80 protein-coding genes, 1 tRNA gene and 1 pseudogene (1 of these 82 cut by a window edge) are annotated in these 82,482 nt (G+C 60.5%); 39 read left to right on the plus strand and 43 right to left on the minus strand.

Annotated elements, in window-relative coordinates:
• The 4 genes in view from ABSE61_RS10825 to ABSE61_RS10840 are tightly spaced (at most 8 nt apart) and all read right to left on the minus strand, a layout consistent with a single transcriptional unit that may run on beyond the window.
• A protein-coding gene (locus ABSE61_RS10825; protein ID WP_423871093.1) for an isochorismatase family protein crosses the window boundary here: on the minus strand, positions 1-299 show its start. Its footprint begins 448 nt before the window's first position; the window shows 299 of its 747 coding nt (coding positions 1-299); its start codon is at positions 297-299; its stop codon lies off the left edge, out of view.
• A gap of 3 nt (positions 300-302) precedes the next feature.
• Complete coding sequence (locus ABSE61_RS10830; RefSeq protein ID WP_423871094.1) at positions 303-1,118, minus strand: ABC transporter permease; 816 nt, start codon at positions 1,116-1,118, stop codon at positions 303-305.
• 8 nt (positions 1,119-1,126) lie between these two features.
• On the minus strand, positions 1,127-1,942 hold the full coding sequence (locus tag ABSE61_RS10835) for an ABC transporter ATP-binding protein (protein WP_423871095.1): 816 nt from the start codon (positions 1,940-1,942) through the stop codon (positions 1,127-1,129).
• Positions 1,923-3,008, minus strand: a complete 1,086-nt coding sequence (locus ABSE61_RS10840; RefSeq protein WP_423871096.1) for an ABC transporter substrate-binding protein — start codon at positions 3,006-3,008, stop codon at positions 1,923-1,925. Before ABSE61_RS10840 ends, ABSE61_RS10835 begins: the two co-directional genes overlap by 20 nt.
• 446 nt (positions 3,009-3,454) lie before the next feature.
• On the opposite strand from ABSE61_RS10840, the gene ABSE61_RS10845 reads away from it, so the two are divergent.
• The gene (locus tag ABSE61_RS10845; protein WP_423871097.1) at positions 3,455-4,408 is read left to right on the plus strand and encodes an acetamidase/formamidase family protein; all 954 of its coding nucleotides are present in this window, start codon (positions 3,455-3,457) and stop codon (positions 4,406-4,408) included.
• Positions 4,409-4,443: 35 nt separating this feature from the next.
• Here ABSE61_RS10845 and ABSE61_RS10850 read toward each other — a convergent pair whose 3' ends face one another.
• Positions 4,444-4,824: a hypothetical protein gene (locus ABSE61_RS10850; protein WP_423871098.1), complete on the minus strand. Its 381-nt coding sequence runs from the start codon at positions 4,822-4,824 to the stop codon at positions 4,444-4,446.
• Between the two features lie 1,113 nt (positions 4,825-5,937).
• Entirely contained in the window at positions 5,938-6,513 is a 576-nt protein-coding gene (locus tag ABSE61_RS10855; RefSeq protein ID WP_423871099.1) for a site-specific integrase, read from the minus strand.
• A gap of 376 nt (positions 6,514-6,889) precedes the next feature.
• Here ABSE61_RS10855 and ABSE61_RS10860 point away from each other — a divergent pair, with 376 nt between their 5' ends.
• A complete protein-coding gene (locus tag ABSE61_RS10860; RefSeq protein ID WP_423871100.1) occupies positions 6,890-9,520 on the plus strand; it encodes a glycosyltransferase in 2,631 nt (876 codons plus the stop codon).
• 115 nt (positions 9,521-9,635) lie between these two features.
• On the opposite strand, the gene ABSE61_RS10865 is transcribed toward ABSE61_RS10860, so the two are convergent.
• Complete coding sequence (locus tag ABSE61_RS10865) at positions 9,636-10,277, minus strand: carbonic anhydrase (protein ID WP_423871101.1); 642 nt, start codon at positions 10,275-10,277, stop codon at positions 9,636-9,638.
• A gap of 501 nt (positions 10,278-10,778) precedes the next feature.
• On the opposite strand from ABSE61_RS10865, the gene ABSE61_RS10870 reads away from it, so the two are divergent.
• From ABSE61_RS10870 to ABSE61_RS10880, 3 genes are all read left to right on the plus strand, one after another.
• Positions 10,779-11,570, plus strand: coding sequence for an alpha/beta fold hydrolase (locus ABSE61_RS10870; RefSeq protein WP_423871102.1), 792 nt, complete (start codon positions 10,779-10,781; stop codon positions 11,568-11,570).
• Positions 11,571-11,669: 99 nt separating this feature from the next.
• Positions 11,670-12,512, plus strand: a complete 843-nt coding sequence (locus ABSE61_RS10875; RefSeq protein WP_423871103.1) for an MBL fold metallo-hydrolase — start codon at positions 11,670-11,672, stop codon at positions 12,510-12,512.
• A gap of 74 nt (positions 12,513-12,586) precedes the next feature.
• Positions 12,587-13,090: an acyl-homoserine-lactone synthase gene (locus tag ABSE61_RS10880; protein ID WP_423871104.1), complete on the plus strand. Its 504-nt coding sequence runs from the start codon at positions 12,587-12,589 to the stop codon at positions 13,088-13,090.
• Here the strand turns inward: ABSE61_RS10880 and ABSE61_RS10885 are convergent.
• Together ABSE61_RS10885 and ABSE61_RS10890 are read right to left on the minus strand one after the other, a co-directional pair.
• Positions 12,982-13,335 carry an alpha/beta fold hydrolase gene (locus ABSE61_RS10885; RefSeq protein WP_423871170.1) on the minus strand — a complete coding sequence of 118 codons (354 nt, stop codon included), beginning with the start codon at positions 13,333-13,335 and terminating at the stop codon, positions 12,982-12,984. The two genes, ABSE61_RS10880 and ABSE61_RS10885, sit on opposite strands and share 109 nt — an antisense overlap.
• Before the next feature lie 69 nt (positions 13,336-13,404).
• Positions 13,405-13,731 (minus strand): hypothetical protein, encoded by a 327-nt coding sequence (locus ABSE61_RS10890; protein WP_423871105.1) that lies wholly within the window; start codon positions 13,729-13,731, stop codon positions 13,405-13,407.
• 242 nt (positions 13,732-13,973) lie between these two features.
• Between ABSE61_RS10890 and ABSE61_RS10895 the strand changes: the two genes are divergently transcribed.
• The gene (locus ABSE61_RS10895; protein WP_423871106.1) at positions 13,974-14,345 is read left to right on the plus strand and encodes a helix-turn-helix domain-containing protein; all 372 of its coding nucleotides are present in this window, start codon (positions 13,974-13,976) and stop codon (positions 14,343-14,345) included.
• Between the two features lie 123 nt (positions 14,346-14,468).
• On the opposite strand, the gene ABSE61_RS10900 is transcribed toward ABSE61_RS10895, so the two are convergent.
• Positions 14,469-17,678, minus strand: a complete 3,210-nt coding sequence (locus ABSE61_RS10900; RefSeq protein WP_423871107.1) for an efflux RND transporter permease subunit — start codon at positions 17,676-17,678, stop codon at positions 14,469-14,471.
• 41 nt (positions 17,679-17,719) lie between these two features.
• Positions 17,720-18,967 (minus strand): efflux RND transporter periplasmic adaptor subunit, encoded by a 1,248-nt coding sequence (locus tag ABSE61_RS10905; RefSeq protein WP_423871108.1) that lies wholly within the window; start codon positions 18,965-18,967, stop codon positions 17,720-17,722.
• A gap of 185 nt (positions 18,968-19,152) precedes the next feature.
• Between ABSE61_RS10905 and ABSE61_RS10910 the strand changes: the two genes are divergently transcribed.
• Entirely contained in the window at positions 19,153-19,824 is a 672-nt protein-coding gene (locus tag ABSE61_RS10910) for a TetR/AcrR family transcriptional regulator (RefSeq protein ID WP_423871109.1), read from the plus strand.
• Between the two features lie 6 nt (positions 19,825-19,830).
• On the opposite strand, the gene ABSE61_RS10915 is transcribed toward ABSE61_RS10910, so the two are convergent.
• Both ABSE61_RS10915 and ABSE61_RS10920 read right to left on the minus strand, forming a co-directional pair.
• Positions 19,831-20,556: a DUF3750 domain-containing protein gene (locus ABSE61_RS10915; protein ID WP_423871171.1), complete on the minus strand. Its 726-nt coding sequence runs from the start codon at positions 20,554-20,556 to the stop codon at positions 19,831-19,833.
• 140 nt (positions 20,557-20,696) lie between these two features.
• Positions 20,697-21,920 (minus strand): ABC transporter substrate-binding protein, encoded by a 1,224-nt coding sequence (locus tag ABSE61_RS10920; protein WP_423871110.1) that lies wholly within the window; start codon positions 21,918-21,920, stop codon positions 20,697-20,699.
• 186 nt (positions 21,921-22,106) lie between these two features.
• Here ABSE61_RS10920 and ABSE61_RS10925 point away from each other — a divergent pair, with 186 nt between their 5' ends.
• The 6 genes from ABSE61_RS10925 to ABSE61_RS10950 all read left to right on the plus strand — a co-directional run bounded on the left by ABSE61_RS10925 (position 22,107) and on the right by ABSE61_RS10950 (position 28,905).
• Complete coding sequence (locus tag ABSE61_RS10925) at positions 22,107-23,276, plus strand: amidohydrolase/deacetylase family metallohydrolase (protein WP_423871111.1); 1,170 nt, start codon at positions 22,107-22,109, stop codon at positions 23,274-23,276.
• A gap of 146 nt (positions 23,277-23,422) precedes the next feature.
• Positions 23,423-25,024, plus strand: coding sequence for an ABC transporter substrate-binding protein (locus ABSE61_RS10930; protein WP_423871112.1), 1,602 nt, complete (start codon positions 23,423-23,425; stop codon positions 25,022-25,024).
• Between the two features lie 16 nt (positions 25,025-25,040).
• Complete coding sequence (locus tag ABSE61_RS10935; protein WP_423871113.1) at positions 25,041-25,982, plus strand: ABC transporter permease; 942 nt, start codon at positions 25,041-25,043, stop codon at positions 25,980-25,982.
• A 68-nt stretch (positions 25,983-26,050) separates the two neighbouring features.
• Positions 26,051-26,902: an ABC transporter permease gene (locus tag ABSE61_RS10940; RefSeq protein ID WP_423871172.1), complete on the plus strand. Its 852-nt coding sequence runs from the start codon at positions 26,051-26,053 to the stop codon at positions 26,900-26,902.
• A gap of 18 nt (positions 26,903-26,920) precedes the next feature.
• Positions 26,921-27,910: an ABC transporter ATP-binding protein gene (locus ABSE61_RS10945; RefSeq protein ID WP_423871114.1), complete on the plus strand. Its 990-nt coding sequence runs from the start codon at positions 26,921-26,923 to the stop codon at positions 27,908-27,910.
• The gene (locus ABSE61_RS10950) at positions 27,907-28,905 is read left to right on the plus strand and encodes an ABC transporter ATP-binding protein (RefSeq protein ID WP_423871115.1); all 999 of its coding nucleotides are present in this window, start codon (positions 27,907-27,909) and stop codon (positions 28,903-28,905) included. Before ABSE61_RS10945 ends, ABSE61_RS10950 begins: the two co-directional genes overlap by 4 nt.
• A 13-nt stretch (positions 28,906-28,918) precedes the next feature.
• Here ABSE61_RS10950 and ABSE61_RS10955 read toward each other — a convergent pair whose 3' ends face one another.
• The 3 genes from ABSE61_RS10955 to ABSE61_RS10965 are packed head-to-tail and all read right to left on the minus strand — an operon-like array spanning position 28,919 to position 31,441.
• On the minus strand, positions 28,919-29,692 hold the full coding sequence (locus tag ABSE61_RS10955; protein ID WP_423871116.1) for an ABC transporter ATP-binding protein: 774 nt from the start codon (positions 29,690-29,692) through the stop codon (positions 28,919-28,921).
• Entirely contained in the window at positions 29,685-30,551 is an 867-nt protein-coding gene (locus tag ABSE61_RS10960) for an ABC transporter permease (RefSeq protein WP_423871117.1), read from the minus strand. The genes ABSE61_RS10955 and ABSE61_RS10960 overlap by 8 nt, the downstream gene beginning before the upstream one ends.
• An 11-nt stretch (positions 30,552-30,562) precedes the next feature.
• Positions 30,563-31,441, minus strand: a complete 879-nt coding sequence (locus tag ABSE61_RS10965) for an ABC transporter substrate-binding protein (RefSeq protein WP_423871173.1) — start codon at positions 31,439-31,441, stop codon at positions 30,563-30,565.
• 278 nt (positions 31,442-31,719) lie between these two features.
• On the opposite strand from ABSE61_RS10965, the gene ABSE61_RS10970 reads away from it, so the two are divergent.
• Together ABSE61_RS10970 and ABSE61_RS10975 are read left to right on the plus strand one after the other, a co-directional pair.
• Positions 31,720-32,283, plus strand: a complete 564-nt coding sequence (locus ABSE61_RS10970) for a hypothetical protein (protein WP_423871118.1) — start codon at positions 31,720-31,722, stop codon at positions 32,281-32,283.
• A gap of 207 nt (positions 32,284-32,490) precedes the next feature.
• Positions 32,491-33,309 (plus strand): aldo/keto reductase, encoded by an 819-nt coding sequence (locus tag ABSE61_RS10975; protein ID WP_423871120.1) that lies wholly within the window; start codon positions 32,491-32,493, stop codon positions 33,307-33,309.
• 63 nt (positions 33,310-33,372) lie between these two features.
• Here ABSE61_RS10975 and ABSE61_RS10980 read toward each other — a convergent pair whose 3' ends face one another.
• Both ABSE61_RS10980 and ABSE61_RS10985 read right to left on the minus strand, forming a co-directional pair.
• Positions 33,373-33,564 carry a hypothetical protein gene (locus ABSE61_RS10980; RefSeq protein ID WP_423871121.1) on the minus strand — a complete coding sequence of 64 codons (192 nt, stop codon included), beginning with the start codon at positions 33,562-33,564 and terminating at the stop codon, positions 33,373-33,375.
• A 128-nt stretch (positions 33,565-33,692) separates the two neighbouring features.
• The gene (locus ABSE61_RS10985; protein WP_423871122.1) at positions 33,693-34,970 is read right to left on the minus strand and encodes a serine hydrolase domain-containing protein; all 1,278 of its coding nucleotides are present in this window, start codon (positions 34,968-34,970) and stop codon (positions 33,693-33,695) included.
• Positions 34,971-35,305: 335 nt separating this feature from the next.
• Here ABSE61_RS10985 and ABSE61_RS10990 point away from each other — a divergent pair, with 335 nt between their 5' ends.
• Positions 35,306-36,580: an amidohydrolase family protein gene (locus ABSE61_RS10990; RefSeq protein ID WP_423871123.1), complete on the plus strand. Its 1,275-nt coding sequence runs from the start codon at positions 35,306-35,308 to the stop codon at positions 36,578-36,580.
• Here the strand turns inward: ABSE61_RS10990 and ABSE61_RS10995 are convergent.
• From ABSE61_RS10995 to ABSE61_RS11005, 3 genes are all read right to left on the minus strand, one after another.
• Positions 36,573-37,736 (minus strand): YbfB/YjiJ family MFS transporter, encoded by a 1,164-nt coding sequence (locus tag ABSE61_RS10995; RefSeq protein ID WP_423871124.1) that lies wholly within the window; start codon positions 37,734-37,736, stop codon positions 36,573-36,575. The two genes, ABSE61_RS10990 and ABSE61_RS10995, sit on opposite strands and share 8 nt — an antisense overlap.
• Positions 37,737-37,851: 115 nt before the next feature.
• Complete coding sequence (locus ABSE61_RS11000) at positions 37,852-38,739, minus strand: LysR family transcriptional regulator (RefSeq protein ID WP_423871125.1); 888 nt, start codon at positions 38,737-38,739, stop codon at positions 37,852-37,854.
• Positions 38,740-38,778: 39 nt separating this feature from the next.
• Positions 38,779-40,020: an aminotransferase-like domain-containing protein gene (locus ABSE61_RS11005; RefSeq protein ID WP_423871126.1), complete on the minus strand. Its 1,242-nt coding sequence runs from the start codon at positions 40,018-40,020 to the stop codon at positions 38,779-38,781.
• Between the two features lie 148 nt (positions 40,021-40,168).
• Here ABSE61_RS11005 and ribB point away from each other — a divergent pair, with 148 nt between their 5' ends.
• The 3 genes from ribB (at position 40,169) to ABSE61_RS11020 (ending at position 43,680) form a co-directional block, all read left to right on the plus strand.
• The gene (ribB, locus tag ABSE61_RS11010; RefSeq protein ID WP_423871127.1) at positions 40,169-41,245 is read left to right on the plus strand and encodes a 3,4-dihydroxy-2-butanone-4-phosphate synthase; all 1,077 of its coding nucleotides are present in this window, start codon (positions 40,169-40,171) and stop codon (positions 41,243-41,245) included.
• Between the two features lie 147 nt (positions 41,246-41,392).
• The gene (locus tag ABSE61_RS11015; protein ID WP_423871128.1) at positions 41,393-42,607 is read left to right on the plus strand and encodes an acyl-CoA dehydrogenase; all 1,215 of its coding nucleotides are present in this window, start codon (positions 41,393-41,395) and stop codon (positions 42,605-42,607) included.
• Positions 42,608-42,762: 155 nt separating this feature from the next.
• Entirely contained in the window at positions 42,763-43,680 is a 918-nt protein-coding gene (locus ABSE61_RS11020; protein WP_423871129.1) for an MBL fold metallo-hydrolase, read from the plus strand.
• A gap of 136 nt (positions 43,681-43,816) precedes the next feature.
• On the opposite strand, the gene ABSE61_RS11025 is transcribed toward ABSE61_RS11020, so the two are convergent.
• The gene (locus ABSE61_RS11025; protein ID WP_423871130.1) at positions 43,817-44,668 is read right to left on the minus strand and encodes a DUF1499 domain-containing protein; all 852 of its coding nucleotides are present in this window, start codon (positions 44,666-44,668) and stop codon (positions 43,817-43,819) included.
• A 165-nt stretch (positions 44,669-44,833) separates the two neighbouring features.
• Positions 44,834-46,456 (minus strand): fatty-acid--CoA ligase, encoded by a 1,623-nt coding sequence (locus tag ABSE61_RS11030; protein ID WP_423871131.1) that lies wholly within the window; start codon positions 46,454-46,456, stop codon positions 44,834-44,836.
• A gap of 57 nt (positions 46,457-46,513) precedes the next feature.
• On the opposite strand from ABSE61_RS11030, the gene ABSE61_RS11035 reads away from it, so the two are divergent.
• Entirely contained in the window at positions 46,514-47,479 is a 966-nt protein-coding gene (locus ABSE61_RS11035; RefSeq protein ID WP_423871132.1) for an extensin family protein, read from the plus strand.
• Between the two features lie 38 nt (positions 47,480-47,517).
• On the opposite strand, the gene ABSE61_RS11040 is transcribed toward ABSE61_RS11035, so the two are convergent.
• Positions 47,518-48,213: a L,D-transpeptidase gene (locus ABSE61_RS11040; protein ID WP_423871133.1), complete on the minus strand. Its 696-nt coding sequence runs from the start codon at positions 48,211-48,213 to the stop codon at positions 47,518-47,520.
• A 409-nt stretch (positions 48,214-48,622) separates the two neighbouring features.
• Here ABSE61_RS11040 and ABSE61_RS11045 point away from each other — a divergent pair, with 409 nt between their 5' ends.
• Both ABSE61_RS11045 and ABSE61_RS11050 read left to right on the plus strand, forming a co-directional pair.
• Entirely contained in the window at positions 48,623-49,603 is a 981-nt protein-coding gene (locus ABSE61_RS11045; protein ID WP_423871134.1) for a magnesium transporter CorA family protein, read from the plus strand.
• Between the two features lie 155 nt (positions 49,604-49,758).
• The gene (locus tag ABSE61_RS11050; protein ID WP_423871135.1) at positions 49,759-49,983 is read left to right on the plus strand and encodes a hypothetical protein; all 225 of its coding nucleotides are present in this window, start codon (positions 49,759-49,761) and stop codon (positions 49,981-49,983) included.
• A 69-nt stretch (positions 49,984-50,052) separates the two neighbouring features.
• Here the strand turns inward: ABSE61_RS11050 and ABSE61_RS11055 are convergent, their stop codons facing one another.
• Positions 50,053-50,808, minus strand: coding sequence for an SDR family NAD(P)-dependent oxidoreductase (locus ABSE61_RS11055; RefSeq protein ID WP_423871136.1), 756 nt, complete (start codon positions 50,806-50,808; stop codon positions 50,053-50,055).
• Positions 50,809-50,864: 56 nt separating this feature from the next.
• Positions 50,865-51,506, minus strand: coding sequence for a pyridoxamine 5'-phosphate oxidase (gene pdxH / locus ABSE61_RS11060; RefSeq protein WP_423871174.1), 642 nt, complete (start codon positions 51,504-51,506; stop codon positions 50,865-50,867).
• 127 nt (positions 51,507-51,633) lie between these two features.
• Here pdxH and ABSE61_RS11065 point away from each other — a divergent pair, with 127 nt between their 5' ends.
• Together ABSE61_RS11065 and ABSE61_RS11070 are read left to right on the plus strand one after the other, a co-directional pair.
• Positions 51,634-52,029 (plus strand): RT0821/Lpp0805 family surface protein, encoded by a 396-nt coding sequence (locus ABSE61_RS11065; protein WP_423871137.1) that lies wholly within the window; start codon positions 51,634-51,636, stop codon positions 52,027-52,029.
• A gap of 209 nt (positions 52,030-52,238) precedes the next feature.
• Positions 52,239-53,213, plus strand: a complete 975-nt coding sequence (locus tag ABSE61_RS11070) for a DnaJ C-terminal domain-containing protein (RefSeq protein WP_423871138.1) — start codon at positions 52,239-52,241, stop codon at positions 53,211-53,213.
• A gap of 315 nt (positions 53,214-53,528) precedes the next feature.
• Here ABSE61_RS11070 and ABSE61_RS11075 read toward each other — a convergent pair whose 3' ends face one another.
• Together ABSE61_RS11075 and ABSE61_RS11080 are read right to left on the minus strand one after the other, a co-directional pair.
• On the minus strand, positions 53,529-54,296 hold the full coding sequence (locus ABSE61_RS11075) for an anti-sigma factor family protein (protein WP_423871139.1): 768 nt from the start codon (positions 54,294-54,296) through the stop codon (positions 53,529-53,531).
• A gap of 130 nt (positions 54,297-54,426) precedes the next feature.
• Entirely contained in the window at positions 54,427-54,915 is a 489-nt protein-coding gene (locus ABSE61_RS11080; protein WP_423871140.1) for an RNA polymerase sigma factor, read from the minus strand.
• A 364-nt stretch (positions 54,916-55,279) separates the two neighbouring features.
• On the opposite strand from ABSE61_RS11080, the pseudogene ABSE61_RS11085 reads away from it, so the two are divergent.
• The 3 genes and pseudogenes from ABSE61_RS11085 to aroC all read left to right on the plus strand — a co-directional run.
• Positions 55,280-55,489: pseudogene (locus tag ABSE61_RS11085) on the plus strand (SDR family oxidoreductase); the annotation flags it as partial.
• Positions 55,490-55,498: 9 nt separating this feature from the next.
• Positions 55,499-56,092, plus strand: coding sequence for a histidine phosphatase family protein (locus tag ABSE61_RS11090; protein ID WP_423871141.1), 594 nt, complete (start codon positions 55,499-55,501; stop codon positions 56,090-56,092).
• 58 nt (positions 56,093-56,150) lie between these two features.
• On the plus strand, positions 56,151-57,239 hold the full coding sequence (gene aroC / locus ABSE61_RS11095) for a chorismate synthase (protein ID WP_423871142.1): 1,089 nt from the start codon (positions 56,151-56,153) through the stop codon (positions 57,237-57,239).
• An 83-nt stretch (positions 57,240-57,322) separates the two neighbouring features.
• On the opposite strand, the gene ABSE61_RS11100 is transcribed toward aroC, so the two are convergent.
• On the minus strand, positions 57,323-57,787 hold the full coding sequence (locus tag ABSE61_RS11100; protein WP_423871143.1) for a nuclear transport factor 2 family protein: 465 nt from the start codon (positions 57,785-57,787) through the stop codon (positions 57,323-57,325).
• Positions 57,788-57,949: 162 nt separating this feature from the next.
• Here ABSE61_RS11100 and ABSE61_RS11105 point away from each other — a divergent pair, with 162 nt between their 5' ends.
• Positions 57,950-59,188, plus strand: a complete 1,239-nt coding sequence (locus ABSE61_RS11105) for an adenylate/guanylate cyclase domain-containing protein (protein WP_423871144.1) — start codon at positions 57,950-57,952, stop codon at positions 59,186-59,188.
• On the opposite strand, the gene clpS is transcribed toward ABSE61_RS11105, so the two are convergent.
• On the minus strand, positions 59,152-59,457 hold the full coding sequence (gene clpS, locus ABSE61_RS11110; protein ID WP_423871145.1) for an ATP-dependent Clp protease adapter ClpS: 306 nt from the start codon (positions 59,455-59,457) through the stop codon (positions 59,152-59,154). The two genes, ABSE61_RS11105 and clpS, sit on opposite strands and share 37 nt — an antisense overlap.
• A gap of 377 nt (positions 59,458-59,834) precedes the next feature.
• On the minus strand, positions 59,835-60,641 hold the full coding sequence (locus ABSE61_RS11115; RefSeq protein WP_423871146.1) for a c-type cytochrome: 807 nt from the start codon (positions 60,639-60,641) through the stop codon (positions 59,835-59,837).
• 261 nt (positions 60,642-60,902) lie between these two features.
• Between ABSE61_RS11115 and ABSE61_RS11120 the strand changes: the two genes are divergently transcribed.
• Positions 60,903-61,751: a DUF1194 domain-containing protein gene (locus ABSE61_RS11120; protein ID WP_423871147.1), complete on the plus strand. Its 849-nt coding sequence runs from the start codon at positions 60,903-60,905 to the stop codon at positions 61,749-61,751.
• Between the two features lie 9 nt (positions 61,752-61,760).
• On the opposite strand, the gene ABSE61_RS11125 is transcribed toward ABSE61_RS11120, so the two are convergent.
• The 8 genes from ABSE61_RS11125 to ABSE61_RS11160 form a co-directional block, all read right to left on the minus strand.
• Positions 61,761-63,002 carry a class I SAM-dependent RNA methyltransferase gene (locus ABSE61_RS11125; RefSeq protein ID WP_423871148.1) on the minus strand — a complete coding sequence of 414 codons (1,242 nt, stop codon included), beginning with the start codon at positions 63,000-63,002 and terminating at the stop codon, positions 61,761-61,763.
• Positions 62,995-63,729: a TlyA family RNA methyltransferase gene (locus ABSE61_RS11130; RefSeq protein ID WP_423871149.1), complete on the minus strand. Its 735-nt coding sequence runs from the start codon at positions 63,727-63,729 to the stop codon at positions 62,995-62,997. The genes ABSE61_RS11125 and ABSE61_RS11130 overlap by 8 nt, the downstream gene beginning before the upstream one ends.
• 1 nt (position 63,730) lies before the next feature.
• Positions 63,731-64,285, minus strand: a complete 555-nt coding sequence (locus tag ABSE61_RS11135) for a nucleoside 2-deoxyribosyltransferase (protein WP_423871175.1) — start codon at positions 64,283-64,285, stop codon at positions 63,731-63,733.
• Between the two features lie 134 nt (positions 64,286-64,419).
• A complete protein-coding gene (dxs, locus tag ABSE61_RS11140) occupies positions 64,420-66,345 on the minus strand; it encodes a 1-deoxy-D-xylulose-5-phosphate synthase (RefSeq protein ID WP_423871150.1) in 1,926 nt (641 codons plus the stop codon).
• A gap of 480 nt (positions 66,346-66,825) precedes the next feature.
• Positions 66,826-67,077 (minus strand): exodeoxyribonuclease VII small subunit, encoded by a 252-nt coding sequence (locus ABSE61_RS11145; protein WP_423871151.1) that lies wholly within the window; start codon positions 67,075-67,077, stop codon positions 66,826-66,828.
• A gap of 69 nt (positions 67,078-67,146) precedes the next feature.
• Positions 67,147-68,082, minus strand: coding sequence for a histone deacetylase family protein (locus tag ABSE61_RS11150; RefSeq protein ID WP_423871152.1), 936 nt, complete (start codon positions 68,080-68,082; stop codon positions 67,147-67,149).
• Positions 68,083-68,153: 71 nt separating this feature from the next.
• Positions 68,154-69,830 carry a bifunctional metallophosphatase/5'-nucleotidase gene (locus ABSE61_RS11155; RefSeq protein ID WP_423871153.1) on the minus strand — a complete coding sequence of 559 codons (1,677 nt, stop codon included), beginning with the start codon at positions 69,828-69,830 and terminating at the stop codon, positions 68,154-68,156.
• Between the two features lie 134 nt (positions 69,831-69,964).
• A complete protein-coding gene (locus ABSE61_RS11160; RefSeq protein WP_423871154.1) occupies positions 69,965-70,726 on the minus strand; it encodes a crotonase/enoyl-CoA hydratase family protein in 762 nt (253 codons plus the stop codon).
• Positions 70,727-70,845: 119 nt separating this feature from the next.
• On the opposite strand from ABSE61_RS11160, the gene ABSE61_RS11165 reads away from it, so the two are divergent.
• The 3 genes from ABSE61_RS11165 (at position 70,846) to ABSE61_RS11175 (ending at position 73,308) form a co-directional block, all read left to right on the plus strand.
• A complete protein-coding gene (locus ABSE61_RS11165) occupies positions 70,846-71,793 on the plus strand; it encodes a ring-cleaving dioxygenase (RefSeq protein WP_423871155.1) in 948 nt (315 codons plus the stop codon).
• A 147-nt stretch (positions 71,794-71,940) separates the two neighbouring features.
• Positions 71,941-72,888 (plus strand): hypothetical protein, encoded by a 948-nt coding sequence (locus tag ABSE61_RS11170; protein ID WP_423871156.1) that lies wholly within the window; start codon positions 71,941-71,943, stop codon positions 72,886-72,888.
• Between the two features lie 123 nt (positions 72,889-73,011).
• The gene (locus ABSE61_RS11175) at positions 73,012-73,308 is read left to right on the plus strand and encodes a copper-binding protein (protein WP_423871157.1); all 297 of its coding nucleotides are present in this window, start codon (positions 73,012-73,014) and stop codon (positions 73,306-73,308) included.
• A 37-nt stretch (positions 73,309-73,345) separates the two neighbouring features.
• On the opposite strand, the gene ABSE61_RS11180 is transcribed toward ABSE61_RS11175, so the two are convergent.
• Complete coding sequence (locus tag ABSE61_RS11180; RefSeq protein WP_423871158.1) at positions 73,346-75,124, minus strand: acyl-CoA dehydrogenase family protein; 1,779 nt, start codon at positions 75,122-75,124, stop codon at positions 73,346-73,348.
• A gap of 275 nt (positions 75,125-75,399) precedes the next feature.
• On the opposite strand from ABSE61_RS11180, the gene ABSE61_RS11185 reads away from it, so the two are divergent.
• Positions 75,400-75,474 (plus strand) — tRNA-Gln (locus ABSE61_RS11185).
• Positions 75,475-75,589: 115 nt separating this feature from the next.
• Entirely contained in the window at positions 75,590-77,536 is a 1,947-nt protein-coding gene (locus ABSE61_RS11190; protein ID WP_423871159.1) for a hypothetical protein, read from the plus strand.
• 168 nt (positions 77,537-77,704) lie between these two features.
• On the opposite strand, the gene ABSE61_RS11195 is transcribed toward ABSE61_RS11190, so the two are convergent.
• Positions 77,705-77,881 (minus strand): hypothetical protein, encoded by a 177-nt coding sequence (locus ABSE61_RS11195; RefSeq protein ID WP_423871160.1) that lies wholly within the window; start codon positions 77,879-77,881, stop codon positions 77,705-77,707.
• A gap of 120 nt (positions 77,882-78,001) precedes the next feature.
• Here ABSE61_RS11195 and ABSE61_RS11200 point away from each other — a divergent pair, with 120 nt between their 5' ends.
• From ABSE61_RS11200 to ABSE61_RS11210, 3 genes are all read left to right on the plus strand, one after another.
• Positions 78,002-78,229, plus strand: a complete 228-nt coding sequence (locus ABSE61_RS11200; RefSeq protein ID WP_423871161.1) for a hypothetical protein — start codon at positions 78,002-78,004, stop codon at positions 78,227-78,229.
• 197 nt (positions 78,230-78,426) lie between these two features.
• Positions 78,427-78,969, plus strand: a complete 543-nt coding sequence (locus ABSE61_RS11205) for a hypothetical protein (RefSeq protein ID WP_423871162.1) — start codon at positions 78,427-78,429, stop codon at positions 78,967-78,969.
• A 149-nt stretch (positions 78,970-79,118) separates the two neighbouring features.
• The gene (locus ABSE61_RS11210) at positions 79,119-79,334 is read left to right on the plus strand and encodes a phospholipase D-like domain-containing protein (RefSeq protein WP_423871163.1); all 216 of its coding nucleotides are present in this window, start codon (positions 79,119-79,121) and stop codon (positions 79,332-79,334) included.
• Positions 79,335-79,379: 45 nt separating this feature from the next.
• On the opposite strand, the gene ABSE61_RS11215 is transcribed toward ABSE61_RS11210, so the two are convergent.
• A complete protein-coding gene (locus ABSE61_RS11215; RefSeq protein WP_423871164.1) occupies positions 79,380-79,724 on the minus strand; it encodes a hypothetical protein in 345 nt (114 codons plus the stop codon).
• 245 nt (positions 79,725-79,969) lie between these two features.
• On the opposite strand from ABSE61_RS11215, the gene ABSE61_RS11220 reads away from it, so the two are divergent.
• Positions 79,970-80,605, plus strand: a complete 636-nt coding sequence (locus tag ABSE61_RS11220) for a multicopper oxidase domain-containing protein (RefSeq protein WP_423871165.1) — start codon at positions 79,970-79,972, stop codon at positions 80,603-80,605.
• A gap of 186 nt (positions 80,606-80,791) precedes the next feature.
• Here ABSE61_RS11220 and ABSE61_RS11225 read toward each other — a convergent pair whose 3' ends face one another.
• On the minus strand, positions 80,792-81,358 hold the full coding sequence (locus ABSE61_RS11225; protein WP_423871166.1) for a leucine-rich repeat domain-containing protein: 567 nt from the start codon (positions 81,356-81,358) through the stop codon (positions 80,792-80,794).
• Positions 81,359-81,415: 57 nt separating this feature from the next.
• Between ABSE61_RS11225 and ABSE61_RS11230 the strand changes: the two genes are divergently transcribed.
• Positions 81,416-82,096 (plus strand): DUF1353 domain-containing protein, encoded by a 681-nt coding sequence (locus ABSE61_RS11230; RefSeq protein ID WP_423871167.1) that lies wholly within the window; start codon positions 81,416-81,418, stop codon positions 82,094-82,096.
• Positions 82,097-82,482 lie beyond the last annotated feature (386 nt).

Consider the following 82,482-nt stretch of genomic DNA (forward strand, 5'->3'; position numbering starts at 1 on the left):
GGGCCTCCGGCTTCTGTCTGAAGCGCGTCGAAGCCGTTTTGCAAGTGCACGACGAAAATGCCTGCGTGCCGCGCCGCCGCCAGCACGGCGGCAGCCTTGTCGATTACCGAAGGGCTAGCGCTGACATCGAACCCCACGCGGTCCAGATATCCGCCCGCCGACAGATATGCGTTCTGCATGTCGACCACGATCAGGGCCGTCGTCGTCAATCCGACCGTCAGACTTTCCGGCTCCGCCTCGATCGTAAAGGCGTTGGGGGCACGTGAGAGTACGATCGGCGATATGATGGATTCCGGCATGGATCAACCCCCATATCTTTTGAGCGCGAGCGTCTCGACCAGGACGATCAATCCGTACAGGATCAATCCAACAACGCAAAGGACGACGATTGAAGCGAAGATTAAAGTCATTTCGGCCTGCGAAGCCGCAAACAGGATCATGTATCCGAGACCTGCCTGAGCCGTGATGAACTCTCCGACGATGACCCCAATCATCGCAAAAGTGATGGCGATCTTGAGTCCCGCGAAAACATGCGGCACGGCGGCCGGAAACCGTACCTTGGCATAAATGCGGGATTCGTCGGCGCCGACCGCTTTGCAGAGCCGCAGCAGATCTCGGTCGACGGACATCAGCCCGGTCAGCGTCGCCACCACCACTGGAAAGAACGAAATAAAGACCGCGAAGGTGATGCGCGACGTGCTGCCGATGCCAAGCCAGACGATGAACAACGGCGCCAGCGCGATCTTCGGTATCAGCTGGAACATCACTATGTTCGGATAGAGCGCATCGCGTATCAGGCGCGACTTGCAGATGAGTGTCGCAATGAAGATTCCCAGCGCCGCCGAGATCAGAAAGCTGACGATTGTCTCGATCGTTGTCGGAACCGCATGGCCGAGCAGAAAAGGCAATGTTTCCATTAGCCGGTAAGCAACCGCGGACGGTGCGGGCAGCAGCGTGTTCGGGATATGCTTGATCCGAACCACCGCTTCCCAGCATCCAATCACGATAGCCGCAGCGACTACAGGCAAAACGAGCGTGCGTGCCTTGTCGCGAATTGCAGCCAGCGACGGCCGCTTCGGCATTACCTGCGGACGCGGAAGCAAGTCGAGTTTGTTCACGATGCCCGTCACTGCACACTCGAGGTCGAGCGAAGAATCGAGCTCTTGAGGTGTAAATAGAGTTCGTTGAAGCGCGGATCCGCTTCTATCGACGGATCTCGGGGGCGCTCGAATGGAATCCTGACATCTTCAATAATGGTGGATGGGCGCTTGCCCATGACGATCACGCGGTCCGACAGGAAAATCGCCTCACGAATCGAATGCGTGATAAAAATAGCGGTCTTTCGCGTCGTATCCCAAATCCGCGCCAGCGCGTATCCCATCTCATCGCGTGTAATCGCATCCAGCGCACTGAACGGTTCGTCCATCAGGAGGATGCGAGGATCGTTCACGAGTGCGCGTGCCAGCGCAACGCGCTGGCGCATTCCACCCGACAATTCACGCGGCCGCTTGTCGCGAAAGGCCCACAGATCGACCATCCGCAACAGGCTTTCCGCTCGTGCGCGATTCTCCGGAGATACGGCGCCGCGCATGTCGATCGGGAACAGTACATTCTCGAGCACACTGCGCCATGGCAGCAATGTCGGATCCTGGAACATCATGCCGGCAGCGATCTGCGGCCCCGAAACCGGTAACCCGTCAAGAGTTATGGTGCCGGATGTGGCCGCTTCCAGCCCGGCGATCATCAGCATCAACGTGCTTTTGCCACATCCTGACGGACCGAGGATGGCGACAAAATCGCCGCGCGTAATCTCGAAATCGGCTTCGGCCACGGCTTCAACCGGGCCGGATGGTGTCTCGTAGATCTTGCGAACGTGGGACGCGGTGATCGCTTTGAAGGATTCGACGCCGATTGGCATGACGTCAGCCGAGGATTGCGGCATATTCTGCGACGTTCCTCTTTACTTTCATCCATTCGTCCGTTGAGAGCTTGACCGAGCCCACCAGTTCATTGGTGAAAAGTTCACTGACGACCGGCTTCTTGGCATCTTTTGGAGCGCCGAATTCCATCACAAGGTCGACCATCTCGCCGGCCTTGGTCATGTCGGTATAGCCGATCGAATTAGTTTGGGCTTCCGGCGAAATCACGGTGTAGTGCATCAGCCCTTGTGAAATCCTTGCGTTCTCCTTGCCACCGCCGGTAATGCCGATCTCCGGAATCTCCTTCAGGAAGATATCGATGCCCGCTTCTGGATCTTTCAGCGCGTAAGCCAGCCCTTCGGTCAGCGCGTCGTTGACGGCGCGACAAAGTTCCTTGTCCTTGGCGAGAATTTCCGGCCTTGTCACAACTTGGCCGGCATAGAGAGCTATTCCGGCGTTGCTCCAGAGCATAAAGCGGACTGGTTCCTTCATCGCCATGATTACCGGAATGCTGGAGCTGCCGATCGCTGTGATCGCATCGACCTGTTTATTGACCAGGCCCTGCTCAACGACGCGATTGTCCATCTGCACCATCGTAACCGTCGAGATGTCGACACCAACTTTGCGAGCGAAGGCCGGCCAATACGGCGCCTCGGCCGATGCCGGCACAGTGCCGATTTTTTTACCCTGAAGGTCCTTCGGGGTCTTGATCGGGCTATCGCCACGCATTGCCATGCCCATCAGGGCATCATATCCCAACGTCGACAGCGCTACGAGCGGCAGGCCGCGCGCCGCGCCGAGAATCGTGCCACCGGCAAATATGAAGCCGAAGTCAAACTCTCCGGCGCCCACGGCCTGCGCAGCGGCCACTGAACCGAAGCCACGACTGATCACGATGTCAATGCCGCGTTTTCTGAAAAAGCCCTGGCTCTTGGCAACATAAACGAAAAGCGAGGAGCCGTTGGCGAGCCATGGCAATGTCAGCTTGACGGTTCGCGCCGACTGGGCGATCGCCGGCGCCGCAAAGTTCGCGGCCGCTCCGCCGAGGGTTAGTCCCGCCGCAATCCCAAGCGCCGAGCGACGGCTCAATCGAGCTTGCGATATAGAGTTTCTGCGATGCGGATCGTCGCTCATGACTGGTTGCCCTTTGGATTAAGATGCTATCGTGGAACGTTGCTCAGTCGTTGCGCCAGAAGACATCGTGCCGGCTCCCTCGCGTTCTGGCTGACCGTGACGCCCGATAAATCACGAAGCGTACTGCGTTATTTGATGCAAGCGCCGTGCCAATTTTTGAGCAGTTTTGATCGCCGCGTGGGGCCTGTTTCGGTAGGCTCGCAAGCATCTCATTGCTGCCATTGCAATCGGTCTGCTGTAAGCGCTGGCCACACGATCAAGCCATCTGATAGTCGGATACCAGAGACCGCGCATTGAAGTATCGCGGAACCCATACTGGGGCCTCGTCACGTCGGGCTGTTTCCGATTTGATCGATGACCGTCGGCGCGTCTAGTGCCGAACTGCCAGAGGAAACAGGTTTATGGATCATCATTTGCACGCTACGGCTGAAACGGTTCGGTGGGGACACTGGGACGGCTCGCTTGCGCCGGCTTTGGTTATAAAGTCGGGCGACACGGTAACAATTGACACCCTGTCAGGTGAGCCGGACGATTTGCCGGATCCGCTGAGCAATTTTGAAATTCTTCCGGAACATCGCCAGGTGTTGAGTGCGGGAAAAGATGGGCCCGGACCTCATTTTCTGACCGGGCCGATCGCCATCGAAGGCGCGAGGCCCGGAGATGTTCTGGAGGTCAGAATCCACGAGATCAAGCTGCGTCAAAATTGGGGGTGGAATTTGCAAGCGCCCCTGAAAGGAACGTTGCCGGAAGATTTTCCAGAATTGAGACGAATGGTCGTGCTACTGGATCGCGAGAGAAATATCGCAAAACTGCCGTGGGGACAGGAGATCAGCCTTAATCCGTTTTTTGGAAACTTCGGTGTCGCACCGCCCGTTGGCTGGGGACGACTGTCGTCGAAAGAGCCTCGGCCTTTCGGCGGCAACATGGACAACAAGGAGCTGGTTGCCGGCTCGACAGTGTATTTCCCCGTTTTCGTCGATGGAGCGCTGTTTTCGGCCGGCGATGGCCATGCGCTACAAGGCGACGGTGAAGTGTGCTTGACCGCCATCGAGACGGCGCTCTCTGGTACGCTGGAATTTGTTCTCCGCCGTGATTTTGGATTGGCTGTTCCGCGCGCCGAAACCGAACAGATCTGGATCACGATGGGGTTTGATGAGGATCTCGATGATGCGGCGAAGCAAGCGCTGCGCGAGATGATCCGGCTCATTACCGAACTTACGGGATTGTCTGCGCAAGATGCCTATACGCTATGTTCGATCGCATCGGACTTGCGTGTCACGCAAATGGTGAACCTCATCAAGGGCGTTCACTGCGTAATCGTGAAAGAGAAATTGCCGGGCCTCATCAAGCGATGATTCGCTAAAGTGTTTGCGCCCCACTTCGTGCCGCCTCATTTCATCGTACTGCTCGGGGGCAGCGGTGAGTGCTTGGGTTTACCATCCTGCTTTGCGCGGATCTTGTCGATCATGGTCCAGACCCGGACGAGCTCAGTCTCGGCGGCCGCGGCGACGTCCATATTGTCGGCGCTTGCCAGTGCATGGAGGGTGATAATCGCGCCGCCCAATTCCTGCGTTGGCTCGCCGACGGGGCGGCCGAACACGTAGTCGACTAACTGATGCGCCTCGCTCGCGGTGCAACCCAATGACTGCACCAATTCGAGCGCCTCCTCTAGAAAACGGTGATTGCGCTGGACGCGGTCACGACAAATCTCCTCCGTGAAGCAAGCCATCAACCAGTCCTGGACACGCTGTTGAAAGGGTATGTCGGACATGCCGTCTCCATCCTTGCCGACTTCTCTCGCGCCGGCTTTTGTCGCCGGCCATATTAGCAAAGCGCGTGAAAGATCGAAATCGGAGGGCAGCTCGAGAGCGAATTGGTTGCCGAGGGACGGCGTGCCAAATCGGGAGTAACCGCATGCAGATTTTGCGGAACCGCGAGCGCAGCCAAACAAAATGCCAACAATCGTACCAACAAGGTTGCCTGCAGCTCACGTAGTGGTGTGGAGCGGACGCACGTCAGGTGCATTAAATCTGAAGGTCATTGGTTCAAATCCTATACCGCAACCATCTTAGATTGCTAGACTGCAGCTCTTGCGCGAAACCGACACCAACGCCCATCGGGCAGGGCGCCCGAGTCGGTGAATCATGAGTTAATTTTCCGGCAAATTTCGTCGCTTGGCGACCCATCGACTCAGTCTATGACGTCTTCGTCGCACGAAAAATGCGGGTGCACAGAGATGCCGAATTCGAATGACGTCGCCAGCGAGATGCTTTGGCAACGCGTCCTGTCCCTGCTCGTCGTGGGTGCCAGCGTGTTGGGGGGAAGCGCCGTGTTGCTGATAATGGCGTTACCACCAGTCCTACACGGATTTCCATAGTGGCAGAACGAGTTTTGAGTGGCAGGCGAGCCAAGTCGAGCGTCGAACGAAACGTCCAACAATACGTCCAACACGAAATTAGGCCGAAGGCGTAAGTGATTGGCGTCCTTGACAGAAATCGAAAGAAAAAGTTGAGTCGGAGCGCTTCACCCGCTCCAACTACGATTTCAAGATTAGCCAAGAGTTCTAAACTATCATTCTAACGCCATTCCGACAATTTCGCGGCTGAAGGGCTGATGCAAGTTCGCGGGTGTTTAAGATTGTTCTTAAGCGCTGACGGATTGCATCGATCAGCGATTTGATCGTCACAATTGGCCCGCACATGCTCTGTCCGCGGACTCACGTCAGCCATAGAGTGGCTCGCCAGCTAGTTCACTCCAGCGCTCCGGTGACTCGAACCCCGACTGCTCTCGAGCCACTCGCAGCCTGTTGTAGGGTAGGCGTGGCACGCCGTTCTCGCGAGGTGACCCGTTTCGGCAAAAACCGTCTGGTCGGAAGATCCTGCAACTACCCAAAGGCATCGGCCACCGAAAATCGCGGTGCCAGCGATCGTGTTCTCGTCGGGAAACGCCGCAACGAAATCGCAACGAATTGGGTGAAATGACCGTGAACAAAGCGTGGCGGAAAGCCCTCCCGAGTCAATAAAAACCAATAACTTAGATAATGTGCACTGCGTTGGGGACGCAGGGGTCGCAGGTTCGAATCCTGCCACTCCGACCAGAAATCATTGGGGTTTTTCCTCTGATTTCGGTCACCGGTCAAGCTGGCCGCCGTTTCGGCCACCGAAACGAAGGGCTCCTGTTGGCCAATCGCGACGGCTGCCCCTCGCAGGTGGTCCGGATGATGGTGTCGATAGCTCTCCTGGAGAACCTCCGGAGACATACACAGGAAGCTGGCGGCCTCCCAAATCGGAACACCGCGCTGCATGAGCGAGGTCGCGGGCGTGTGGGGCGTCACTTTGCCAACGAGACCAGCAAGCGTCACGGCACTCTTGAATCCTCGCTTTACTGAGCTGACCGGTTTGCCGTTAAACTCGACGAAGCAGCAGGTCGCGAAAAGTTTTCGTTCCTTCCAGCGGCGCATGTGAACCCCCCTTGCGCGTCAGCAACCGATCGCGCGGTTGGCCTTTGGGCGAAGAACACTCGCACCACACCTCGATGAAATCCGTCCTTTGCGTAATGATTGGTCGCGGCCCGGAGAGTTTCGAGGTCTCGGCGCGCACCACCTCGATTTGCCACGATGTTTAATGTACGCCGCACAGGTCTGGGCATCGACCCGTGACAAAGTTTTGCCTCCCCAATAGCCGTTAAGACGGTCGATCCTGGCTTGAATAGCCGGGATAGCCTCGCCCTGTTGGCGAATTCGTCGGCTGTACCTATTTCTTGAATTGCCGTCCGGATACCGGGCGAAAGCCCTGCAGCGCTCGTTGAAATTGGACCGTACGGAGCTAGGCAGGTAAATGAAGACGCCGCACGAGGATGCCAGACAGGGAAGGTGGAACGGCGCGGCGAGTGGCCGCCGCCAGAACATGCGGATTGTCACTGTCGCCCTCATCCTTTGCTTGGTCGCGGGCCTGCATTTGGCGTTATGGGGTTTGGCAGAGCCGCGCACGGCTGCGGCACCGGTCGAAGGCAAGCTGCCGAGCGTCTCGTACAATCGATTTGCCAGACCATCTTCCGGGAATTTGACAGTGTCCGAGGCGCGGATCCGCGCTGACCTGACTGCGATTGCCAAGCTGGCAAAGGCTGTACGCACCTATGGTTCAACGCAAGGCCTCGAACGTGTTCCGGAGATCGCGGCAGAATTCGGGCTGTTGGTCACGCTGGGCATCTGGATCGACAAGGACGAAGCCCGAAACGAGCGCGAGATCGAGACCGCCCTCGACCTGGCGCGGCGCAACCCCAACGTCATCCGGCTCGTCGTGGGCAATGAGACGGTCTTTCGGCATGAGCGCACCGCCGCTGAAATTGCCGAAATCGTCCGCCGCGTAAAACGAGACAGTCGGCTACCGGTAGCAACCGCTGACCACTGGAAGACATTTCTCGACAGTCCCGAACTCGTCGACGCTGTGGACCAGGTCTTCGCCCATATCATTCCCTATTGGGAAGGCTACTCCAGGAAAAGTGCCGTGGAGGGTTCGCTCGCGCTCTACGGCAGGCTGCGTGCAGCCTATCCGGGCAAGAAGATCGTCATCGGGGAGTATGGCTGGCCGAGTGCGGGGCACAATTTTGAGCAGGCCGTCCCGGGTCCGCTCAGCCAGGCCCGCCTGCTGCGCGACTTCGTTGCGATGGCCAGTACGCTTGGCATCGACTTCAATATTGTTGAGGCGATCGATCAACCGGAAAAGCTTTTCGAGGGCAACGTCGGTCCTTATTGGGGCATCCTCGACGCCTCGTTGCGGCCCAAATTTGCGTGGACGGGGCCGCTTGTTGACGCAGACTATTGGAAGGCGGCTGTGCTTGCCGTCCTCGTTGGATCGTTGTTGTCGATGTCGATTCTGGCGCTCCCGGGAGCGACCATTAGCCAGGCAACAGTACTTGCCGCCGCTGATCATTTGATCGGCGACTGGTGCGCAGGCGTGCAGGTGTATTGGCACGACCACTACCTGCTGCATGGTGAGATCGTCACGTTTGCGATCGCACTTCCGCTCCTGGTTCTGCTGGCGCCGATCGTTCTGTTTCGGGTGAACGAGATGACGAAAGTCGTTTTGGGGAGCCAACCCACACGGCTGTTGAAATTGCCGCCGCCAGGACAGGACGTGCGCTTGCCGAAAGTCTCGATCCACATTCCCGCCTATCGGGAGCCTCCGGATATGCTGCTGCGTACCATCGACTCGGTGGCAAAGCTCGACTATCCGGATTTCGAATGTGTAGTCGTCATCAATAACACGCCGGATCCGGGATTCTGGGAGCCGATCGAAAGACGCTGCCTTGAGCTTGGCCCGCGCTTCAAGTTCGTTTGCGTCCAGAACCTTGAGGGATTCAAGGCCGCCGCGCTGCGGATTGCGATGACGAAGACCACAGCCGATGCCGAGATCATCGGCGTTATCGACGCCGACTATGTGGTTGATTCGCGATGGCTCAAGGATCTTGTACCCAGCTTCGCCGACCCCGAGGTCGGATTGATCCAGGCGCCTCAGGATCATCGGGACTTCTGTCGCAGCTCCGTTCACGCCGCCATGAACGCGGAGTACGCGGGGTTCTTTGATATCGGTATGGTCGAACGCAACGAGGTGAATGCAATTATCGTCCACGGAACCATGTGTTTGATACGTCGCACCGCGATGGACGCCGCTGGCGGCTGGTCAAGCGACACGATTTGCGAGGACAGCGATCTCGGGTTGACGATCCTGGAGCTGGGGTGGCGTGCCCTCTACACCAATCGACGTTACGGCTGGGGATTGTTACCGCAGGACTATCTGGCATTCAGGACTCAGCGGGCGCGCTGGGCCGGGGGCGCCGTGCAGATCGTGAAGAAGCACTGGCGCAAGTTCCTGCCAGGTCATAGCCGGCTCGATCATGATCAGAAGCGCGAGTTCGCGTTCGGCTGGCTCAGCTGGTTCGGGGTCGAAATCATTGCCGTCGGCGCAGCGTTACTTAATCTGATCTGGGTGCCCTTTGTTGTTCTCCAGGTTGTCGCCATCCCGGATCCGCTGCTGCTGCTGCCGAGTGTTGCGGCCTTCCTGGTATCGCTGCTCCATTTCGTTAGCGCCTATCGGACGCGTGTCGCAGTCCCATATCGGCAGATGCTTGGCGCGATGGTGGTGTTCATGTCGGTCCAATGGACGGTCGCAAGCGCGGCCTTTAAGGCGGCGCTTCCGACACAAAAAAGCTATTTCCATCGCACTCGCAAGGGTAGAGGTCGCAGCATACACGCGCGCTTGACGACGATACCAGAAGCGGTGCTTGGTTCACTGCTCGTCGCGGGTGGCATCACGGTGCTTGTGACGAATATTTACCGGATTCTGGGGATCGATTTATTCGCCGCGATCCTGATCATCCAGAGCCTGCCATTTCTGTCGGCGGTGGCAACGGAGATGTTAGAGCGCTTCAGCGATGCCGGGAACAGCAAACCTGGTCTGGCTTGTTGAAAGTGGTTCTCGACCGCATAGGGCGGCGCAACGCTGCCAGCGACACTCAAGCTGGCTGTTCGCGCCCAGATAGACCACCTACCGAGCAATCCGAGCGGATGCGGTACACCGCGATCTATGCGGGAATGTCCCGCACGACTTCGGTCAATTTCCCGGAGCTGATTTCGTAGAAGAGGCCGTAGAGCTTGATGTGCTTCGGAACAGCCGGGCTCTGGCGAAGCAACTTGATGTCATAGTTGAGCGACTCCTCGAAATCCACGATGGCGAGGCTATCGTGATCAAACAACGTCGAGATATCGGCGTGATGATGATCATGAAACTCCTCGACCACCAGCTCCGGCGTCAGGGTCGTCGTACCGCAGAACGAGTGGTGAACTACAACAACGTTTTTCACATTAAAAAGATAATCCATGGCCGCCACGGACTCTAGAGCGAAGGCGGCGCGTCCACCCGCGTTGGTCGCGGTAAACAGGGTCCGCGTTGAACCAATCCGGTTGCCACCTCCATCGAGAATGTTTTCGCCAGGGTAGACTTCATCCCCCAAATACGCTTTTCCGGCAAAGCGCATCGAACGGATGAGGTGATATCCGACGCTTTGCGAAGGGCCGATCGCCGATCGACTTATGCAAAGTTTCAGAAAAGGTGGCTCGCGGGGATTTGCTTCATTCGTCCTGGATTGCTGATAGCGTTCTCCGGCGTAACGCGATTCCGGCTGACGGGTGCAATCGGACCGGTGCCTGCGAGTATTTTCGCTCAAGGGCACTTTCGTGACGTGATGGCGCGAGGGGTTGCGATTGCTCTCAGATGTTACACAATGCTGGTTTACTGTTTGGCTGTAAGCCATTAATTTGGAACGGCCCCAAGCCGTTCCCTTTACAGCCAAGACATGGAAACTTTTGGTGGCGGATCAGACTCTTGATCAGCAGGTCTTCCGTCCTTGCTGGAATTCAGTGGGCGCGCAGCGAACCACCGGTTGAACACCGAAATCCCGTGAACAAACGGTGATAAAGATCACCAATCCCGAGAAAACGCCGTTGTTGTTGATCTTTTCGTTCGGTATTTACGTTCGGGATTGCCGAGGAAGCCCGGCGGCGGCCTTTCAAACCAAGACACCGCATTGCATCGGTCGGGCTGCTGCCATGAGGGCGGCTATCTTGCCGCGTCAGCGTGAGCCCGGCATCGTGCGGGGCCGCCGCTGCAAAGCAATCGTCTCAATCAAAAGAAGCTCGATGACGGCGGAGGGAGGCTGGAACACCAAATGCGCTTCGTCGAACTCAATGACATTGCGCTCCGCTACGTGCTAAGCGGCAAGGGCGAGCGCACCTTGGTGCTTGTGCACGAAATGGGCGGCTCGCTCGAAAGCTGGGACGAGGTGGTTCCTCATTTTGAGGGGGCGCGCCGCGTTCTGCGATATGACACCCGCGGGGCCGGCATGTCGCAAAAAGTCCGAGGCGAACTCACCTTTGAAACGATGGCTTCGGATATTGCGGGCTTGCTCGATATGCTCCGGACAACCGGCAAGGTGGCGGTTGTGGGCGTTGCCGTCGGTGGCGCGATCGCGCTTCAATTTGCTGCCCAGTATCCGGAACGGGCCAGCGCCGTCGTTGTCGGCAGCCCCGCCACCGGCATCTCGCTGGCTCGCCGTGCGGCGGCGCTCGAACGCCTCGCCAAGATCGAGGCCGGCGGGATGGCGTTTGCCGTCGAGGACGCGATGCTCAATGGCTATGCTCCGGAATTGCGTGACGACACCGGGCGCTTTGAACGATTCCGGGCGCGCTGGCTCGGCAACGATCCCTTAAGCTATGCAACGATCTGGCGAATGCTGGCCAACGCCGACATGCAAAAAGCGCTGAGCGAGGTGCGCTGCCCGACGCTCGTGATCGGCGGAAGTCTTGATCGCGTCCGGCCGCCGCCAATGGCGCAGGAGGTCGCCAAAGCAATCCCAGGCGCGCGTTATGTCGAACTCTGCACCGGTCACTACATGGCGGCGCAAACGCCCGATCTGATCGCAGATGGCATCGAGGAGTTTCTAAGATCCGTCGACGCCTGATAGCCTCTCCACATTTCCCACGTATCGAGGTCTTCCCGCATGGTGCCCCAACCGACACAGCAGATCCCCGGCGTATATCATCGCAAGATTGGAGATATCGTGGTCACGGCCATCAGCGATGGTTACCTGGACGGCAATCTTGAAGTGATGCGCAATGTCGATCTCGACAAGGCGCATCAGATACTGCGGGAAGCGTTTCGGCCGGCGCGGCGAACCAGCGTCAATACGTTTCTGATCCATTCGAAAGGCCGTCTGGCGATTATCGATACCGGTTCGGGCAATTATTTGCTGCCGACCGCCGGTTTCGTTCAGCGCAACCTCGCCGCTGCCGGTATCGATGCGAAGTCGGTCGATACCGTGCTGCTCACTCATATGCATCCGGATCATTCCGCAGGCCTGACCGAGATGCCGAGCGGCCGGTTGTTGTTTCCGAATGCGGAACTGGTGATGCACGAGAACGAGCTGCCGCACTGGCTCGACGACGGCGCGATGGCGAAAGCGGACGAACGATCCAAGAAACTGTTTTTCCAGGCCGGCCGCGAGCAGGTCGCGCCCTATAAGAACCGCACGCGATTGTTCAAGCAGGGCGAAGTTTTTCCCGGTGTGACCGCTGTGCCGAGCCATGGACATACGCCGGGCCACACGGCTTATCTCGTCGCATCGGGCAACGATCAGCTGATGATCTGGGGCGACACGGTTCATGTGCCGGAAGTGCAAACCGCGCTTCCTGACGCCGGCATGGGCTTCGATACCGACCTCGCCATGGCGGCAGCTTCACGCAAACGCATGTTCGATCGCGTTAGCGCCGACCGGGTTCTGGTTGCCGGAATGCACCTGCATTTCCCGGCCTTCGCGTGGCTGGCGCGGCGAGGGGAGGGCTTCGCGCTTCATCCCGAGGCCTGGGTTCACGCTTTGGATTCGGTCCCGTTGTCTGCACCCTAGGGACCTCCCGAGTACGAATCTGCCCGGTGAACTGCTTTGCTCGGGATCGTTAATCCTGCAAGCGAAGTTGAGAAATGATCGAAGCATTCAATTTAGCGACGGCTCACCTTTTCCAGGACGCATTGGCGTCGCAGGCTCGGTTGCGCTTTAAAGTGTTCGTCGAGCAGCGTGGGTTGCCGCATTCTCACTATAGCGGTCTCGAATATGACGAGTTCGATACCCCCTCGGCCGTCTATCTGGTGTGGCGGGATCAGGATCGGGTGGTGAGAGGTCTGGTGCGCTTGTTGCGCACCGACCGGCCCTACATGCTGAAAAGCTTTTGGCCCTGGCTGGTCGCCTCCGGTCAACTTCCGCAAGCCGCAGACGTCTGGGAGATGACGCGCGTATGTGTCGACAAGACGGTGTCGCCTTGCTTGAGAAGGACGATTCTTCCGGAATTGCTGACGGCGGCCAATGAATTTTTCGTCGATCAGGGCTCGATCGGCATGATTGGCGTGACCCGCAACGACCTCGCACGAGCATCCGAATACCAGAGCTCGATGCCAACGTGGCCGCCGAGAGACCAGCCCACCACGTGATAGGTACTTACTCCCAACGTGTTCAGGAGCTTGCGAAGGGTATTGGCATAGCCCGGGAAGCTGTAGGTGGCTTGCGGGTTCGCCGCATCTTCCGATCGGCCGTGTCCGGGGAGATCAGGCGCGATGCAGCCATGACCTGCCGCCCGCAACGCAGCCACTTGATGCCAAAAAATGTCTGCGTGCGACGAATTGGCGTGAAGCAGAAGCACCGGCGTCTTGCGGCCATCCAGAATGATCGCCGACATCTTGATTGAATCCAATGCGATGACTGTTCGATGTTGTTGGACCTGCTTTGCCAAGGCCAGGCTACCTCCTTACTGGAGAAAATTAATGCGCTGGACCAGCAATCTGACTGCCGCCGTCAGACGACTATGCGCCGACGATCCCTCAACCACTTCGGCGCAGGCGTAGCGAAGCATTTGCAGTGCGACGGACAAATCGCCGCAACGACCGTATCGGAGGTTTTCGTCAGGCGCGGTATCCAGCTCCAGCAGGTTGTGAACCGCCGATCCGATGGCCGGATCAGAAGTGAAACAGATTTCGATGATCTCCCGGATAAATCCTTCCAGCGTCTCGAAATCGCTTTTCGCTTCCGCACCGATATGACCAAAACAATCAATACGGATATCACGACCGCCCATGGAACCCTCCGCGCTGTAACAAGATAACGGTGCGCGGGGATGGTCGGACCTCGGGAACACCCCAGGCTACGTAGAATCCCTGCGGTGCATAAACGAAAGGGTTGGAGGGATACTAAATTGCTCTCGATACTAGAAATCTGCTAAACTACCGGAGGTTAGCTTGCTATCGCGCATGCGATGGAGAGACTGGGCATTACGGTTTTTGATCCGCCATTTGCAGCGTCAGTTGCGGAGTCATTTCGGTGCAGAACTCCGTTGATGTTCTCGTAGGCAAGCGGGTTCGGATGAGGCGGCTGGAATTGTCCCTTTCTCAAACGGAGCTTGCTGAGAAAATCGGTGTCACCTTCCAGCAAGTTCAGAAGTACGAGCGGGGCACCAACCGGATCAGCTGCAGCCGCCTGACCCAGATCGCGTCAGCTCTCGACGTGAAGCTGGCTTATTTCTTCGGGGAAGATGCCTGGGGGAACGGGCGGCCTGAAATGCTGGACGGCTTCGATGTCGAGCGAATACCGGAAGGGCAGAGATTGTTGTCCGCCTTCATGAGCATCAAGAGCCAGTCCACGCGATCGAGAGCGATCAAGTTACTCGAAAGCATCGCCAATACTTCAAGGTGATATCCGCTCTGCTGCTGGCGCAACGAATCGCGCCGCGGGTCAAGCGCCCACCTTCCTCAGATCAGTCCACCGATTGGCTGAACCGACGGCGCAAGACTGGCGGGACAAGGCCGGCGGGACAATCTATACCGCGGCAACTGGCTTGCTTGCCTGCGGGCTCTTTGTCGCAGCAATATCGCCGGACGAAATGGCCCCCTCCGTCTTCTTCGGCTTAGCGCGGCCGATCTTCCGCACAACGGTGTAGAAGGCCGGCGTGAACAACAGGCCGAACGCAGTGACGCCCAGCATGCCGGCGAACACGGCGGTCCCTAACGATTGCCGCATCTCCGAGCCGGCGCCGGTCGCAACCACCAGCGGGAAGACGCCGAAGATGAAGGCAAGCGACGTCATCAGGATCGGCCGCAGCCGCGTGCGCGCCGCAGTGACGGCGGCTTCGCCGGGGGTGGCGCCACTTTCTTCGGTTTGCCTCGCGAATTCCACGATCAGGATCGCGTTCTTGGCGGCGAGGCCGACCAGCACGACGAAACCGATCTGCGCCAGCACGTCGATCGGCATGCCGCGTATCAACAGCCCGGTGACCGAGGCAAGCAGGCACATCGGCACGATCATGACGACCGCCAGCGGCAGATTCCAGCTCTCATACTGTGCCGCGAGCACCAGGAATACGAACAGCGCGGCGGCGCCAAACACCAGGAGCGACGAGGTGCCCGGCAGCTGCTGCTGGAATGCAAGCTCGGTCCACTCGAAGCCGATGCCGGGCGGCAGTACCTCATGGGCGAGTTCTTCCATCCGATGCAGCGCAGAGCCGGTCGCAATGCCGGGCGCGGCGACGCCCATCACTTCGGCGGCTGGGAACAGATCATAGCGCGGCACGCGGTAGGGTACGTTTTCGGCCTTCAGCCGCGCCACGGTGCCGACCGGCACCATCTCGCCTAAACCGTTGCGGGCCTTCAGCCGTGCGATGTCCTGCGGATCCTGGCGGAAGCTGCCGTCGGCTTGAGCAATGACCTGATAAGTTCGGCCGAGGAAATTGAAGTCGTTGACATATTGCGAGCCGAGATAAAGCTGCAAGGTTGTAAACACGTCGGTCGGCGTGAGACCGACTTTTTCGGCCTTCTCGCGGTCGATATCGGCATAGATCGACGGCGAGCGCGTACCGAACAGCGTAAAGACGCCGGCAAAGCTCGGGTCCTTGTTGGCGGCGGCGACCAGCGTTTGGGCCGCCTTCGAGAGCGCATCCGATCCGAGCCCGGCGCGATCCTGCAGCATCATCTTGAAGCCGCCGGCATTGCCGATGCCTTGCACCGGCGGCGGTGGGATCGTCAGCACATAGGCGTCCTGAATGACCGAGAGCCGCTTGCGCAGGTCGACCAGCACGCTCGCCGCCGTCACGCCCTTGACCTCGTGATTATACAGCGACGGCAAGCCGGAAAAGATCGTGGCGGCGTTCGAGGCGATGGTGAAGGTGGTGGCGTCAAGACCAGCGAACGGGGCGACGTGCTCGACGCCGGGCGTGGACATGATGATATCGATCGCCCGCTTGACCACGGCCTCGGTCCGGTCGAGCGTCGCGCCGGGCGGCAGCTGCAGGACCGTAATCAGATAGCCCTGGTCCTGCTCCGGAATAAAACCTGTCGGGGCGCGGAAGAACTGGACGCCGGCGATGCCGATCAGCGCTACATAGACCACCAGCACGACACCGGTGATCTGCACAAGGCGCCGGGTTAACCGCCCATAGCTCGTGGAAAGCCAGTTGAAGCCGAAGTTGAAGCGGTCGAATCCGGCACCTACCAGCCGCGCGATCCATGAACCGCGCGCGGCGTGGCCGGGCTCATGGGCCTTGAACAGCACGGCGCAGAGCGCGGGACTCAGGGTCAGCGAGACGAAGCAGGAGATCAGCGTCGAAGCGGCAATCGTGACCGCGAACTGCCGGAAGAACTGCCCGGTGATGCCGGAGAGGAATGCCGAGGGCACGAACACCGCACACAGCGTCAACGCGATCGAGATCAGCGCGCCACCGACTTCTCGCATAGTGACGTGGGCGGCTTCGGCCGGTTGCATGCCCCGCTCAAGATTGCGCTCGACATTCTCCACCACGACGATGGCGTCGTCGACCACGATGCCGACCGCCAGTACGAGGCCGAACAGCGACAGGTTGTTCAGCGTAATTCCAAGCGCATAGAGGAAGGTGAAAGTGCCGACCAGCGAGACCGGGATCGCGATCACCGGGATGATCGCCGCGCGCCAGCTTTGCAGGAACAGGAACACGACTCCGACCACCAGCAGGATCGCGACGAAGATCGTTTTGACGACCTCGTCGACCGATTTACCGACGAAGATCGTCGGGTCATAGATGATCGTGTAGGCGAGGCCGGGTGGAAAATCCTTGGCCAGTGTTTGCATCGTATCGAGCACTTCGCGATCGACGGCGAGCGAATTGGCGCCCGGCTGGGCGAAAATCAGCAGTGGCAGACCGGACTGCCGGTCCATGAAGGCGGTCGAGCCGTAATCCGAGGCGCCGATCTCGACCCGGCCGACATCGCGCAGGCGCGTCACGCGGCCCTGATTGTCCGACTTCAATACGATGGCGGCGAACTCGTCGGGCGTCGACAGCCGGCCGAGTGCTTGAACGTTAAGCTGATACGCCTGTTTTGAGGCGACCGGCGGCTGATTCAGAATGCCGGCCGAAACCTGGACGTTCTGGGCACGCAGCGCGGCGAGGACCTCATTGGCGTTGAGATTGTGCGCAGCGATCTTGTCCGGATCGAGCCAGATCCGCATGGCATATTCACGCCCGCCCTGCATCGTCACGTCACCGACGCCGGGCAACCGCGCCAGCACGTCCTTGACGTGCAACGTTGCGTAGTTCGAGGTGTAGAGCAGGTCGCGCGAGCTGTCGGGCGAATAGAGGTGGACGGCAAGGAGGATATTGGGTGTGGCCTTGCGCACCTGCACGCCGAGCCGCTGCACGTCCTCGGGCAGGCGGGGCAAAGCGTCCTGCACCCGGTTTTGCGTCAGCATCTGCGCTACGTTGAGATCGGTTCCGATCCGGAACGTGACGGTGATCGTGAGCTTGCCGTCGCCGGTCGACTGGCTGTTGATGTAAAGCATGCTCTCGACGCCATTGATCTCCTGCTCAATCGGCGTGGCGACGGTGCGCGAGACCACCTCGGCGGAAGCCCCCGGATAGCTGGTGGTGATCTGCACGGTGGGGGGCACGATCTCCGGATATTGCGCAATGGGCAGGATGGCGAGTGCGCCGAGCCCGATCAGGGTCACGAAGACGCTCAGCACGGTGGCGAAAATCGGCCTGTCGATAAAGGCGTGGGTCATGGAAACTCCTGCCTGGGACCAGTCGGTTGCTGGCGGCTGCTCTAGCTGCCGTCCACGGTGGCGTCGTATTGGATGGCGCCGTCTTGCGGCGTGACCTTGGCGCCGGGCATCGCGCGCACTAGGCCATTGATGATGACGCGGTCGGTCGGTTCCAGGCCCGACAAAATCACGCGCAACCCGCCGCGAAGATCGCCGGTGGTCACGATCTTGGGCTTCACGGTTGAATCCGGCTGGACCGTCATCACGAGGTGCTGCGACTGGTCGAGGATGACCGCGGAGTCCGGCAACAGATAGACCGTTGCCGGCGGCGCGATCGCGACCCGCAGCCGCGCGAACTGACCCGGCGCCAGGAACAGATCCGCGTTCGGCACCGTGGCCCGTGCGTGAATGGTTCCGCTGGATCGATCAAGCGCGTTGTCGACGAAGTCGAGCGTTCCCTGACGGGCGAAGTTGTTTTCATCGCTAAGACCGAGCACGACCTTGTTGGCGAGCGGACCGCCGATGCGGGCGCGCTGGCGGGTAAAGGTGAGAAAATCGGATTCGCTCATGTCGAAGTCGAGATAGAGCGGGTCGAGCGAGACCAGTGTAGCCAAGAGCGTGGTCGGGCTGGTGGACGCCCGGCTGCCTGCAACGAGGCTTCCGATCGATACCTGGCGTGCACCGATGCGGCCGGTGAAGGGGGCGCGTACTTGCGAATATTCAAGGTCGAGCTCGGCGTCTCGAATCCGTGCCTTGGCGTCCTCGACCGAGGCCTTGGAAGAATCCTGGTCGGACGTGCGCTGGTCGACCGTCTCTTGCGTTGCGAATTCGTTGCGGCGAAGCGATTGCGCACGCGAGAGCTGGGTATTGGCGAGCTCGACGCGTGCGGCCGCCGTCTGCAACGCCGCTTTGGCCTGTTCGAGCTTGATTTCATAGGGGCGTGGATCGATCACAAAGAGAAGGTCTCCCTTGTGCACGATCTGGCCGTCCTTGAAGTGAATCTCGGTCAGCGTTCCGCCGACCTGCGCGCGTAATTCCACGCGGTCGATTGCCGAGAACTGGCCGAGAAAGCCTGCCCGCGTATCGACCTCGCGCCGCAACGGCTGGCTGACTGTCACTGGCGGGGCGGGCGGCACCGCCGCCGCCGTCTTGCCGCTCCTTTGAAATCCGAAGCCGACATAGAGAACGGCAAAAGCCAGGACCGCGATGACCGCGGCCACGGCGGTCCTCCAGCTTCGCCGGTGCGGCCGCGCCGACGGTTCGCCGAGACTTTCTCGTTCAATCGTCGAGGGGTCGCTGATCTGATCCATGAGACTGTCCATAAGCCATTGCCATATTAATCGAAATTTGGTCGCGGCGTTGCCGGGAAGGGGGATGCGCGATGTTGATTAAGAGGTGGAAGAGTAGCGTCCGGGATTGATATCTGGAGGGAACACTCCAATATGATTGAAGGCATATAAAATCGGGGAGGCGCGGTTCAAGGATTATTGGAGCGATGACACCAAAAATAATTCGAGGGAAGAAAAGCAAGGAGAGCAAACGTGGCCGGGGACGGCCGGCGGTGTTCGATCACGACGTCGCGCTGAGAGAAGCGATGAACCTGTTCTGGGAGCGCGGCTATGAAGGCACGTCATTCGACGACCTGATCGCCGCGATGGGGATCAGCGCGTCGAGCTTCTACAATTCGTTCGGCAGCAAGGAAGCGCTCTATTGCGAGGCCACGCGCTCCTATCTCGAATGGGCGGGCCAGTGGTTTTTCGCCATCCTCAATGACCCTTCGATCGATACCAGGACGGCCTTCGCGCACCTGTTCGAGGCGACCGCGGAAGAGTTCACCCGCGGCGATCACCCGCTCGGCTGCATGATCTCACTGGCCGGTACCCATTGCCCGCCCGGCATGACGAACATCCGCGACATGATGGCCGAGCATCGTGCTTTTTCGGAAAGCGCGATGGCGGAGCGCATCCACAAAGGCATCGCGAGGGGTGACGTGCCCCAGGATACCGACGCCAAAATGCTGGCGGCCTATTATAGCGCTGTCGCTCGCGGTCTTGCAGTGCAGGCCCGCGATGGCGCGTCACGCAAGACGCTGGTCGAAATCGGCCGGCTTGCCATGCGCGCCTGGCCGGCCGATTCGCGCGCAACTCGCAAAGACCGAATTGGCTAGTCGCGATCAAGCTTGCGAAACGCCGAGGCGGCCGATTCCGGGAAACTTCAACGCGGGACGGCGGATGTCGAGGCCGATAACACCGCCGAGGATGTTGAGTTCAAGGCCTTCGATCCAGCCGATCGTGACGCCGAGATAGCCACCCAGCGAGGCAAACACGCCGGTGCGAGAGGGCGTCAATCCAACCCAGTTGCCGCGGTAGGGGTAATCCTTGCCGATCGCGGTAGGAGGCAGGACGGCATCGAGTTCGGGGATCGCGTCAAGTACGGCCTGAACGAAGGTGTTTGAATTCGGTCCTGGCCAGGCGCTGTAATCTCCGTAGGCGCGAAACCTGTAGTTCTCGACGACCGCGTGAACGGTCGGAATCAGTTTCTCCGCTTCCGGCCCGTCAACACTCACCAAAGCCTGCGGGATAGCCCCGAACCATCGTCCATCCGCGGCGAAACCATTGACGCGAATGGGCTCACCCCATGCCGTATAGTCGTAGCGGGTATAGTACGCCGCGCCGCGCTCCTTGACGACAATCCAGGTGTGCACGGCGAAGATTCCACGCCAGCGAACAGTTCTTGCCGCGAAAACCCTGATCAGCGCGTCCGGGTATTCGGACGGCGGCGGTAGCAGTCCTGCGCTGGAACGGTCCGCGGTCTGCCAATTTCCGCGCCGATCGCCAAGCAGATAGCTCGCGGTCGACACCAGAAGCGGCGCTACGATCAGAAGCAGGAGAATGAACACGTATCTCTTCACGGTGACGCAAATTTCGTTGTCGCTGTTAATGTAGTTTGTCCAGTTACTTTTCGCCAGCCGCGATCGCGCGCGCCCGGCGAAAATCCGCCAGACACTACCGGGCCTAAGACACTACCGGGCATCAGACATTAGTGAGCGTTCCCCGCGCCGCTCGTAAACGCGCTGTCGAAAAGTTGCCCGATCGGTTGCCAGGTTCTGCCGTCGAACTGCACCAGTCGCATTTCCTTGACGGGGCGGAAATCGGTCGGGCTTGTGGTGATCGCAATCCCCGGCAACGTGACCGAGCTTCGAAAATCCTTCAGCGACTGCGCCTGCTTCATGACGTTTTCGCGGGAGAGATCATCGCCGCATTGCTTCAAGACCTGAACGAGGGTCTGGGCAACCGCATAGCCAAACACCGTGTAGATATCTTCTTTGTCTCCCTCCGGATCGTATTTGTCCATGAAAGACAAATACTCTTTCATGGCGGTGTCGTCTTTCCAGGCAGGATCGCTGCCATCCTTCAGAAACGCCGTCGATATGACGCCGATGGAGTTTTCAAGACCGCCTGGCCTCAGCGCACTGGCGATGGAAGCCGCCGCATTGTCGAGAACCAGCACGGGGTGCCAATCGGATTCGCCTAGATGCCGGATCACCTGAGCGGCCATCGCTGGCGCGCCGTCGAAGACCAGAATCTCCGCGCCCGAATTGTGGAGGATATCCAACTGCGGGTCGAGCGAGCGATCCGTTGCATCGAAGGCCGTGTCGGTCACGATCATCCGGGCGGCGTCGCCTAAACCTTCCTCCAAACCCCGGAAAAGGTCGCGGCCGAACTCGTCGTTCTGCCAAAGCACGCCGATCTTCTTTTCGGAGTAGTAAGCCTGGATATAGTTCGCATAGATGCGTCCCTCGGTACGAAACGCCGGCGGCCATCCCATCGTCCAGGGAAAATCTCTCGGGTTGGCCCATTGGTCGTCGCCTGAAGCCACAAACAGCTGCGGGATATGTTTTTCGTTCAGATATTTTCTGACGACCAGGTTGCTCGGTGTCCCGAACGAACCGAATACAAAAAGCGCGTTCTCGGTCTCGACGAGGTTGCGCGTGAGATCCATCGCTTGCAATGGATCGGAGCTGTCGTCGTATGAGATAAATTCGACGTTTCGACCGTTTATTCCGCCGTGCTCGTTGAGCATCTGGAAGTAGGCGGCTTCTGCTCGTCCAATGGCGCCAAACGCCGCCAGCGCCCCGGTGTACGGCATGACATTGCCGATACGGATGCCCGCATCGCCAGTTTTGAGGACGGGATCGCCAAGCGCCGCGAATGACCACACGGCGAAAAGGCCTGCGGCAAATGTGACAATCCATCTGATCATATCCGCCTCCGATCCACACGAGAGCCCCGGTGCCACATGATATGACAGGATATGAATGTCAGAACCGCGACGCTAGGGGATGACAGTGGTCTAAGTATTTGCTCAATTATCAAATACTTGCTCAATTATTCAGGCGCAGCCAAAACCCTCCTGTTGCGCCCTTCCCCTGCTTATTCGGAGAAACCGATGCCTTTCGATCTGGTCCTGCGCGGCGGCCGCGTGGTTGATCCCTCCCAGAAACTTGATGCTGTCACCGATGTCGCTTTTTCCGGCGGAAAGGTGGCCATGGTCGGAAACGCGCTCAAGGTCGACCCTGGCACCGACGTGCGCGATGTGTCGGGTTATATCGTCACGCCCGGCCTGATCGATCTGCACACGCATGTCTATTGGGGCGGCACGTCGATCGGCATCGACGCTGAAGAGTTCTGCCGCACTTCCGGCGTCACCACCGCGATCGATACCGGCAGCGCCGGTCCCGGGAATTTCGCAGGCTTTCGCAAGCATGTGATAGAGCCCAGTCAGGTGCGCATCTTGGCCTATCTGCACGTCTCGCATGCCGGCATCTATGGTTATTCGCATCGCGTGATGGTGGGCGAGAGCGAGGAAATCCGTTTGATGAATCCGATTGACGCCGTTGAGGTCGCGGACGCCAATCGCGATCTCATCGTCGGCATCAAGGTGCGGGTCGGCCGCAATTCCTCGGGAACGTCTGGCATTGTGCCCTTGCAAATCGCACTCGAAGCGGCGAACGAAGTCGGGATGCCGTTGATGTGCCATATCGACCATCCGCCGCCGAGCTACGAAGAGGTCGTGTCTCTTCTGCGTCCGGGCGACGTGCTCACCCACGCCTTCCGGCCGTTTCCCAATTCCCCGGCCACGGCTCAGGGCACGGTGAAGAAGGTTGTGCTGGAAGCGCGTGAGCGCGGCGTGTTCTTCGACATCGGCCATGGCAAGGGTTCGTTCGCCTTCAAGACCGCGCGCGCCATGCTCGCCAACGGCTTTTATCCGGATACGATTTCTTCCGACATCCACATCCTCTGTATCAACGGGCCGGCTTTCGATCAGGTGACGACCATGTCCAAGTTCCTGTGCATGGGAATGCCGTTTCCCGACGTGGTCGCGGCTTCGACGGTCAATGCGGCGATGGCGCTGCGGCGTCCCGAACTCGGCAGCCTCAAGCCGGGCAGTGTCGGCGACGCCACCCTGCTATCGATCCAGGAAGGCAAGTTCGATTATGTCGACGTTGTCGGCGAGCACCTGATCGGCGACCGCAAGATCGCGTCCGAGGGCGTCGTGATTGGCGGGCGCTGGTGGCATCCAAGGGAGTCGCCCAAATTCAAGCGGCTCGCGGGCTAAAATGCTGTGATCGATCTGATTTAATTGGTCTTTATCGACGGGTTGCTGGCATACCATTTGCAAGCAAATGGGGCTGTTCGCCATTGCCTGAGGGGCTCGTTTAGCGCCTAATCGCTTTTGGCATTTTCGGAAATTGGGAGGCCTCGATGGATCGCAGGACGGTGTTGAAGGGATTGGCGGGGGCGGGCAGCCTGGCAGCGACAGGTGGCCTGTCGATGCCGGCGCTTTCGCAAGGCGCCGCTGCGCGCACCCTGCGCTTTGTGCCGCAGGCGGACCTCGCCAACTTCGATCCGATCTGGGGCACGCAATATGTGGTGCGTAATGCTGCAGCGTTAGTGTGGGACACGCTTTATGGCTTCGACGACAAATTGCAGCCGCAGCGCCAGATGGTCGAATCCGAGGAGGTCTCGAGCGACGGCCTGACCTGGACCTTCCGCCTGCGGCCAGGGCTGAAATTCCACGACGGTGAGCCGGTGCTCGCCAAGGACGTGGTGGCCAGCTTGACGCGCTGGTCGGCCCGCGACCCCCAGGGGCAGACGATCAAAGCGATGCAGAACGAACTGGTCGCCGTCGACGACCGCACGTTTAAGTGGGTCCTGAAAGCGCCGTTTCCCAAGATGCTGGTCGCGCTCGCCAAGAATAATGCGCCTTGCTCCTTCATCATGCCGGAGCGGATCGCCCATACCGATCCGTTCAAGCAGATCACCGAATATGTCGGCTCGGGCCCGATGAAATTCGTGAAGAGCGAATGGGTGCCCGGCGCCAAATCGGTGTTCGAAAAATTCACCGACTATGTGCCGAGACAGGAACCGTCATCGTGGCTCGCCGGCGGCAAGCATATGCTGCTCGATCGCATCGAATGGGTGGTGATCCCGGACCCTGCCACGGCTGCGGCCGCCTTGCAGAACGGCGAGGTGGACTGGTGGGAAAATCCGATTCCCGATCTCGTGCCGGTGCTGAAGAAAAACCGCAACATCGCCGTCGATATCGCCGACCCGCTCGGCAACATCGGCGTGTTCCGGATGAATCACACGCACGCGCCATTCGACAACGTGAAGATACGGCGCGCCGTGCTCACGGCGTTGAGCCAGGAAGATTACATGCGCGCGCTGGTCGGCGACGACAACGCACTCTGGAAGCCGATCCCCGGATTTTTCGCGCCCAACACACCGCTTTATTCGGAAGAGGGTGGCGACATTCTCAAGCAGCACAATATCGATGCCGCCAAAAAACTTCTCGCGGAAGCCGGGTACGCCAACGAGCCGGTCTCCTGCATCGTGGCGCAGGATCAGCCAATTACCAAGGCGCAAGGTGACGTGACGGCGGATCTGTTGAAACGCATGGGCATGAACGTCGACTTCGTCGCGACCGACTGGGGCACCGTCGGCGCGCGTCGTGCGCAGAAAACGCCGCACAACCAGGGCGGCTGGGAGATGTTCCACACCTGGCATGCCGGCGCGGACTGCATCAGCCCGATTGGCTACGCAGCCATCCGCGGCACGGGCGACAAGGCGTGGTGGGGCTGGCCGAAGAGCGAGAAAGTGGAAGCCGAAGTCAGCGCGTGGTTCGCTGCCAAGAGCCTCGACGAGGAAAAAGGCGCAATCGGCCGCCTCAACAAGGCCGCGATGGAAGATGTGATTTATGCGCCGACCGGCTTCTTCCTCAGTTACACGGCCTGGCGAAAGAATGTGTCCGGTATCGTGAAAGGGCCGTTACCCTTCATGTGGGGCGTATCGAAGACCGCCTGACGCAGCGGTAATCCACATGGCCTCGTATATCCTGCGGCGTATCCTCGTCACCATCCCCGTGATGGCGATCGTTGCGCTGTTCGTCTTCAGCCTCCTCTATATCGCGCCGGGCGATCCGGCGGCGGTGATTGCCGGCGATCAGGCGAGCCCGGCCGACGTCGAACGTATCAGGCAAAGCCTCGGTCTCGACCGGCCGTTTTTGGTCCAGTTCGGCAGCTGGCTCTGGCGCATTCTGCATTTCGATCTCGGTACCTCGATCTTCACCAACCTTCCGGTGACGTCGATGATCTCGCAGCGGATCGAGCCGACGCTGTCGCTGATGATGCTGACGCTCGTTTTGACCCTCGTCATCGCCATACCACTCGGCGTGGTCGCGGCCTGGAAAGCAGGCAGCTGGATCGACCGCGTCATCATGGCTTTTGCCGTTTCCGCCTTCTCACTGCCGGTCTTTGTGGTCGGGTATGTCCTGGCCTATGTCTTCGCGCTCGAACTCGAATGGCTGCCGGTGCAGGGTTACACGCCGATCACCCAGGGTTTCTGGCCATGGCTGCAAAACCTGATCCTGCCCGCCGTTGCGCTCGGTTGTGTCTATATCGCGCTGATCGCGCGCGTCACGCGTGCCTCCATGCTTGAAGTGTTGCAGCAGGATTATATCCGCACCGCGCGCGCCAAGGGTCTGGGGCAACGCGGCATCCTGTTCGTTCATGCGTTGAAAAACGCCGCCGTGCCGATCGTCACGGTGATCGGCATCGGCGTGGCGCTTTTGATCGGCGGCGCGGTGGTGACTGAAAGCGTATTCGCTATTCCCGGCCTCGGCCGTTTGACGGTCGATGCGATCCTGCGCCGCGACTATCCGGTGATTCAGGGCGTCGTGTTGATGTTCAGTTTCCTCTACACGCTGGTCAACCTGATGGTCGACGTCACCTACACCATGCTCGATCCGAGGATTCGCTATTGACCGTTTCGACCGCCAGTTCTGTGGCTATTCCGCCGGGACTCGCAATCGCGCGAGCATTGCCGGATCTGATGCTGCCGGTGAAAGTGCGGCGCGGCGTGATCGGCTTTTTGCGCAACAATCCGACCGTTGCGATCGGCGGGGCGCTGCTTCTCGCTTTGGTATTGATCGGCATCTTCGCTCCCTATCTCTGGACCGTCGACCCGACGGCGCTCGCGCCCGCTAAACGCACCCGTCCGCCGTCGGCCGATTACTGGTTCGGAACGGATGCGCTCGGCCGCGACGTCTATTCGCGGGTGCTGTACGGGACACGGGTGTCGCTCACGGTCGGCCTTTCGGTGGCGCTACTGGCGACGCTCGCGGGGCTCACCATCGGCCTCGTCTCGGGTTTCGTGCGATGGGCTGACGGCATCGTCATGCGCGTCATGGACGGATTGATGTCGATCCCGCCGATCCTGCTCGCCATTGCGCTGATGGCATTGACACGCGGCAGCGTCGGCAACGTCATCATGGCGATCACGGTCGCGGAAATCCCGCGCGTTTCACGGCTGGTGCGCAGCGTCGTGTTGTCGTTGCGCGAGCAGGCTTACGTGGACGCCGCGATTGCCTCCGGCACGCGAACTCCGATGATCATTCTTCGCCACATCCTGCCCAACACGATGGCGCCGATGCTGGTGCAGGCCACCTACGTCTGCGCCAGCGCGATGATCGTGGAGTCCATTCTCTCCTTTATCGGCGCGGGCACGCCGCCGACGATTCCGTCCTGGGGCAACATCATGGCCGAGGGCAGGGCGCTGTGGCAGGTGAAGCCCTATATCGTATTTTTTCCAGCCGCCTTCCTCTCCGTCACCGTGCTGGCCGTCAACCTCGTTGGCGACGGCCTGCGCGACGCCCTCGACCCCCGCATGGCCAAGAGCTTGTGATGAGTAAGGTCTGATCCGATGGCATTGCTCGAAGTCGAGAATTTGCAGACTCATTTCCGCACCCCCGACGGCATCAACCGCGCCGTCGACGGCGTCTCCTTTCATGTCGATGAGGGAGAGACCCTGGCGATTGTCGGCGAGTCCGGTTGTGGCAAGTCGGTGACCGCGATGTCGCTGATGCGCCTCATCCCCGAGCCGCCTGGCAAGATAGCAGGCTCGGTCCGATTCCGGGGTAGCGATCTTCTGAAACTCAGCGATCGACAAATGCGCGCCATTCGCGGCAACGACATTTCGATGATCTTTCAGGAACCGATGACGAGCCTCAATCCGGTTTTGACCGTCGGCCGCCAGATCGGCGAGACGCTGCGGTTGCATCAGGGGCTCGACAAGGAAGCCGCCGAGGCGCGTGCCGTCGAGCTATTGACCTTGGTTGGCATCCCGGCGCCGGCGCGGCGGGTGAGGGAATATCCGCATCAATTGTCCGGCGGCATGCGCCAGCGGGTGATGATCGCGATTTCGCTCGCCTGCAATCCAAAACTTCTGATCGCCGACGAGCCGACCACGGCGCTCGACGTCACGATCCAGGCCCAGATCCTGCAACTGATGCTCGACTTGAAGCAAAGGGTGGGTGCCGCGGTGATCCTGATCACGCACGATCTCGGCGTGGTGGCCGAAGTCGCCGAGCGCGTCATGGTGATGTATGCCGGCCGCAAGGTCGAAGAGGCGCCGGTCGCCGAGCTGTTCCGCGCGCCCCGCCATCCCTATACGCAAGGCCTGCTTGGCGCGGTACCCAAGCTCGGCTCCTCGCTGACCGGTGCGGCGAGGCGCCTTGCCGAAATACCCGGTCAGGTGCCGAGCCTCAAGCAGCGGATCACCGGCTGCGCCTTTGCCGGCCGCTGTGCCATCGCCACTGATCTCTGCCGCGAGGTCGCACCAGGACTCGAAGAAAAATCTTCCCGCCATTTCGCCGCCTGTCATTTTGCGCGTAAGGAGGCGGTCGCGGCATGAACGCGCCTCTGTTGCAGGTCAACGACCTCAAGAAGCATTTCCCGGTTCGCGGCCACCTTCTCAAGCGCAATGCGAGCCGCGTCTATGCCGTGGACGGGGTGTCCTTTGAAATCGCGCGTGGCGAGACGCTGTCGCTGGTCGGCGAATCCGGCTGCGGCAAATCGACGGTCGGCCGCGCGATCCTGCGTTTGTTCGATATCACCGCGGGCCAAGTGGTGCTCGATGGCCAGCGCATCGACGATCTTTCGCCGGATCGCCTGAAGCAGATGCGGCGGCGGGTTCAGGTCGTATTTCAAGACCCGTTCTCCAGCCTCAATCCGCGATTGCGTGTGCGTGCTATCCTGGCCGAGCCGATCCGCAATTTCGGTCTCGCCAAGTCCTCCGCCGAACTTGAATCGAAAGTCGCGGCCTTGATGGATACCGTGCGCCTGCCGCGCGACGCGCTGGACCGAAGGCCGCACGAGTTCTCGGGCGGACAGCGCCAGCGCATCTGCATTGCGAGGGCGCTCGCGGCCGAGCCGGATTTGATCGTCTGCGACGAAGCGGTCTCGGCGCTCGACGTCTCGGTCAAGGCCCAGATCGTCAACCTGTTGCAGGACTTGCAGCGCGAATTCGGCCTCGCGCTGCTCTTCATCAGCCATGATCTGGCGATCGTCGAGCACATGACCCATCGTATCGCGGTGATGTATCTCGGCAAGATCGTCGAGATCGCAGCCCGCGAGCAGATATTTGCCAGTCCCAAACATCCCTACACCAAAGCGCTGTTGTCGGCGGTGCCGGTGCCGGACCCGACCGTTCGCCGCACGCCGATCATCCTGAAAGGCGACGTCCCGAGTCCGATCAACCCCCCGAGCGGATGCCGCTTTCATACGCGCTGCCCGTTTGTGTTTGATCGCTGCCGAACCGAAGAGCCGGAGCTTCGCCAGAGAGCCGAGGGCCAGTGGGCGGCCTGCCATCTCGAGACAATTCCGGAATCTCCGACAACCGGCGCGTGATCTGCCCGGCTTTTCAGGCTCTCGCGAGATGACTGGTCAGTCGTCGCGCCACGTCGCGCCGCAGCGCATTGAATTCCGGTGACGAGACGTCGCGCGGACGAGGGAGATCGATGCGGAAATCGCTGTCGATCCGCCCGGGGCCCGCGCTCATCACCAGCACGCGATCGGCCAGCAGCGCGGCCTCCTCGACCGAGTGGGTGACGAAGATCGTGGTCACCCCGGTGCGTTTCCAGATTTGCAAGAGCTCGTTCTGAAGCTGTTCGCGCGTCAGCGCATCGAGCGCTCCGAATGGTTCATCCATCAGGAGAATATTGGCGTTATTGGCGAGCACGCGGGCGATCGCCACGCGCTGTTTCATGCCGCCCGACAACTGGTTCGGATAGCGATCGGCAAAACGCTCGAGCCCGACCATCCGAACAAACTCGTCGGTGGTTTTTTCGATCTCCTCGCGCGCGAGATGACGCTGCCGCGGCCCGAAGCTGATGTTCTGCCGCACCGTCATCCATGGGAACAGCGCGTAGTCCTGAAATACCATGCCGCGATCGCTGCCGGGGCCGGTGACGGGTTCGCCGTCAATCGCGACCTCGCCGGTGGTCGGCTCTTCGAAACCGGCGATGATGCGCAGCAGAGTGGATTTTCCGCAGCCGGAGGCGCCGATCATGCAGGCGAACTCGCCTTTCGGGATGACAAGATCGACCGGCGCCAGCGCCTCGACTTCATCGTCGCCGACAGTAAAGCGTTTCGTGACGCCGTGGATAGTCAGGTTTTCGGTTTGGCCATTACTCACGGTGCTGCGGGCTCCAGCTCAGGAGACGATTGCTGATCGCCACAATGATGCGATCGGTAACAAAGCCGCAGGCGCCGATCACGATCATGCCGGTGATGACGAGATCGGTGCGCGACAGCGTGCGGCCATCCATCACCACCGAGCCAAGGCCGGTCGGAACGCCGGTCATTTCACCGACCACGATCAGGATCCAGGCAAAGCCATGCGCGATCCTCAGGCCACTGAAGATCGCGGGCAGCGATGCCGGCAACACGATCTGCCGGAACATGCCGGCGCCGGAACAGCCGAGCATGGAGGCGGCCTCGAACAAGCGCGGATCGATCGAGCGTACGCCGAACATCGTGTTCAGCAGGATCGGATAAAACGCGCCGAGAAACACCAGGAAGATCGCCGCGTTCGGTCCCAATCCGAAGAAGATCATCGAGAGCGGCAGCCATGCGGTGACAGGAATCGGCCGCAGCAGCGAGATGGTTGGATCGAGTAACTGCCGCAGCACCTTGATGCGCCCGATCATCAGGCCCAAGGGAACGCCGATCAGCGCAGCGAGTAGGAAGCCGCCATAGACGCGCTGCATCGATTTCCAGACATGGATCAGGATCGTGCCGCTGAAGGCGTCGTCATAAACACCTCCGAACGTGAAGTCGTACATCATCACGGCGACCTGATACGGGCTCGGGATCAGCCGTGTGCCGCTAAACGCAACCGCGCGGTCCCAGATCAGGATCAGGAGAATCGGAAAGCCCGCGCCGAGGACAAAGGCGCGCAGGCTCTCCAGCCGCTGCCGTTTGTGGCGACGCGCGGCCGCCACAAGCGAGCTTTTCTCGCCGCTATCAGGCAGAGTGGTGGCGTGTTCGCTCACGTCGATCGCGCTTACATGAATTGTTCAGTGATGGCGTGCGCCATGTCGGGCGCCTGCCGCACCTGCTTCTTCTCGACCATCAAGCCGCTATAGGCCTTGGCGCGTTCGATGAAGCTGTTGTCGATCTTCCAGGTCAGTTCGACGTTCGGAACCGCCTTTTCGATCGATGCGCGCTGCTGGCCGAGCTTCTGCATCGCGACCTCGACCATTTCTTCCGGGTGCGCCATCGCGTAGTCGGTCGCCTTCTTGTGCATCTCGACGATCAGTTTGAGCCGCTCGGGGTTCTCCTTGATCATCTTTTCGCTGGCCGAGAGGATCATGTTGAGCGAGCCGATCGGCGTCGAATAGGGATATTCGACGAGTCGGCCGGTGCCGTTGGCGAGGCTGATTCCGGGGCCGGGTTCGGCACCGACATAGGCGTCGATATCGCCGCGGGCGAGCGCGGCCGGCATATCGCTGAACGACAGCCGGATCGGCTGGATGTCAGCTACCGTCATGCCTTCGGCCTTCAACCGCTCGAGGATGACGACTTCCTGCGTCGAGCCAGGCGTAATCGCGACGCGTTTGCCCTTCAAATCCTTGACCGTCTTGATGTCGGATTTGGCGTCGGCGACGATGCCCATGCCGCGATTGGTGGCAGCTGCGACGATCACGACGGGTTCGCCGGCGGCCGCGCCAAGCAGGAACGCGGCGATGCCGTGGATGCAGGTATCGACCGTGCCGGTCAGTACCGCGTTCTTGCCGTCGGTCGGGCTTTCGAAGGGAACAACTTCGATCTTGTAGCCGGGAGGCGCGAACTTTTCGTAGAAATAGGGCGTGATGCCGTGAATGAGTTTCAGCGTGCCGACCCGGAGCACCTTGTCGTCCGCGTTGGCCCTCGGTGCGGACATCGTCAGCGAGAAGACTGCAAATAAAACGGGCAGCAGGCGGGTCAAAAACGACGCAGCGGGCATGGCAATCCTTTCAGCCAACACGACAAATCCTGGTTTTAGCCCGGCGCCGCACCCTATACAGGAAGCCTCCCATTGAGGGAACTGTCGATTGTGTGAGGGGAAATGTCGCGGGTGAGGGTCCGCCAGCGGTAACCTTGCGGGTAAAATCCACTGGAATTGACGGCCGTATTCCCTAGATAGTTGGGATGGGCGGAAATTGGCTGAGGGAGGCCTTGATGGTCTTGAATCGTGTTTGCTTTGCCGCCTTTGGCGCGATGATTTTGGCGTGGAGCGGCCTCTCGGTCGCGCAGCAATATCGCCCCGGCGAGTATCTTAATCTCGATCTGTCCCACGCGGTGTTGTCGCCAAAGCCGCTTGGGCCTGCGGCAGGTTTTGCTCCGGGACCGCTGGATGTGACGGTCGATCGCGGCAAGGAGGCGGCGCAGTCCAACGCAGAGTTGGTGGTCGATCCCAAATCCGTAGCTACGGCAACGGTCCATGCCCAGAACGATTCCCCGCGCAACAACTCCACGTCCAAGAACTTCATGCCCAAGAACTTCATGCCCAAGAACTTCATGCCCAAGAACTTCATGCCCAAGAACTTCATGCCCAAGACGGTAATCAGGACCGGTGATTACGGCTTGCGCACAGCCCATGCAAGCGCGGAACGATCGGCACCCCACAAGCCGCACGCGCTGCTCGCGCTTCACGGGAGAAACCCCATGGAAGCCCAAGCCCGTGAGACCACCGTTCAGACCTGGCCGTGCAAGTCGGGCGGCATCTGCAACTGGAAGCGATAAGACGGCGCCAGCATTCGCTTGAGCGCCTGCGATTGGCTGGGAGCGTATGTCAAATTCGTTTCACAAATGACGCCATCTTGATTTGAATGACGCCGCGCGGGCACATTATCAGCGGCGGATGATTGATTTCGTTCAAACCTTCATCTGAATCATTTCTTTCGGACGCCTTTGCTTGGACAAAGGCGCCAATCTTCGGAGTTCATGCACATGGAACAACTGCAAACGCAGGGCATCAGCCTGCCGCGCCTTGGGCTTGGCACCTATCGCATGCAGGGCGATGCCTGCCGTGCAGCGGTCGAAAGCGCGCTCGCGCTCGGCTATCGCCACATCGACACCGCGGAGATGTACGGCAACGAGGAGGCGATCGGCGCGGCGATTGCGGCTTCCAAGGTCGCGCGTAAGGATTTGCATGTCACGACCAAGGTCTGGAACGAGAATCTCGCGCCGGACGCGATGCGCCGTGCCTTCGATGCCAGCCTGAAAAAACTCAGGCTCGACCAGATCGATCTCTATCTCGTGCACTGGCCGGCGCCGAACATGAACCTGCCGGCAATGTTCGAAACCCTGATGAAGCTCAAGCAGGAAGGCCGCACGCGCGCGGTCGGCGTCGCCAATTTCAACGTCGCGCTGTTGAAGAAGGTCGTTGAGGAGATCAAGGCACCGATCGCCTGCAATCAGGTCGAGTATCATGTGATGCTCGACCAGACGAGCTTGCGGAAATATATGGCGGCCAAGTCGATCCCGCTGGTGGCCTATTGTCCGCTCGCGCAAGGCAGAGCGGCCTCCAACGAGATGCTGATCGCGATCGGCAACAAGCATGGCGCGAGCGCGGCGCAAGTCGCGCTGAAATGGCTGCTGGATCAGGACGGCGTCGCGGCGATCCCGAAGGCTTCGCGCAAGGAAAGCCAGCAGGCCAATCTGGATGCGCTGAACATCGGGCTCGATGACGAGGACCTGCAAGCGATCGCAGGGCTTCCGAAAAACCAGCGCTACGTCAATCCCGGCTTTGCACCGGCCTGGGATTAGTTCTGCACTTAAGCAGGCTTGAAAAAGGGAATGGCCCCTTGCGGGGCCATTGCTGTGTCGGCCTTAGCTTTCGTGGCGGCGATGCTTGATTACCACCATCTTGTCGTGATGGCGCCAGCCATGATCGCGATGCAAGCCGCGATCGCGGTGCATCTGGTCGCCATGCTTGACCACGAGCGTTTCAGCGCTTGCAATCGACGGCGCGGCAATAACGATCGCGCCAAGCGCGACGATAACGTATCCAAGCTTCTTCATGTTGTTCTCCTCCATTGTGTGAAGATTAAACATCGCAGCAGGAGGGAACGTTCCGCAGGGATCGCAAGAGAATTCTGAACGGCTGTTCAGCTTCAAAAGTTCCCTGCAGATTCATGCGTCACGCGTCGTCAGTCGACGATCGCCTGATACACCAGCGCATTGATCGTCTGGCGATAGTGCCAGCGGGTGGGGCCGGGTGCGGCCGACATATACACCACGGCGAGTTCTTCCTCTGGATCGACCCACCAGTCGGTACCACTGGCGCCGGGCCAGGAAAACTGACCGACCGAACCCATCATCTTGATGACGCCGGGCGTCGTGCGCACCGCAAGCCCAAGGCCAAAGCCGTAGTCGGCGCGGGTCGGATCGGCGTTGCCGATCAGATTCTTGATATTTGGACCCAACTGGTCTGACAGCATGTAACTGACAGTTCTTGGACCAAGCAAACGTGCTTCACCGCTACGGCCCTGGTTCATCAGCATCATCGCAAAACGGAGATAATCCGAGGCGGTGGAAGCCGCGCAGCCGCCGCCGCATTCAAACTTGAGTGGCTGTGTCAATTCGGGGCTGCGTGCCTGTGGCTTGCCGGTGTCGGGATCGATCGGCAGCGGCTTGGCGTAGCGCGCCGCCTGATCGGCGGAAATCGAAAAACCTGTATCGTTCATGCCGAGCGGTGTGAACAGGTTGGCCTTGAGATATTGCCCGAGCGTTTGGCTGGAAATCTTCTCGATCGTCAGGCCGAGCAGGTCGAGGCCAAAGCCGTAATCCCAGACGGTCGCCGGCTGATAGAGCAGGGGGAGCGACGACAGTTTGTCGATGAAGGCCGCGCCGTCATATTCGCGCGAGGCATCGCCGCTGCCGGCCGGGTACATTTTGTGCACCAGCGTCGTGCCGCGGCCACCATAGATCAGCCCGGAGGTGTGACGCATCAGGTCCTGGATGGTGATCTGTCGATCGGCGGCTACGGTTTCAGCCGTCGGCTCGCCGCTCGCGTCACGAACGGCAACCCGCATGTTGGCGAATTTCGGAAAATATTTCGAGAGGGGATCGCCGATCAGAAGCTGGCCCCGTTCGTAGAGCATCAGTGCGCCGACCGTCGTCATCGGCTTGGTCATGGAAGCGATATTGAAGATGGTGTCGGTGGTCATGGCGACGCCCGCTTCTTTGTCGCGCCAGCCATATGCGTCGAGCGCCACCAGCCTGCCGTGCCGCGCAATCGCAATGACTGCGCCGGGAATGCGGCCTGCGGCGATGTCGGCCTTCAACACTTCACCGATGCGCGCCAGGCGTTCGCTCGACATCCCGACTTCCTCGGGTTTGGCGCGCGGCATCGGGTCGGCCGCAAGGGCCGCGCCGGAGATAAGAAAGCAGAATGTGACGGCGAGCGATCGAAGGCCGGTGGTCATGAGCGTCTCCCGTTTGGGCTCTAGTGTCCCGGTTCTGATATTCGTATCATATCGCGGCAGGCACTTTTACGAATGTTAGAACCAAAGGGACACTGCAAATATGATTTCTAGTGTGGCTTTGGCCCTGGCGTTCCTTTGAAGAGATCGCTGCAAAACTAAAAGGAACGTCAGAGCGCCACACCAGACGGCCCTCACGCCAGACTAAGCTAATGGCCGTCTCCAAACCAGTCGCCTTTGACGCAGGCGCGGCCTGCGGCTTGCGGCTTGCGCAAACGCTCCGGCCATCGCATCATCGGGCCATAAGAAAAATTGACGATTTTGGGGAGAACGCCTGCATGTCTGAACTGTCACGCCGTCATTTTCTGGCCGGCACGGCCGCTGCTGCTTTGTCGACGTCGCCGGCCATGGCCGCGATGGGGCCGAACGACAAATTCGATTTGGTGATCAAGGGCGGCGACGTACTCGATCCGAGCCAGTCATTGCGCGGAAAGCGCGATATCGGCATCCGCTGGGGCTTGATCGAGGCGGTCGAGCCGGAAATTCCGGCCGCGCGCACCGCCAAGACCATCGATGCTTCGGGCAAGCTGGTCACGCCGGGCCTCGTCGACCTGCATTGCCATGTCTATCCCTATGGCTCGGCGATCGGCATCCCCGCCGACGAACTGGTGCAATTCCAGGGCACCACCACCGTGGTGTCGGCCGGCGATGCCGGCGTCAACAATCTCGCCGCGCTGCGACGTTTCATCGTAGCCCAAACGCGGGCGCGGATGTATGCCTTCCTCCATATCGCCAATAACGGCCTGTCGGCTTTCCCGGTTGCTGAGCTCTACAACATCGACAATGCGCAGGTCGAAGCCTGCGCGATGGGGCTTGCCGAAAACCAGGATTTCCTGATCGGCGTCAAGGTACGGATGTCGGAGAACGTCATCTTCAAGCATGGTATCGAACCGCTCAAGCGCGGCATCCAGGCCTGCGAAATGTGCGGCTGGCCGGCGAAGATGATGGTGCATATCGGCGGCGTCGAAACGCCTCAATTGATGACCGATATTCTCAACCTGCTGCGGCCGGGCGACGTTTTGACCCATGCCTATTCCGGTTTCCCGAACATGGCCGGCGCCTTCACCAACATCGTGCAGGACGGCAAGCTTCTGCCGGCCGCACTCGCCGCCAAGCAGCGCGGCGTGATCTTCGATGTCGGCCATGGCGGCGGCAGCTTCGATTTCACGGTGGCCGAAGTCGCGATTCCCGCCGGCTGCACGCCAGATACGATCTCGTCGGATATCCATGTGTTCTCGGGCAACACGCCGGGCACGCCTTATCTGCCCAACGTCATGGGCAAGTTCATGGCGATGGGTTTTTCGCTGGAGCAGGTGGTGACGATGGCAACCTCGGCGCCGGCCAAGATCATCAACCGCGCGCCCAAGATCGGCACGCTTCAGATTGGCGCGCCCGGCGACGTCTCGATCATGGACGTGGTGGAGGGGCCGGTCACGTTTGTCGATACCCGCAACAACAAGCGCGACGGCAAGGTCCAGTTGAAGCCGGTGCAGACGGTCATCAACGGCGTGCCGTTCGGCCGGCCGTATCAGGCACCGTTCGCCGTCAGGTAGACCGGCTTGCGACCCATGATGTCCGGGCGGAAAGCATGGCTGCGGCGATCAACGCCGCAGCGGCCATCAGCGATGCAACGCGGAAATCGCCGAGTCGCTCCGACAGAAATCCGGCCACCACCGGGCCCGCCATTTGCCCAAGGCTGAAACTCGCGGTCATTCGCGCGAAAGCTTGGTGCGGATGTCCGGCCGACAGCACTCGCCCGGCCATGAATCCAAGTACCGTAATGCCCATGAACGTTCCACCCAACAGCAACGCCGAAAGGCAGATGCCTGGGATTGTCACCCATTCGACGCTGGTGGCAACGCCGACGGCCTCGATGGCACATGCCGCGGCAAAGGCGTTCAGGATCCCGATCCGCCTGCCCAGCCAATTCCAAACCGTTACCGAGGGAATCGCGGCCAACCCAAACAACGTCCAGACCCATGGTTCAAGGACGCGCACTTCGGCTGTCAGCCGCACGATGGCAACCAGGAACGTTGCGGTGATGATGTAACCGAAGCCGAACAGGCCATAGGCCACGATCATGGCGGCCATTCCTGAAGGTGGCGCGCCGGCAACGTCGGCCTTGATCGGCGCGCCATGATCTTCCGCCGCCGGAATCAACAGCCCGGCCCCGATCGCGGCCAGTATGGCGAGTGAGCCCGTGCCAATCCAAAGGATCCGCCAGCTCGCGCCTGCCGCCAGCATGGCGGAAACGGCCATCGCCGAGATCATGACCCCGAAGCCTACGCCGGCGAACTGAATGGCGGACAGCGATCCGCGTCCTGAAGCTGACAATCGCTCCAGAACGAGGGCGGACGTGCATACAATCGCAAAGGCGCTGGCGATGCCGCCAATCAAGCGAAGGCTGACGAAAGAGACCATGTCCGACGGCAGCCCCATGGCGGCTGTCGATATGGCGCTGATCGTCAGTGCCGTCAGAAGCCATGGCCTTGGCCGGGCGATCACGAACGGCCGGCCTGCCAGCAACGCGCCGATAAAATAGCCCAGCAGGTTTGCCGAGGCGACCAGCCCCGCATCGGACTTGCTCCAGCCGAGCGCGCCCAGCATTGCCGGGAGGATCGGGGTGTAGACGAAGCGGCCAATGCCAATCGCCGCGGTCATCGACGCCAATCCGCCGAATGCCAACGCTGCCGAGCGATCAGTTCGCATGGTCTTGGTCCGGTTTCAGCTATCCAACGTTCGCTCTAACCCTACGGCAAGCGGTACTGCGTCCGGTAACGGTTTGATCCGATGACGGCTATCGCATCCGGTGATAGCGGGCGAACTACTCGGCCGCCGCAGCGTGTGCTGTGGCCGGCTTTGCCAGATCGAGAAAGGCGCGCAGCGCGCTGGACGCATAGGCTTCGCGATGCCGGATAAAGACGGTGTCGACCCACTTTTCGGCGTTCGGTAAGGTGTGCGTGCCCACGCGCCTGTGATCCCACACCGAACCGAGCAACGCCTTCGGCAACAGCGTCACGCCAAGGCCTGCACTGACGCAGCTGAAGATCGCCTCCAGCGTACCGAATTCGAGGCATCTGACGCCGACGATTCCGCGCCGGGCCAGCAAGGCCTCCAGATGCAGACGGTAGGAACATCCGATCCTCAGCACGATGATCTTCAGCTCCGGCGTGGCCGCGAGTGTGTCAAAGTTGGCTACGAAGGGAGAAGTCAGGAGCACCAGCTCTTCCCTGACAAGAGGTTCGACCAACAGGTCTGGATGGTTTACCGGTCCGCAGACATAGGCGCCCTCCAGAGTGTGGTCGAGAACCTGGTCGATCAGCTCGCGGGAAGTCCCGGTGCGCAGGGTGAAATCGACCGCGGGATAGGTCGTGGCAAATTCGGTGAGGACCGGCGACAGCCTCAGGGCGGCGGTGGTCTCTAACGAACCGATCACCAGTGGACCCGCGGGCGATCCCTGATCGGCGACGGCGCGCCTGGCATCGTCGAGCACGCGCGCGGCGCGGCTTGCGAAGGGCAGAAGCCGCCTGCCTGCCGCCGTCAGCGTAACCCCGCGATTGGTGCGCTCGAACAGGTCGAACCCGACTTCATCTTCCAGCGTCTTGATGCGCGCGGTGACGTTCGACTGCACCGTGTTGAGCTCAAGCGCGGCCTTGTTCATGCTGCCGCAGTTCGCGACACATTGAAACACCCGAAGGTCAGCCGCATCCATTGTCAGCCTCCTTGAGCCTTTCTCAGGCCCAGCGCCCGCTCATCCGCGGGCTTTCATCTCCACATTGCCAATTCGCGTCGGCACGCCGAATTCCTTTCGGCAGACGTCGGCAAGCGCTGCTATGCCTTCGCGGATTTGCTGATGCGTAGGGCTCGCAAAACACAGCCGCAGACGGCAGCCGGAATAGGCCTTGTCGGTCGACCATTCCGGGCCCGGATTGATCGAGACGCCGGCGGCCAATGCGGCCTGATAGAGTTTTAGCGTGTCGACATGATCAGGGAGTTTGACCCAAAGGAAAATGCCGCCCTTCGGCTCTTCGAATTCCGCCGTGGTGCCGAATTGCTCGTTGAGGGCTTCCATCAGCGTATTGAGCTTCGCGCGCAGACCGCGCCTTAAGGCCGGCACGTGGGTCTCAAAATGCGGTGTGCAATATTCGGCGAGCGCCATCTGCTCGAGCGCGCCGCTGCCGGCGTCGGTCTTCAGCGGCAGCATGCGCGACAGTGCCGCCCAAGGTGCGACAATGAAGCCGACGCGCAAGGCCGGTGCGATCGATTTGGAGAAAGAGCCGATGTGAATGACGTTGGCAGCCTTGCTCATGGCATGAAGCGCAGGCGGGCGCTTTCCGTCCCAGATCAGATCGGCGTAGCAGTCGTCCTCGAAGATCGGCACGCCATGTTGCTCGGCAAGCCCAAGCAGTTCGAGACGCCGCGACTCGGGCATGATGGTGCCGGTCGGGTTCTGCACGGTCGGGATTGTGTAGATATATTTCGGCGTGACGCCGCGACGTTTGAGATCGGCCAGCGTGCCGGCCAAAACGTTCATCCGCATGCCGTCCTGATCGAGTGGAATGCCAATCGTGTTGACCCCCAGCCGCGTCAGCCGGTTCAACATCCCCTGATAGGTGTCGCGCTCAACAATGACAGTATCGCCACGGGCGAGTAAGGTGGCGTTCACCAGGTCGAGCGCCTGGAGCGAGCCGGAGACGATCAGGATATCGTCGGCCGTGCACGAGATGCCGCCGTCGCGCTTTAGTTTCGCAGAGAGAAATTGACGTAGAGGCCGGTAGCCTTGCGGACCGCTCTCCAGCCCGTAGGTCGCAAGCGTCCGCCCCTCGCGTTTGAGCACGGCGTCAATCGCATCGATCAGACCGTCGAGCGGGAGCTGTTCGGGATCGTTGTTGCCGCCAACGAAGCTATATTTCGCTAACCCCGTCCATTTCGTTGCGGCAGCGGGCAGGCCCGCCGGCAGCAAAGGTGTGAAGTCGAATGGTGCGGCGGTCATGGGCCCTCCCTTGTTCTTGATTACATTCGACCTTATTCAAGTAGGGAGACTTTGTCGCTACGCATGGCAGGCTTTTCTGCCCTGCGTATTGAAGCTGGTACAGCTAAACGTACCGGGCTAATGCTCGCCCTTCGAAACGAGAGAACCTATGGCCGATCCGATCCAGGAAGTTCTGCATGCCTTTGCCCAGGGCGAACTTGTCGTGGTTACCGACGATGACGACCGCGAGGGCGAGGGCGACCTGATCGTTGCAGCCTCGTTCTGCACGCCTGAAAAGATGGCGTTCATCATCCGCCACACCTCGGGCATCGTCTGCGCCCCGATCACACAGGAAGACGCGCGCCGGCTGCGGCTCGATCCGATGGTGGCGCATAACGATTCCAGCCATACCACCGCCTTTACCGTCTCGATCGACTACAAGCCCGACGGCGGCACGGGGATTTCGGCAGAGGAGCGTGCCTCGTGTTGCCGGGCGCTGGCCAATCCGAATGTCGGCGCCAACGACTTTGCCCGGCCCGGCCACGTGTTTCCGCTGATTGCCCGGGACGGCGGCGTACTCTTGCGCTCCGGCCATACCGAGGCGGCGGTCGACCTGTGCCGGCTGAGCGGCTTGCCGCCGGTCGGCGTCATCAGCGAGCTGATGAATGACGATGGCTCGGTGATGAAGGGCGTGCAGGTTGCGCAGTTCGCCAAGACCCACAAGCTCAAGCATGTCACGATTGCCGACATGATCGCCTACCGCCAGGCGCGCGAGAAGCTGATCGAGCGCGTCTCGACCTTCACCGCCGACAGCCCGATCGGGCCGATGCAGGGCTTTGCCTACCGCTCGCCGTTCGATTCGATCGCCCACGTCGCTTTTGTCTATAACGGCGTCGGCGACGGCAAGAATGTGCTGACGCGTTTCCACAAGCCCAACATCATCAGGGATATCTTCACCGGGCCGAAACACATGAAAGCGGTGTTGGAACGGTTCAAGAAGAACGCTAGCGGCGTTATGGTCTACTTGCGCGACGGCGCTGCCGGCGTTCCGGTGGCGCCATTGCCGGAGGAGAAGACCGCGGAGGCCGACCGCAACAGGCAATGGCGTGAAGTCGGCGTCGGCGCGCAAATCCTGCGCGACCTCGGCGTCACCTCGATCCGGAACCTGACCTCATCGTCACACGACTACAAGGGGCTTTCCGGATTTGGCATCGAGATCGTCTCGAACGAGCAGCTCGAAGGGTAGATTTGTGTCATTCCGGGATGGCTCAATCGGTCGCGTGACCGCGCGATGATGATAGGCTCCAGACCAGACGCGGAATAACGGGGCCGGCGATTTGCGCTCTTGCCCGTTGCGCATTAAAATAAATCCAATGTTGCGAAAGGATTTTCCATGAGCGTGCGCCCTCAGGCCAAGGACAAACCGTCTCCCGTCAATTTTCTGTGGGATGATCCATTTCTGCTCGACGAACAGTTGACCGAAGACGAGCGAATGATCCGCGATACCGCGCGCGCCTACGCGCAGGACAAGCTGTTGCCGCGGGTTACCAAGGCCTATCTGGAAGAGAAGGTCGATCGCGACATCTTTCATGAAATGGGCGAGCTCGGCCTGATCGGCATCACGCTGCCGGAGGAATATGGCTGCGCCAACGCCAGCTACGTCGCCTATGGCTTAGTTGCGCGTGAGATCGAACGCGTCGATTCCGGCTATCGCTCGATGAATTCGGTGCAGTCCTCGCTCGTGATGCATCCGATCTATGCCTACGGCGACGAGAACCAGCGCAAGAAATATCTGCCGAAACTCGCAACCGGAGAATGGGTCGGTTGTTTCGGGCTGACCGAGCCCGATGCCGGCTCCGACCCCGGCGGCATGAAGACTCGCGCGGAGAAAACCTCCGACGGCTACCGGCTGACCGGCACCAAGATGTGGATTTCCAATGCGCCGATCGCCGACGTGTTCGTGATCTGGGCCAAGTCCGCCGAACACAATAATCAGATCCGCGGCTTCATCCTTGAAAAGGGCATGAAGGGACTTTCCGCGCCGAAGATCGGCGGCAAGCTGTCACTCCGCGCCTCCGTCACCGGCGAAGTCGTGATGGAGGGGGTCGAGGTGCCGGAGAGCGCGCTCTTGCCCAACGTCTCCGGCCTCAAGGGTCCGTTCGGTTGCCTTAACCGCGCTCGCTACGGTATTTCCTGGGGCGCGATGGGCGCGGCAGAGGACTGCATGCACCGTGCGCGGCAATACACGCTCGACCGCAAGCAGTTCAACCGGCCGCTGGCAGCGACGCAATTGGTGCAGAAGAAACTTGCCGACATGCAGACCGACATCGCGCTCGGCCTGCAGGCCTCATTGCGGGTCGGGCGGCTGATGGACGAGGGCAAGATGGCCCCGGAGATGATTTCCATCGTCAAGCGCAACAACTGCGGCAAGGCGCTCGACATCGCCCGCACCGCGCGCGACATGCACGGCGGCAACGGCATCCAGATCGAATATCACGTGATGCGGCACACCGCGAACCTGGAGACCGTGAACACCTATGAGGGCACCCACGACGTTCATGCCCTGATCCTCGGTCGCGCCATCACCGGCATTCAGGCGTTTTCGTAGAATTCGATCATCTCAGGGGGAGACGTTGGTCCGGCATCCAATTCCGTCATGCCCGGCCTTGTGCCGGGCATCCACGTCTTCCTTTTTCTTGAGCCAAGACGTGGATGGCCGGGACGAACCCGGCCATGACATGGTCCCCTACTGGTAAACTCAAAATGGCCGATACCGACGACGTCCCGTTCAATCGCAATTTTCCGCTTGCACCCGGCGTGGTCGAGGAAGTCCGGCCCCGCTTGCGGCGCATCCTCTGCAACAATCCGAGCCCCTTCACCTTCACGGGAACGGTGAGCTACATCGTCGGCCGCGGCAAGGTCGCGATCATCGACCCCGGTCCCGACGACGCGGCCCATGCGGCGGCGCTGCTCGATGCCGTACGCGGCGAGACCGTGACGCATATTCTGGTCACCCATACCCACCGCGACCACTCGGTGAATACGCCGCGGATCAAGGGGCCGACCGGTGCGCCGGTCTATGCCGAGGGGCCGCATCGGGCATCGCGGCCGCGGTTTGAGAGCGAGAAGCATAATCCGGAGTCAGGTGCGGACCGCGACTTTCGCCCCGACATTCAAGTCAAGAACGGCGACGTCATCGAGGGGGATGGCTGGAAGCTCCAGACGGTTGCGACGCCCGGACACACCGCCAATCATCTCGCTTTCGCCTGGCCCGATCGGAAATTCCTGTTCGTTGGCGATCACGTGATGGGGTGGTCGACCTCGATCGTGGCGCCGCCGGACGGATCGATGGTTGATTACATGGCCTCGCTGGAAAAACTCGCCACGCGCGGTGAAGACCTCTATTTCTCCGGCCACGGCCCGGAAATTCCCGACGCGCCGCGCTATGTGCGCTTCCTGATCCGCCACCGCCAGGCCCGCGAAGCCTCGATCCTGCACCGGCTTGCGAAGGGCGAAGCGGACATCCCGACCATCGTACGTGCGATCTATATCGGCATCGATCCGCGCCTGATCAATGCGGCGGGCTATTCCGTGCTGGCGCATCTGGAGGATCTGGTTGGGCGCGGCATCGTTGCGACCGATGGCGATCCGGTGATCGGCGGGACGTACAGATTGGTTTAGGTTCGGATCGTCATTCCGGGATGGTGCGTTAGCACCACACCTCAGATGCGCGCTGGCGCATCGGGGAATCTCGAGATTCTACGATGTGCAATTGCAATCGTAGTTTGCTGCTCCGCGCGCCCCGGAATGACATTCGTCACTTCTTCACCACCTTCGGCGGCGCTTTCACAGGTGCGACTGGCTTCTTGGCGGGCTTGAGGCTTTCATTGTCGGCGGCGTTGTTGAGGTCTTCCATCAGCTTGCGGACGCGCGCCGCATTGCTGCCGAGGTCACTCTCGAAATAACGCGAGGCCGAGCGGATATCGACGCGTGAGTCCTCGTCGTCAGGAGAGATGCGGATCGAAACATCCTCGCGGAACCCCATGATCGCCGAGCGTGCTACCGCCTCGATCCGGCCGATCCGCCGCGGCGGCTGGGGCGGGCGCTCATCGATCACAAGCCATTTGCGTTTGGTGACAAGCTGCAACGTGATTTCATAGGCCCGCTGCACGGGAACCTCGAGTTCGACCGTTTCGATATCGGGATAGGCAATGCGCTGTTGCTCGGCCGAATAGAGGCCGGCATAGACGGCCGGATTGGCGCCGTCGCCGCTGCGCAGCCGCGCCAGCGCCTCGAAGCGCGGCGGGTCAATCGGGTCGGTGGTGATGTCGTGGATCGCGGGCAGCCTGCGATATTGCAGGGCGAGATAGGCGGGATAAGCGAGCAGCACCGCATCGATCAGGAACGCCAGCAGGATTCGGCTCACGCCCTGGGCGCCGCTCTGCCAGATCGCAGCCGCGCCGATCAAGCCGATCAGGATGGAAAGGCCGGCGCAGGCGAGCGCACCAAAAAACGTGGCGAGCGCCGGCTTGATTTCGAGAAAACCAAAACGGACGATGATGATCGAGACCACGACCGCGACCACGGCAAATACCGCGAGGTTGCGCGACCACGACGCCAAACCCGACACGGGCTCCGATAGATAGGGAGCGGAAAACCTGCGGGCCATGGCTTTCGATTTCTGCCGGGTTGGATTTCTGCCGGGTTAGGAACTGCCGGCCGGAACCGGCCGGGTGCTCAAATTAACCCGTTTGAGACCACGAACTTGCGCCGAATTCAAGGGAGCACAGGCTGATGGTCGCGGCCCGCCGGCCCCTCCATTTGGCTATTGTCACTACGTGCCTGGGAAACTGTAAGCCTTGAATTGCTCGCGCAGCGCCGTCTTCAGGATCTTGCCGGTCGCCGTATGCGGAATACCGTCGACGAAAGCAATGTCGTCGGGCATCCACCATTTGGCGATCTTGCCGTCCATGAATTTCAGGATGTCTTCCCGCGTCGCTTTCTGCCCCTGCTTGAGCTGGACGATAAGCAAGGGCCGCTCGTCCCATTTGGGATGATGCACGCCGATCACGGCGGCTTCCGCGACCGCCGGGTGGCCGACGGCGAGATTTTCCAAATCGATCGAGGAAATCCACTCGCCGCCGGACTTGATCACATCCTTGGAGCGATCAGTAATCCGCATGTAGCCGAAGGGATCGATGGTGGCGACATCGCCGGTGTCGAAGAAACCGTTCTCATCCAGAATGTCGGCATCGACCCGGAAATAGGCCTTGGCGACCGAAGGCCCGGAGACCTTGAGGCGACCGAAGGTCTTGCCGTCCCACGGCAGCTCCTTGCCGGCGTCGTCGGTGATTTTCATCTGCACGCCGAATGGCGGGTAGCCCTGGGTCTGGAGGATGTCGAGCGCTTCTTCGCCTTCAAGTCCGTCGAAGGGAGGCTTCAGCGTGGCCAGCGTGCCGATCGGGCTCATCTCGGTCATGCCCCAGGCGTGTCGCGCCGTGACGCCCATATCGACGAAGGCCTTGATCATTGAGCGCGGCATCGCCGAGCCGCCGCACACCACCATGCGCAGATGCGGCAGCTTCAGATGGTTGGCGGCCATGTGGTTGAGCAACATCAGCCACACCGTAGGAACGCCGGCTGTGTGGGTGACCTTTTCGGTTTCCAGCAGTTCAAAGACGGAGGCGCCGTCGAGCTTGGCGCCGGGCAGCACCAGCTTGGTCCCCATCGATGGCGCCGAAAACGCGATGCCCCAGCTGTTGGCGTGGAACAGCGGAACCACCGGCAGCATGGTATCGCCGGCACCGGCGCCGAGCGAATCGCCGGTATTGGCCATCAGCGCATGCATGACGTTGGAGCGGTGCGAATACAGTACGCCCTTTGGATCGCCTGTCGTGCCGGAGGTGTAGCACATCGCCGCCGCGGTATTTTCGTCGAAGGTTTTCCATTTGAAGTCGCCGTCGACCTCGCCGATCCAGTCCTCATAGGCGACCGCATTCTTCAGCGTCGTCTGCGGCATATGGGCCTTGTCGGTGAACACGATGTAGCGCTCGACGCTTGGCAGCTTGTCGGCGATCTTTTCCAGGATCGGCACGAAGGTGATGTCGGTCATCACCACGCGGTCCTCGGCATGATTGATGATCCAGGCGATCTGCTCGGGAAACAGCCGTGGATTGACGGTATGGCAGATCGCGCCGATACCCATGATGCCGTACCATGCTTCAAGGTGACGCCAGGTGTTCCAGGCGATGGTGGCCACGCGGTCGCCGAGCTTGATGCCGTCGCGTTCCAGCCGCTGCGAGATCTTCAGCGCACGCTTGTGGATTTCGGCATAATTGGTGCGATGGATGGGACCTTCGATCGACCGTGTAACGATTTCCTGCGAGCCGTGGATGGTCGCTGCGTGCTCGAGAATTCGGTGACACAGCAAAGGCCAGTCTTGCATCAATCCCAGCATAGGGACATCCCTCCTGAATGTTCGATCGCTTTTCGCGGTTCTTTGGCGCGATTGGACATGAAGTCTAGCGCGGGGAAGGGACGCCGCAAGTGGGCTTCTCGTAGGGGGCGCGCCCGTCGGGCCGCCATGGTTACCGTGGCCACGCTGCTGTTCGCCTGCGGCCAGACGCATTTCGCTGCCGCAAAGTTGAAAGTGCCCTTGCCAAGGCCCCGTCCGGCGGAGGCGCCGTCGGCGGTGGTCGAGCCGCCCACAGCTCCCGAAGTGAAGAACGCCGAACCACCGGCCGCGCCTGCGCCTGCACTTTCCGCCTGCCGGCTCGCTTTGACGGAGGCGATTGCGATCGCGCCGAGCATTCCAGACATTCATGGTACTGGCGGCTGCGGCGGTGAGGATCTGGTGCGGCTGGAGGTGGTGGTTTTGCCGGATAACCGTCAGGTCACGGTCAAGCCCGCGGCGATCCTGCGCTGCAAGATGGCGTCCGCGATCGCGGATTGGGTTCGCAGCGATATCGCAACGCTCGCCAAGGGCCTTGGAAGCGCCATCGCCGGTCTCGACAATTTCGACTCCTTTGAATGCCGCGGCCGCAACCGCATCGTCGGCGCCCAACTGTCAGAACACGGCCGTGCCAATGCGCTCGATGTTCGCTCGTTCAAATTTTCCGATGGCCGGACGATTTCGCTGACCGACCGCAACGTGGCGCGAGACGTGCGCGAGACGGTGCTGCACTCGGTGTGCGCGCGATTCTCAACCGTGCTGGGGCCGGGCTCCGACGGTTACCACGAAGATCACATCCATCTTGATCTGATGGAACGGCGCAACGACTACCGGATTTGCCAGTGGAATGTGTGGGACCCGTTGCCGGCCGTGGCGCCGATGCTGCCGGCCCCGCGCCCGGAGGAGGCCCCGCCGCGTGCGGTTGCCAATGAACCGGAAGCGAAGCCGAACGGCGGTGAGGCCGATCCTGCGCTAGAACAACCGGCGGAGAAATCATCCGATAACCCGCCAACGAAAAAGCGCCGGTAAACCGGCGCTTTTTATCTCTCAGCTCGAATTCGGATCGGTTATTGTACCGAGCCCATATTGGTCGAGCCGAGCGCCATCTGCGACGAGCCGAATGGCGCATCGCCGTGATGCGGCGCCAGCACGACGACGATGGTGCCGACCTTGGCGCGATTATACAGATCGATCACGTCCTCGTTGGTCATGCGGATGCAACCGGAGGAGATCGACTGGCCGATATATTCGGGCTGGTTGGTGCCGTGAATCCGGAACAGCGTGTCCTTGCCGCCCGAATAAAGATACATCGCGCGCGAACCCATCGGATTGTCGGGTCCCGGCGGCACGAACGTAGGAACGCCGAGACGCTCGATCTCGCCCTTGGTCGGATGCCAAGCCGGCCATTCGGTCATGCTGCCAATCTTTGCAATGCCCGACCATGCCATGGCCTCTTCGCCGACGGTGATGCCGTAGCGGATCGCCTTGCCGTCGTTCTGCACGTAATAGAGGTAGTGGTTGTCGGAATCGACCACGATCGAGCCGGGCGCTTCCTTGCGATGATATTCGACGATGGCGCGGCGGAAAGTCTCCGACGGCTGCACTTGCTCGTAACGAACCTTCGCCAGCAATTCCTTGTCGCGCTGTTTGAACGCGCCGGTGTTGGTCGCCTCATAGTTAGCCGTTTCCATGCAGCCCGAGAGCAGCAGGCCGGCAGCGGTCACAGCCATTGCCAATTTCAGCGACGTCAATTTCAACGGCATTTTGGGTTTCCAATCGAAAGCGATTTACTCGAAGCGCGGGGCTTTTGGTCCCGCCACGACTCCACCTTCACTTCCCACATTATCGCCGAAATTGACAATAATTCCAGAGCTAGGATCATCGCCCTGCACTGCGGCAGGCTTCCTGTGTCTTTTTTGCCGCAAGCGCTTGAGCAGCCGGGCATTATCCTGCAATAACTTGATCGGTCGATCAGATCATCGCCATTCTCCTGCCATAGCGGCGCCGCAAATGGCCGGGAGTTCACCGCCTGGTCAGGAAATACCTGTCAAACTCGAATTCCTACTCAAATTCCTGGGCCGTCTCCAATATTCGCACCCGAGCCGACGCGTTTCTGCGAAACGTTGGAACAGCGCCAGTGGTTAAAGTTGTGTTTCAAGTCCGGAGCCGTCCATGTTCTCGGTGTTTGTCCCCAGCGAATCTTCTCTGAAAAAGGCCACCATCGGCGATCTGGACCATTTACCGGAGGCGGCGGTCTGGGTCGACCTGGTCAAGCCGACCGCCGCCGAGGACAAGGCGGTGGAGCGGCTGGCCGGCATCGCCGTCCCAACCCGGGAAGACATGCAGGAAATCGAGATATCCAGCCGCCTCTATATCGAAAACGGGGCGCGTTATATGACCTCCACCCTGATGTGCGCGGCAGACACGGAAAATCCCCGTACCACCGCCGTCACCTTCATCCTGGCCAGTCACCGACTGGTCACCGTGCGCTACGACGAACCGAGGCCGTTCGTGCTGGTGGAAAACAAGCTGGCGCGCAATTGCCCAGCCGGCATTACCGGCGAAATGGTGCTGATGGAGCTTCTGGACGCGGTGATTGATCGCAACGCCGACATCCTGGAGCGCGCCGGCAGCGAGATGGACGCAATCAGCCACCAGATTTTCGAACCCGAGGGAACGGCGCGCACCGGGCACGCCAAACGCTATTCCGACATCCTGATCGCGATCGGCCGCAAGGGCGACCTGACCTCCAAGGTGCGAGAGAGCCTGGTCTCGATCGGTCGCGTCGTCACCTTTGTGGCGGCCGCCGTCGACGGTGTGAAGTGGTCCAAGGACATGCGCGAGCAGCTCAAGACCATGCAGCGCGACGTCGCTTCGCTGACCGATCACGCCTCCTATCTTTCCAACAAGATCACCTTCATCCTCGATGCGATGCTCGGCGTCGTCAATCTGGAACAGAACAACATCATCAAGCTGTTTTCGGTGATGGCGGTTGTGTTGATGCCGCCGACCCTGATTGCCTCGATCTACGGCATGAATTTCAAGGTGATGCCGGAACTGGAATGGCAGCACGGCTATCCCCTGGCGGTGCTGATGATGGTGGCCGCGGCTGTGGCGCCCTACATGTATTTCAGGTGGAAGAAGTGGCTGTAAACTGGCCGGTTCCGCCTGGCGATCGAGGTTAAAAAAGTAGTCGAAACTCCCGGACTCCTCCTCTCAATCGCTCCGCTAAAATTTGAGCGGAGGACTGAACGTTTACGCGACGGCTTTCTGCCATAACGTTGGCAGAACGACGCGCGAGAACGCCAATGGTTGAGAAAGTCATAAGGCCAATGCAGAACGTCATCGACTTCGCGAGCTACCAGCAGGGCCGCAATATTGTGGCGAGGGCGCCGGCGATGTCGGCGCGTAGCTGCCGGCATTGCGGTGCGGCGCTTGCCGAAGGCGAACGGGAAGACGAGTGCTCCAGCATTGCCAACGCCGAAGAGGCCCTGCGCTGGCAGGCCGCGCAAATCCTGCGCGGGCTGATCTAGAACGAGTCCGATCCTCGAGAACAGCTCGAGCCGCCGAGATTTGCTGCACTCGTTTTGAGAGCGCCTTCCCTAAACGTGCTGGCCGCCATTGATGTGGATTTCGGCGCCGTTCACGTAAGAACTCATCTCCGTACACAGCACATAGATGATCTTGGCGACTTCGTCCGGGGTGCCGAGCCGATGCATGGGAATTTGCTGTTCGACGATCTTTTCGGTGCCCGGCGACAGGATCGAGGTGTCGATCTCGCCGGGCGCGATCGAATTGACGCGCACACCGATGCGGCCGAAATCCGATGCCATCTCCCGGGTGAGGGAGGCGAGCGCCGCCTTCGAGGTCGCATAGGCCGCGCCAGCAAACGGGTGCACCCGCGATCCCGCGATCGAGGTGACGTTGACGACCGAGCCCTTCGCTGCCTTCAATTCATCAATCAGGCCGCGCGCCATCATGATCGGTGCAAAGAAATTGACCCGGAACACATGGCTCCAGGTCTCGATGTCGGTGTCGATCGAGCCGAGCCGGCCGCCGGCTTCCGCTTTCGGCGAAATCGCGGCATTGTTGACCAGCGCATGCAGCATGCCGCCTTCGAGACGCTGGCGGATTTCTGCAATTGCACGCGAGGTATCGTCGTGGTCGGCAAGGTCGACCTGGATGTGATCTTCAGGGCCTGCGTCCCACGGACAATCTTCCGGAAACGGATGGCGCGAACAGGTGATGACGCGCCAGCCGGCCGAGGAAAAGCGGATTACGGTCGCATGGCCGATGCCGCGGCTGGCCCCGGTGAGAAGCAGCGTCCGCCGTGGTCCATTGTGGGGTGCAGTGGCCATAAACGTTTCTCTCGTTCCTCGTCATGGTCGGGAGGAGCCCGGCCGTGACGGCTTCTTCAGGGGTAAAGCCGCGTCTTTGACCACGCCCGACCGGAGCTGTCGCGGCTGAATTCAATGCGGTCGTGCAAGCGGAACGGGCGGTCATGCCAGAACTCGAACCGCAGCGGGACGATGCGCCAGCCGCTCCAGCCGGGTGGGCGCGGCACCTCGCCGATGAGGTGTTGCGCGGCAACCTTCGCGATCGCCTGTTCAAACGCGAAACGGCTTTCGAGCGGCTCGGATTGTTTCGAAGCCCAGGCGCCGATCTGGGCCTGCTTGGGTCGGGTGGCGAAATAGGCATCGGCCTCGGCGTCGGCGACCGGCGCGACCGGCCCGCGGATCCGCACCTGCCGCCGCAGCGACTTCCAGTGAAAGAGTAAAGCCGCTTTAGGGTTTGCGGCCAATTCGCGGCCTTTTTGGCTGGCGATGTGGCTGTAGAACACAAAACCGTTCGCGTCATAGCCCTTCATCAGCACCATCCGCACGTCCGGCAAGCCGTTGGCATCGACGGTCGAAAGCGCCATGGCGTTGGGATCGTTGGGCTCAGTCTTTACGGCTTCCGCAAACCACTCGGCAAACAGCGCCAACGGCTCATCGGCGGCGGTGAAATCACCGGATGTTAAGGGTGTCGGGTGTTTGATGGAGGTCGTATCCGTCATTTGGAGTCCAAAATTGCCCCTGTCCGCGGCCAGATCCGCGTTCCAACCCTGTAAGAGGCTAGCCTTATATAGGGCATGGGGAAGCTTTGGCCTATCGTCGGCCCGTCCGGGTGCGGCGATAATGGTCATGGTTATGATCGGGTTCGGGGCCGGCGGTTGCAGCTTCTCCCGAGGTGACGGCGGACTGGCCAAGTTTGGCGGCGACGAGGTCACGGGCTCGGTCGGCCCGGGCGGCCAGGCGGCGCCGACCGAAACCGATCTCGCCTTTGCCCGCAATGCCGCCTCCGACGTGCTGACCCGGGGGGACAAGGACGCAAGCCAACCCTGGGAAAACCCCGAGACCGGAGCGCGTGGCTCGGTGACGCCGCTGGCGCAAGCCTATTCCTCGGAGGGGCGGACCTGCCGGGATTTCCTTGCAAGCTATGTCAAGGGCAACTCGGAAAGCTGGTTGCAGGGCGCCGCCTGCCAGTCCGGCCACGGCCAGTGGGAAATTCATACGTTGAAACCGTGGAGACAGAGCTGAACCGGCTCAACCTCCGGGCTTTAAGAATCAGCTTTTACATGCGCTCAAGCCTACAATTGCTTGAAACGGCGCTAAATCTCGAACTGGTAGTCGCTGGATGGGGCCGGTGCAGCAGTTGCAAAAATGCCACGAAGTCCCCAGATGAAAATGCAAGCGGACTTTCCGTCCGTAGACTAGTTTGATGACTTCCCTTGAAGGAGAACTGACGGATGCGCGACCCCTATGAGGTCTTGGGGGTGCCGCGAAGCGCCAACGCTGCGGCGATCAAGAGCGCCTTTCGCAAACTTGCCAAGAAGCACCACCCCGACGCCAACAAGAATGATCCGAAGGCGGCTGCTCGTTTCGCCGAGCTGAACTCGGCCAATGAGATCATTGGGGACGCGGACAAGCGGCAGCAATTCGATCGCGGCGAGATCGATGCTGACGGCAAACCCCGCTTTCAGGGCTTTCCCGGCGGCGGCGGTCCTGGTGCGGGCGCGCGTGCCGGTGCTGGTGGCTTTGAGACTCACACCTTCCGTAGCGGCGGCGCGGGGGCCGGCGCCGGCGGCTTTGAGGACATCCTCAACAGCATGTTCGGCGCGGCTAACGCGCGCGGCGGCCGCGCGGGGCCCGGTGCCGGTGGCGCGCGCTTTGAGTTCGATCCCGGCACCATGGCGGTTGACCTCGATCTCGCCGTCTCCATGACGGTGTCGCTGGAAGAGGCGGTGAAGGGGGGCGATAAGCGGGTCCGATTGCCGACCGGCAAGGAACTCAATGTCAAGATTCCACCGGGCGTCGTGGCCGGTCAGCAGATCCGGCTGAAGGGGCAGGGCGAGACCGCGCCGGGCCATCCGCCCGGCGATCTCCTGATCACGGTCAGCATTGCGCCGCACGCCTTCTTCAAGGTGGATGGCAGCGACCTGCGCCTCGATCTGCCGATCACGCTTTACGAGGCGGTCCTCGGCGCCAAGGTGCGCGTGCCGACGCTTGGCAGCGCGGTCGAACTGTCAATTCCGAAGAATACGTCGAGCGGCCGGACGTTTCGTCTCAAAGGCAAGGGATTGCCGAAAGCGGGTGGAAACGGCGACCTGCTGGTCACCACCCGCATCATGCTGCCCGACGGCAACAACGCCGAATTGGAGGCGTTGATGCAAAAATGGCGTGACGCACATCCCTACAACCCGCGCAGCGATCTCTCATCATAGGCGCGGCGAAATGGCGAAATAGAGGGTGCGGCCTCGACCTGGGGGACCAGCGCGGTACCAACCCCAGTCGAGGCCGCCTGCGTCGATCGGCGGATCGAACGCGCCACAATTTCTCGTGAATACCTGGAGCTATATTGAGACACGCCCATGTTCCAATTCCAGATTCTTAATGTCGGAATTTGGACGTGATAAATTCGCAACGAACTGGCCGGTTGCGCAACGGTCTAACCGGTTCTCAGCCTTGCCAGTGGTCCTTTGATTCCAACATTTGCAAAAGTGCTCCCGAGTCGGGATGCAAATGTGAGAATCGGACCACTAGCCGCCCTTATCGGTCTGATCGTAGACAAGGCGTGCTACCTGATGCAGCCTTTCCTTGTCGACCGGGCCGCTGAGCACATAGCTGACCTCTTCCTCCGACCAGTACATCGCGCCGGAATTTTCGGCGGCGGTGTAGCGCATCTGGGCTGATCCGGTCTTCGAACGCGAGGCGTAAAGCGTATAGCGCTCGCCGGAAGCGTTCTCATACATGAAGAACGAAGCCGGCCCTGTCGGACCCGGCAACAGCCGCCCGCCGACGAGCTTCAGCCCGCTCGCGTCCAGTTTCGGGGCGCGAACGTCCCAGCCGCAACGCTTGGTCAGCCAGGTTTGCAGGTGATCGCGTTCGCTGCCCGGCACTTCCACGGGATGGCGTACCTCGACGACATAAAGCCGATGCGCATCCAGGGCGTCGGACGTCAGGCTTTCGATGGCCGAAGGCGTCGCGGTTACACCATGCGCGAGCCAGCCGGTGCCGGTGCCGCAAATAAACGCCGCCAGCGTCGCTGCAACCGCGCCATATATCCATTTGCGCGGCTGCCTCACTAGCCGTTCGATCTCGAGCCGCTTCGGCACCGCCTCATCAGCCACATGATCGTAGCGGGTGTGCAGCTCTTCCGCCATCTCGCGCCATCCTCTTACGCGCTCGGCGCAATCGGGATGGGTTGCAAGCCAGGCTTCGACATCGCCGCGGCGCTCCGCCGGCAATTCGTTGTCGACGTAAGCGTGCAGCTCGTCCTCGGTGACGGGAATTTTGGGGTCGGTCATGTTCTTTGTCTCTTCCTGATCGAAATCATTCTTGTCGTCTTCCGCTCTCCCCGACGGAAATACGGCCTCGTCTGCAATGCGGTTTCCCCAAAAAACTCAACCACTACACGCTCACCGATAAAGTTCGTCATTACTTCACCCTTCGCAAGGCAGGGCGTTCGCCTTCAAGGACCGCCTTCACATGCGCGCGGGCACGTGCCAGTCGTGACATCACCGTGCCGATCGGCACGCCCTGGATGTCGGCGACCTCGCGATAGCTCAATCCCTCCAGCATCACGAGCAGCAGCACCGAGCGCTGATCGTCCACCAGCGTCGCCAGCGCCTTGGCAATGTCGCGGCCTTCGGCTTCAGTACCGCTGGCGTCCGGATTGTTGTCCAAGAGGGGCATGAATTGCGGCCGCCGGGCCAGCGATCGTCGCCTGTTCTTGTTGAGGTTGGTCAGGATGGTGTAGAGCCAGCTCCGCACGTCACCACCGAGAAAAAGCCGTTCCGAGCGCAACGCTCGAACCAATGTATCCTGTACCAGATCGTCGGCAATGTCGGCATCGCGCGTGAGCGCGCGCGCATACCGGCGTAGCGCGGGAATCATGGCTTCGACACTTTCGCGAAACGCAGTCATTACGTCTTTTTCCAAACCATTCCGTGCGGCGCTTCGCCAAGCTTCAAAGTGCAATACACAGAGCTAAACCCCAGACGATAATCGCTATTCCGCCTATACGTTGCGGGCTTGGAGTTAACCTTCATTGAGAGGTCTGTACCGGCCGTCAGCGCTGGTGTACCTCCAAACGAGCTGCCAAGCACCGGAATTGTCACATGGTGAAAACTCGGAGCTAATGACGAGCAAGCGCGGCGTGATTCTCGACCTCGCCAACAACCGATCGATTGCCTGGGGAATCGCCAAGGCCTGCCGTTAGCCGCCGAACTGGGCGGCCTCGTTCTCTGGCATTGCGATGTCGCCGATGCAGCGACGATCGACACTGTTCGGAGATTTCCGCTACATTCTGAAGTGCAATGAATACAACGCACCGATGCGCCGCACCGTCACGATCGAGGAAGTCGGCAACAGCGCGCTCTACCTTCGCTCCGACATGTCACGGGGCGTCACCGGCGAAGTCCATCACGTCGATTCCGGCTATCATGTCGTCGGCATGAAACGGCCGGACGCACCGGATATTTCGCCGGCGAAGGATTAAAAGGACCAAGTGCCGACCATCTATTACATCCGTCATGGCCAGACCGAGTGGAATGCGCTGGGCCGGCTCCAGGGCGTGCAGGACATCCCGCTCAACGAACTCGGCCGCACGCAGTCGGTTCACGCCGGCCATATCCTCGCTGACTTGTTCAAGCGCGATGGCGAGAGCACGTCTTCGATGAGCTTTGTCGCCAGCCCGCTCGGCCGCGCCCGCCAGACCATGGAGCTGGTGCGTGGCGTCTTGAGGCTTCCGCTGTCCGGCTACGCGATCGACGACCGCCTGCGCGAGATCGGTTACGGCGAGTGGGAGGGATCGACACTGGCGGAGATGCAGGCAAAAGACCCTGATCTGTTTGCCCGGCGTCAGGCCGAGAAATGGACGGTGGCACCGCCGGGTGGCGAAACCTACGTTGTCGTGCAGGCGAGGGTGGCCGACTGGCGCCGGGGACTCACCGCAGACACGGTCGTGGCCGCCCACGGCGGTACGCTGCGGGCGCTGATGGTCGTGCTCGGCCTTGAAACTCCAGAGAGCGCTGCTGACCTTCCGATTGAGCAGGGCGTGGTTTATGTGTTCCGTAACGGCGGGTTAGCGAAGTATAGTTAAAGTCGAATCGAAGCGCTTGGCGATTTGACCCAATGGGGTCTGCGCGTTACGACAAACCATGTCCCACAACACCTTCGGCCATCTATTCCGGGTCACGACCTTCGGCGAGAGCCATGGGGTCGCGATCGGCTGCGTGGTCGATGGCTGTCCGCCGCAGATACCGCTCACCGTTGAAGAGATCCAGCGCGACCTCGATCGGCGCCGTCCCGGACAATCACGCTTCACCACGCAGCGGCAGGAGCCGGATGCGGTAAAGATCCTCTCCGGCGTGATGGCGCATCCCGAAACCGGAGCGCAGGTCACCACCGGCACGCCGATCGGGCTTCTGATCGAGAACACCGATCAGCGTTCGAAAGACTATTCCGACATCAAGGACAAGTTTCGCCCCGGCCATGCCGACTACACCTATGAGGCCAAATACGGTCTGCGCGATTATCGCGGTGGCGGACGTTCCTCCGCACGCGAGACGGCGATGCGGGTGGCGGCCGGCGCGGTCGCGCGCAAGCTATTGTCCGGCGTCACCGTGCGCGGCGCGCTGGTGCAGATGGGGCCGCACAAGATCGATCGCGACAAATGGAATTGGGACGAGGTCGCGAAAAATCCGTTCTTCTGTCCTGACAAGGACAAGGCGGGCTTCTTCGAGGATTATCTCGATGGTATCCGCAAGAGCGGCTCGTCGATCGGGGCGGTGATCGAGGTGGTTGCCGAAGGCGTCCCGGCAGGCTGGGGCGCGCCGATTTACGGCAAGCTGGACGCTGATCTCGCCGCAGCCATGATGAGCATCAACGCGGTGAAGGGCGTCGAGATTGGTGACGGCTTTGCCGCAGCCGAACTCTCCGGCGAGGAAAATGCCGACGAAATGCGGATGGGCAATCAGGGCGTCGCGTTCCTGTCCAATCATGCCGGCGGCATTTTGGGCGGCATCTCGACCGGCCAGCCAGCGGTCGTGCGCTTTGCGGTGAAACCGACATCGTCGATCCTGTCGCCACGGCGCACCGTCGATCGCAACGGTGGCGAGACGGAGATCATGACCAAGGGGCGTCATGACCCTTGCGTCGGCATTCGCGCCGTTCCGGTCGGCGAAGCGATGATGGCCTGCGTGCTCGCGGACCATTTCCTGCGCCACCGCGGCCAAGTGGGCAGTTAAAATCGGCAATTAAAGCCGGCTTCTAAAATCAGCGGGCGGATGCGCAAAAGTCATCCGCCCTGACGCAAATTGATCAGCCTCGATTAAAGTTTGGTTGATCCGCGGGACAGAAGTTTCCAGTCAGCGCCCTGTTTTTGCCAGTTCATCAGTATGTGCAGGTTGGTGGAGCTTTTCTTGCCGTCGGCGACCGACTGACTTTCGCCGACCCAGTGAAACCGCACGATCGCAGAAGAGCCGACCACACGGACACTCAGATCCTGATAGGCCAGCGATATGAATTTGGATTTTCCGTCGGTGGCGTTGGCGACAAAGGTCGCCTTGTCCTCGACCCTGCCGTCGGAGTGGCTATAGCTTAATTCCGGTGCACAAAGCCCTTCCAGGGTCTTGGCGTCTGAGGCGAACTGCGCGGCGCGGAATGCCTCGACGTTCTTCGTTACCGCATCTTCGTCCGCGCCGGCAAAGGCGGGGACTGCTCCCAAAAGCGGGACTGCTGCCAAAAGTCCAATGGCGATGGCCGGCAAGGCCAACTGGCGACGATTGATATTCATTGCTTCCTCCACTTTTCTATTATGTATGGAAGTTAGTCTTGCAGCCGCCCCCTGTTTTGTCGAGCCTTGGTCAGGTGGCCTGACCGCCTAAATCCGAGCCAACGACCAGACCCAGCCGATGCGCCTTGACGTTGCCATCGCCCGCCCTGCTAATGGTGCTCCATGGACGAGATTGCCCTGCGCAAATTGATCGAATGGCTGATCGACGGCGCGAGGTCCGCGCCGAGCCCGCCGGCGATGATGGCCGAGACGTGCGAACGGCTGGTCGCGGCCGGGTTGCCGCTGGCGCGCGTCGGCGTCTTCGTTCGTACCCTGCACCCCGATATCGTCGGCCGCAATTTCGTGTGGAGGTTGGGCGGCGAAGTCGTGGTCGGGAGCGCCAACTACGAAATGCTGGATTCGGAGGAGTTTCGCTCCAGTCCGCTCGCGATTGTCTTTGGCGAAGGACGCGAGGTCAGATCGTTGATCGACGGTCCGGACGCGCAACACTTTCCGCTGTTTGACGATCTGCGTGCGGAGGGCATCACCGATTATATCGCGTTGCCGCTCCTCAATGTCGATGGCTCGGTGCACGCATCCAGCTGGACCACCAAACAGCCGGGCGGCTTCACCGACGTGCAGCTCAAGGCGCTGCGTGGATTGATCCCGCCGCTCTCTCGATTGATCGAAGTCACGCGGCTGCGCTTCATGTCGTCGATCCTGCTCGATACCTATGTCGGCAACCGCGCCGGCGAACGTATTCTCGGTGGACAGATCCGGCGTGGCCACGCCGAGACCATGCAGGCGGCGATCTGGTTGTCGGATTTGCGCGGCTTCACCGCGCTGTCGGACCGGCTTCCCGCCGAAACCGTCATCGAAATTCTTAACCAGTATTTCGACTGCCAGGTCGCGGCGATCGCAACCCACGGCGGCGAGGTTCTGAAATTCATGGGCGACGGGCTGCTCGCAGTGTTTCCATTCGATGAGTATGTCGGCGATATCGGCAAGGCCTGTACGAAGGTTCTGGAGGCGGCCTGCGAGGCGCGCGCCAATGTTGAAGCCATGCAATTTCCGATCGGCGAGACTGTCGAGCGCTTCCGCTTCGGTGTGGCGCTTCATGTCGGCCGGATTCTCTACGGCAATATCGGCGGCGGCAACCGTCTCGATTTCACCTGCATCGGGCCTGCCGTCAACCTTGCCGCGCGCCTTGAAAAGATGACAAGTCGCCTGCATCGCACGGTGGTCGCATCGGCTGCTTTCGCCGAGGCGTGTCCCGGCCGTTGGGAAGATCTCGGCGAATTTCCGATCGCCGGATTTTCAAAGGCCGAGCGGGTCTATGGTCTCAAGGATGAGACGGCAGGCGCGCATGTGCTCCCACCCGCCGTTCACTCTTCAGGCTCCGTCGTGAACAGCAGCGGATAGCCCTTGGCTCGGCCGGCGTCGGTGGCGCGGGTCGCCTTGGTCTCAGCGACGTCCTTGGTAAAGACCGCAACCACACAAACGCCGCGCCGGTGCGCCGTGATCATGACCTTGTGCGCCTGGTCCTCGGTCATGCGGAACTCGGCCTTGAGAACCCTGACGACAAATTCACGCGGCGTGTAATCGTCGTTGACGAGAATGACCTTGTGAAGCTTCGGGCGCTCGACCTTGGTTTTGACTTTGGTCTTCGGCTTGATGACGGTGTCGATCATGACCCAAGAATACAGCGTTCCGGCGCGTGTTGGTACTGGTGGTCCGATTCTAACATTTGCATCCCCGGTGTGGCGTACACTTTTGCAAATGTTAGAATCAAAGGACCACCAGCAAATATAGGTTTCTAGTGGAGTTTTGGATTTGACATTCGCCTGGCGAATGCGCGGCTCCAGGGTAGCGAATGTCAAATCTACTCCACTAGTGCGGCGAATTTGAAGTTCCTATCAACATCGCGTCAACTTCATTATGGGAACTTCAAATTTCAAAACCGCTACTCAAAACAATATGTTGCTAGAGCTCCGATTCCGAAGTTCGCACCAGAGGCTGCCGCAATATCATGCGAACTTCGGAATCGGAGCTCTAGCGACAGATGGCTTCATTGCAGCGGCGGAACCGTGCGTAGATAGGCAATGATGTCGGCGAGATCGTCCGCTTTTAGCCCGGCATAGAAAGTATAGGCCATCGGCGGCTTGAGCTTTCGCCCGTCGTGGCTAATCCCTTGGGTGATGGCACGCGCTATTTCCTGATCCGTCCAGCCCCCGATGCCGGCGGTGCGGTCCGAGGCGATATTGGCGACCGTCACTCCCCCGTTGCCTGCTTCGGCAAAGACCCGGCCGCCACGGCCGAGCCCGGTCTTGAAATCGGATACGCCCCGCGACCATGCCGAGTGGCATTCCATGCAATGGCCGATGGTGACGAGGTAGGCGCCGCGTTTGGCCGGATCGGTGAACGTGGATTTGTCAAACCCGTTCTCCGCGTCCGGATAAGGATCGCGGTGGATCGGCGCCTTGTAAACGGGGTCGGAGATCTCGTTGCGGACCGGCTTGACCGAGCGCAGATAGGCGACAATGGCGTCGAGATCCTCCGGCAGCAGGGCCTTATAGAAATTGGCGGGCATGATGGCCGCCAAAGGTACACCGGGAAGGCGGTGGTGCTCGGGACGAATGCCTTCGATTAGGGCGCGTTTGATTTCAGCATCACTCCAGCGCCCGATCCCGGTTTCCGGATCGGGCGTGATATTTGATGTGGCGACAACAAAAGCGGGCGTCGAGAACACCCGCCCGCCCGACAACGCCTTGTCCTTGATGATCTCGCCGTTGGCGTCGCGCGGCGAATGGCAGTTGCCGCAGGCCAATATAGCGTTGACGAGATAGTCGCCCCGCTCGACGGCCGGGTCTGCCATCGCGCCGCCGACCGATCCGCACAATAGTAGACATAGCGGCCCCCAAAACAGCCCCAAGCGCAACATCGGTCAACCCCGACACCGGTGATCAATGCCGGCTCTATGGCACAGCCATGCCCTTCCTGCAAAACGGCAGGATTGGGTGTGGTGCAAATTGCAGCAGCCTTGCTGCTAACCTGAATGTGAACGCTGCAAAATGTTCCGGCTTTCCGTCGGCCGCCATGCGTGCGAACATCTGTCGACACGACGGGAGGGCCGCTGATGCGCTGGTATGTCTCGATCGGAGCGGTGTTGGTCGCAAGCGCGATCACCGCAAGTGACGTCGCGGGAGTTGCCGCGCCGGATGCGCGTTTTCGTCATGAGATGCGATCGGCGGACAAGGCAGAGCCGAAAGTCGATGTCGAACTCATACTCGCGGTCGACGTCTCCTACTCGATGGACATGGACGAACTCGCGGTTCAGCGCGAAGGCTATGCGCAGGCGATCGTTTCGAAGGAGTTCCTCCAGGCGCTGAAGGCGCTGCCGAACGGCAAGGTATCGGTGACCTATTTCGAATGGGCCGCGTCGAACGATCAGAAGATCGTCATTCCCTGGCGCATCATCGACGGCCCGGAAACTGCGGATGCGGTCGCCGACGAAATCCTGAAGGCACCGATCCGCCGCGCCTCGCGCACCTCTATTTCAGGCGCGATCTATTTTGCGATGCCGCTGTTCGAGAACAATCCGTATCCTGGCCTGCGGCGCGTCATCGACATATCCGGCGATGGTCCGAACAATAACGGCCTCCCTGTTACGCCGGCGCGCGACGAGGCGATTTCCAAGGGCATCGTCATTAATGGCCTGCCGATCATGGTGAAGGAACCTTCCTATTCGACCATGGATATCGAGAATCTCGATTGGTACTACGAAGATTGCGTGGTCGGCGGCCCCGGCTCTTTCGTGGTGGCGATCAAGGATCGTGACAAGTTCAAGGAAGCGATCCGGACCAAGCTTCTGCTCGAGGTCGCCGGCCGGACTCCGCCGCGCCCTGTCATTCCGGTGGCCGAGAAAGAGCCACGGGTGTCCTGCCTGATCGGCGAGAAGATCTGGCAGGACCGGTGGGGCCGTTGAGGAAACGCGTTATCGTGTAAACCGCGCCACCAGCTCGACATGCGGCGTATGCCGAAACTGGTCGACGGGGGTGACGCCCTCGATTTTGTAGCCGCCCTCGATCAGGATGCGCGCATCACGGGCAAAGGTCGCGACATTGCAGGACACGGCGATCACGACGGGCACCTTGCTCGCTGCGAGCCTTTCGGCCTGAGCCTGTGCACCCTGCCGCGGCGGATCGAACACCACCGCATCGAAGTCCCGCAATTCTTCCGCGACCAGCGGACGGCGAAACAGGTCGCGCGCTTCGCTGCGAACCGGCTTTAATCCGCTCGTTGACGCCACCGCTTTTTGCAAGCTTGCGATCGCACCTGCATCACTGTCGTAGGCCGACACCCTCGATTTTTCGGCGAGGCGGAGCGCAAACGGACCGACGCCGCAAAACAGATCGGCGATGTGTTTGGCGCGTCGGCAATGGTCCGCGACGAGCGCAGCCAACGTCTCTTCGCCGGCAAGGGTTGCCTGGAGAAAGGAGCCCGGCGGCAGGATCACCCGCGCCTTACCCATGGTCACGCCGGGTGGCTGGCGCATCAGCACCAGTTCGCCATGTCGCGTCAACCGGGCGAGAGCGTGCTTGGTGGCGATGAGAGACAATGCCGTCACGGCGGTAGTCGGCAGCGGGCCAGAGCCCCTGACATCGACATCTAGGCCGCTATCGGTTGCGGTGATCTGGATGTCGAGCGGCTTGCCGATCCCGGTCAGGGATTCGGCGAGCGACCAGGCTGCATCCAACGCACCATTCAGACCGGGATCGAGGATCGGGCAGCGATCGATCGGCACAACATCATGCGAATGGGCGGCGGCGAAGCCCACCGTGAGTACGTCATGTGAATCTTTCCGCGCATGCACCGTCATGCGGCGACGGCCTTTGCCGTGGGCATCGATCAGGGGTGAGACCTCGCAATCGATCTTTGCTTGCGCAAGCGTGGCGATGACGAGGTCGCGTTTCCAGGCGCGGTAGCGCTCGGTCTCCCAGTGCTGGATCGCGCAGCCGCCGCAAATTCCGAAATGCTGGCACAACGGCTCGATACGTTCCGGGCTCGCTTGTTCGATTCCCACCAATTGCCGCCGGTCCGGATGATGACCGGGCGCGGCGGCGACTTCGACCGTTTCGCCGCCGAGCGTGTAGGGGACAAAGAGGCTTCGTCCCTCCGCGAGCGCAACGCCATCGCCGAGATGGCCTACATGATCGATCAGGAGGCGCTCAACCACGGCGCGCGCCGATGAAGAATTCGATGTTGCCGTCTCCGCCAGTGATCGGGGAGGGGAAAACCTGGATGTCCGTGCATCCGAGCGAAGCCGCGAAAGCGGCGATCTCGTTGCAGACCTCTTGATGAACGGCCGCGTCGCGGATGATGCCGCGCTTGGAGTGTTTGCGGGTGGCTTCGAACTGCGGCTTGATCAGCGCCAGCAGGTGCATCGGCGCCGCTGCCAGCGCAAGCGCTGCCGGCAGCACCGCTTTCAGCGAAATGAAGCTGACGTCGATGACGACGACATCGGGACGGGCGGGCAGCCGCTTGCCCTCCAGCGAGCGGATGTCGGTGGCTTCCATGGAAACGATTTTGGGGTGGCCATGCAGGGAAGGGTGCAATTGTCCACGTCCGACGTCGATGGCGAAAACAACGCTCGCGCCGTTAGCGAGCAACACTTCCGTGAAGCCGCCCGTCGAGGCGCCAACATCGAGACAGACGTGATCCTCGATCGGAATCGGATATTGCTCCAGCGCGCCTGCGAGCTTGACGCCGCCCCGCGAGACGAAGGGATGCGCCGGTTGCGCCTGCAGCGCGGCGTCGGGGGAAAACGTCTCGGAAGCCTTGAGCACCGGCTTGTCATTGGCCGAGACGAGGCCGGCTTCGATCGCGGCGCGCGCCCGCGCCCGACTTTCGAACAACCCGCGCTCGACCAGCAGGAGATCGATGCGTTTGCGGGGGGAGGCCATGTTAAGCGGAAATGAGCCGCGCGGCCGCCAGGGCGGCGCAGATCTCGAACGCGGTCAAGTCGTGCCAGATGTCGACAGGTTTTTCGCGCGGCAGCACCAGCGGTGCGCCATATAGATCGAGCGCGTGGATCATCATGAGGTTGTCGGTGTGGCCGAAATCTTCAACGGTCAGCCCGTCGGCATCTACCAGGTGGCCCGCCTGCGCCGTGACTTTCGTGGAACGCCGCACCCGATCGGCATAGACCGCGGGGTCGTTGGAATAGCCTAAACAGAATTTCCCGCGTGCGGCCATGTAACCGAGTTCGTACACGGTCCCGGCGTCGGCGCCGGGGCCGCGGAACGGTGTGAGGTTGGCGATGATGGCATCGGCTTGATCCATCATGGTCTCGTTGGCCTTGAATATCTGGAGCGAAGCGTCATCAGCCGCGCGATCAACGGCATTGTCGAGAGGGTAGAGTCCAGTCAGGCCGTGGCGGCGGCAGATTTCAGTTTTCTGCCGTCCGACTTCCAGCGCATCCGGCAGGAACACATCGGGACCTGCCAGATAAACCTTCATGGACATAACGTTTTCAACCGAAGTGAAAACCGGCTCGCGTTGAAGAAAACGCGTCAGAATAGAGAAGCGTTTTCAAGCGAAGTGAAAACCCGGTCCGCGTTTGAGAAAACGCCTCAAAACCAAGCGTTGCCGTTTCAGGCGAGCTTCACGGTCTCGGTCTTGGCGTCCTTGCCGAGGGTCTCGAACACCTTGGCGACAATGCCCTTGGCGTCGAGGCCTGCGCGCGCATACATCGCATTTGGCGAATCGTGATCGAGGAATTCGTCCGGCAGGACCATGGAGCGCATCCGCAAGCCGCCGTCGAGCATGCCGTGCTCGGCCAGCGTCTGCATGACATGAGAGCCAAATCCGCCGATCGAGCCTTCCTCGATGGTGAGAAGGATCTCGTGCTCGCGGGCGAGCTTGAGGATCATATCGAGATCAAGCGGCTTCATGAAGCGCGCATCGGCAATGGTGGTCGAAAGTCCGTGGGCGGCGAGTTCGTCCGCCGCCTTTTCGCATTCGGCAAGGCGCGTGCCGAACGACAACAGCGCGATCTTGCTGCCCTCGCGGACGATGCGGCCTTTGCCGATCTCGAGCGGAATGCCGACTTCGGGCATCTCGATCCCGCGGCCTTCACCGCGCGGATAGCGCAACGCGCTCGGGCGGTTGTTGATCGCGACTTGCGTCGCCACCATGTGCACCAACTCAGCCTCGTCGGAAGCGGCCATGATCACGAAATTCGGCAGGCAGCCGAGATAGGCGTTGTCGAACGAACCGGCGTGAGTAGCACCGTCAGCGCCGACAAGGCCGGCGCGGTCGATGGCAAAGCGAACGGGCAGGCTCTGGATCGCGACGTCGTGGACGACCTGGTCGTAACCGCGTTGCAGGAAGGTCGAGTAGATCGCGCAGAATGGCTTGTAGCCCTCGGTGGCAAGACCGGCGGCGAAGGTCACCGCATGCTGTTCGGCAATACCAACGTCGAAGGTGCGATCCGGAAATGCCTTGTTGAAGATGTCGATCCCGGTGCCGGACGGCATCGCGGCTGTGATGCCGACGATCTTGTCGTCTTTTTGCGCTTCCTTGACGAGGCTCTGTCCAAATACGTTCTGATAGGACGGTGCATTCGGCTTGGCCTTGGCCTGGGCGCCGGTCGCAACGTCGAACTTGACGACGGCGTGATACTTGTCGGCGGAGGCTTCCGCCGGGGCGTAGCCCTTGCCCTTTTGCGTCACGACGTGCACCAGGATCGGTCCGGTCTCCATGTCGCGGACGTTGCGCAGCACCGGCAGAAGATGGTCAAGGTTATGACCGTCGATCGGGCCGACGTAATAGAAACCGAGCTCTTCGAACAGCGTACCGCCGTCCATCATGAAGCCGCGGGAATATTCTTCGACGCGGTTGGCGCGGTTGGAGATAATCTTCGGCAAATGCTTGCCGAGCTGCTTGGCCGCTTCGCGCAGCGACCGATAGGTTTTGCCGGAATAGAGCCGGGATAGATAGGCCGACATCGCACCGACCGGCGGGGCGATCGACATGTCGTTGTCGTTGAGAATGACGATCAGGCGCGAGTTCATCGCACCTGCATTGTTCATGGCCTCGTAGGCCATGCCGGCCGACATTGCGCCGTCGCCGATCACGGCGATGACGTTGTTCTTGCCGCCCGACAGGTCGCGCGCGACGGCCATGCCGAGGCCGGCCGAGATCGAGGTCGAGGAATGAGCGGCGCCGAACGGGTCGTAATCGCTTTCGGTGCGCTTGGTGAAGCCGGACAAGCCGCCGCCGGTGCGCAGCGTGCGAATGCGGTCGCGGCGGCCGGTGAGGATCTTGTGGGGATAGGCCTGGTGGCCGACGTCCCAGATCAGGCGGTCGCGCGGCGTGTCAAAGACATAATGGATCGCGGTGGTCAGTTCGACGACGCCGAGGCCAGCGCCGAAATGGCCACCGGTCACCGAAACCGCGTCGATGGTTTCCTGACGCAGTTCGTCAGCGACCTGCCGTACTTGCTCTACCTTGAGCTTCCGCAAATCGTCCGGAGTGCGGATTGTGTCGAGAAGCGGCGTCTTACTATATGCGGTCACGGCGTCATCCAATTTTGTCAAAGTCGGGATCAACGGCCCGACAGGAAATGGGTTGCGCAAAAAGTAAGCGCAAGCGCCCAAAACCCGCCGATGCTGCGGGCTCAAGGCTCGATCGATACTCCTAAGCGTGCCCCGGATCGTTCAATGTGATTTTCATCACCCCAAACTATCCCCACCTGTCGATCAATTAATCGAGCTACTTGAGGCACTTGACGTTGCAGGATCACGTCGAAACTGTGCCTTCGTCAGCCCATAGTCGCTGAGGCTTTACACTAAAATGCCAGCCAAAGCCAACCGGCTTGGGAACCGCCGGGGAACCTGAGCCGCGACGGAACCGGCGTTTCGGCTTCGTGAGCGGCGTTCGGCGTTCAAATCGGCCCGATTTCGTCGATAATTGGGCCAACCGGGCCGCCGTGCTTAACCATTTCGGCAATGCCCCAATGCAGCAGGGGCTCGGGTTGAGGGCTGGAGCGGTATCCGTTATTGCACGTCGAGCGGTTCGGTGCCCGTGGGCTGGCCGCTTGCATCGGTCGTGATCTTGTCGACCCGCGCTTCGGCCTGGCGTAGTAGTTCCTCGCACCGCCGCTTCAGCGCTTCACCGCGCTCGTAGATGGCAACCGATTCTTCCAGCGGCACCTTGCCGTCCTCGAGCCGCTTTACAATCGATTCGAGTTCCTCGAGCGCACGCTCGAAGCTCAATTTCTTAACGTCCGTCTGGGCGTTTTCAGCCATATCGTGTGTTCCTGGATGCGCTGTCGCGTCAGCGAATGAAATGACAGCGGGGCTTCGAGACGTCGGGTCTCAAGACGCCGAGCCCATTAAGGCACTGACATGGGCAGCGACCGATTCTTTCAGGCCCTGAAGATCATAACCGCCCTCGAGTACCGAAACAATTCGGCCTCCCGCGGCGCGGTCGGCGAGATCCATCAGCTTCCGCGTCACCCACCCGAAGTCTTCGGCTTTGAGATTGAGCGAAGCCAGGGGATCGCGGTGATGCGCATCGAAACCGGCGGAGATGATGATGAACTCGGGGCTGAATTTGCTCAGGTTGGGCAGGATCGTGTTTTCGAAAGCGGCGCGGAACTTGGCGCTGCCATCTTCCGGCGCGAGCGGCGCGTTGACGATGTTGTCGTGCTCGCCGCGCTCACCGCTGGCGCCGGTGCCCGGGAACAGCGGCATCTGATGCGTCGAGCAATACATCACGGTCTTGTCGCCCCAGAAAATATCCTGGGTGCCGTTGCCGTGGTGGACGTCGAAATCGACCACGGCGGCGCGGCCGATGCCGTATTTACGCTGGGCGTGGCGTGCGGCGATGGCGGCGTGATCGAAGAAGCAAAAGCCCATCGGCCGGTTGGTTTCGGCGTGATGGCCGGGAGGGCGCATCGCCACGAAGGCATTATTATGGGTTCCCGCCATGATCGCGTCGGTTGCTGCGACCGCGCCGCCGACGCCGCGCATCACCGCTTCCCAGGTCCCGGGCGACATCGAGGTATCGCCATCGAGATAAACCAGCCCGCTCGTCGGGGCGACGCGGCGCAATTCGCTGACATAGTGCTCGTCATGGCACAGCGTGACGAGATCGAGCGAACCTTCCGGCGCCAGTTCCCGCACCAGCGGATCAAAACGGCTTTCGCTTAAGACTTCATCGACCGCGCGAATCCGGTCCGGCCGCTCGGGATGTCCAGGTGGGGTCAGATGATTCAGGGTCGATGGGTGGCTCAACAGAAGCGTGGTCATGCATGGCCTTTGCGCGTGGGCCGGAGGAAGGCTCAGTGTAAGGCGTGATCGCGGCCGGGGAAAGAGGCCGATTATTTCGCTTCTGTCGAACGCTTAATGCGGTCGACGGGCGTCGGGCTGATCGGGCTGTTAGCCTGGAAATAGGCGTAAAGCGCGTCGGAATCATAGCTGCCGAATTGCTGTGCGGCGCCTTGCGTCAAGGCTGTGAATCCGTCGCCGCCGGTGGAGAGATAGTTGTTGACGGTGACGCGGTAGCTCTTGGCGGGAACGATCGCCTCACCGTTGAGCGACATGGAGTTGGTGATCACCCGATCGCCGAACGGCCTGGTATCGTCAAAGGCGTAGCTGAATCCCTTGGAGACCTGAAGAATGCGCGGCCGCTTGGGATCCAGCCATTGCTGCTCCAGCATCATCGTGATCTGACTTCCTGAGAGCGTCAGCGTGACAAGCTGATTGCGGAACGGCTGACTTGCAAACACATCGGCGTAAGTCACCTCGCCATCGTCCTTGGCTGCAAGATCGGCGCGCAAGCCGCCCGGATTGGTGAACGCAACTACGGCGCCGCCATTCGCGGCGGCCATGGTGGCAGCCAATTGCGCGTCCGCAACGATATCGCCAAGCGCGCTCTCGCCTGCCGCATTCGGCACACGCGACAGCGTGGCGGTGACCGATCCGGCGCGGCGATTGGCGATGGGAGCTGCGAGCGTGTCGTAGGCCGCAATCAGCGCGGTCTGCTCGGGATCCTTGGGCAGCGTGTTGCTGCGAACAATGACGTTGTCGGCCTTTGCGCTGACGATGTCGCGAGACTTCGCATCGAGCCTGACGTCGATCGCGGTAACCAGCGTGCCGTATTTGTCAGCTGAGGTCACGAGCCGACCGTCGATCTCGCACACATACGGCTGATGGGTATGGCCGCTGATCACGAGATCGACTGCACGGTCGAATTTCTTGACGATGTCGACAATGGCGCCGGAGATCTCGGGGCACTCATTATAGTCGCCGGTCGGATAGCCGCCCTCGTGAATCAGCACGACGATGGCTTCAACGCCGCGCGCTTTAATTTCAGGCACAAGCGCGTTCACGGTCTCGGCTTCATCGCGAAATTCCAGGCCCGCGGCGCTTGCCGGTGAAATAATGCCTGACGTGCCTTTCAAGGTCAGGCCGATGAAAGCGATGGGAATGCCGTCGAACTCCCTGATTTCGTAGGGCGGAAAAACCGTCTTGCCGGTCGCGGTCGCGACCGTGGAGGCCGCGAGATAGTGAAACTTCGCGCCCGAGAAGGGATGCGGCCCACGGCATTGATCGACCGGATGACAGCCGCCATCCTGCATCCGCTTGAGTTCGTCCTTGCCCTCGTCGAATTCGTGATTGCCGACGGAGGCGAGCGCAAGCCCCATCATCGACAGCGACTCGATCGTCGGTTCATCGTGGAACATGGCCGACAACAATGGGCTGGCGCCGATCAGGTCGCCGGCGGCGACAAAGATCGTATTCTTGTGGCCCTCGCTGAGTTCCTTGACGAGGGACGCCATATGTTCGGAGCCGCCCGCCGGCACCGTGATCCTCTTGGTCTTGTCGGTGGGATCGGCGATCCTGATGCCGCCCGATGAGGCGCGAAGGTAACCGTGGAAATCGTTGATTGCGAGAATGCGCAAATCCACGGTCGCCGATTGCGCCGCGACCGGCGTCGCCGGATAAGACGCAACGAGTGCCAGGAAAGCACAAGCCAGAGCGAGCGAATGTCTCATGGGTCGATCATAAACGGCTGCCGCGACGGTTTCACGAAGCTTCGGCGCATGATCCGGAAAACTGAAAGCCGGCTTTCCCTCTCGAAAAACGCGCAAGCGTTTGCGCGGAGATCATGCTCAAACAAAATAAGCGCTCAAGATTTTTTTCGCGCGAAGAACGCCTTGAACGCCGCGACGGCTTCCGCTGAGCGCATCCGCTCGCCGAACAGATGGCTCTCGTGGTCGATCCGGCGGACCAGGTCTTCCGTCGGGTGCTTGAGCAGCTTGCGCGAGGCCGCGACCGCCTCGGCCGGAAGGGCGGCAATCTCACGTGCGACCTTGCGCGCTTCGGCTTCCAGATGATCCGGCTCGACGACCTCATTGACGAAGCCCGCCGCGCGGGCTTCCTCGGCGTTGAGCTTGTGCCCCATCACCAGCATCGAAAAAGCGCGCTGATGTCCCATCAGCCAGGGCGCCAGCAGGCTGGAAGCGCCTTCCGGCACCAGACCTAGATGGATAAAGGGCGTAGCGAACGTCGCTCGCGTACTGGCGATGACCTGATCGCAGTGAAACAGCAGCGTGGTGCCGATCCCGATCGCAATGCCGTCGACGCTGGCCACGATCGGCTTGGCGTTGTGGGCCAGCGAATGCAGGAATTTGATCGCATTGGAGGCGCGCGGAGTGCCCGTGTTCGAGGTGCCGTCCTTCAGAAAATCTTCCAGATCGTTGCCGGCGGTGAAGACGCCCGGTTCGCCTGAAATGATCAGGCAGCGGATCGACGCATTATCCTGCGCGGTGTCGATCGCCGCGCTCATCTCGCGATACATGTCTTGTGTGATCGCATTTTTCTTTTCCGGCCGGCGAAGCGCGATGATGCGAACGGCATCTTCATCGGTAACGGTGACATGTCCGGTCATGGGTTTGGGCCTCAAGCAATCGGCAATGGCGGGAACGAGCGAAATACCCTACATCATCCACGCGCGCACCCAAACTGCCGTCAGTGCTGAGAGGCCGCGCGGATTACCAGGGGCGAACGATGCAGCTCACCGGGATACATCATCTGACCGCGATTTCGGCGAAGCCGCGCGAGAATCTCGCCTTTTATACCAGCTTGCTGGGCATGCGGCTGGTCAAGAAGACGGTCAACCAGGACGCCGTCAGCGCCTATCACCTGTTTTACGCCGACGGCAAGGCCAATCCCGGCACCGACCTGACCTTCTTCGATTTTCCTGCCGCGCCGGAGCAGCGCGGCACCAACAGCATTTCCACGACCTTCTTGCGTGTCGCGGGCGAGAAGAGTCTTGGTTTCTGGCGCGACCGACTGCATCAGGCAGGCGGTCATGTCGGAGATGTCACCGAGGTCGATGGCCGGTTGAGGTTGCCGTTCGAGGACGGCGAGGGCCAGCGGCTAGTGCTGATCGACGATGGCGGCTTGGGTGCCGCCTCGCCGTGGGAAAAGAGCCCGGTGCCGGTCGAGCATCAAATCCGCGGGCTCGGTCCGATTGTGCTGAGCGTGCAGGAAGTCGGCCGCACCGCTCCGGTGCTGACGACCGTGATGAATATGCGGCATGATCGTACTTACGTCGCGCCGGACGTGAGGGGTGAAGTCCAGGTGTTTGCGATGGGCGAGGGGGGACCCGCCGCCGAACTGCATGTGATCGAGCAGAAAGACCTGGCCGTGGCGCGGCAAGGCGCCGGCGGGGTTCATCACGTGGCGTTTCGAACGCCTGACGAGGCGCAATATCACGCCTGGACCGCGCGTCTGCGCGAGCTTGGCATTCCCAACAGTGGCGAGGTCGACCGCTTCTATTTTCGGAGCCTTTATTTTCGAGAACCCAACGGCATCCTGTTCGAAATCGCCACCGACGGTCCGGGTTTTGCCACCGACGAGCCAATGGAGACGCTCGGTGAAAAACTCGCTTTGCCGCCCTTCCTTGAGCCGCGCCGCGCCGAAATCGAGGCCGGTTTGAAGCCGATCGGGTAAGCCTGTGGCCCACAAGTGGCCTCAATCTCTCCGCAGGATTGCCTTGGTTTGGTCAAGCCGGGGTGAAGTCTGGGATCATCGTATGCTTGTGGGATTCCGAGAAGCGAAATTGCCGGCCGTTTTGGAGCCGGCGATGGTGGAGGGCGAATGCCAACCGGGGTGAAGCCGAAAGCGACCGACTCGCATGATTTCGTCGTGATCCCGTCCGATCAGGTGCGGGTTGCGCCGTCAGACGCAGAGATCACTGACCTGCTGCGCGCCGCCGCGCGGCAGAATTCCGTAGCCGGCCCTCGCGCCGCTAACGATTCGTCCGGTGCGTTGCCCGTGCCGGCGGTTGATGCGACATTCCGTGCCACCGCCGTCAACGATGATGTGCCTATGCGCAAGAGTTCGTTTGGCCGGCGGGCGGTGCGCGCCATTGCCGCTCTGCTTTTGACACTGGGCATCGGCGCCGCCGCGCTGAGCTGGCAGACCTTTGGCTATGCCGCCAAGAAGGCGTTGTTCTCGTGGGCGCCGAAATGGGCGATCGCTGCCTCGCTACCGCTGGAAAAGCTCGGACTTGCCTCGGAATCCACGCCGTCGGACGACCCGCCCGCTGCGGCGCCGGCAACAACGGCTGCATCCGACCAAAGCCCGTCTGACACCGGCACGCCAGGCAACATCGCGGCGACGGCCGCCGTTCCGTCGTCGGACACGGCACAACAGCTGCAATCGATGGCGCGCGATCTCGCCAATGCCAACCAGCAGGTCGAAACGTTGAAGGCCAGCATCGCCGAGTTGAAGGCGAGCCAGCAGCAGATGACACGCGATCTCGCCAAGGTATCGGACCAGGCTGCCAAGGCTAAACTAGCGGCCACGACGCCACATGCGCCGGCGCACAAGCCGGCGCCGCTTTACTCGTCGACATCAAGCTATTCACCGGCAGCAACGCCAGCCCCGCCGCCGCCCGCTTACCGGTCGGTATCGTCGGCCTATCCGGCGACGCAAGCCGCAGCTGCTCCCGCCGCTCAATCCCAGGTGCCACCGCCGCCGGTTCAGCTACAGCCCGAGCCCGGATTGGGGCCAGCGCCGCGGCCGCCAATGCCGGTGCAATAGCGTTTCTCGGCTTTTTCTTGGTTGGTCGGCATTAACGAAGCGGGCCGGTTAAGCGCCTTTGGCCGGAACTAATCCGGTGCGGAGGGTTTATCGCGCATGTCTTCCCAGCAAAGGGAAAATGCCATGAAGATCGCAAGGATCGTTTCGGTCGGCGCAATCGCGCTTTTCGTCCTCGGTTCGGCGGCACTCGCCCAACAGGCGCGCACAGGAACCGTCATCGGAATCAACCGGCTGAATAACACGATCGCGATTCGGCAGGGGCAAGACGGCACGGTCGGTGCGAATACCGGCGGCGCCGCGGAGGAGTTCAAGGTCGGAAGCGGCGTTTCGTTGGATAGCTTGCATGCCGGCGACCGGGTCAGCTTTTCCGCGTCCGGCTCGGGCGAAGCCAAGACGATCACCAAGATCGATCGACAGTAGCGCGAGGACCTGGACGCTTGCGTCCAGTCGGCGTGCGTTAACCGAGCAGCACCGCATCCGCGCCGTTCACGGCCTCCGCGCTGTCCGTCACGGTTTTCTCCAGCGCGCCCGCCTGCACCGAAACATTTTCGGCGAAAAATCTCGCCAGCGTGACGTAGCGCTGCGGATCGGCTTCACCGAGGCCGCGCGCGGCCAGAGCTTCGCTCGCCAGCATGCATCCACCGAGCGTCGCGCCGAACAGCCGCAAGTAGGGCGTCGCGCCGGCCAAAGCCTCGTTGGGTGCGGAGGCCACGCGTTCGAGCAGCCAGCGGCTGGTGCGCTCGAGCGAGGCCAGCGCATCGCGGAGTTTGGTGCCGGTGGTACCGAATGCCGGATCGTTGGAAGTTTCGACCTGCTGGACGATATCCTTGAGTTCATCGAGCAGGGCCCAGACCGACTCCCCGTTATTGGCAGCTAGCTTGCGGGTCACGAGATCGATCGACTGGATGCCGTTGGTGCCTTCGTAGATCTGCGTGATGCGGGCGTCGCGATAATGCTGCGCGGCGCCGGTTTCCTCGATAAAGCCCATGCCGCCGTGGATTTGCACCCCGATCGAGGTGGCTTCATTTCCGATGTCGGTGGAGAAGGCTTTGGCGATCGGGGTCAGCAGCGCAGCCCGTACCGTCGCGGCTGCGCGGACCTTCGCATCCTTGGCCCGCATAGAAACATCGAGCGCGACGGCCGTGGCGTAGCAAATGGTGCGGGAGGCCGCGGTCATGGCGCGCATCTGCATCAGCATCCGCTTGACGTCGGGATGCACGATGATCGGATCGGACTCGGATCCTGGCCTGCCGACCGCGCGGCCCTGGCGGCGCTCCTGTGCGAAAGCTAATGCCTGCTGATAGGCGCGGTCGGCAATGCCGACGCCTTGGAGTCCGACGGCGAGACGCGCCTGGTTCATCATCGTGAACATGCAGAGCATGCCGCGATTTTCCTCGCCGATCAGATAGCCGATGGCGCCGCCGTGGTCGCCCATGGTCATGGTGCAGGTGGGGGCGGCATGCATACCGAGCTTGTGCTCGATTCCGCTGACATAGATGTCGTTGCGCGCTCCGAGCGAGCCGTCGGTGTTGACGAGGAATTTCGGAATCAAAAATAGCGAAATGCCCTTAGTGCCCGCGGGCGCATCGGGCAGGCGGGCGAGCACGAAGTGAACGATGTTGTCGCTCATGTCGTGATCGCCATAGGTGATGAAAATCTTGGTGCCCTTGATGCGATAGGTGCCGTCGGCGGCACGCTCGGCGCGGCTGCGCAGCGCGCCGACATCGGAGCCCGCCTGCGGCTCGGTGAGCTGCATCGTGCCGGGCCACTCGCCGGAGACCAGCTTCTCGAGATAGATCTGCTTCAAGTCCTCGCTGCCATGGGCCTCGAGCGCTTCGATCGCGCTCAACGTCAACAATGGGCAAAGGCCGAAGGAGATGTTGGAGGCGCTCCAGATTTCGGTGCAGACCGCGTTGATCGCGAGCGGCAGGCCCTGGCCGCCGAACGCCTCCGGCCCCGATACCGCATTCCACCCGGCTGCCGTCCAGCGCTTGTAGGCATCGGGCCAGCCCGGCGCGGTGGTGACGTTCGAGCCGTCAAGCTTGATGCCATGTTCGTCGCCGACGCGGTTGAGCGGCGCCAGCACGTCGGAGGCGAACCGACCGGCTTCTTCCAGCACGGCTGAGGCAATATCGCCGTCGAAATCGCCGTAGTGGCCGGCCTTCACGGCAGCCTCAAGCCCGGCGCCGTGGTTGAGGGCCAGCAGCATGTCGTTGATCGGCGCACGGTAGGTCATGGCAGAGCCTCGCTTGGAGGAGAGATGAAAATGTCTTCCCACGAAACGATGTGTCTCTCAACTTTTCCGTCCGCGGCAGTGCGGCAAAGGAAGCCTTGCGGATGAATGGGGACGGAACCGCCTGATGGCGTGACAGCACGCCAGCCGCCGGCCGGGCGTAATATTCAACGGGATTTTCGCCGTCTACCCTGTTGAAATAGCTCAACTGCCTCTATAGACCGGCGTGGCCGAACAGAGATCGGGGGCAGGGCGCCTGCCATCCCGTCTTCGGTCGTTGGGGCGTCGCCAAGTGGTAAGGCAGTGGATTTTGATTCCACCATACGGAGGTTCGAATCCTCCCGCCCCAGCCAGTGTCCCGCTAATCCATTGAAATGAATTGACTCTCCAGTTTCGGCTGGGGTGTCGCTTCGGAACTGTAGCACGCGCCTGTAGCACAGGAGATTTCGCGTGCGTGCTGTTCAACACGTGTTTCGTCGCGGCGCCGTCTACTGGTGGCGCCGTCGGCTCCTTCATAAAGACGGGGAGACCGCGCGGGTGCCGGTTGCGTTCAGCCTCAGGACGCGGGACCTTTCGAGGGCACGCACTATTGCCGCGCACCTTGCTGTGGCCAGTGATGGCATCTTGAGACAGGAAGAACGAGAAATGCTGTCGGCTGCACAGGCGCGATCGATGCTGGAAGCGGTCGCACGCGGCCATCTGGCGAAGATGGATCGCTTGGCCGTCATGGAGACGGCCGACGGCGTGAGCGCCTGGGAAGGCCGGTCCAGCGACCGCGTGATGGGGTGGGCGCGGCGTCTTCAGGCCGTGCAGGGCGTTTCCGCGACCGTCGGCGACGCCGAACGCTGCATGCTGGCGAAAAACGGCCTCTCGCAATCGGAAATCGACGAGGTCGGTCAGGTTCTCGACCTGCTACGGCGAGCCTCCAACGGTTCGTCGCCGCGCCGGCGGCTCGAAGCTTTACTGGTAGATTGCGGAGCCTCTCAAGGCGAGGGCGATCTGCTTCAGGCTGAACGCATCTACTACCGCGGCCAGGCTGCGGCGTTGCTCGCGACGGACCGGCGATGGATCGGCGACTTCCGCGAGGACGATGCGCTGATCGAGAACTTATTACAGCGAAGCGAGCCGGCGCGTTTACAGGAGACAGTGCCTGCAGCGGCGACGACCCGCAACGAATCCGCGGCACCCGTCGAGACCCAGGGCGACGCATTGCCGACACGTATCTCTCCGCCATCCGCTCCGGAACCGCCGACGGACAAAACGTCGATCATAAAGCTCACTGAGAAGATGATCGGCGAGAAAGCGGCGCTAGGCGAGTGGAACGAAAAGACCCAGCGCCAAGTCAGGTCGTTGATCGATACGTTCGTCGAAATGATCGGCGATGACCACGTGCGATCACTGTCGCAGAGATGCGTGGCGGAGTATCGCTCCTTGCTGTTGGCGCTCCCGCGCACCTACGGCAAGGGTCAGCACGACAAGCAGACGCCGCTCGCAGTGTGGCTCGAACGCGCGAAAGGCATGAAGAAAGAGGAGAAGGGGCGTGCTGCCGGAACGCTCAACCGGCACCTTTCGCAGTTGCAGGAGGTCCTCGTCTACATCGCCGCACAGGGGCACAAGATTTCCGATTTCACGGGAGTGTCCAATCTTCGCGCCAAACAAAATGGGCGGCCGCGTGACCAGCGCAATCCGTTCTCGCCGGCAGACCTGACGGCGATCTTCAAGCAGGCGCCGTGGACCGGCTGCGCGGGCTTCGACGACCGTATGGCGCCGGGGGTCCAACTTTATCACGACGCGATGTCGATCGTGCCGTATCTAGCCCGCTATACGCTGACTCGGCGCGAAGAAATCTGCGGCCTCGACGTCGAGGACGTGCTCGATGAGGACGGCATACCCTTCATTTTCATCCGGCCGAATGAGCATCGGACGCTAAAGAACGCGCAATCCATGCGCCGCATTCCATTAATCGCGGAGGTGCAGCGTCTCGGTTTCCTGCGCTATCATGCTGAGCTTAAGCGGCTCGGTCATCGCCTGCTATTTCCGGAGCTCCGGGCAGCCAGCGACAGAACACCACTTGGTGACGTCTTTTATGGTGACTGGATCAAGATCCAGAACGTGGCGATTCCGAACGCAGAAGAAGAGCGCAAGGCTTTCCACTCTTTCCGAAAGGTTGGTGGCGCCGATCTGAAGGACGCGGAGGTTTCGTCCGAACTACGGGCAGATATTTTAGGGCACGGTGGCAAGAACGTGACAGAAGAGCGCTACGCGAGCCCAGCCAAATTGCGACAAATGCTAAGTGCTCTGGAACATCTCCCAATCGTTACAGCACACGTAGAGGCGCAGAAGATTTGCTTGCGCTCAGACGTGTTGCAAATGCGAAAGCGTCCATCAGCTAAATTGAGGCGACGGAAATTATGATTCCGGGTCTCGCGCTGAGTGGAACATCGCTTCCCCTCCAAAGTTTTGCCGGCGACTCCACGCGTCGCTGTTAAAAAGCGGAATGTGGGTATCGATCAGCCGAAGGTTCAGGCATGCGAATCATTGGTATTCCGCAAGGGGCAATTATTAAAATCAAAACGGCTGTAGTTACTTGATCTTGCCGCCGCGCGGCTCAATGTGCCGCAACACGGATGCGCCAAGCTCTTGAGTCTGCTTGGTCGTTACCTTGCTGGGCGTTCTCGTGGCGATACTGGCGATATGTTTGATCTTCTGCGCCGTGATGGGATGAACGGTAACAGTCTTGGACGGTGGTTTCTTGGCCATATGACCTCTCCATAAGGTTGCATGATTCGGCTGATTATACCCGGAAGCGACCTCTGCTTGGAGTCCCTTACGAAGCTTACTGGTGAGCATTAGGTTTGTTGGCTATCAAAAGCAGGAGCCATGATGCGGTACGTCGCTGAATTATACAGAGATGAAAGCGAAATTATTCCTGGCGAAAAGCTTTCAATCGATACCAAAGACTTTGAAGCTAAAGACGATGCTGAAGCTTCCCATCTAGCCGAGGAATGGGCTGTCGTTGTTCTTTCTCAAATGCTTGATTACATTGTACATCTGCAAGTGGTGCAGGATGGGCGTGGCGTATTCACAAAAACCTATGGTGACCTTTAACGAAGAGGACCAAGGGGTGAAAAGCGGGCCAGCCGACGCCATCGGCAACGCCGTAATGATCGCCGAGATTGCGACCGGTGAGATCGAGGGCGTCACCACCGAGGACGGCAGGAACGCCGCCGCCGTGCCGCGCGCGTGGGTAAGGCGCGTTAACGGTATCGTTTGGAGTACTTCGGCATGCTGCCTTGCTTCCACCAGTGGCCGCGGCGACAGCCGATCTGGGCGACGCCGAATTTGGGCAAGACGATGCGGACTTGTGCAGATCCCTTCTTGAGGAAGTGCCGGATTCGGGGTTGCCTCCCGAGCAGATGCGGGATTTGCGCAACGCGATATCCCAGGCGACCGCGCGCTTGTTGAGCGTATGGGGCGGATACATGACGCTAGAAGACCTCGACGCGGTGGCTGAGACGCTTCGGGACTTTGGAACCTTACCATCGGACGCTGCGGTAGCTTTCCAGGCGGCCCTGAAGGAGTTCATCGATCACATCGACGAAACCTTGGGAGACATCGACAATCCGGACGAACTCGATGATTTTGAGAGGGACCTCAAGTCGCTAATGTCTAGGTACGGTTACGCGGATGATCGGGCCGGCCGCGATATCGAATACCGGCGGCAAGCCATCTATGAGGGTCGAGTACGACGTTCGCGCTCGCATTACGGCGGGCTTGACCATTCCGAGCCAGAACCCGACGTCTCCGACGAGGAGATCAGATCGATGTTCCGAGGCCTCGCACATTAGTAGGAGGTCACCAGCCATCGGATAGGTGTGGCGGGCCGTCCGATGATCATCCTACCTGCACTAGCCGCCGCGCGGGCAAACGGTGTGGCTGCCGATCTATACTTCGGAAAGGCACCGATACGCTGACCGGAGTATCGGCGGGTGAACTAATGGATCTGGGCCCTAGCGGAGTGAAGCTGCGTCCCGTGTATACGCCACGCCTGCACGCTAAGCTGCTGGCCTGGGACGATGACTCGCTGGCCATCACCAGTCAGAACTCGTTATCGGCGGACAATGCGGCCCCGCGGGAGCTGGGAATTTTCATCAATGCGCCGAAGGTCGCCGATCAAGTTATCAGGTTGTTCCAATTGCAGTTGAACAAATAGCGGTTGGATACACGTGGCTGCAGCCTGCGTTTGGGAATGCCCGACTTAGCCACGGTCGTACTCGGCCGATCGTTCACGCTGACGCTCGCGCAACTGCCGCTGTGAGGCCTGCTCCAGCACGGGGTCCAGCGTGCTAGTCTTGACCTGCAGCCGCGACATGCGACCGGCCAACCAGTCCAACCGTTGCTCTGGCGCGATCGTGGTCTGCAACCGCTCCGATAACGGCAATTCGAGGCGGACCTGGGCATCGATCTCACGGGTATCGGCAAAGATCTGAAGACGGTCCCGGGCTCGTGAGAACGCAACATAGGCCCCTTCTGTCGCTCGGTGGCGCTCGATTCCGCCTGGCGGATTGTCCGTTGCCCGCGGGCGCGCGTTACCGGTCGGCACCGGTCTGCGTCGATCAGTTGACGATGATGCCGAGTTCGCGGGTCGAGCTGTGGGTCGCCTACCGTGACGCTTCCGGGCAGGTCGTTCCGCCCCCCGATCACGGCGCCGCTACGTTCAAGTCGATCGGGCTTACGACGGGAGCAGCGGGGGATAATTGGCCAGAGGTGAATCTCGCTCACGTCGAGTTTCGAAGACAATCCACTACGCGAAGCGACGTCGCCGCACTGGATCTCCGCGGCGAAGCTTTGACCGGCCAGCAGATCGCAGGAGTTTTCGTCGCAAGAAACGCGCTGGCTTCCAAGACCGAATTGGCTCACGGTTGCTCCCCGCTGCCTCCCGGTCATCATCGCCGCATTTTCTTTGGACTTGCGGACACAAGCGATCCAGAATCCTTCGGGCTCGGGTATGAGGAGGTCGACGGCGATAACGTCGTCGCGCAGATACCCATCAAGAGCTTCGATCCGAACGATACGACGATCTGTCTTCCACTGGGGCCGGAGCAGTCGATCGTCCACGAGACTTGGGAGCTGGTTAACCTCGCAACCGAGTTGCACAACTTCCATATTCATCAGACCAAATTCCGGATTGTTCAAAAGTCCGATCCGCGGTTTTCGGAAAAACTTCAATCCGATGTCGGTGCGGGAATTATGGAGGACAACGTACCGCTTCCCGTGGCCACCCCTCAGATTCCGGAGGTGGCGCAAAACCAGAACGGCTACTGCACGATGGATCAATGGCATATTCATCAATGCGAGTCGGTGCCGATCGTAGTCGACATTCCATTTTCACAACTCGGTACATTCGTCTTTCATTGCCACATTCTGGAGCATGAGGACGGGGGTATGATGGCGAGAATTCAAGTTGTCGCGGCGCCTCAATAGGCGCCTACGGCAGTGCCAGGACCGGGCTTTGCCGTCCGCTCTGACCCTGTCATGCCATGGATTGGCTATAGGACGATCTTCGCGCAGCATGAGGTTTGCTTGCCTAATGCTTTTCGCCGCGAGCACGAGGCGCAAAGCCCCTCGGGGACGCAGAGATTCTATAGCAACTGACCTGCCCTTCAACGCCTATATGCTTACGTCGATTCCATGATTTCGAAGCGCTTCGGCGAACGCATATGAAGCCGCGTCCAACTTGTTGCCGTACGCAAGGATTTGCTGAAATCGCTGGTTACTCTTGGTCACGAAGACGGCGAAGTACAACTCGGTTAGCGACGTCACCTGGCTATACACGAACGAAAACAATTCCAGCCTTGGAAGCTGTGTTATAAAATTCAAATCACTGACGTTCGTCTTTCCAATAAATAGCTGCCTCAGTTCGGGCAACGTTCCAATAGCAGTCATGTCGGCAACGGGATTGTGGTTGAGCGACAACAATTCCAAGCTTGTCAGGGCCGAAATGGGCTTCAAATCTGCAACCTTGTTGTTCTCCAGCGATAAACCCTCCAAGCTTGTGCAGTATTCTAGGCCCGCAAGACTTGAGATGTTCCGTTCTGACGCGTCCAGATTTGTTAGCAGCTTTAGAGTTTGGATATTTATCGCAGCGCCCGAGAGTGCCTTGCTCAAGGCTTGGGCCAAGCCGTCGTCGGGGACAAGTTCGACCTCTGAAGCTGGGCGCTGCTGATCGGACGTCATTGATGCTACTCTCACGTCAGTTATATGATTTCCTCATTACACTATTGCGAGAATACTATGAGCGCACGAGGCGGTACGGGCTACATCGGACAACTGATTTGGACTCCGCTGCCTGATGGCATTCATATGGAGCTTGTTGATAAGTTCGGCTTTCGCGACAAAAGAGGATTAGACTGGATGGTGCCGAAGGGCACCCGAGTGGACGGAGCATCTATCCCTCAAGCTTTGTGGTCGATCGTGGGAAGCCCCTTCACGGGCAAATATCGCGACGCCTCGGTCATTCATGATTTTTATTGCGACACCCGTATTCGGCCTTGGCGCGAAGTGCACGGCGTTTTCTACGAGGCGATGATTGTGTCTGACGTATCCGAGGCACGTGCGAAATTAATGTATGCGGCAGTTTATTTCGCAGGACCGCGGTGGTCGAACACAGTAGTGCACAATAGTAATCTCAATAGACAATTCAGTATTCTACATACGCCGTTTTCGAAAGATGTTCGAACTATGATTGATGCTGATGGAATAACCGCTGAGGATTCTCTGGTGAGGGGAGGGCAAATCCTACAACCTGATTCCCCGATACATTTGCACATCGATGATTTCGAGCGCCTAATCCGAAAGTACGATCCATCGATCAATCAGATCAGTACCGCAATAGACTCGTCGTTGGATTTATTTGGCAGCATCTATCAGGAGCAGCGCATTCTCTCGGGCGTCTCTGAATTGTCGAGCGATTGATGAGAAAGCAGAGATTTCGTCTTGCTTATCCAAGCCATCCAATTGCGAAACGATTTACCCTAGCCGTCCTCGCAATATTCCGGTAAGTGCCGCTAAACTCGTTACGACGCCCAGAGAAACACCTTCTCCGTCTAGCCGCTCCCTCCTGCGGATATCACCTCGTTTGCACGGATCTCCGCTTCACTGGCCGGAAGGGGACGTCTTAAGCAATCCGAGGCTCCTTCGCTGAAGGCGCCGACATCACGGAGGACTGAGGCCCGCGCCTGAAGTGGACCCCATACCTGGGACCAGGGGGCGCCGAAGTTAAGGTGTAATCGCGCCTGCCTTTGTCGTTTGAATCAAGCAGCTTGCTTCTGCTGCGTTTGCGTCTGCTGTGGGTATGTGGG

Origin of the sequence: Bradyrhizobium sp. (assembly GCF_049519115.1) — a bacterium.
Classification (GTDB): Bacteria; Pseudomonadota; Alphaproteobacteria; order Rhizobiales; family Xanthobacteraceae; genus Bradyrhizobium.

Bases quoted from the DNA above. Each gene is read 5' to 3' on its own strand.
- ABSE61_RS10920 (WP_423871110.1), bottom strand. From the start codon at position 21,920: ATGATCAGATGGATTGTCACATTTGCCGCAGGCCTTTTCGCCGTGTGG.
- ABSE61_RS11155 (WP_423871153.1), bottom strand. From the start codon at position 69,830: ATGAGACATTCGCTCGCTCTGGCTTGTGCTTTCCTGGCACTCGTTGCG.
- ABSE61_RS10980 (WP_423871121.1), bottom strand. From the start codon at position 33,564: ATGAAGAAGCTTGGATACGTTATCGTCGCGCTTGGCGCGATCGTTATT.
- ABSE61_RS10905 (WP_423871108.1), bottom strand. From the start codon at position 18,967: ATGGATCAGATCAGCGACCCCTCGACGATTGAACGAGAAAGTCTCGGC.
- ABSE61_RS10975 (WP_423871120.1), top strand. From the start codon at position 32,491: ATGGAACAACTGCAAACGCAGGGCATCAGCCTGCCGCGCCTTGGGCTT.
- ABSE61_RS11150 (WP_423871152.1), bottom strand. From the start codon at position 68,082: ATGACCACGCTTCTGTTGAGCCACCCATCGACCCTGAATCATCTGACC.
- ABSE61_RS11180 (WP_423871158.1), bottom strand. From the start codon at position 75,124: ATGACCTACCGTGCGCCGATCAACGACATGCTGCTGGCCCTCAACCAC.
- ABSE61_RS11230 (WP_423871167.1), top strand. From the start codon at position 81,416: ATGAGCGCACGAGGCGGTACGGGCTACATCGGACAACTGATTTGGACT.
- ABSE61_RS10965 (WP_423871173.1), bottom strand. From the start codon at position 31,441: ATGTCCGCACCGAGGGCCAACGCGGACGACAAGGTGCTCCGGGTCGGC.
- ABSE61_RS11075 (WP_423871139.1), bottom strand. From the start codon at position 54,296: ATGACCGACCCCAAAATTCCCGTCACCGAGGACGAGCTGCACGCTTAC.
- ABSE61_RS11100 (WP_423871143.1), bottom strand. From the start codon at position 57,787: ATGAATATCAATCGTCGCCAGTTGGCCTTGCCGGCCATCGCCATTGGA.
- ABSE61_RS10910 (WP_423871109.1), top strand. From the start codon at position 19,153: ATGACACCAAAAATAATTCGAGGGAAGAAAAGCAAGGAGAGCAAACGT.
- ABSE61_RS11105 (WP_423871144.1), top strand. From the start codon at position 57,950: ATGGACGAGATTGCCCTGCGCAAATTGATCGAATGGCTGATCGACGGC.
- ABSE61_RS10835 (WP_423871095.1), bottom strand. From the start codon at position 1,942: ATGCCGCAATCCTCGGCTGACGTCATGCCAATCGGCGTCGAATCCTTC.
- ABSE61_RS10985 (WP_423871122.1), bottom strand. From the start codon at position 34,970: ATGACCACCGGCCTTCGATCGCTCGCCGTCACATTCTGCTTTCTTATC.
- ABSE61_RS11030 (WP_423871131.1), bottom strand. From the start codon at position 46,456: ATGCTGGGATTGATGCAAGACTGGCCTTTGCTGTGTCACCGAATTCTC.
- ABSE61_RS10970 (WP_423871118.1), top strand. From the start codon at position 31,720: ATGGTCTTGAATCGTGTTTGCTTTGCCGCCTTTGGCGCGATGATTTTG.
- ABSE61_RS10900 (WP_423871107.1), bottom strand. From the start codon at position 17,678: ATGACCCACGCCTTTATCGACAGGCCGATTTTCGCCACCGTGCTGAGC.
- ABSE61_RS10945 (WP_423871114.1), top strand. From the start codon at position 26,921: ATGGCATTGCTCGAAGTCGAGAATTTGCAGACTCATTTCCGCACCCCC.
- ABSE61_RS11175 (WP_423871157.1), top strand. From the start codon at position 73,012: ATGAAGATCGCAAGGATCGTTTCGGTCGGCGCAATCGCGCTTTTCGTC.
- ABSE61_RS10885 (WP_423871170.1), bottom strand. From the start codon at position 13,335: ATGTCGGCGATCATTCTGGATGGCCGCAAGACGCCGGTGCTTCTGCTT.
- ABSE61_RS10850 (WP_423871098.1), bottom strand. From the start codon at position 4,824: ATGTCCGACATACCCTTTCAACAGCGTGTCCAGGACTGGTTGATGGCT.
- ribB (WP_423871127.1), top strand. From the start codon at position 40,169: ATGGCCGATCCGATCCAGGAAGTTCTGCATGCCTTTGCCCAGGGCGAA.
- ABSE61_RS10925 (WP_423871111.1), top strand. From the start codon at position 22,107: ATGCCTTTCGATCTGGTCCTGCGCGGCGGCCGCGTGGTTGATCCCTCC.
- ABSE61_RS10855 (WP_423871099.1), bottom strand. From the start codon at position 6,513: ATGCGCCGCTGGAAGGAACGAAAACTTTTCGCGACCTGCTGCTTCGTC.
- pdxH (WP_423871174.1), bottom strand. From the start codon at position 51,506: ATGACGGATACGACCTCCATCAAACACCCGACACCCTTAACATCCGGT.
- ABSE61_RS10940 (WP_423871172.1), top strand. From the start codon at position 26,051: ATGCTGCCGGTGAAAGTGCGGCGCGGCGTGATCGGCTTTTTGCGCAAC.
- clpS (WP_423871145.1), bottom strand. From the start codon at position 59,457: ATGATCGACACCGTCATCAAGCCGAAGACCAAAGTCAAAACCAAGGTC.
- ABSE61_RS11050 (WP_423871135.1), top strand. From the start codon at position 49,759: ATGGTTGAGAAAGTCATAAGGCCAATGCAGAACGTCATCGACTTCGCG.
- ABSE61_RS11035 (WP_423871132.1), top strand. From the start codon at position 46,514: ATGAAGTCTAGCGCGGGGAAGGGACGCCGCAAGTGGGCTTCTCGTAGG.
- ABSE61_RS11120 (WP_423871147.1), top strand. From the start codon at position 60,903: ATGCGCTGGTATGTCTCGATCGGAGCGGTGTTGGTCGCAAGCGCGATC.
- ABSE61_RS11020 (WP_423871129.1), top strand. From the start codon at position 42,763: ATGGCCGATACCGACGACGTCCCGTTCAATCGCAATTTTCCGCTTGCA.
- ABSE61_RS10950 (WP_423871115.1), top strand. From the start codon at position 27,907: ATGAACGCGCCTCTGTTGCAGGTCAACGACCTCAAGAAGCATTTCCCG.
- aroC (WP_423871142.1), top strand. From the start codon at position 56,151: ATGTCCCACAACACCTTCGGCCATCTATTCCGGGTCACGACCTTCGGC.
- ABSE61_RS11210 (WP_423871163.1), top strand. From the start codon at position 79,119: ATGGATCTGGGCCCTAGCGGAGTGAAGCTGCGTCCCGTGTATACGCCA.
- ABSE61_RS10930 (WP_423871112.1), top strand. From the start codon at position 23,423: ATGGATCGCAGGACGGTGTTGAAGGGATTGGCGGGGGCGGGCAGCCTG.
- ABSE61_RS11080 (WP_423871140.1), bottom strand. From the start codon at position 54,915: ATGACTGCGTTTCGCGAAAGTGTCGAAGCCATGATTCCCGCGCTACGC.
- ABSE61_RS11145 (WP_423871151.1), bottom strand. From the start codon at position 67,077: ATGGCTGAAAACGCCCAGACGGACGTTAAGAAATTGAGCTTCGAGCGT.
- ABSE61_RS11225 (WP_423871166.1), bottom strand. From the start codon at position 81,358: ATGACGTCCGATCAGCAGCGCCCAGCTTCAGAGGTCGAACTTGTCCCC.
- ABSE61_RS11115 (WP_423871146.1), bottom strand. From the start codon at position 60,641: ATGGCAGACCCGGCCGTCGAGCGGGGCGACTATCTCGTCAACGCTATA.
- ABSE61_RS10870 (WP_423871102.1), top strand. From the start codon at position 10,779: ATGCGCTTCGTCGAACTCAATGACATTGCGCTCCGCTACGTGCTAAGC.
- ABSE61_RS11130 (WP_423871149.1), bottom strand. From the start codon at position 63,729: ATGGCCTCCCCCCGCAAACGCATCGATCTCCTGCTGGTCGAGCGCGGG.
- ABSE61_RS11165 (WP_423871155.1), top strand. From the start codon at position 70,846: ATGCAGCTCACCGGGATACATCATCTGACCGCGATTTCGGCGAAGCCG.
- ABSE61_RS10890 (WP_423871105.1), bottom strand. From the start codon at position 13,731: ATGGGCGGTCGTGATATCCGTATTGATTGTTTTGGTCATATCGGTGCG.
- ABSE61_RS11005 (WP_423871126.1), bottom strand. From the start codon at position 40,020: ATGACCGCCGCACCATTCGACTTCACACCTTTGCTGCCGGCGGGCCTG.
- ABSE61_RS11025 (WP_423871130.1), bottom strand. From the start codon at position 44,668: ATGGCCCGCAGGTTTTCCGCTCCCTATCTATCGGAGCCCGTGTCGGGT.
- ABSE61_RS11070 (WP_423871138.1), top strand. From the start codon at position 52,239: ATGCGCGACCCCTATGAGGTCTTGGGGGTGCCGCGAAGCGCCAACGCT.
- ABSE61_RS11015 (WP_423871128.1), top strand. From the start codon at position 41,393: ATGAGCGTGCGCCCTCAGGCCAAGGACAAACCGTCTCCCGTCAATTTT.
- ABSE61_RS11040 (WP_423871133.1), bottom strand. From the start codon at position 48,213: ATGCCGTTGAAATTGACGTCGCTGAAATTGGCAATGGCTGTGACCGCT.
- ABSE61_RS11200 (WP_423871161.1), top strand. From the start codon at position 78,002: ATGATGCGGTACGTCGCTGAATTATACAGAGATGAAAGCGAAATTATT.
- ABSE61_RS11135 (WP_423871175.1), bottom strand. From the start codon at position 64,285: ATGAAGGTTTATCTGGCAGGTCCCGATGTGTTCCTGCCGGATGCGCTG.
- ABSE61_RS10935 (WP_423871113.1), top strand. From the start codon at position 25,041: ATGGCCTCGTATATCCTGCGGCGTATCCTCGTCACCATCCCCGTGATG.
- ABSE61_RS11160 (WP_423871154.1), bottom strand. From the start codon at position 70,726: ATGACCGGACATGTCACCGTTACCGATGAAGATGCCGTTCGCATCATC.
- ABSE61_RS11045 (WP_423871134.1), top strand. From the start codon at position 48,623: ATGTTCTCGGTGTTTGTCCCCAGCGAATCTTCTCTGAAAAAGGCCACC.
- ABSE61_RS10860 (WP_423871100.1), top strand. From the start codon at position 6,890: ATGAAGACGCCGCACGAGGATGCCAGACAGGGAAGGTGGAACGGCGCG.
- ABSE61_RS10995 (WP_423871124.1), bottom strand. From the start codon at position 37,736: ATGCGAACTGATCGCTCGGCAGCGTTGGCATTCGGCGGATTGGCGTCG.
- ABSE61_RS10845 (WP_423871097.1), top strand. From the start codon at position 3,455: ATGGATCATCATTTGCACGCTACGGCTGAAACGGTTCGGTGGGGACAC.
- ABSE61_RS11055 (WP_423871136.1), bottom strand. From the start codon at position 50,808: ATGGCCACTGCACCCCACAATGGACCACGGCGGACGCTGCTTCTCACC.
- ABSE61_RS11000 (WP_423871125.1), bottom strand. From the start codon at position 38,739: ATGGATGCGGCTGACCTTCGGGTGTTTCAATGTGTCGCGAACTGCGGC.
- ABSE61_RS10990 (WP_423871123.1), top strand. From the start codon at position 35,306: ATGTCTGAACTGTCACGCCGTCATTTTCTGGCCGGCACGGCCGCTGCT.
- ABSE61_RS11065 (WP_423871137.1), top strand. From the start codon at position 51,634: ATGGTTATGATCGGGTTCGGGGCCGGCGGTTGCAGCTTCTCCCGAGGT.
- ABSE61_RS10880 (WP_423871104.1), top strand. From the start codon at position 12,587: ATGATCGAAGCATTCAATTTAGCGACGGCTCACCTTTTCCAGGACGCA.
- ABSE61_RS11195 (WP_423871160.1), bottom strand. From the start codon at position 77,881: ATGGCCAAGAAACCACCGTCCAAGACTGTTACCGTTCATCCCATCACG.
- ABSE61_RS11170 (WP_423871156.1), top strand. From the start codon at position 71,941: ATGCCAACCGGGGTGAAGCCGAAAGCGACCGACTCGCATGATTTCGTC.